Annotated in this window: 97 protein-coding genes (1 of these 97 running past the window's edge); 52 read left to right on the top strand and 45 right to left on the bottom strand. The window is 67.1% G+C overall.

The genetic code is table 11. The features are described 5' to 3' along the window. The 5 genes in view from ACUTR7_RS26380 to ACUTR7_RS26360 are tightly spaced (at most 23 nt apart) and all read left to right on the top strand, a layout consistent with a single transcriptional unit that may run on beyond the window. Positions 1-736, top strand: the 3' portion of a protein-coding gene (locus ACUTR7_RS26380; protein WP_012202558.1) for a flagellar basal body P-ring protein FlgI. It extends 413 nt beyond the left edge of the window; the window shows 736 of its 1149 coding nt (coding positions 414-1149); its start codon lies off the left edge, out of view; its stop codon occupies positions 734-736. Further along, positions 733-1695: a flagellar assembly peptidoglycan hydrolase FlgJ gene (gene flgJ / locus ACUTR7_RS26375; protein ID WP_034398047.1), complete on the top strand. Its 963-nt coding sequence runs from the start codon at positions 733-735 to the stop codon at positions 1693-1695. Before ACUTR7_RS26380 ends, flgJ begins: the two co-directional genes overlap by 4 nt. 14 nt (positions 1696-1709) lie before the next feature. Next, a complete protein-coding gene (gene flgK, locus ACUTR7_RS26370) occupies positions 1710-3674 on the top strand; it encodes a flagellar hook-associated protein FlgK (protein WP_063327632.1) in 1965 nt (654 codons plus the stop codon). 23 nt (positions 3675-3697) lie between these two features. Beyond that, the gene (gene flgL / locus ACUTR7_RS26365) at positions 3698-4897 is read left to right on the top strand and encodes a flagellar hook-associated protein FlgL (RefSeq protein WP_099750980.1); all 1200 of its coding nucleotides are present in this window, start codon (positions 3698-3700) and stop codon (positions 4895-4897) included. Between the two features lie 21 nt (positions 4898-4918). Beyond that, positions 4919-6211, top strand: coding sequence for an HDOD domain-containing protein (locus ACUTR7_RS26360; RefSeq protein ID WP_445610189.1), 1293 nt, complete (start codon positions 4919-4921; stop codon positions 6209-6211). A 143-nt stretch (positions 6212-6354) separates the two neighbouring features. Here the strand turns inward: ACUTR7_RS26360 and ACUTR7_RS26355 are convergent, their stop codons facing one another. The 6 genes from ACUTR7_RS26355 to ACUTR7_RS26330 form a co-directional block, all read right to left on the bottom strand. Further along, positions 6355-6654, bottom strand: a complete 300-nt coding sequence (locus ACUTR7_RS26355) for a flagellar protein FliT (RefSeq protein WP_012202553.1) — start codon at positions 6652-6654, stop codon at positions 6355-6357. Positions 6655-6656: 2 nt separating this feature from the next. Further along, a complete protein-coding gene (fliS, locus tag ACUTR7_RS26350; RefSeq protein ID WP_071953706.1) occupies positions 6657-7070 on the bottom strand; it encodes a flagellar export chaperone FliS in 414 nt (137 codons plus the stop codon). Positions 7071-7174: 104 nt separating this feature from the next. Next, the gene (fliD, locus tag ACUTR7_RS26345; RefSeq protein ID WP_192368773.1) at positions 7175-8590 is read right to left on the bottom strand and encodes a flagellar filament capping protein FliD; all 1416 of its coding nucleotides are present in this window, start codon (positions 8588-8590) and stop codon (positions 7175-7177) included. A 180-nt stretch (positions 8591-8770) separates the two neighbouring features. Next, complete coding sequence (locus ACUTR7_RS26340) at positions 8771-9643, bottom strand: flagellin domain-containing protein (RefSeq protein WP_017404687.1); 873 nt, start codon at positions 9641-9643, stop codon at positions 8771-8773. A gap of 292 nt (positions 9644-9935) precedes the next feature. Further along, positions 9936-10787, bottom strand: a complete 852-nt coding sequence (locus ACUTR7_RS26335; protein WP_017404688.1) for a flagellin domain-containing protein — start codon at positions 10785-10787, stop codon at positions 9936-9938. A 248-nt stretch (positions 10788-11035) separates the two neighbouring features. After that, on the bottom strand, positions 11036-13840 hold the full coding sequence (locus ACUTR7_RS26330) for an O-linked N-acetylglucosamine transferase family protein (protein ID WP_445610188.1): 2805 nt from the start codon (positions 13838-13840) through the stop codon (positions 11036-11038). 360 nt (positions 13841-14200) lie between these two features. On the opposite strand from ACUTR7_RS26330, the gene ACUTR7_RS26325 reads away from it, so the two are divergent. From ACUTR7_RS26325 to ACUTR7_RS26290, 8 genes are all read left to right on the top strand, one after another. Beyond that, positions 14201-14425 (top strand): acyl carrier protein, encoded by a 225-nt coding sequence (locus tag ACUTR7_RS26325; RefSeq protein ID WP_034366508.1) that lies wholly within the window; start codon positions 14201-14203, stop codon positions 14423-14425. Between the two features lie 5 nt (positions 14426-14430). Next, positions 14431-15468: a ketoacyl-ACP synthase III gene (locus tag ACUTR7_RS26320; protein WP_123695320.1), complete on the top strand. Its 1038-nt coding sequence runs from the start codon at positions 14431-14433 to the stop codon at positions 15466-15468. Beyond that, positions 15465-16226, top strand: coding sequence for an SDR family NAD(P)-dependent oxidoreductase (locus ACUTR7_RS26315; RefSeq protein WP_123695322.1), 762 nt, complete (start codon positions 15465-15467; stop codon positions 16224-16226). The genes ACUTR7_RS26320 and ACUTR7_RS26315 overlap by 4 nt, the downstream gene beginning before the upstream one ends. Beyond that, positions 16223-16969, top strand: a complete 747-nt coding sequence (locus tag ACUTR7_RS26310) for an SDR family NAD(P)-dependent oxidoreductase (RefSeq protein WP_445610187.1) — start codon at positions 16223-16225, stop codon at positions 16967-16969. Before ACUTR7_RS26315 ends, ACUTR7_RS26310 begins: the two co-directional genes overlap by 4 nt. A gap of 36 nt (positions 16970-17005) precedes the next feature. Further along, positions 17006-18151, top strand: coding sequence for an aromatic ring-hydroxylating oxygenase subunit alpha (locus ACUTR7_RS26305; RefSeq protein WP_445610186.1), 1146 nt, complete (start codon positions 17006-17008; stop codon positions 18149-18151). Then, positions 18141-18764, top strand: a complete 624-nt coding sequence (locus ACUTR7_RS26300) for a UDP-3-O-(3-hydroxymyristoyl)glucosamine N-acyltransferase (RefSeq protein WP_445610185.1) — start codon at positions 18141-18143, stop codon at positions 18762-18764. The genes ACUTR7_RS26305 and ACUTR7_RS26300 overlap by 11 nt, the downstream gene beginning before the upstream one ends. 12 nt (positions 18765-18776) lie before the next feature. Then, entirely contained in the window at positions 18777-20042 is a 1266-nt protein-coding gene (locus ACUTR7_RS26295; protein WP_445610196.1) for an FkbM family methyltransferase, read from the top strand. Between the two features lie 63 nt (positions 20043-20105). After that, on the top strand, positions 20106-21602 hold the full coding sequence (locus tag ACUTR7_RS26290; RefSeq protein WP_445610184.1) for an FkbM family methyltransferase: 1497 nt from the start codon (positions 20106-20108) through the stop codon (positions 21600-21602). 50 nt (positions 21603-21652) lie between these two features. Here ACUTR7_RS26290 and ACUTR7_RS26285 read toward each other — a convergent pair whose 3' ends face one another. The 3 genes from ACUTR7_RS26285 to ACUTR7_RS26275 form a co-directional block, all read right to left on the bottom strand. Further along, positions 21653-22282: an acetyltransferase gene (locus ACUTR7_RS26285; RefSeq protein WP_445610183.1), complete on the bottom strand. Its 630-nt coding sequence runs from the start codon at positions 22280-22282 to the stop codon at positions 21653-21655. Between the two features lie 97 nt (positions 22283-22379). Continuing rightward, a complete protein-coding gene (locus tag ACUTR7_RS26280; RefSeq protein WP_445610182.1) occupies positions 22380-23549 on the bottom strand; it encodes a DegT/DnrJ/EryC1/StrS family aminotransferase in 1170 nt (389 codons plus the stop codon). After that, positions 23546-25207 carry an O-linked N-acetylglucosamine transferase, SPINDLY family protein gene (locus ACUTR7_RS26275; RefSeq protein ID WP_445610181.1) on the bottom strand — a complete coding sequence of 554 codons (1662 nt, stop codon included), beginning with the start codon at positions 25205-25207 and terminating at the stop codon, positions 23546-23548. The genes ACUTR7_RS26280 and ACUTR7_RS26275 overlap by 4 nt, the downstream gene beginning before the upstream one ends. A gap of 386 nt (positions 25208-25593) precedes the next feature. Between ACUTR7_RS26275 and motA the strand changes: the two genes are divergently transcribed. From motA to ACUTR7_RS26230, 9 genes are all read left to right on the top strand, one after another. Next, entirely contained in the window at positions 25594-26454 is an 861-nt protein-coding gene (gene motA / locus ACUTR7_RS26270) for a flagellar motor stator protein MotA (RefSeq protein ID WP_012202536.1), read from the top strand. A 24-nt stretch (positions 26455-26478) separates the two neighbouring features. Then, positions 26479-27516, top strand: a complete 1038-nt coding sequence (motB, locus tag ACUTR7_RS26265; protein ID WP_063327644.1) for a flagellar motor protein MotB — start codon at positions 26479-26481, stop codon at positions 27514-27516. Positions 27517-27640: 124 nt separating this feature from the next. After that, positions 27641-28027: a chemotaxis response regulator CheY gene (cheY, locus tag ACUTR7_RS26260; RefSeq protein ID WP_012202534.1), complete on the top strand. Its 387-nt coding sequence runs from the start codon at positions 27641-27643 to the stop codon at positions 28025-28027. A 10-nt stretch (positions 28028-28037) separates the two neighbouring features. After that, entirely contained in the window at positions 28038-28652 is a 615-nt protein-coding gene (locus ACUTR7_RS26255) for a protein phosphatase CheZ (RefSeq protein WP_445610180.1), read from the top strand. A 220-nt stretch (positions 28653-28872) separates the two neighbouring features. After that, a complete protein-coding gene (locus tag ACUTR7_RS26250) occupies positions 28873-30048 on the top strand; it encodes an EscU/YscU/HrcU family type III secretion system export apparatus switch protein (protein WP_013800346.1) in 1176 nt (391 codons plus the stop codon). After that, a complete protein-coding gene (flhA, locus tag ACUTR7_RS26245; RefSeq protein WP_012202531.1) occupies positions 30045-32144 on the top strand; it encodes a flagellar biosynthesis protein FlhA in 2100 nt (699 codons plus the stop codon). Before ACUTR7_RS26250 ends, flhA begins: the two co-directional genes overlap by 4 nt. Next, positions 32141-33796 (top strand): flagellar biosynthesis protein FlhF, encoded by a 1656-nt coding sequence (flhF, locus tag ACUTR7_RS26240; protein ID WP_034398017.1) that lies wholly within the window; start codon positions 32141-32143, stop codon positions 33794-33796. The genes flhA and flhF overlap by 4 nt, the downstream gene beginning before the upstream one ends. Next, the gene (locus ACUTR7_RS26235; protein WP_013800344.1) at positions 33789-34670 is read left to right on the top strand and encodes a hypothetical protein; all 882 of its coding nucleotides are present in this window, start codon (positions 33789-33791) and stop codon (positions 34668-34670) included. Before flhF ends, ACUTR7_RS26235 begins: the two co-directional genes overlap by 8 nt. 5 nt (positions 34671-34675) lie before the next feature. Next, entirely contained in the window at positions 34676-35389 is a 714-nt protein-coding gene (locus ACUTR7_RS26230) for an RNA polymerase sigma factor FliA (protein WP_012202528.1), read from the top strand. 211 nt (positions 35390-35600) lie between these two features. Here ACUTR7_RS26230 and ACUTR7_RS26225 read toward each other — a convergent pair whose 3' ends face one another. Continuing rightward, a complete protein-coding gene (locus ACUTR7_RS26225) occupies positions 35601-37052 on the bottom strand; it encodes an aminotransferase-like domain-containing protein (RefSeq protein WP_445610179.1) in 1452 nt (483 codons plus the stop codon). 227 nt (positions 37053-37279) lie between these two features. Between ACUTR7_RS26225 and ACUTR7_RS26220 the strand changes: the two genes are divergently transcribed. The 5 genes from ACUTR7_RS26220 (at position 37280) to ACUTR7_RS26200 (ending at position 42347) form a co-directional block, all read left to right on the top strand. After that, on the top strand, positions 37280-37882 hold the full coding sequence (locus ACUTR7_RS26220) for a LysE family translocator (protein WP_034398013.1): 603 nt from the start codon (positions 37280-37282) through the stop codon (positions 37880-37882). A 233-nt stretch (positions 37883-38115) separates the two neighbouring features. Beyond that, positions 38116-39294 carry an aminotransferase-like domain-containing protein gene (locus tag ACUTR7_RS26215; RefSeq protein WP_034398011.1) on the top strand — a complete coding sequence of 393 codons (1179 nt, stop codon included), beginning with the start codon at positions 38116-38118 and terminating at the stop codon, positions 39292-39294. Between the two features lie 224 nt (positions 39295-39518). Next, entirely contained in the window at positions 39519-40478 is a 960-nt protein-coding gene (locus ACUTR7_RS26210; RefSeq protein WP_445610178.1) for a PhzF family phenazine biosynthesis protein, read from the top strand. Between the two features lie 91 nt (positions 40479-40569). Next, the gene (locus ACUTR7_RS26205; protein WP_034398008.1) at positions 40570-41253 is read left to right on the top strand and encodes a histidine phosphatase family protein; all 684 of its coding nucleotides are present in this window, start codon (positions 40570-40572) and stop codon (positions 41251-41253) included. Positions 41254-41372: 119 nt separating this feature from the next. Further along, positions 41373-42347 (top strand): Bug family tripartite tricarboxylate transporter substrate binding protein, encoded by a 975-nt coding sequence (locus ACUTR7_RS26200; protein ID WP_043822598.1) that lies wholly within the window; start codon positions 41373-41375, stop codon positions 42345-42347. Positions 42348-42694: 347 nt separating this feature from the next. On the opposite strand, the gene ACUTR7_RS26195 is transcribed toward ACUTR7_RS26200, so the two are convergent. Together ACUTR7_RS26195 and ACUTR7_RS26190 are read right to left on the bottom strand one after the other, a co-directional pair. Beyond that, entirely contained in the window at positions 42695-43558 is an 864-nt protein-coding gene (locus ACUTR7_RS26195) for a creatininase family protein (protein WP_445610177.1), read from the bottom strand. Positions 43559-43599: 41 nt separating this feature from the next. Then, positions 43600-44577 (bottom strand): Bug family tripartite tricarboxylate transporter substrate binding protein, encoded by a 978-nt coding sequence (locus tag ACUTR7_RS26190; protein ID WP_445610176.1) that lies wholly within the window; start codon positions 44575-44577, stop codon positions 43600-43602. Positions 44578-44791: 214 nt separating this feature from the next. Between ACUTR7_RS26190 and ACUTR7_RS26185 the strand changes: the two genes are divergently transcribed. The 4 genes from ACUTR7_RS26185 (at position 44792) to ACUTR7_RS26170 (ending at position 49795) form a co-directional block, all read left to right on the top strand. Then, complete coding sequence (locus ACUTR7_RS26185; RefSeq protein WP_445610175.1) at positions 44792-47062, top strand: protein-disulfide reductase DsbD family protein; 2271 nt, start codon at positions 44792-44794, stop codon at positions 47060-47062. A 193-nt stretch (positions 47063-47255) separates the two neighbouring features. Continuing rightward, positions 47256-47789: a hypothetical protein gene (locus ACUTR7_RS26180; protein WP_013800334.1), complete on the top strand. Its 534-nt coding sequence runs from the start codon at positions 47256-47258 to the stop codon at positions 47787-47789. A gap of 238 nt (positions 47790-48027) precedes the next feature. After that, positions 48028-49299: a Na+/H+ antiporter NhaA gene (nhaA, locus tag ACUTR7_RS26175; RefSeq protein WP_445610174.1), complete on the top strand. Its 1272-nt coding sequence runs from the start codon at positions 48028-48030 to the stop codon at positions 49297-49299. Positions 49300-49327: 28 nt separating this feature from the next. Beyond that, positions 49328-49795: a CoA-binding protein gene (locus ACUTR7_RS26170; protein WP_238001666.1), complete on the top strand. Its 468-nt coding sequence runs from the start codon at positions 49328-49330 to the stop codon at positions 49793-49795. 255 nt (positions 49796-50050) lie between these two features. Here the strand turns inward: ACUTR7_RS26170 and ACUTR7_RS26165 are convergent, their stop codons facing one another. Then, a complete protein-coding gene (locus tag ACUTR7_RS26165; protein WP_043780457.1) occupies positions 50051-50884 on the bottom strand; it encodes a GNAT family N-acetyltransferase in 834 nt (277 codons plus the stop codon). A 307-nt stretch (positions 50885-51191) separates the two neighbouring features. On the opposite strand from ACUTR7_RS26165, the gene ACUTR7_RS26160 reads away from it, so the two are divergent. Next, on the top strand, positions 51192-53024 hold the full coding sequence (locus ACUTR7_RS26160; protein ID WP_199136190.1) for a methyl-accepting chemotaxis protein: 1833 nt from the start codon (positions 51192-51194) through the stop codon (positions 53022-53024). Between the two features lie 19 nt (positions 53025-53043). Here the strand turns inward: ACUTR7_RS26160 and ACUTR7_RS26155 are convergent, their stop codons facing one another. Then, on the bottom strand, positions 53044-53862 hold the full coding sequence (locus tag ACUTR7_RS26155; protein WP_180288352.1) for an IclR family transcriptional regulator: 819 nt from the start codon (positions 53860-53862) through the stop codon (positions 53044-53046). 149 nt (positions 53863-54011) lie between these two features. Here ACUTR7_RS26155 and ACUTR7_RS26150 point away from each other — a divergent pair, with 149 nt between their 5' ends. The 4 genes from ACUTR7_RS26150 to ACUTR7_RS26135 all read left to right on the top strand — a co-directional run bounded on the left by ACUTR7_RS26150 (position 54012) and on the right by ACUTR7_RS26135 (position 58175). Continuing rightward, positions 54012-54977, top strand: a complete 966-nt coding sequence (locus ACUTR7_RS26150; RefSeq protein ID WP_013800328.1) for an MBL fold metallo-hydrolase — start codon at positions 54012-54014, stop codon at positions 54975-54977. A 132-nt stretch (positions 54978-55109) separates the two neighbouring features. Further along, positions 55110-56801, top strand: a complete 1692-nt coding sequence (locus ACUTR7_RS26145) for an FAD-dependent oxidoreductase (protein ID WP_047327018.1) — start codon at positions 55110-55112, stop codon at positions 56799-56801. A gap of 31 nt (positions 56802-56832) precedes the next feature. Further along, positions 56833-57099: a DUF2783 domain-containing protein gene (locus ACUTR7_RS26140; RefSeq protein WP_013800326.1), complete on the top strand. Its 267-nt coding sequence runs from the start codon at positions 56833-56835 to the stop codon at positions 57097-57099. Between the two features lie 104 nt (positions 57100-57203). Beyond that, positions 57204-58175, top strand: a complete 972-nt coding sequence (locus ACUTR7_RS26135) for a Bug family tripartite tricarboxylate transporter substrate binding protein (RefSeq protein WP_043780454.1) — start codon at positions 57204-57206, stop codon at positions 58173-58175. Positions 58176-58244: 69 nt separating this feature from the next. On the opposite strand, the gene ACUTR7_RS26130 is transcribed toward ACUTR7_RS26135, so the two are convergent. The 9 genes from ACUTR7_RS26130 to ACUTR7_RS26090 form a co-directional block, all read right to left on the bottom strand. Further along, a complete protein-coding gene (locus ACUTR7_RS26130) occupies positions 58245-58988 on the bottom strand; it encodes an ABC transporter ATP-binding protein (RefSeq protein ID WP_097204432.1) in 744 nt (247 codons plus the stop codon). Beyond that, on the bottom strand, positions 58985-60877 hold the full coding sequence (locus tag ACUTR7_RS26125; RefSeq protein WP_202759409.1) for a branched-chain amino acid ABC transporter ATP-binding protein/permease: 1893 nt from the start codon (positions 60875-60877) through the stop codon (positions 58985-58987). Before ACUTR7_RS26125 ends, ACUTR7_RS26130 begins: the two co-directional genes overlap by 4 nt. After that, positions 60874-61902 carry a branched-chain amino acid ABC transporter permease gene (locus ACUTR7_RS26120; protein WP_012202505.1) on the bottom strand — a complete coding sequence of 343 codons (1029 nt, stop codon included), beginning with the start codon at positions 61900-61902 and terminating at the stop codon, positions 60874-60876. The genes ACUTR7_RS26125 and ACUTR7_RS26120 overlap by 4 nt, the downstream gene beginning before the upstream one ends. A gap of 83 nt (positions 61903-61985) precedes the next feature. Continuing rightward, a complete protein-coding gene (locus tag ACUTR7_RS26115) occupies positions 61986-63137 on the bottom strand; it encodes an ABC transporter substrate-binding protein (RefSeq protein WP_445610173.1) in 1152 nt (383 codons plus the stop codon). 35 nt (positions 63138-63172) lie between these two features. Next, a complete protein-coding gene (locus tag ACUTR7_RS26110; protein ID WP_012202503.1) occupies positions 63173-63832 on the bottom strand; it encodes a TetR/AcrR family transcriptional regulator in 660 nt (219 codons plus the stop codon). A gap of 17 nt (positions 63833-63849) precedes the next feature. Beyond that, complete coding sequence (gene paaK, locus ACUTR7_RS26105; RefSeq protein ID WP_445610172.1) at positions 63850-65154, bottom strand: phenylacetate--CoA ligase PaaK; 1305 nt, start codon at positions 65152-65154, stop codon at positions 63850-63852. Positions 65155-65165: 11 nt separating this feature from the next. Further along, complete coding sequence (gene paaI / locus ACUTR7_RS26100; RefSeq protein WP_180318617.1) at positions 65166-65633, bottom strand: hydroxyphenylacetyl-CoA thioesterase PaaI; 468 nt, start codon at positions 65631-65633, stop codon at positions 65166-65168. Positions 65634-65644: 11 nt separating this feature from the next. Then, the gene (locus tag ACUTR7_RS26095; protein WP_012202500.1) at positions 65645-66427 is read right to left on the bottom strand and encodes an enoyl-CoA hydratase-related protein; all 783 of its coding nucleotides are present in this window, start codon (positions 66425-66427) and stop codon (positions 65645-65647) included. A 169-nt stretch (positions 66428-66596) separates the two neighbouring features. Next, positions 66597-67586, bottom strand: a complete 990-nt coding sequence (locus ACUTR7_RS26090) for a tripartite tricarboxylate transporter substrate-binding protein (RefSeq protein WP_445610171.1) — start codon at positions 67584-67586, stop codon at positions 66597-66599. Between the two features lie 177 nt (positions 67587-67763). On the opposite strand from ACUTR7_RS26090, the gene hemE reads away from it, so the two are divergent. The 3 genes from hemE to ACUTR7_RS26075 all read left to right on the top strand — a co-directional run bounded on the left by hemE (position 67764) and on the right by ACUTR7_RS26075 (position 72976). Beyond that, positions 67764-68876 (top strand): uroporphyrinogen decarboxylase, encoded by a 1113-nt coding sequence (gene hemE, locus ACUTR7_RS26085; RefSeq protein WP_207444386.1) that lies wholly within the window; start codon positions 67764-67766, stop codon positions 68874-68876. 526 nt (positions 68877-69402) lie between these two features. Next, positions 69403-71616, top strand: a complete 2214-nt coding sequence (gene priA, locus ACUTR7_RS26080) for a replication restart helicase PriA (RefSeq protein ID WP_445610170.1) — start codon at positions 69403-69405, stop codon at positions 71614-71616. A gap of 223 nt (positions 71617-71839) precedes the next feature. Beyond that, positions 71840-72976, top strand: a complete 1137-nt coding sequence (locus ACUTR7_RS26075) for an asparaginase (RefSeq protein ID WP_043824343.1) — start codon at positions 71840-71842, stop codon at positions 72974-72976. Positions 72977-73160: 184 nt separating this feature from the next. Here ACUTR7_RS26075 and ACUTR7_RS26070 read toward each other — a convergent pair whose 3' ends face one another. The 9 genes from ACUTR7_RS26070 to ACUTR7_RS26030 form a co-directional block, all read right to left on the bottom strand. Continuing rightward, on the bottom strand, positions 73161-74027 hold the full coding sequence (locus ACUTR7_RS26070; RefSeq protein ID WP_013800314.1) for a ChbG/HpnK family deacetylase: 867 nt from the start codon (positions 74025-74027) through the stop codon (positions 73161-73163). Continuing rightward, the gene (locus ACUTR7_RS26065; protein WP_012202494.1) at positions 74024-74446 is read right to left on the bottom strand and encodes a GtrA family protein; all 423 of its coding nucleotides are present in this window, start codon (positions 74444-74446) and stop codon (positions 74024-74026) included. The genes ACUTR7_RS26070 and ACUTR7_RS26065 overlap by 4 nt, the downstream gene beginning before the upstream one ends. Before the next feature lie 2 nt (positions 74447-74448). Continuing rightward, entirely contained in the window at positions 74449-75453 is a 1005-nt protein-coding gene (locus ACUTR7_RS26060; RefSeq protein WP_012202493.1) for a glycosyltransferase family 2 protein, read from the bottom strand. Then, complete coding sequence (locus ACUTR7_RS26055) at positions 75450-77069, bottom strand: glycosyltransferase family 39 protein (protein ID WP_445610169.1); 1620 nt, start codon at positions 77067-77069, stop codon at positions 75450-75452. The genes ACUTR7_RS26060 and ACUTR7_RS26055 overlap by 4 nt, the downstream gene beginning before the upstream one ends. Before the next feature lie 100 nt (positions 77070-77169). After that, the gene (locus tag ACUTR7_RS26050; RefSeq protein WP_012202491.1) at positions 77170-78120 is read right to left on the bottom strand and encodes an AEC family transporter; all 951 of its coding nucleotides are present in this window, start codon (positions 78118-78120) and stop codon (positions 77170-77172) included. Between the two features lie 128 nt (positions 78121-78248). Continuing rightward, the gene (locus ACUTR7_RS26045) at positions 78249-78608 is read right to left on the bottom strand and encodes a hypothetical protein (RefSeq protein ID WP_012202490.1); all 360 of its coding nucleotides are present in this window, start codon (positions 78606-78608) and stop codon (positions 78249-78251) included. Between the two features lie 98 nt (positions 78609-78706). Further along, the gene (locus tag ACUTR7_RS26040) at positions 78707-79108 is read right to left on the bottom strand and encodes a roadblock/LC7 domain-containing protein (protein ID WP_012202489.1); all 402 of its coding nucleotides are present in this window, start codon (positions 79106-79108) and stop codon (positions 78707-78709) included. Continuing rightward, the gene (locus ACUTR7_RS26035; RefSeq protein ID WP_013800311.1) at positions 79105-79668 is read right to left on the bottom strand and encodes a GTP-binding protein; all 564 of its coding nucleotides are present in this window, start codon (positions 79666-79668) and stop codon (positions 79105-79107) included. Before ACUTR7_RS26035 ends, ACUTR7_RS26040 begins: the two co-directional genes overlap by 4 nt. Then, a complete protein-coding gene (locus ACUTR7_RS26030; protein ID WP_065347380.1) occupies positions 79665-80411 on the bottom strand; it encodes a hypothetical protein in 747 nt (248 codons plus the stop codon). Before ACUTR7_RS26030 ends, ACUTR7_RS26035 begins: the two co-directional genes overlap by 4 nt. 281 nt (positions 80412-80692) lie before the next feature. Here ACUTR7_RS26030 and ACUTR7_RS26025 point away from each other — a divergent pair, with 281 nt between their 5' ends. From ACUTR7_RS26025 to ACUTR7_RS26010, 4 genes are all read left to right on the top strand, one after another. Continuing rightward, positions 80693-82762 (top strand): ATP-dependent helicase, encoded by a 2070-nt coding sequence (locus ACUTR7_RS26025; protein ID WP_097204450.1) that lies wholly within the window; start codon positions 80693-80695, stop codon positions 82760-82762. 17 nt (positions 82763-82779) lie between these two features. Further along, on the top strand, positions 82780-83268 hold the full coding sequence (locus ACUTR7_RS26020; protein ID WP_445610168.1) for a hypothetical protein: 489 nt from the start codon (positions 82780-82782) through the stop codon (positions 83266-83268). 88 nt (positions 83269-83356) lie between these two features. Further along, positions 83357-84577, top strand: a complete 1221-nt coding sequence (locus ACUTR7_RS26015; RefSeq protein WP_012202484.1) for a phospholipase A — start codon at positions 83357-83359, stop codon at positions 84575-84577. A gap of 167 nt (positions 84578-84744) precedes the next feature. Then, the gene (locus ACUTR7_RS26010; RefSeq protein ID WP_012202483.1) at positions 84745-85197 is read left to right on the top strand and encodes a hypothetical protein; all 453 of its coding nucleotides are present in this window, start codon (positions 84745-84747) and stop codon (positions 85195-85197) included. 23 nt (positions 85198-85220) lie between these two features. Here ACUTR7_RS26010 and ACUTR7_RS26005 read toward each other — a convergent pair whose 3' ends face one another. After that, positions 85221-85691, bottom strand: a complete 471-nt coding sequence (locus ACUTR7_RS26005) for a universal stress protein (RefSeq protein WP_034397960.1) — start codon at positions 85689-85691, stop codon at positions 85221-85223. Between the two features lie 135 nt (positions 85692-85826). Here ACUTR7_RS26005 and tgt point away from each other — a divergent pair, with 135 nt between their 5' ends. Next, positions 85827-86999, top strand: a complete 1173-nt coding sequence (gene tgt / locus ACUTR7_RS26000) for a tRNA guanosine(34) transglycosylase Tgt (RefSeq protein WP_012202481.1) — start codon at positions 85827-85829, stop codon at positions 86997-86999. A 45-nt stretch (positions 87000-87044) separates the two neighbouring features. Here the strand turns inward: tgt and ACUTR7_RS25995 are convergent, their stop codons facing one another. Next, a complete protein-coding gene (locus ACUTR7_RS25995; RefSeq protein WP_445610167.1) occupies positions 87045-87995 on the bottom strand; it encodes a LysR family transcriptional regulator in 951 nt (316 codons plus the stop codon). A 111-nt stretch (positions 87996-88106) separates the two neighbouring features. On the opposite strand from ACUTR7_RS25995, the gene ACUTR7_RS25990 reads away from it, so the two are divergent. Both ACUTR7_RS25990 and ACUTR7_RS25985 read left to right on the top strand, forming a co-directional pair. Continuing rightward, complete coding sequence (locus tag ACUTR7_RS25990; RefSeq protein ID WP_445610166.1) at positions 88107-89237, top strand: aryl-sulfate sulfotransferase; 1131 nt, start codon at positions 88107-88109, stop codon at positions 89235-89237. Then, the gene (locus ACUTR7_RS25985) at positions 89234-90232 is read left to right on the top strand and encodes a Bug family tripartite tricarboxylate transporter substrate binding protein (protein WP_445610165.1); all 999 of its coding nucleotides are present in this window, start codon (positions 89234-89236) and stop codon (positions 90230-90232) included. The genes ACUTR7_RS25990 and ACUTR7_RS25985 overlap by 4 nt, the downstream gene beginning before the upstream one ends. A gap of 29 nt (positions 90233-90261) precedes the next feature. Here the strand turns inward: ACUTR7_RS25985 and ACUTR7_RS25980 are convergent, their stop codons facing one another. The 7 genes from ACUTR7_RS25980 to ACUTR7_RS25950 form a co-directional block, all read right to left on the bottom strand. Next, complete coding sequence (locus ACUTR7_RS25980; protein ID WP_445610164.1) at positions 90262-91032, bottom strand: hypothetical protein; 771 nt, start codon at positions 91030-91032, stop codon at positions 90262-90264. Positions 91033-91152: 120 nt separating this feature from the next. Continuing rightward, positions 91153-92280: a diguanylate cyclase gene (locus ACUTR7_RS25975; RefSeq protein WP_445610163.1), complete on the bottom strand. Its 1128-nt coding sequence runs from the start codon at positions 92278-92280 to the stop codon at positions 91153-91155. Between the two features lie 160 nt (positions 92281-92440). Beyond that, complete coding sequence (locus ACUTR7_RS25970; RefSeq protein WP_445610162.1) at positions 92441-93655, bottom strand: GGDEF domain-containing protein; 1215 nt, start codon at positions 93653-93655, stop codon at positions 92441-92443. A 157-nt stretch (positions 93656-93812) separates the two neighbouring features. Continuing rightward, positions 93813-94946, bottom strand: coding sequence for a zinc ribbon domain-containing protein (locus ACUTR7_RS25965; protein ID WP_096914259.1), 1134 nt, complete (start codon positions 94944-94946; stop codon positions 93813-93815). 67 nt (positions 94947-95013) lie between these two features. Then, a complete protein-coding gene (locus ACUTR7_RS25960) occupies positions 95014-95832 on the bottom strand; it encodes a DUF2145 domain-containing protein (RefSeq protein ID WP_013800300.1) in 819 nt (272 codons plus the stop codon). A gap of 8 nt (positions 95833-95840) precedes the next feature. Continuing rightward, a complete protein-coding gene (locus ACUTR7_RS25955; RefSeq protein ID WP_013800299.1) occupies positions 95841-96311 on the bottom strand; it encodes a hypothetical protein in 471 nt (156 codons plus the stop codon). A 37-nt stretch (positions 96312-96348) separates the two neighbouring features. Further along, the gene (locus ACUTR7_RS25950) at positions 96349-96822 is read right to left on the bottom strand and encodes a YiaA/YiaB family inner membrane protein (RefSeq protein WP_012202471.1); all 474 of its coding nucleotides are present in this window, start codon (positions 96820-96822) and stop codon (positions 96349-96351) included. Between the two features lie 310 nt (positions 96823-97132). Here ACUTR7_RS25950 and ACUTR7_RS25945 point away from each other — a divergent pair, with 310 nt between their 5' ends. Then, entirely contained in the window at positions 97133-98317 is a 1185-nt protein-coding gene (locus ACUTR7_RS25945) for a saccharopine dehydrogenase family protein (RefSeq protein ID WP_445610161.1), read from the top strand. On the opposite strand, the gene ACUTR7_RS25940 is transcribed toward ACUTR7_RS25945, so the two are convergent. Both ACUTR7_RS25940 and ACUTR7_RS25935 read right to left on the bottom strand, forming a co-directional pair. Next, complete coding sequence (locus ACUTR7_RS25940; protein WP_071953755.1) at positions 98314-100278, bottom strand: MFS transporter; 1965 nt, start codon at positions 100276-100278, stop codon at positions 98314-98316. The genes ACUTR7_RS25945 and ACUTR7_RS25940 overlap by 4 nt on opposite strands. Positions 100279-100289: 11 nt before the next feature. Continuing rightward, positions 100290-101114, bottom strand: a complete 825-nt coding sequence (locus ACUTR7_RS25935; protein ID WP_445610160.1) for a hypothetical protein — start codon at positions 101112-101114, stop codon at positions 100290-100292. Positions 101115-101228: 114 nt separating this feature from the next. Between ACUTR7_RS25935 and ACUTR7_RS25930 the strand changes: the two genes are divergently transcribed. The 5 genes from ACUTR7_RS25930 to ACUTR7_RS25910 all read left to right on the top strand — a co-directional run bounded on the left by ACUTR7_RS25930 (position 101229) and on the right by ACUTR7_RS25910 (position 106427). Continuing rightward, entirely contained in the window at positions 101229-101969 is a 741-nt protein-coding gene (locus tag ACUTR7_RS25930) for a helix-turn-helix domain-containing protein (protein WP_012202467.1), read from the top strand. Between the two features lie 182 nt (positions 101970-102151). Next, positions 102152-102541: a YXWGXW repeat-containing protein gene (locus ACUTR7_RS25925; RefSeq protein WP_013800295.1), complete on the top strand. Its 390-nt coding sequence runs from the start codon at positions 102152-102154 to the stop codon at positions 102539-102541. Between the two features lie 162 nt (positions 102542-102703). Beyond that, positions 102704-103711 carry a Bug family tripartite tricarboxylate transporter substrate binding protein gene (locus ACUTR7_RS25920; RefSeq protein ID WP_034368821.1) on the top strand — a complete coding sequence of 336 codons (1008 nt, stop codon included), beginning with the start codon at positions 102704-102706 and terminating at the stop codon, positions 103709-103711. A 65-nt stretch (positions 103712-103776) separates the two neighbouring features. Then, positions 103777-105258 carry a SidA/IucD/PvdA family monooxygenase gene (locus tag ACUTR7_RS25915; protein ID WP_445610159.1) on the top strand — a complete coding sequence of 494 codons (1482 nt, stop codon included), beginning with the start codon at positions 103777-103779 and terminating at the stop codon, positions 105256-105258. A gap of 8 nt (positions 105259-105266) precedes the next feature. Beyond that, a complete protein-coding gene (locus ACUTR7_RS25910; RefSeq protein ID WP_084027426.1) occupies positions 105267-106427 on the top strand; it encodes a CMD domain-containing protein in 1161 nt (386 codons plus the stop codon). A 137-nt stretch (positions 106428-106564) separates the two neighbouring features. On the opposite strand, the gene ACUTR7_RS25905 is transcribed toward ACUTR7_RS25910, so the two are convergent. Together ACUTR7_RS25905 and ACUTR7_RS25900 are read right to left on the bottom strand one after the other, a co-directional pair. Further along, the gene (locus tag ACUTR7_RS25905) at positions 106565-109183 is read right to left on the bottom strand and encodes a PepSY domain-containing protein (protein WP_445610158.1); all 2619 of its coding nucleotides are present in this window, start codon (positions 109181-109183) and stop codon (positions 106565-106567) included. Positions 109184-109528: 345 nt separating this feature from the next. Then, the gene (locus ACUTR7_RS25900) at positions 109529-112840 is read right to left on the bottom strand and encodes a beta strand repeat-containing protein (protein WP_445610157.1); all 3312 of its coding nucleotides are present in this window, start codon (positions 112838-112840) and stop codon (positions 109529-109531) included. Positions 112841-112877 lie beyond the last annotated feature (37 nt).

The following is a 112877-nucleotide window of genomic DNA, read 5'->3' as shown; positions in this document are numbered from 1 at the left end:
CCTGGTGGCCACGCCGCTGCGCGGCGCCGATGGCGAGATCTATGCGCTGGCCCAGGGCAACCTCGTGGTCGGCGGCGCCGGCGCCTCGGCCGGCGGCTCCAAGGTACAGATCAACCACCTGAGCGCGGGCCGCGTGCCGCAGGGCGCCCAGGTCGAACGCGCCGTTCCCACCCCCATCAACGAAGGCGACAGCATCACGCTGGGCCTGAACGCCACCGATTTCCAGACCGCCGACAAGGTGGTGCGCGCCATCAACCAGCGCATGGGCCAGGGCGTGGCACAGGCGCTGGACGGGCGCACCGTGCGCGTGTCCGCGCCCCAGGACCCGGGATCGCGCGTGCGCATGATCGCCGAGATCCAGGAGATGCCGATCGAGACCTCCAAGCCCTCGGCCAAGGTCGTGATCAATGCACGCACGGGCTCCATCGTGCTCAACCAGGCCGTGACCCTGGGGCCCTGCGCCATCGCGCATGGCAACCTGGCCATCACCATCAGCACCACGCCGGTGATCAGCCAGCCCGGCGCCTTCTCGCAGGGCCAGACCGTGGTGGCCCAGAAGTCCGACATCCAGATAAAGCAGGAGCCCGGCAACATCATCAACATGCCCGGCTCCCCGCAACTGACCGACGTGGTGCGCGCACTCAACACGCTGGGCGCCACGCCCCAGGACCTGCTGGCCATCCTGCAGGCCATCAAGGCAGCAGGCGCCCTCAACGCCGAACTGGAGGTGATATGAGCATCGCACTTCCCAACGGATCGCAGACTGCAGCCAGCAATGCGCTGGCGGCCGACGCCCGGTCCCTCAACGCACTCAAATTCGCGGCCGGCGAGAACAGTCCGCAGGCCGCGAAGGAAACCGCCAAGCAGCTGGAATCGCTGTTCATGCGCGAGATGATCAAAAGCATGCGCGAGGCCACCATGAAGTCCGGCCTGCTCGACAGCGCGCAGGGCAACCTCAGCACCGACATGCTGGACCAGCAGCTGTCGGTGGCCATGTCGGGCCAGCCCGGCGGCCTGTCGGATGCCATCACGCGCCAGCTGGCCCGCACCATGGGCTCGGAAGCCGCCGAGGATGCCGAGATCTCCGTGCCCTCCACACTGAGCATGAGCCGCATCGCCTGGCGCAGCACGGCCGGCAGCGCCAATGGCACCACAGCTGCCTGGAGCGGCAGCCGCAGCAGCGCGGCCCAGTCCGTCAACGCCTACGCGCCCGCGCCCAAGGGCCGTGACAACTTCGTCGCCCACCATGGCGACGCCGCTGCACGCGTGGCGCAGGAAAGCGGCATTCCGGCCGCCTTCATGCTGGGCCAGGCCGGACACGAGACCGGCTGGGGCAAGAGCGAAATCAAGAATGCCAATGGCAGCAATGCCCACAACCTGTTCGGCATCAAGGCCGGCAAGGGCTGGACGGGCAAGGTCGCCGAGGTCACGACCACCGAATACATCGACGGCGTGGCGCGCAAGGTCACGGCCAAGTTCCGCGCCTACGACTCCTACGAGGAGTCCTTCCGCGACTACGCGCGCCTGATCACCAGCAATCCGCGCTACGAGAAAGCCATGGGAAAGACCGACTCTGCCCTGGCCTATGCGACCGAGCTGCAGAAAGCCGGCTACGCCACCGATCCCGAATACGCCAGCAAGCTCAGCCGCGCCATCCAGAGCGCCGTGCAGAGCGCGGCACGTGCCCAAGCCTAACCAGAGAACACGTCATGAGCCTTTTGAACGTCGGGTCCCGCGCCCTGATGGCGAACCAGATCGCCCTGCAGACCACAGGCCACAACATCGCCAACGTCAACACGGCCGGATATTCGCGCCAGAGCGTGGCCTTCCAGACCTCGCCGGGCCAGAACATGGGCAGCGGCTACATCGGCAATGGCGTGGATGTGAACACCATCCTGCGCAACTTCAATGACCTGCTCAACCGCCAGGCAGCCACGGCCAGCGCCGTGTCGGCGGCCGACTCGGCGCGTGCCACCTCGCTGGCGCAGATGCAGGAAGTGTTCGGCGGCGGCAAGACTGGCCTGGGCGCGGCGATCACCGACATGATGAATTCGTTCGGCGACGTGGCCGGTGCGCCCACCGACCCGTCGGCGCGCCAGGTGGTGCTCACGCGCATGAACGAACTGGCGGCGCGCTTTCGCTCGGCATCGGCCCAGCTGGACGAGCTGGACTACAGCGCCAAGCAGCAGATGGGCAACGATGTGACCGTGGTCAACAGCCTGGCAGGCCAGGTGGCCACGCTCAATGCGCAGATCAGCCGCTCCATCGCCTCGGGCCAGACGCCCAACGACCTGCTGGACCAGCGCGACCAGCTGGTGCGCAACATCAACAAATACGTGCAGACCAGCCAGATCCCTGCGGACGACGGCAGCATCAGCCTGTTCGTGGGCGGCAGCCAGCCGCTGGTGCTGGGACCCAATTCCGCCCAGCTCACGCTCAAGGAAGCCACCGAGTTCCCGGGCAGCGGCAAGATGGCCCTGTACTTCCAGCAGCCCGGCGGCCAGAACGTGGAACTGACGCCCTCCATGCTGGGTGGCGGCGAGATCGCCGGCCTGCTGCAGTTCCAGGGAAGCGACCTGACCGAGGGCCGCAACCTGCTGGGCCGCATGGCCCTGGCCATTGGCGACTCGCTGAACGAGCAAAACAACCTGGGCCTGACGCTGTCGGGACAAAGCGGCAGCAATCTGTTCAAGCTGTCCATGGTCAGCAACGGCTCGACCACGGGCGCGCAGTGGACCGGCGCCACCACGCCGACGACCACGGTGGTCGACTCCAGCCAGCTCAAGGCATCCGACTACCAGATCGTCTTCGGCAGCACGGCCCCAGCTGGCAAGGTCATCCGCCTGTCGGACGGCAAGGTCACGGACTTCACCGACATGACCGACCTGAGCTCCAAGGAGATCGACGGCCTGCGATTCGACCTCAAGGCCGAAGGCGTGTCGGGCAACACCGTGCTGTTCCGCCCCATGGCGGCGGGCGCCCACGACATCCAGGCCGCCGTGCACTCGCCCAACGACCTGGCCGTGGCCAACCCCGTGGCGGCCAGCATCAAGTCTCTGGGCGATGCGACCCTGCAAATGGGCGGCATCCAGGTCAGTGCCGGCTTCAATCTGGCAGGTTTTGCCGGCGCCGAGGTGTCGTTCAGCAAGAACGCCACCGGGCAGCTGGAATACACCATCACCCCGGCACCCGCAGGCGGCATTCCCGCCACCGGCCTCTACACCTCCGGCCAGCCGATCCAGCTGGCACCGGGCCTGCAGGTCAAGATCACCGGCACGCCCGCCATCAACGGAACCACCAGCGACAAGGTCACGCTGGGCAAGGCCACCGACCCGCAATACGGCACGGCCTATCAGCGCGATGCGGGCAATGCCAGCTCCTTCCTGGCGCTGCGCGACAGCAAGCTCTTCGATGGCTCGACCACGCTGAGCGACGGCTTTTCCACCGCCATGGCCCAGGTCGGAACGCGCACGCAGAGCGCGCAGTACGCGGCCAAGCTGTCCGAGACCATTGCCAAGAACCTGGAGGCGGACCGCACGGCCGTCTCGGGCGTGAACCTCGACGAAGAGGCCGCCAAGCTGCTGCAGTACCAGCAGTCCTACCAGGCCTCGGCCAAGATGCTGCAGGTCGCGCAAAGCATTTTCGACAGCGTTCTGCAGACCGTAGGCCGCTGATCACAGGACAGGAGCATTCCACCATGAGCATCTCCCGCATTGGCACGGCCAACATGTACGAAAGCACCATCAACAACCTGAACTCGCGCAACACGAGTCTGGTGGACCTGATGGAAAAGACCACCTCCGGCAAGCGCGTGGTGCGCGCCAGCGACGACCCCGTGGCCGCCGCACAGGCCGAACGCGCACTCACGCGCATCTCCCGCTCGGAAAACGACCAGCGTGTGCTGGGCCTGCAGCGCGATGTGATGGCCCAGGGCGAATCCAAGCTGGGCACCGCCCACGACGCGCTCAAGGACTTCCGCGACCTGATCCTGCAGTCCGGCAATGGCTCCTATGACCAGAAGGCGCGCGATGCGCTGGTGCAGCAGCTCGAAAGCATACGCAACCAGGTGCTGAGCTACGCCAATGCCAAGGACTCCAACGGCCTGCCCATCTTCCGCGGACTGGGCAGCAAGGAAGACCCTCTCACCAACGGCAACCCCGGCACCAATTCCCAGCTGCAACCGGGCCAGGCCACGGGCAGCGAAAACGGCCTGCCGCTGGCGCTGGACGGCTTTGCGACCTGGATGAACGTGCCCACGGGCAACGGCGTGTTCGCCGTGTCGCGCCAGTCGCCCACGGGCAGCTCGGCCTATGCCGACCTGGGAACGGTGTCGGACCCCAGCGCCATCACGGGCGCCAGCTACACCCTGAATTTCACCAAGGACGCCACGACGGGCGCCCTGAGCTACACCGTCACCTCCGGTGGCACGACCGGTGCGGCCGTTCCCTACACGGCCGGCGACAGCATCACCGTGGGCGGCATGTCGATGAAGATTTCGGGCAACCTGGCCACGGGCGACAGCTTCACGCTGGGCCCCAGCCAGCGCACCGACCTGTTCAGCGTGCTGGACAACGTGATCGCGGGCGTGAAGAACGGCGCCACCGATGCCGGCGCCATGCAGCAGGCGCTGGGCCGCGGCCTCAACGAACTCGACGCCGGCATGAGCCGTGTCCAGGCCATGCGCAGCTTCGCCGGCGACCAGCTCAACCGCGCCGACCGCCTTGAAGACGACATGAAGAACCAGGCGGACCAGCAGGAAGCAGCGCGTTCGCGGGCCGAAGACATCGATATGATCAAGGCCCTCTCCGATGTGGACATGCAGAAGGTGGGCATGCAGGCTGCCTTGCAGTCCTATGCCTCGATCCAGAAACTGTCACTGTTCAACTTCATCAACTGATAGCCACCCGCGCATGCATCCATGGTCCAGTCCGTCCTGAGCTCTCTGACCCTCGGCTATAGGCCGCTCTGGAACCATGCCCGCCGTCTGGCGGGCGTGCAGCTTTATCTTCACGAGGAACCCGGCGTCCAGGCCGACGTGGCCCACCTGCTGCGCATACTGCGCGAGACCTGGGGCACGCAGTCGCCGCCGGTACTTCTGTCGCCCCAGTCGCGCCAGGTGCTGTGCGACCTGCTGGAAAACGCCTCCAAGGGCAGCCCCTGGATCGAAGTGCGCGGCGACTGGCTGCAAGACTCCGCCATCTACGACCTGGTGCGCCAGGCGCATGCGCGCGGCCTGATGCTGGTGTGGCGCGGGCCGCTGTCCGATGTGCCCGACGCCCAGGCCGCCCATTGGTTTGCCAGCAGCCTGCTGCACCTGCCGCCCGAAGGCGCTTCGGGCATGCAAAACCAGACAGCGCTTGCGCTGCAACAGGCCGCGCAGGCAGCCCAGGCACCGACCAAGCTCCAGGCCCTGAAGCAGGCCGCCAGGCCCACACCCACCCTGCCGCCCCTGCAACTGCTGGGCGGCCAGATGTACGAGGGGCTGGACAGCCTGGCCCTGACCGATCTGTGCCTGGACAGCTTCCATGCGGGCGCCATCGCCGGCTGGCCCGTGGCCGATACGCTGTATGCCCAGCGCCATCACGCCGCCCTGCCCAGCCGCGACACCGTGCTCGCACTGATGCGCGCCGTCGATGCCGAGCAATCGATCGAGGCCTTCGAGCAGATCCTGGGCGAGGACCCCATCCTGGCCTATCGCTTCATGCTCTACACCAACTCCGCAGCCCTGGGCCTGCGGGGCAATGTGGACTCGCTGCGCCGCGGCCTGGTGATGCTGGGATACGGCACGCTGCAGCGCTGGCTGTCCGACCAGCTGCCCCACGCCTGCACCGAGCCCAGCCTGGTGCCCGTGCGCACCGCCATCCGGCTGCGCGCCAGCCTGACCGAGCGACTGATCGAGGCCGGCATCAGCCACGACCTGCAGCGCGAGGTCTATCTGCTGGGCCTGCTCTCGCAGCTGGACCAGCTGCTGGGCGAGCCCCTGCCCACCGCGCTGCGCCGCATTCCCGTGTCCGAGCGCGTCTTCGACGCCGCCGTGACGCGCACCGGCCCCTACTCGCCGGCCCTGCTCATGGCCATTGCGCTGGAGTCCGACGATCCCGCACCGATTCGCCAGCTGCGCGAAGAGCACGCCTTCGAGATCGAGGACGTGAACCGCATTCTGCTGCGCATGCTCAGCGAACTGCAGGTGCAACCCTCGCCTGCGGCCTGATCAGTCCACAGCGGCCGGGTGGGAAGCCTTAGCCGCCGCTGGCATCCGCAGATTCCGCCCATAAAAAAACCGCCTGAACATCAGGCGGTTTTTTTGTGGCCGGCAGGAAGGCTGCGGATGCAGCTCCTGCCGATCTGCCCTGCTCAATGCATGGCGTGGGGCTGGCCGTCGAACATGTGCTCGAACTGTGCCAGCCAGGGCTCGGCAAGCGTGCGGATCTGGGCATCGTTGCGCAGGATGCGCTGCATGATGCGGGCCTTCTCCTTGCGCTGATCAGGCGCCAGCGGCTCGTCATGCGACTTGAGCCGCAGCTGCTCGATCAGCACGGCACAGGTGCCCTCGTAGCGCGTCACTCCCTCCCAATCCTTGTTCTGTGCGGCCTGCAGCATCTTGGCGCTGCTGTCTTCTATGGCACGGTAAAAGTCAATCAATGTCAGCTCCATTTCTAGGTCCCGGCAACGGCTGGCGTGTTGGCGATGTCGCGCCAACCATGGGCAATCGGAGCCAGCACATCCTGCGCGCTTTGCAGCAGCGCCGTGTCGTTGCGCAGATTGGCCAGCGTCAGCTGGGTGATGCTGTAGTCGTAGACGGAAATCAGGTTCTGGGCCAGCTCGCCACCTTCATCGGGATTGACGGAGGCCTTCAGGCCTTCTTCCAGAATGCGCACGGCCTTGCCGATCTGCACACCCTTCTCACCGATGTCGCCACGCTGCATGGCTCCCTTGGCCGCGTTCAGCGCTTTTTCGAGCGCATCGAACAGCAACTGGATCAGCTGGTGGGGCGATGCGCCGTCCACGGAGGACTGGACGCCGACCTGGGCGTAGGCACTTGCAGCACGGCGGTTGAGCGATGTGTACATGTTCGTTTCCTTGATGTCTTGTTCTTCGGCTGCAATGCCTGAAAATTTAGAGGCACCGGGCATTGGTTACAGAAAACACGACCGCCGCTCCGCATGGCTCCTATTTATTTATTCCACTGGGAAACCTGCTGATTCATGTAGGCACTGAGCGCCGAGTAGCCGCTCATCTTCTTGTCCAGCGACGCGTACTGCTCACGCAGGCGCTTTTCCAGCGAATCGGCCTGGTCGTTGATCCGGTCCTGGGACTTGCCGTTGCTCTTCTTGAGCTCCTGCAGGCTCTTGCTCTTGGTGTCGAAGGTGCCATCGAATTCCAGCGCCTTGCGCGTGAAATCCTTCATGCGCGCGGCCAGGCCCTGCGTATCAGGCTGCCCGTCCGTTCCCACTGCGGCAAACATCTTGCTCATGGACTCGGGGTCCTTCAGCGCTGCGTCCAGCTTGGTCTTGTCGCTTGCCGTCGTACCGAAGGCCAGCTTGCCACCCTTCTGGATCTGTATGCCCATGTCCGACAGGCGCTTGAGCGTGTCCGCGCCGCCAGCAACCGTACCCGAGACCACGCTGCGCAGGCTGTTGGTCATGCCCACCGTGGTGGAGTCCCCCTGCAGCACGCCGGCCGCCTTGCTTTCGGCGTCGTACTTGGTCGAACTCGCCAACGCGTCATTGAGCCCGTTGTAGGCATCCATGAAGGCCTGGATCTTCTTCTTCAAGGCATCGGTGTCCGAGGTCACTGTCACCGTGACAGGGGACGTCGTCACCTGGTTCACCGTGATATTGAGGCCAGGCAGGGTCTGCTTGAATTCATTGGTGGTCGATTGCACCTTGATGCCATTGACATCGATCTCGGCGTTCTGGGCGTACTGAGCCACGGAGCCCGTGGTGGCCGCGCCATTGAACGCCAGGGCCGAAAGGCTGGCATCGCCACTGGCACCGACGGTGAAACCCGCATCCGCGCCCGTGCTGCGCGAGCGCAGCACAAGACGTTCGCCCTGGGCATCCTTGAGCACTGACGCAACCACGCCGGCGCCCTTGCCGTTGATGGCCTGGACCACGTCCTCCAGCTTGGCACCCGCCGCGATATCGATCTCCATCGGCGTGCCGGGATTGCTGAACTGGGTTCCAGCGCTGTTCCAGTTGCCCATGGTGATGGTGAGCTTGCCAGCCCCGAACTGGGTGGCCGTCGGCATGATACCGGTCGCCACCGACTGGCTGCGCGCCAGTTGCGTCACCGAGATCACCGAAGATCCAGGCAGGGCATTGGCGTCCGTCACCGTGACGCCCACGGCCGTATTGGTCGTGGCAGCATTGGTCAAGCGCCAGGTATCGGCGTCGGCCAGGGAAGTGGCCGCGTCCTGAAGCGTGGACATCAGGGACTTGATCTGCCCGAACGTAGATATCTTGGAATCCAGGACAGACGCTTTTTGCTGAAGCGGAACCAGTGACTGCCTTTGCAGGGCCACCAGTTTGGCGATCATCGTCTCGTCCAGGCCGCTGCCGCTGATGCCAGCTGAACTCAAGGTGGCCATGACCATCCCTTTCTAAGTGCAGAACACCTCCGCGCCATGGCGCAGAGCGCGTCCTTGCGAACACGCACACCAAATGCCCGAGGGCATTCCCCGGTATCTTATCGACCGGTTTTTCTGGAACCTGAGGCTTTTTTGGCCACGCCCCGCGCAGCCAGGCTCAAAAGCCCCCCTGGCTCCCTCTTACTGGATCAGCTTGAGCACCGACTGGGGCAGCTGGTTGGCCTGGGCCACCATGGCTGTGCCGGCCTGCTGCAGGATCTGCGTGCGGCTCAGGTTCGCGGTTTCGGCGGCAAAGTCGGCATCCATGATGCGCGAGCGTGCGGATGCGGTGTTCTCTGCAGCCACTTGCAGATTGGAGATCACGGCTTCGAAGCGGTTCTGTGCGGCACCGAAGGTGGCGCGTGTGTTGTTGACCAGATCCAGTGCCGTATCGATGGCGGCCATGGACAGGCGAGCATCGGCAGCCGAGCTGCCTGCACCGATGAGGGACCCCAGCGAGCCACCGAGCGTAGGAGGCGTTCCTGCCGTGATATCCAGACCACCGGGCGTAGAGCCCGTCAGGTTCACGGCCATGATCGTGATCTGGTTGTCGGCGCCGGTATTGGCACCCACCTGGAACACGGTGGCATTGTTGTTGTCCAGCAGTTGGCGGCCGTTGAAGCTGGTGCTGCCGACGATACGGGCGATTTCCTGCGCCAGCTGCTGGAACTCCTTGTCCAGCGAACCACGGTCCGTCGTGCCGTTGGTGTCGTTGGCGGCCTGCACGGCCAGCTCACGCATGCGCTGCAGGTTGTCGCTGAGCTTGCCCAGTGCGCCTTCGGCCGTCTGCGCCATGGAAATGCCGTCATTGGCATTGCGCATGGCCACATTCATGCCTCGCACCTGGGCGTTCATGCGCTCGGCAATGGCCAAGCCTGCCGCGTCGTCCTTTGCACTGTTGACACGCAGGCCCGAAGACAGGCGCTGCATGGTGGTGCTCAGCGACGACTGGGACGTGTTGAGATTGCGCTGGGCGTTAAGCGAAACAAGATTGGTGTTGATGATGGATGCCATGGGGCAGCTCCTCGTTAGGCATGAACAATGGCCAACCGTTCGACGACCCCAAGCCGCCAGAACGCCAGAAAGCACGCCAGGACTTCCAGCTCTGCCTATCTGATGCCAACGATTGTGCGGAAAAGCCCTTGCGCCAAAGCGCCGATAAAGCCCATGATCGGACGCCAATTCACCTTTCGAGCACCCTCTTCACCCACTCTTTCGCCCATAAAAAAACCCCAGGCAGATGCCTGGGGCCTGGAGAATTCCGGCCGCCTCCTGCTTGGGGAAGGCAGCCGGACTCGTACTACGATCAGCGCAGCAGGGCCAGAACGCCCTGGGGCAGCTGGTTGGCCTGGGCCACCATCGCCGTGCCGGCTTGCTGCAGGATCTGCGAGCGGCTCAGGTTGGCGGTTTCCGAAGCGAAGTCGGCATCCATGATGCGGCTGCGAGCAGAAGCGGTGTTCTCGGCTGCCACTTGCAGGTTCGAGACCACGGCCTCGAAGCGGTTCTGGGTGGCACCCAGCACGGCGCGCTCGGAGTTGACCGTGTCCAGAGCCGTGTCCAGGTTGCTGATCACGGTAGCCAGGGCAGTAGCGTCCAGAGCCGTGGTGGCGTTGGAGCCGATCGAGGCGCTGGTGATGCCGGTGATGTCGGTGTTCGTACCCAGATTGCTCGTGGTGACGGTGATCGAGTCGTTGGCCGAAGTGTTGGCGCCCACTTGGAAGTTGATGGCGCCAGCATCGGTGCTCAGGATCTTCTTGCCGTTGAAATCAGCGCCCTTGATCACGCGGTCGATTTCCTTGCCCAGCTCGACGAATTCCTTGTTCAGCGAAACCTGGTCCTTGGCGCCGTTGGTGCCGTTACGGGCCTGCACAGCCAGTTCACGCATACGCTGCAGAGCGTCGGTCACCTTGGACAGGGCGCCTTCAGCGGTCTGCGCCATCGACACGCCATCGTTGGCGTTGCGCACTGCCACGTTCATGCCGCGGACCTGGGCATTCATGCGTTCTGCGATGGCCAGGCCAGCGGCGTCATCCTTGGCGCTGTTGACGCGCAGGCCGGAGGACAGGCGCTGCATGGTGGTGGACAGCGAGCTTTGCGAAGTAGCCAGGTTGCGCTGGGCGTTAAGCGATTGCACGTTGGTGTTGATAGACATGGCCATGGTGACAACTCCTAGTAAAGTCAGTTACGTCGCCGCCACGGTGCCCTCGCTTATCGCAAGGCGGGCGGCGGCGGCCCAATCCGACCATCGGCCGCTTTCACATCGAATTACGCGGCTTTTGGTGGGCTCAGGACTTTTTGTCCCTCTGCTGAGTTGGTTTTCGGAGCTGCCCCGGCGAACTTTAGGGGGACTTCACAAGATTTTTTGCACCGCGCGGCACGGCCATCCGCGCGGTGCATGGTTCGCTGTTACAAAACGGGGGCCACAGGAGCGGCCAGACCCAGATCCTCATAGGAGACACGCAGATCCACAGGCTCCTGTCCGTGGCACCAGCGGGCCCACGCCTGGCGCATCCCCATCGCCACCGAGCGCGCCACGATGTCCGCCTGTTGCGGCTCCTGGTCCTGTAGGCGTGCGCGCAGCCCCTGGCGTATCTGCTGCAGCTGCGGCAAATGTGCCTGCCAGAACGTAGCCTGGTCCAGCAATTGCGCCAGGTCCCGTGCTGCAAAGCCCTGGTCCAGGCCCACGCGAGCCATCACTCCGGCCGACTGCCGCCCCGCCAGCAGTTCCCCCATCAGCGTCAACGTGGGCACGCCCATCCACAGTGCGTGGTTGGTGACCACTCCGCCGGTGAAGGGCAGAGTATCCAGGCAGATATCTATGTCATGGTGCGCCTGCAGATAGTGCTCGAATCCCATCTGCTCCACAAAATCGACGCGGTGCGCGGCCACGCCCTCCTCGGCCAGCCATTCGCGCAGGTGCTGCGGAGGACCGGAACGGGGACAGGCCGCGATCTTCAGCCGCGCCGTGGGCAGCGTGCGCAGCACCTCACCCCAGACAGAAACCACCTTGCGGTTGATCTTGGACAGGCGGTTGAAGGAGCCAAACGTCAGATGCCCGTTGCGCAGCGCCGGCAACGGCGCCACGGCCTCTTGGTGTATGCCTCCGTCGAAGACGTAGGCCAGCGGAACACGCATCAGCCGCTCCGTCAGCTGGGTCTTGAGCAGTTCATCTTCCAGGATCAGGTCGCTGAGCACGATGTAGTCCATGCTCTCCAGGCCCGTGCTGCCGGGGTTGCCTATCCAGGTCATCTGCAGCGGTGCGGGCTTGGCGGCAAACAGATCCAGCCGGTGCCCGCGCGTATGGCCGCTCAGATCGATCAGGATATCGATGCCGTCGGCCCGCACCAGGTTCGACAGCGACTGCACATTCATATCCCGGATACCGCGCCACAGCTGGAACAGGTCCTGGAACTCCTTGGTGACTTCGTCGTGGATTTCGTTGTTGCAATAGGCAACGCACACCAGATCGCTGTGCCGGGACAGCTCGCGCATCACCGGCAGGAAGAACTTGGCGGCCGCATGGGCGCGAAGATCGCCGGAAACAAAGCCCAGGCGCAATGTCTTGCCGGGGTCGCGCGCATTGTCATGCCCGGTCCCTTGCTGCCCTGCGGAGTGGCGCCGCATGAGCGCGCCATATTCGCGGTTGGCCCGGCCCACCGAGGCTGCACTGGCCTCAGGCGAATGGATCATGGCGAACAGGCGCGCGCTGTAGGCGGGCTCGTAGTCCGGGTGCAGCTTCACCAGTTCATCCAGCTGTTGCATGTGGCGCTGGGCATCGCCGCAGCGGTCCCAGTAGGCGGCACGCTGGAACATCAGTTCCCGGTCACCGGGAAGGCGCTCCAGCGCTTCATTCAAAGCCCGGTCGAGCCGGGGCAGATCACCTGTCTCCAGCAGGACCTGGCAACGAAGCATGTGCGCGCGGGCATTGTCGGGCTGGATGCGCAGCGCCTCTTCGAGCAGTTCCAGCGCCTGCTCCCATTTTTTCTGGGCAAACAGCGTGAAGGCCGTCTCGCAGTGGAGCACAGCATTGTCGGGGCGCAATTGCAGCGCCTTGCGCAAGCAGGTTTCGGCCTCTCCCAGCCTCCCCCCGGAGCACAGCAGCAATGCCAGATGCAGCAGCAGCTCCAGACTTTCAGGCTCGATCTGCAGCGCCATCCGATACGCGGTTTCAGCCTGCAAGACCCAGCCAGCCTCGCCCAGCACATGGGCGCTGGCCAGGCACAGTCGCAGATCCTCGGGCCGCTGCTGCATGAGCAGCACCAGGAACTGCGCACATTCCTGCAGCCGTCCGGTCTTCTGCAGCGCAGCGGTCAGCCGGGACAGCGTGTCCACATCCTCGGGATCGAGCAGCAGCGCGTTCACATAGCAGGGCAGGCTGTCTTCGGTACGGTCCTGGGCACAAAGTGCATCGCCCAGATGCGAAAAAGCCTGGGTCCAATGCGGCCGCAGCGCCAAAGCCGCGCGCATCGCACGCTCGGCCTCGGCCGCGTGGCCTGCCTGCAGGCAGATACCACCCAGGTTGAACTGCACCTCGGCATCGCGCGGCAGCAGAACGGCTGCCTGGCGCGCTGACTGCAGGGCCGCCTCGATGCGGCCGTTCGCATGATCGGCTGCCGCCTTGAGCTTCCAGACCAGGCCGCTCTTGGGGTACTGGCGCACCAGCGACCCCGCCAGCTGACTGACCTCGGCATGCTCGCGCTGGGCGAACAGCTGCATCAGCAGCCGCAGCTGCGCATCGGGCACCCGGCCCCGGCCATCGTCGGCAGCAGGCGCCATCTCCGGCTCAGCAGGCCCCAGCGGCCAACGCGCGGCCTGCTCCTCCAGAAACGCTGCCGCCTGGGCGCCCTGCACCAGAGCCACATCCTTTTCCAGCTGCTCCAGCGCAATCTCCTGCATGCCGTTGGCCCGTGCCACGTCGATCAGCGAGATGGCCATGTCCAGCAGCCCCTCGCGGATCAGCATGTGGATGTACAGGCGCCAGTAGCCAAAATCTGCAGGCCGCACGCCGATGGCCGCCTCCAGATAGGGCAGCGCCTCTGCGCTGCGCAGCTGGTGCAGACCCAGCAGCTGGGCCATGCCGTGCAGGGCTTCGGCATGGGCAGGCTCCTGCTCCAGAACCTTCTCGTAAGCCTGGCGGGCCTGCTCGAACTGCCACTGGTCGTGCAACTGGCGGGCCTGCTGCAAATGCTCGTTCGTATTCATCTTGGTCATCAAGGTTGCGGGCAAGCGCCCCACCACAGGCCCGGCACCCAGGCCAGCACCCGCACAAATACCGCCATCGTGCAGGCAAGCCGGCAAACACGGCCCCTGGATAAGCGGGCGCAAACCGCATTTCTTCCACTTTTACCAGGTGGCCCGGTCACCGCCTGCTACAAAACAGGAAGCACCCCAGGGAGCCATATGCCATCATCCCCCGGGTCCGCCAGGACAGCATCGCCCCGCGCAGCATCAGAACAGGACTCGCTTTCGCCCACAGTTCCAGCCTTCCGGCGCAGGGGCGCTCTGCGAAAATTCATCGAAGCGTTTGCCCTCATAGGCAGGCGCCCAGCCTATTTTTCAGGAACCCATCCCATGCCCTCCATTGACCAATTCATCGAAAGCTTTCTGACCGCCGTGGACTTCCAGGAAGCCGTAGCAGTCACCCCTGACACCGAACTCAGGAGCCTGCCCGAGTGGGACTCGCTGGCCGCGCTGGGCGTGATCGTCATGTTCGACGTCGACTACGGCAAGACCATCACGGGCGACGATCTCAAGAACTGCTCGACCATCACCGATCTCTACAAGCTGCTGGGATAAACACCATGGCGCTGTCCACTCTGCACAACGTCCGCTTTGCGGGCATGGCCAGCTGCATACCCCGGCGCGAGATCTCCAATCTGGAGGATTGCCCGCCCTCGCAGCGCTCCGAACGCGAACGGCTGGTACGCAACATCGGCATCCATACCCGGCGCATCTGCCCGGAGTGGCAGTGTTTCTCGGACCTGGCCTTCGTGGCCGCGGAAAAGCTGCTCGATGAACTGCAGTGGCAGCGCGACGAAATCGACGTCCTGATCGTCGTCACGCAATCGCCCGACTATCTGATCCCCGCCACGGCCATCATCCTGCAGGACCGGCTGGGACTGGCGCACGGCACGATCGCCTTCGACGTGAACCTGGGTTGTTCTGGCTACCCGTTCGGGCTGCACATGCTGGGCAGCATGATCTCGGCAGGAGGCCTTAAAAAAGGCCTGGTGCTGGTGGGAGACAAATCCGCGACCATCATGGATCCCCTGTTCTCGGACGCCGGCACGGCCACGGCGCTGGAGTTCGACGCCAGTGCGCCTCCCATGTATTTCGACCTCAACAGCGATGGCAGCGGCTACAAGGCCATCATGCTGCCCGCTGGCGGCCACCGCGAGCCCTACGGAATCGAACACGTGATTCCCAAGCGCGATGAGCATGGCTTCCTGCGCCTGCCCGCCGACCTGGTGCTTGACGGGCCGGCGGTGCTGAGCTTCTCCACCCAGCGTGTGCCGCCTGCCGTAGAACGCCTGCTGGAGTACTCCCAGGTGGACAAGGAGCAGATCGACCACTTCATATTCCACCAGGCCAACCGGCTGATCAACGAGACCATTCGCAAGAAGCTGCGCCTACCCGCGGAGAAGGTTCCAAGCACCCTGCATGACCTGGGAAACACCAGCGGCGCCTCGCTGCCTGTCACCCTCACCGCACGGCTGCATGAACAGCTGGATGGCGCCAAGGCGCGGCTGCTGCTGAGTGGCTTCGGCGTGGGCCTGTCCTGGGGAACCGCCATCGTGGACGTGGACAAGGCACGCTTTCCTGCAATGACCGAAGCATGACCGCCAACGATCCCTTCTCCCTGGCAGGCAAGCGCATCCTCGTGACGGGTGCATCGTCGGGCATTGGCCACCAAACAGCGATCTCCTGCGCCAGCCAGGGCGCCACGCTGATCATCACGGGCCGCAATGCAGAGCGCCTTGCCCACACGGCAGGCCTGCTCGCAGGCGATGGCCATGTCAGCGTGGTCGCCGATCTCACCCAGGCACAGGACATCAGTGCGCTTGCGGCCCAGGCAGGCTCGATCGATGGCGTGGTCCACGCAGCCGGCATCTCTAAGCTGGTGCCGTTGCGCATGGTCAAGCAAGCCCATCTGGAAGAGATGTTCGCGCACAACACATACGCCCCGATCCTGCTGACCAAGGAATTGCTGGCCAAGCGTCTGATCCGGCCCCACGGCTCCATTGTGTTCATCAGCGCCGTGGCATCCCACATCGGGCCACTGGCCAGCAGCGGGTACTCGGCCAGCAAGGCAGCCCTGCTCGGCGCCATGCGTTCGTTGGGCCTGGAGGTTGCCAAACAAGGCATCCGCGCCAATTGCCTTGCACCGGGATATGTGCGTACCCCCATGCTGGACGGACTGTCCGCAGGAGGCGTGGATACCGAGGAATACGCCAAGCTCGCCCCGCTTGGCATGGGAGAGCCGCAGGACGTCGCACTCGCAGCGGTCTTCTATCTGTCCGACGCCAGCCGATGGATCACCCGGAACTACTTCACTATTGACGGCGGCCTGACGGTACCCATGGATGTCTTTGCATGACCCAAGCTGCGCACGACCCATTTTCCCTGCAGGGCAAGACCGTGCTGGTCACTGGCGCTTCATCGGGCCTGGGCAAGCAGATTGCCATCTCCTGCGCCCGGCGCGGTGCCCGAATCATCGCCACGGGGCGTGACAGCCAGCGCCTGCAGGGCACCTTCGACCTGCTCGAAGGCAGCGGCCACCAGCAGATCGAAGCCAACCTGACCGATGCGCAGGACAGGACAGCCCTGGTCCAGGCAACGCCGCGGATCGACGGCCTGGTGCACTGCGCAGGCCGCCAGATGCTCAGCCCCATACGCCAGTTGCAGGAGTCCCTCATGACGGAGATGTATGCCATACATTTCCTGGCACCCGTCATGCTGACCCAGCAGCTCCTGATCACGAACAAGCTGGCGCCCGCAGCCTCCATCATCTTCATGCTCTCGACGTCGGCCCACATCGGCACGCGTGGCGTGGGACCCTACTCCGCGATGAAGTCGGGGCTGCTGGGCATCATCCGTTGCCTGGCTGTGGAGCAGGCCCGGCATCGCATGCGGGTCAACGGAATCTCTCCCTCGGTCGTACCAACGCCCATGTGGGGCGATGCGGGGCAGAACGAACAGCTTCAGGCGCAGGAGACCCGGCACCCCCTGGGTCTTGGCAAGCCTGAGGATGTGGCCAATGCCGCCATTTATCTGCTGTCAAATGCCAGTCGCTGGGTAACAGGTACAAGCCTTGTCATGGATGGTGGTGTCGTCCTCTGAACTATCTCTACAACTAGGCCACTCGAAAGATTACTCATGCGCTCACGCATGCATCCCCGGTACTACCTGGACGCAGATATTTTCGAGCGCGAGCAGCGCAAGATTTTCCGCAAGATCTGGCTTTTCGCGGGGCTCAAGACCCTGCTGACCCAGCACAACGCCTTCATCACGCGCAAGATCGCAGGCATACCTGTAGTGATACAGAACTTCCATGGCGAGCTTCGTGCCTTCGAGAACGTCTGCCTGCACCGCAACGCTCTGATACAGACAGAACCCGTGGGGCGCCGGCCCTTGGTATGCGCCTACCACGCCTGGCGCTATGACGACCGTGGCCAGGTGACGAACATACCGGATGAAGACGCTGTATATCGCTTCAGCCCTGAGGAAAAATGCGGGCTCAAACTGAAGCGGTTTGCCTTGCGCAGCCTGGGCAACCTGCTGTTCATCAATCTGGATACATCGCCTTTTCCGCTGGAAGAACAGTTTTCCCCGGAATTCATTGCGCTTCTGGAAAGCAGTTCTAACGCCTACGACACGGAAGTCATGGTGACGACCTGGCGTGGCAACTACAACTGGAAGCTCGCTTACGAGAATCTGCGGGATGCCAATCATGCCCGCTTCGTCCACTCCAAAAGCCTGGCGAAGGTTGTCGATTTCCGTCCCAGCGTGGATGAGGCCCTGCTGCAGGAGAGTTCTCAGGCGCTGCCGGACTGCAGCACCGGAGCCCTGCGTGACGAGCTACGCCGTTTCAGCTACGGGGGCAAGGACGCGGCCATCGACAACATGCAGCATCCTTCCTGGCATGCACTTGTGGAACGCTGGGGCCAGGAGGACTCCTACTACAACTGGCTGGCGTATCCCAACCTGCACATCGCCAGCGGCAACGGCGGCCACTCCTTCACCATAGAACATCATGTTCCGGTCGCACCTGGGTGCACGGACCTGGAGGTCTACCGCTTCACTGCGAAAAAGCGCCAGCCGTTCGCTTTCTCCAACTCGGTATTGCTCGCCGAAATGCACGGTAGCAAGCTCGTCGTGGGCGAGGACATTCAGATCCTGGAAATGGTGCAATCAGCGCTGCATGATGCGGCGCCCCTGCCCACGCAAGGCGCCTATGAAAGCCTGAACCGTCTGGTCGAGCGCTGGTATGAAACCTTGATGGAGACCGAGCATGGCGTGTAAATGGATCATTGGCGCAGGCGCCCCGTTGGACTTGGCCTATGACATCTGCCGAAGCGCCCATCCTGAACTGCATGTCGAGATCATTGCAGTGCCACAGAACGGCAAGTATGAATTCGAGCTGGGCACGCTGGATGCACTGCAGCCGGCGTCTGGAACGGCATTTGCCGCCTTCGACGAACGGTTCGGCAACTTCAAGCGGATGGAGTTGATGAGCGCATTGATGGAGCGAGGATTCCAGCTGGAATCCCTGATCAGTCCCCGTGCCATGCTCGCCGCAGGGGTCCAGGTCGGGCCCAATGCATTGATCGGTGACGGCGTCACCATCGGGCCGGGTAGCCGTATCGGCTACAACAGCGTACTGCTGCCTGGCACGCATTTGGGTATGGGCACGCTTATCCACCCCTCGTGCTGGCTCGAAACCGGTGTCATCGTGGGCAATGGTGTGCAGATCGGTGCGCACTGCACTTTGCGTAGCGGTGCGTTGATTGCGCATGGCGTCCAGGTCGGGCGCCATTGCGAACTGGGCTGGCCCCAGCGCTATGACAAACACATCGCCCCCAAGACTATCTTTGACGGCCGCTATGACGCGCCCATCTATACCTATGAGAACTGAACAGTGAACGCAATGATCCCTCCGTCATACCGGCAAAGTCACCAGCGAGCCGAATATGTCTACAACGGCTTGCTACAGGAAATAAAGAACTCTCGAACCATTTACGTCGGCGGAACAAATGCCCCGGGAGAATCGGAATTTCTGGTCTCGCTTTATCCGCATCTCATCTTTGTGGATGACAACAAGGCAGGCAGCCAGATCTTCGGAAGAAGTATCATTTCCACACAAGATCTTGCGAGAAAAGCAGATTATCGTGACTTTTTGATCAACAATTGCTTCACCGCTCCCGGTTTCAACCATTTCTCTCGCCAATCGGACTCCCTCGGCATACCTACATGCTCGACATTGGAAGCCATGGCGCCTCACTATAAAAATGGTGTTGTCCTGAACTTTCCTGGACTGATTTCCGTCTACGGTCCAGCTTTTCATTGGCATACATTCAATCATATTGAAAAATACTCCAGCCTTCGAAATAGATTTTCCGACAAGCTGAGTCTAAGAACATTTGACAGCCTTGTCGAATACAGACTATCCGGCAATCCAAATCTTCTACAAAACATTGCCGTTGGCCACAACATGGGAACCCTAAGACATGATTCCTACATATTGAACTCTCAATTCTTCTCACTCAATAGCAATGAGGTATTCATCGACGCTGGCGCTTTGGACGGAGCATCCAGTCAATTCTTCATCGATTCCGTCAAGGGTGAATTTGACAAAGTCGTGATGTTTGAGCCGTCTTCGGAAAGCCTTATAAAATGTCGAGAAACCGTGAAGAATATCGCTCAAAAATATCCAGACAAATCAATCCAACAAAAGATTGATGTTGTCAGTGCGGGACTCTACGATCATCAAGGCATCCTGTCGCTCTCCTTAAGCCTCTTCAGCCAAGATGTCACGGACCATCATGGCACCTTGCCCCAGACGGCACATATTCTGGATACAGGCCTCACAAATGCCTTCGTCGAAAAAGGCAACGAATATCAGGTCATAGAAGTTCCCGTCACCACATTGGACGACTATCTGGGAGACAACCCTGCAACTTTCATCAAATTCGAGATCGAGGGCAGCGAAGTGGCAGCCCTGCACGGTGCCATCAATACCATCAAAAAGAATAAGCCAAAACTGGCCCTATCCATCTATCACCGCCCACAGGATCTAGAGTTGATCATGGATTTTGTGGACGGTCTCGAATTGGGGTATGAGTATGCGCTGCGAGCACACAATCCCTACTGCCCCGATGCCATCGTTCTTTATTGCTGGACTCCCCCGCGCTGAAATATTTGCAGAACATGCGCCAAAAGGATTAAGAGATCCGCAAAATATACATGCCAAACAATCATGCAACAAGACAACGAAAAACTCCGGCAAATAATCTTACAAATCGCAGCACAGGAGCAGGGCGTTGCCAGCAGCTTGCCTAGCAATGAAATGTTGGGAAATCGCCCAATATTTCTTATGGCACCACTGTCTTACACGGGAATAATTCATGGTCAGCATCTTGCTGAGAAATCATCGAATCTTGTTGCCGCCGTGGATGACCAATCCCAACAGCATACAATTCACGGTGCCCCTCGCTGGAGCACAAATGAATTTCTCGAAAAAATCAAAAAATATCCTGATGCTCTCGCTCTTGACTTCTCCCGGAGCCCCATTGGCAAGAAATATGTAGCTCAGTTATGCGATCAAGCAAAAATTGAGCGAATATCCATTGCATCTCAGATTCCGCCCGTCGTTGACAATTTTGAGAACAGGCCGGTATTTTTCCTTTCACCCTTGTCTTTCTTGGCCGAAATGCATGCAAAAGGCATTTCGATGGGTCACAACAATGTGATAGCCAGCATCGATGACTCATCTTCGCTGGAAAAACTTCATGGCGCCCCCTGCTGGAGTAGCAGGGATTTCCTACAGAAGGCTGCAAAATATCCCGATGCCATTGCCATAGATTTTTCCTTCACGTCGCAAGAACAGGGAGTGGCCCGGAAGCTCTGCGAGCTGGCCGGAATCGAGAGAATAAATGCGGGCCTCGCCATTGCCCACTATGGACAGCATGCCGTCTACGAACCCGCCCATGTGTACCGACAGCAAACCCTTCTGCGTCTGGACGATTTCCTGCGCCTTGCAGATCGCCTTGATGACGATTTGAGCGTGCACACACTGTATAGCAATCTACTGTTCAGGCTTACCTATGACCGGGATTATTTGCATTCCGCCTGGTCTACGCCGGCCAATGAGTACTTCGCCGCATACGGTGACACCAGCACATTCCAGCTGGGCACACGCGAGCATTTTTGCGATTGCGGCGCGTTTCAAGGCCCTGTTGTGCAGAAATTCCTGGAGGCTTCCAATTATCGATATGAAAGCATTACAGCTTTCGAGCCCGATCGCCAAAACTTCGAGAAACTGCAGGGTATAGCATCAGCCTGCACCCCAGGATACCGCGCCATCAACAAAGCCGTCTCCAATCGACAAGAAACTCTGTTCTTCAAGGAAACCGGCACCGTCGCCAGCCATATTTCGCCGAGCGGCGAAATTCCCATTTCTACCGTGCGGCTGGATGACGAAATGGAGAAGCTCACCCTGCTGAAGATGGATATCGAAGGGTTTGAGGCCAAGGCGCTGCAGGGAGCTTCCAGACTGATCCGCGCCCAGCGGCCTCGCATGGCCATCTGCGTTTACCACTATGCCTTGGATCTACTGGACGTCATGGAACAGTTAGATGGGCTGGTGGAGAACTACCACTTCAGGCTGCGGCAGCATTGCAGCACCTATTACTACGATCTCGTGCTCTATGCCTCCCCCGTGCCTGGAAGTGAGCCCCCGCCCTGGGCCCAGTAAGAAGGACCGGCGCGGCAAAGCAAGGCGAGGCCGCGGGCTCCCGCAATACGCTAGCGGAAGGAAAATCGCTTAGCGGGATTGCCGAACATGGTGACACCTGGCGGAACATTGCCAATCACCACGCTGCCCGCGCCGATGACTGCTCCGTCGCCGATCTTGACACCTGGCAGGATGGTGGCATGCGGGTGAATGGTCACGTTTTCGCCTATGCATGCCCCCCCGCCGATGAAAACAAAGCTTGCAATAGTGGTGTACGAGCCAACTATCACATCGTAGCCCACGATGGTATTGGCCAGAGTAATGACGAAATCACCGAGCCGGGCATCCGCCCCAAGAGATACATCGTGCTCGAAAAGGCATCCCATACCCATGTGTGATCGCTCGGAACGGTGCACTTTTGGCAAGAGGTTCATGAACTGCGCACCTTGCTCCAACAGGGGCTGCGCAAATTTACGGCGTTCCAGAGGATTGCCTAAGGCGCATATGAAAAGCTGCGAAGGCTCACTTCGGAAAGTCATGGGATCACCGACTATTGGCAAATCCGGAACCTGCATTAGACCCTGGCGGCCATCGAGAAAGCCTTTAACCAACCAGTCTTTGCCATGAGCGATGTCTCCACGCGCCGTGGATGCCATGTTTCGGCCAAAGCCGCCGGCATTGATGATGTAAACGTCTTTCATGTCAGAGCTTTCACTATAAAAACCATCCGGGGGACGCAGTTTAAAAGCCCTGTGTGTTCCATCTTGCGGATCGAGGCAATAACTTGCTCTGCCATCTTCAGACGCTGCCCTTCGCCCACTCCGCGACGGCATCCAGCACGCGCAGCCGGTGTTCGCCAGTCATATTTAGAAAAAAAGGCAAGCCTAACAGCGTATGGGACAGATCTTCAGCCTCGGGCGTGGGCAGAACCTCGCAATGTGGCCGCAAAGCTGGCATATCCTGTAGTAGCGGCTGGTACCAGCGGCGTGTTGTGATCTGCCGCTCTCGGCAGACAAGTTCTAGTTTCATACGAGCAGGCAAACTGGGCAGGCGAGCGCATAACAGCGCAGGAGCCATCAATGGAGCACCGCAGCCGGAGGACGACTGGAAGGTCATGCCAAGCTCTGCGTGCTGGCCTATCCGGCCAACCTCCCGCACTAGCTGCTCATGCAGCAATCGCCTTTGCTGCGCATGTGCCTCCCACACCTGCAGCGACGCCAGACCGATCGCAGCATGGTACTCGCTCATCTTGGCGTTCGAGCCAATGCTGGCAAGCGTGCCTATTGGCAGATCGACTGCAGGATCCAGGTTAATACCAAAGTTAGACATTTGGCGAACACGCGCCGCCAGGCCCGGCCGCGTAGACACAACCAGCCCGCCTTCACCCGCAGGCAGACTCTTCGTGGTGTGCAGGCTGAAAACCAGCGTGCCCTGAGCCTTCTGCAACCATTGGCTGCCATAGGCAGCAGCCGCATCTATGACCACAGGCAAGCCCGTGGATTCCTCAAACCTCTGCCAGGCCTGCATGTCATGGGGCATGCCAAAGGTCGCTACGGGCAGCACCGCATCCACCCGCGTATCGGCGGAGGCCGCGCGCGCAATGTCAGGCGTGAGCAGCCAGCTCTCGGGATCCACGTCGGCCAGAACTGGCACATGGCCGGCCCGGATTACGGCTGTGGCCGTAGCAACGAAGGTAAATGCGGGCAGCAGCACGCGCGATTTCGGGGCCAGCTCCAGTGCCTGGAGCACCAGCTCCAAGCCGAGGGTTGCATTGGACACGGTCGTCAGGCTATCCACAGGCATAGTGAAGCGCCGAGCGAACTCGGACTCCAACTCGCGAACCAGAGGACCAAAATTCGAGTAGTGCCGGGCTGAGTGCATTCTCTCCAACCAAGGCAAGAGAGTTTGCGGAGATGGCATATCAGGCACCAGCAGCGGCACCCAGTCCGTGGAATCGTCCATGTTCATGCCAGCGATTCCGATTCCACCAACAGAGGCTCCAACTCGCTGGCCACGCTCAGCACCCGTCGGTCGCCGCGCAACCAGTTGAGCCACATATGGCGGTAGGCTTTCTCCAGCTCTCCCGTACGCGAGAAATAGTCCATGAGCACGCTGCCCTCCAGGCCCATGCGCGACGCCAGACGCTGACGCCGCAGGCGTTCAGGATCGTCCAAGAGACTCAGCGCAGCTCGCACATAGCCATCTACATCCTGAGCAATCTCGCCGCCGAATCCCAGCCCCTGAAGCATTCGTGCGGTCGAGGCATCAGCTGCCCGCTCCGCATCCAGCGCCACAATCGGCAGCCCCATCCACAACGCATGCAAGGTCGTCGTCCCCCCGGAAATGGGCGAGGTGTCCAATGCCACGTCGGCGATATGCCCCAGTTCCATGAAACCATCCAGCGGCTGTTGGTGCAGCACGGACACGCGGTCCAGTGGCATGCCGGCGGCCTCCGCACGCGGCTGCATGTGAGCTTGTGCGGCATCCGCATCCTGCTCCTTGACCATGATGATCAGACGCGCGTCCTGGCGTTCGTGCAGGATGCGGGCCCAGACCGCCAGCATCTCGTTGGTGATCTTGGCGGAGTTGTTCAGGGAGATCAGTGTGGGATAGCCATTGCGCAGCATGGGCGGCTCTTCGCAAAGGGGCGAGTACTCCGGCGGTGCGTAGCTGGCCATGCAGGCCAGTTGAAACAGGTTCTCGGAGTAGTACGGCGCATGGCTGGGCGGCGCGATGCCGCCATCCACCAACCGGTAATCCATGGCCTTCATCCCCAGCGTGTGCATATAGCCCAGCCAAGTCACCTGCACGGGTGCGGCGCGGCGGGCGAAGACTTCCAGGCGGTGGCCCAGGGTGAAGCCTGACAGGTCCACCAGCACATCGATGCCGTCTGCGCGGATCTGTTCGTAGAGCTGGTCGTCGGTCTGCTCGACCGCATCGTGCCAGTGCGGCACCAGGGCGCGCAGCTTCTCGGTCATCTTGTCGGGGCGGCCGCTGGAGTAGACGTGGACCTCGACGTTGTCCGGGTTGTGGTGCTCCAGCACGGGCCGCATGAAGAAAGCCACCGAGTGCTGGCGGAAGTCGGCCGTGACATAGCCGACCTTGAGCTTTTTGCGCGGGTTGCGGTCGCGCAGGGGCAGTGGCTTGGCGTTGCGGGTCAGCGGGTCGGCGAAGCGCCGGCCCCAGTCGCGCGCCACTTCCAGGGATTTGAGCGGGTCGCTGCTGGTGTGCGAGTGGATGTAGGCCCGCGTCATCCAGTGCGTGTTCTCGTTCTTGGCGTGGCGGCAGGCGTCGTCGATCAGGTCGCAGGCCTCCTGCCTGCGGCCCGTACTGAACAGGGCCAGCGCCAGCAGGCGCTGGGCGTTGGGCATGCGGGGCTCTATCTCCAAGGCCATCTGCAACGCTTCCATGGCCTGTGGCCAGATGCTCATGCGCACGTAGACAAAGCCGATGTGCAGCCAGACCTTGGAGTTGCGCGGGTCCCGGGCCACCAGTTGCGCCAGATCCGACAGTGCCTCCAGGAACTGCGCGCGATCGACCATGGCGCGGATGCGGGTCAGCTCGCTGTCGATGCTGGGCGGCTGCGCAGCGGCAGCAAAGGCGTTGGCAAGAGGTGAAGATGGCATGGCGATGCAGCAGAGGAAGTATCAGGCCGGCCCGCGGTCGGCACACGGTCGGCCCGCGGTCCGCACGCTTGTGCGCGCGGTGACACAAAGAATAAAACTGTGCCGACTATCCTCGCATGCGCGCCACGCGATCCGCTATTAAGCGCCCGCCTTGCAAGACTCAAACAGGCACCGCTTTGCCGGCCTTTTTGGGCTTTTGGCGCGCAGCGGCGCGTTTACACCTGCATCTCAGGGCTCTCAAGTATTGATGCCTGCGGTCGATAGCTTGACAAGCCATGGGTTCGTCGATGGCCGCCACCCCGCCACGGCCCAGTGTCAAAACAAGCGCGCATTTCCAAGCCAGTTCCGACTTTTCCATCGGGACACCTCTGACAGAATCCACTCCCATGCTTGTCATCATCGGATACATCGTCGCCTTCGGTTGCATCTTCGGCACCTATGTGCTGCACGGGGGCAACGTCCAGGTCATTCTCAAGGCCCTGCCCTTCGAGATGGTGACCATCGGCGGCGGCGCCATCGGCGCCTTCATCGTGTGCAACCAGCCCAAGGTGCTCAAGGCCACGGCCAAGGCCATCCCTGGCGTGATGAAGAGTTCGCGCTACACCAAGGCCCGCTTCATGGAGCTGATGGCCCTGCTGTACGAGATTCTGCAAAAGGCCCGCAAGGAGGGCCTGATGTCCATCGAAAGCGATGTGGAGGCACCCAACGAGTCGCCCATCTTCACCAAGTACCCCGAGCTGCTGGCCGACCACCATGTGGTGGAGTTCCTGACCGACTACCTGCGCATGATGGTGTCGGGCAACCTCAACTCCCATGAGATCGAGTCGCTGATGGACAGCGAGATCGAGGCGCATCACGCCGAAGCGCATGCCCCGGTCAATGCGTTGACCCGCCTGGCAGGCGCCCTGCCCGCCTTCGGGATTATTGCGGCCGTGCTGGGTGTGGTGAACACCATGGGCTCGGTGGGCCAGCCGCCTTCCGTGCTGGGCGGCATGATCGCCTCGGCCCTGGTCGGTACCTTCCTGGGCATTTTGCTGGCCTATGCGCTGGTGGAACCCATGGCCGGCCTGGTGGAGCAACGCGCCCAGGATGCCGCCAAGGAACTGGAGTGCATCAAGACCACCTTGCTGGCCAGCATGCAGGGCTACAACCCTGCCACGGCCATCGAGTTCGGCCGCAAGGTGCTGTTCTCCACCGAACGTCCTGGGTTCCTTGAACTGGAAACCCACGTCAAGGGCAAGAAGTAATCCTGCGTCCAGCAGCGTCAAGCCATGGCAGAGAAAAAGTTACAGCCGATCATCATCAAGCGCGTCAAGAAGACGGCGCATGCACCCCACGGCGGTGCCTGGAAGATCGCCTATGCCGACTTCGTGACCGCGATGATGGCCTTCTTCCTGCTGATGTGGCTGCTGGGCTCCACGGCCAAGGGCGAGCTGCAGGGCATTGCGGCGTATTTTTCCTCGCCGCTGAAGGTGGCGATGGCCGGCGGCGACGGTGCGGGCAACAGCTCCAGCGTGATTCCCGGCGGCGGCAACGATCTGGCCAAGGTGCACGGCCAGGTGCGGCGCTCGGAGGCGGCGGACAGCTCCAACCGGCGCACCAGCGTCGATGCAGGCCGCGCTGACCAGGCCCAGGTGGATTCCAACCGCATCAAGGCGCTCAAGGCCAAGGTGGACGCGATGATCACCAGCAATGCGCGCCTCAACGAATTCCGCTCGCAGATCCGCACCGACGTGACGCCCGACGGCCTGCAGATCCAGATCGTGGACGAGCAAAACCGCCCCATGTTCGACAGCGGCAGCGCCATGGTCAAACCCTACATGCGCGACATCCTGCGCGAAGTGGGCGCGGCCCTGGCGGGCGCGGAAAACCGCATCAGCCTGTCCGGCCATACCGATGCCGCCCCTTACGGCAATGCCGACCGCGGCTACAGCAACTGGGAGCTGTCCTCCGACCGTGCCAACGCCTCGCGCCGCGAGCTGGTGGCGGCCGGCATGCCGCTGAACCAGCTGGCCCGCATCACGGGCCTGGCCAGCAGCGACCTGCTGCTGCCCGATGATCCGCGTGCCCCGCAGAACCGGCGCATCACCATCACCGTGCTCACGCAGGAGGCTGAAAAGCGCCTGCTGGGCCACCGCGGCCCTGTGACACGCAACGCCTTGCCGCCCTCATTGGCCGGCGGCAATGGCGGCACGGCGAATGCGGCCACCACCGAATCCGCAACCGGCGAGACCGCTGCGCAGCCCGCCGCCACCTCGCCTGCAGCTGCCCCGTCTGCGCCCGCGTCACCTGATCGTGTAACAAATTAAGGTTTGCGCCCGATGCTGCCGAAAAGCAGGAAAATTCCCACATTGCGCCAAGAAGGTTTCATATTGTTACCATCGCGGCGGATTCTTACCAGTACCGAGCACCTACCGACCGAAAGGGCCTCACGTGGCTAATGCCCTGCGTTTTTTGATCGTTGACGACTTCTCCACCATGCGGCGCATCGTGCGCAATCTGCTCAAGGAGAGCGGCTTTCCCGAAGCCGATGAAGCCGAAGACGGCGTCGTGGCACTGCACAAGCTGCGCAACAGCAAGTTTGATTTCGTGGTGACGGACATCAACATGCCCAACATGAACGGCTTCCAGCTGCTCACCGAAATCAAGCAGGACGACAAACTCAAGCACCTTCCCGTGCTGATGGTGACGGCCGAGGCACGCAAGGAGGACATCGTGGCAGCGGCCCAGGGCGGCGCGGCAGGCTACATCGTCAAGCCCTTCACCAAGGCCACGCTGGAAGAGAAAGTCAACCTGATCCTCAAAAAGCTGGGCCTGTAGGGCACGCGCCATGAGCAACCCGGATGTCCCCGACAGCGTCCACTACAAGGTGGGCGTTCTCACGCGCCAGCTGCATGACTCGCTCAACGAGCTGGGCTATGCGGACCGTTTGCGCGGCAGCATGGGAGAGCTGCCGGATGCGCAAAGCCGCCTTTCCTACATTGCGCGGCTGACCGGAGAAGCCGCCGAGAAGGTTCTGAACCGCGTCGAATTGGCCAAGGTCCAGCAGGACCGGCTGGCCGAGCGTGTCCGCGCCATGCGGGCACAGATGGTCGAGGACCCCGTGGCGGCCGTGGCCAAGGGCCGGGTGATGAACTTCCTGGAGGAAGTCGAGCAGGGCACGCAGCAGGCCGACGAGCACCTCACCGAGATCATGATGTCCCAGGACTTTCACGATCTCACGGGCCAGGTCATCGCCCGCGTGGTCTCGCTGGCCGCCGATCTGGAGGACCAGCTGGTGCAGCTGCTCATCCAGACCTCGCCCAACCCGCAGCAGACGGCGCTGGAGACCCTGGAAAAGCCCAAGGAGCACCTTGCCGGCCCCGTGGTCGATCCCGAGAAGACGCCCGACGTGGTGACTTCGCAGTCCCAGGTGGACGATCTCCTGGCCAGCCTGGGATTCTGATCACCCCGGGGGCGCACGGCGCCTCCCCTCTCATTGCACGGCAGCCTCTTTCGCTTGGGCGCAAGGGGCTGACTGCCATCTTCGCGGCGCCCTTGCACCATGCGGCTGCCGTTCCTCCCCTTGTGCAGACAGCACATAAGCGCCGCTTGAGCCCCGCTTATCGGGGCTTCGCCTGCCTGGCTTGTTCCGACAATGACGCAAATCCTTCCGTCATTGCGCCATGGACTCCAGCCAAGACAAAAGCCTTCCCGCCACCGAACGCAAACTGCAGAAAACGCGTTCTGACGGCCAGGGTGCGCGCTCTCGGGACCTGTCGCACCTGGCCATCCTGGGCACGGGCGCGCTGATGATGCTGATGGGCGCCGAGCCCCTGATCCAGCACCTGCGCATGGCACTGGCCCAGCAGCTGGCCTTCGACGCGCACACGGCCAAGACGCCGGCCCTGATGATGGAGCGCATGCTGTCCATGGGCAGCCTGGGCCTGAAGATTTCCCTGGTCGTTGCCGCCGTGACCACGGGTGCGGCCCTGGTGTCGGGCATGCTGGCCGGCGGCTGGATCCTGAGCCTCAAGCCCATCCAACCGCAGTTCAACCGCCTCAATCCGCTGTCGGGCCTGACCAACCTGTTTTCCAAGCAGCAGATGGTGACCGTGGTGAAGATGGTGGTGATGACGGCCATCCTCTCCTTCGTGGCCTGGAAGTTCCTGAGCGGCCATCTCGCCGAGATTGCCGCCATCTCCTCACAGCCCTCGGCCATGGCGCTGTCCATGACGGGGCAATGGCTGGCCAGCGGCGTGGCCCTGCTGCTGCTGGTGGTATTCCTGATGGCCGTGATCGACGTGCCGCTGCAGGCCTACCTGTTCAAGTCGCGCCTGAAGATGAGCCATGAGGAAGTCAAGCAGGAGCACAAGGAATCCGACGGCAACCCGCAGATCAAGAGCAAGATCCGCCAGAAGCAGCGCGAGATCGCCGACCGCGCCAGCGTCAACGCCGTGCCGCGCGCCGACTTCGTGGTGACCAACCCCACGCACTACGCCGTGGCCCTGCGCTACGACGAAAAGACCATGGCCGCCCCGCAGGTCATCTCCAAGGGCACGGACCTGGTGGCGCTGAAGATCCGCGAAGTCGCGGGCGCCCACAAGATCCCGGTGCTCGAATCCCCCATGCTGGCGCGCGCCCTGTACGCGCACGCCGATCTGGACCAGGCCATTCCCGCCGCGCTGTACACGGCCGTGGCCCAGGTCCTGGCCTATGTCTACCGCCTGAAGGCCGCGCTGCGCGGCGAAGGCCCCATGCCTGGCGATCTCGGCGAACCCGTCGTGCCCGCCGAACTCGATCCGCACCAGGGCCGCCGCGCGCCAGGCGCCGCCGCGACCACTGAAGGTACTGCTCCATGACGACGAATCCGCTCCAATCCCTGCAATCGATGTGGTCGAGCGAGAACGCCAAGTTCGCTCAGGGCCTGATGGCGCCGCTGCTGGTGGTGGCCATCCTGGCGCTGATGGTGCTGCCCATTCCGCCGTGGCTGCTGGACACCTTCTTCACGCTGAACATCGCCGTGGCGCTGATGGTGATGATGGTGGCGGCCTACATGATCCGGCCGCTGGACTTCGCGGCCTTCCCGTCGGTGCTGCTGCTGACCACGCTGATGCGCCTGTCGCTGAACGTGGCCTCCACCCGCGTGGTGCTGCTGGAGGGCCACACCGGCCCCGGCGCGGCCGGCGCGGTGATCGAGGCCTTCGGCCACTTCCTGATCGGCGGCAACTTCGCCGTCGGCCTGATCGTGTTCGCAATCCTGGTGGTGATCAACTTCGTGGTGATCACCAAGGGTGCCGAGCGTATCGCCGAAGTCTCGGCCCGCTTCACCCTGGACGCCATGCCCGGCAAGCAGATGGCCGTGGACGCCGACCTGAACGCCGGCCTGATCGACGAAAAGGAAGCCAAGCGCCGCCGCGCCGAGGTGCAGGAAGAGGCCAATTTCTTCGGCTCCATGGACGGTGCCAGCAAGTTCGTGCGCGGCGACGCGGTCGCCGGCATTCTGATCCTGGTGATCAACATCATCGGCGGCTTCGCCATCGGCATGATCCAGCACGGCCTGTCGGCCGGCCAGGCCGCCGACAGCTACATCCTGCTGGCCGTGGGCGATGCGCTGGTCGCGCAGATCCCCGGCCTGCTGATCTCGGTGGCCGCGGCCATGGTGATCTCGCGCGTGGGCAAGGAAACCGATATGGGCCAGCAGATCGCGCAGCAGCTGTTCATGTCGCCCAAGGTGCTGGGCATCACGGCCGGCGTGCTGGGCCTGCTGGGCGTCATTCCGGGCATGCCCCACGTCGTGTTCCTGTGCACGGGCGCGCTGCTGGGCTGGCTGGCCTGGATGCTCTCGCGCCGCCAGCAGGAACGCGCCTCCCAGCAGACCCAGGCGCCCGCACCCGTGGCCGCGCCCAGCGACGGCGAAGCCACCTGGGACGACCTGCAGCCCGTGGACCTGCTCGGCCTGGAGCTGGGCTACCGCCTGATCACCCTGGTGGACAAGGGCCGCCAGGGCGACCTGCTGACCCGCATCAAGGGCGTGCGCCGCAAGTTCGCCCAGGAAGTGGGCTTTCTGCCCCCGGCCGTGCATGTGCGCGACAACCTGGAGCTCAAGCCCAGCGCCTACCGCATCACCCTGCGCGGCGTGATGGTGGGCGAGGGCGAGGCCTTCCCCGGCATGTTCCTGGCCATCAATCCGGGCGGCATCAGCACCCCGCTGATCGGCACCCAGACCACCGACCCGGCCTTCGGCCTGCCCGCCCACTGGATCGACGAACGCCAGAAGGAAGCGGCACAAATGGCAGGCTTTACCGTGGTTGATTCGGAAACCGTGATGGCCACCCATTTGTCACACTTGATGCAAGTGCATGCCGCCAAGCTGATCAGCCGTACCGAGACGCAGCAGTTGGTGGAGCATGTGGCCAAACTGGCTCCCAAGCTGATCGAAGAAGTCATTCCGAAAATGGTGTCCATCACGACGTTCCAGAAAGTGCTCCAGCTGCTGCTGGAAGACTCGGTGCACGTGCGTGACATCCGCACCATCATCGAGACGCTGGCCGAGCACTCCTCGACCACGCAGGACCCAGTCGAGCTGGCCCGCCGCGTGCGCATTGCGCTGTCGCCGTCCATCGTCCAGCAGATCTACGGCCCGACCCGCGAGCTGAACGTCATCGCCATCGAGCCCGGACTCGAACGCCTGCTGGTGCAGGCCCTGTCCAACCCCGGCTCCCCCTCACTGGATCCCGGCGTGGCCGAGATCCTCACCCAGAAGGCGGCCGACATGGCCAACCAGCAAGAAGAGCTGGGCCTGCCTGCCTGCCTGCTGGTTCCCGATTCCATCCGCAATTCCATTGCCCGCCTGGTGCGCCGCGTGGCGCCGCGTCTGCAGGTTCTCGCCCACAGCGAGATCCCCGAAACGCACACCATCCGCATCGGCTCGATTCTTAAAGGTGCATCCGCATGAACATCAAACGCTTCTACGCCCCCACCTCCCGCGAGGCCCTGGCCAAGGCGCGCATGGCTTTCGGAGCGGGCACCCTGATCCTGTCCAACCGCAACACGCCCGATGGCGTCGAGGTCATGGCCACGGCCGAGGACACGCTGGAGCACAGCAAGGCCGCTGCCAGCAGCACGCCGCTGCAGCAGGCCATCGAGCGCCGCTCTGCAGAGGAAACCACGGGCCTGCGCCCGCAGGTGCAGGCCAAGCTGATCCAGGCGCAGACCCAACCGCGCACGGCGCAGCCGGCACTGCAGGCCGCTCAGGCGGCTCCATCGCGTGCTTCCCAGGCAACGTCGTCGGCGATTGCGCAGGCCATCTCGCAGGCAGCCTCGCTGTCGGCAGACGGTGCCGAGCCGGCCGGCCTGCGCCAAAGCGTGCAGGAAGACACCGAACAGTTGGCCATGAGCACCCTGTCCTTCCAGGACTATGTGCGCGAACGCATGCTGCGCCGCCGCCACGAGGCCGGCGTTGACGAGCCGCTGCCCAGCTTTGCCCAGCGCCGCAGCCTGGGCGACGCCCTGCGCGAAGCACCGGCCGCCGCGCCCACGGCTGCACAGCAGCCGTTCAAGGCACAGCCCGCGCCTTCCGTGGCCCGCCACAACCCGCTGCGCGCCAGCGCTGAAGCGCCGCTGCGCGAGACCCTGCGCAGCGAGCCCGCACCGACCATGGCCTCCCAGGCACTGCGCGATGAGCTGCAGTCCGTGCGCGACCTGATCGAAGAGCGCTTCAACACCCTGACCTGGCTGGGCCAGACGCGCCAGAACCCCATCCACGCCAACCTCACGCACAAGCTGATCCGTGCGGGCTACTCCCCCGTGCTGGCCCGCGCCCTGGTCGAGCACATGCCCCAGGACCTGTCCGCCGGCGACGCCGTGCGCTGGCTGATGCAGGTGCTGGAACGCAATCTGCGCACCGACGCCGACCAGGCCCCGCTGTACGAGCAAGGCGGCGTCTTCGCCCTGGTGGGCTCCACCGGCGTGGGCAAGACCACGACCACGGCCAAGCTGGCTGCCCTGTGCGCCGCCAAGTACGGCGCCGCCAGCGTCGGCCTGATCACGCTGGACACCTACCGCGTCGGCGCCCACGACCAGTTGCGCTCCTACGGCCGCATGCTGGGCGTGGTGGCCCACCTGGCCCATGACCGCGCCGCGCTGCAGGACCTGCTGGGCCTGCTGGCCAACAAGCAGCTGGTGCTGATCGACACCACGGGCGTGGCCCCGCGCGATCCGCGCAAGGACGAGATCCTCGACCTGCTGGACCTGCCCGGCATCCAGAAACTGCTGGCCGTGAACGCGGCCGGCCAGGGCGATGCGCTGGACGATGTGATGCAGGCCTTCAAGGCGCGCGGCTCCAGCCAGGCCATCCTCACCAAGGTGGACGAGGCCGTGAAGCTGGGCCCGTCGGTGGACACGCTGATCCGCCACCAGATGCAGCTGCGCGGCGTGACCAACGGCCAGCGCGTGCCCGAAGACTGGGAACGCGCCGATGCGCAGCAACTGGTGTCCGCCTCCATGCGCGCCGCCACCCGCTCGGCCTTCGATCCCAAGGCGCTGGACCTGGACTTCTTCTTCACCCCGTCCAGCCCCAGCACGGAAGGCGAGATCCACCATGCTTGAAACCTTCCCCCAGTTGCACCAGGGCCTGGGCCTGCACGGCCAGCCCGGCGCTGCCGCTCCCATGGGCCTGCGTGTGCTGGCCATGCTGCGCGACACGGCCAACGACCCGCAGGGCCAGGCCGAACAATCCCTGCTGTGGCCGGTCTGTGCCAGCCTGCAGCGCCTGGGCCTGCCCGTTCTGGTGCTGGACGCCAGCCAGGGCGAGTCCCCGGATGCACCGGGCCTGGCGCAGCTGCTGCAGCAAAGCGCCTGGCAGGCCCGTACCGGCCTGCACCCCGATCCCCGCCACAGCTCGGTGGCCGTGCTGCCCGCCCGCCAGGGCCTGGATCTGCTGCCCCAACAGGCGCGCCAGGCCGGCATGACGCCCATGCAATGGCTGCAGCGCCACGTGCGCGGCTACGCCATCGTCATGCTGTATGCCAATGCCGACACGCTGGCCAGCAACCTGGCCGGCCAGGCCGTGCACCCGCTGATGGTGCTGCCCGAACAAGGCACCCGCGTGCTGGGCTGCTACCGCCAGCTCAAGCAGCTGGCAGTGCATGCCGGCCTGCGCTGCCTGCTGGCGCCGCTGCTGCCCAGCGCCGATGACCTGGGCGTGACCAGCTACGATTGGCGCCGTGGACAGACCGGCGCCCGGAGCCAGGCCGAGGATGCGCAACAGCTGCAATCGCAGATCGACGCGCTGATGCGCTGCGCGCAGCGCCACCTGGGCCATGCGCCGGGACTGCTGCCCGTGCGCCTGCACCATGCACCGGACTTGCAGCGCCTGGCGCTGCAACTGCTCAACCATGCGGGCAGCGTGTTGCCACATGGCGGCCAGGATCTGGCCGCCGGCTTCGCGCCGCTGCCCGCATCCCATGCCTGGAGCCACTGACTGCCATGTACACCGCCAAAGGCCAACTCGACCGCGATGCACTGATCCGTCGGCATGTACCTCTGGTACGCCGGATCGCGCTGCACATGATCGCCAAGCTGCCTCCCAATGTGGAGCTTGATGATCTGATACAGGTCGGAATGATCGGCCTGGCCGAAGCCCTGTCACGCTTCGAGAGCGAGCAGGGCGTGCAATTCGAGACCTTCGCCAGCCAGCGCATCCGTGGCGCCATGCTCGATGAGCTGCGCGAAGGCGACTGGATGAGCCGCAGCTCGCGCAAGAGCCAAAAGGACATCGAGCACGCGCTGCACCGCCTGGAGCAGCGCCTGGGGCGCACGCCGCTGGAATCCGAGATCGCCGACGAACTGGGCATGGACCTGGACGACTACCAGTCGCTGCTGGGCAAGGTGCGCGGCACGCAGCTGGTGTATCTGGAGGACATGTCGGGCGGCGACGAGGGCGAGGACTTCCTCGAACGCCACGTGGCCGACAGCGGCGCCGATCCCTTTGCGCTGCTGCGCGACCACCGCCTGCGCGTGGCCCTGGTCGAAGCCATCAAGGCCCTGCCCGAGCGCGAGCAGTACATCATGGGCATGTACTACGAGCACGACATGAACCTCAAGGAAATCGCCGCCGTGCTCGGCGTGACCGAATCGCGCGTGTGCCAGCTGCACAGCCAGGCGATTGCGCGCTTGCGGACAAAAATGCGGGCGCATTGACTGGAAGCACCCCCTGAGGCGCTTGCGCGCCTTCCCCCTCTCTACCCGCTGCGCGGGGGAGGGGGACGACACCCTCGCGGCGGGGCGGCGCTTGCTCGGTGTCCCTCGCTTTGGGGCGCGCCGTTTTTTGGCGCTGCACATCTGATCAGCGCTCGCGGGTCGATGCTGCTTCAGTCCCCTTCCCTTCCTTCTTCCTCTCCCATTCCTTTTTCTATGCGCTGCCGCGCATGGCCTGGACTTCGCGCTCGAAGATGCGCCAGAAGGCGGGTTCCTGCGTCGTGGCGAAGTTGATGCGCATGCAGGTGCTGGGCTGGCGGCCGGCGTGGAACATGGCACCGGGGGCGATGAAGTAGCCGGCGTCCAGCAGGCGCTGGGCCAGGGTTTCGGTGTCCACGCCGGTGTCCACCCAGCCGCACATGCCGGCCGGCTCGGCCGCGAAGCGGGCTCCTGCCTGCTGGGCCAGTGCCACGCTGCGCATGCGGGCCTGGGCCAGGTGCTGGCGCAGGCGCTCGGCATGGCGGCGCAGCTGGCCCTGGTCCATGCAGTGGGCCAGGGCGCGTTCCATCAGCGAGGGGGTGGTGAGCGTGGACAGCAGCTTGGTGTCCACCAGGCGCTCCACCAGGGCGGGCGGGGGCGCCAGGTAGCCCACGCGCCAGTTGGGCGCCAGCAGTTTGGCGAAGCCGCTCACATAGATGCTGTGGCTGAGGCGGTCCAGCACGGTCATGCGCGCGGCGTGGTCGGGCGCGATCTCGCCATAGGTATCGTCCTCCACCACGTAGAAGCCGAATCGCCGCGCCAGCTGCAGCACCTCGTGGGCGCTGGCCGGTGACAGGCTGTAGCCGGTGGGGTTGTGCAGCACGCTCACGCTGACGTAGAGCTTGGGTGCGCAGCTTTCGCAGTAGCGCTGCATCACGGCCAGGTCCGGCCCGTCGGGGCCGCGCGGCACGGGCAGCACGCGCATGCCCAGCGATGCCAGGCGCGCGAATTCCACGGCCCAGCCGGGCTCCTCCACCATCACCGGATCGCCCGGCTGCAGCAGGGCGCGGCTGACCACATCCAGCCCATGCGTTGCACCCATGGTGGTGATGATGTGCTGCGGCGCCGCCGCAATGCCCAGGCGCGCCAGGCGCCGCGACAGTGCCTCGCGCAGGCCGATGTCGCCCAGCGGGTCGCCGTAGCCCACGCAGGAGTCGTGCAGGGACTTGCCCGAGCAGGCCTTGCGCATGGCCGCCGCCAGGAAGCCGGCCTCCAGCCACTCGGCCGGCAGCACGCCCGCCCCGGGCTGCGGCCTGCCGCCCACGCTCTGGTGGAACATGCCGCGCACCAGCATGGAGGCATTGATGCGCGTGCCCTTGGGCACGCCAGGGGCCTCCTCGGCGGGGACCGCACGGGCCTGTTCGGGCTGCAGCAGCGGCGCATCCTGCACGAAGTCGCGCACGAAGAAGCCGCTTTGCGGCCGCGCCTCGACCAGGCCCTGGGCCTGCAGCAGGTCATAGGCGGCCACCACCGTGTGCGTGCTCACGCCCTGCTGGCGCGCGCATTCGCGAACCGAAGGCAGGCGTGCGCCCGCAGGCAGCAGCCGCATGCGGATGCGCTCGCCCAGGCGTTCGGCCAGCTGGGTGCTCAGGGTCTGCGGCGCCAGCCGCGAGAGGGGAACGGTCATACGGAAACGGGTGTGAACGGCTGCGAACGACTGCGAAGGGGTCACCAGAAAGTCACTGTATCGGGATAGGCACCAATACAGAACATGCAATTGAGGGTCCAACTGTATTGGCACTGTACAGGTCTTGCACCTATATTTCATGCATTCGTGCTGCGGAGAAGGCCTGCCGTGCCCTCCTCCCCAACAGCCCCTGCCGCCTGTATGGAGACCTTCGGGGCCACCGCCTCATGCCACCGTCCGAACTCACCGCCTTGCTGCTGCTCGCCGCTTCCATGAGCTTCAGCCCCGGTCCCAACACCACGCTGTCCACGGCCCTGGCCGCCAACCACGGCCTGCGCCCGGCGCTGCGCTTCGTCCTGGCCGTGCCCGTGGGCTGGTGCGTGCTGCTGGTGCTGAGCACGGCCGGCGTGGGCGCGGCCATTGTCGCGGCGCCGCTGCTGCTGTGGCTGGTCAAGGCCGCCGGCATCGGCTACCTGCTGTGGATGGCCTGGCGCCTGAGCCGCAGCGCGCAGATGGCTTCGCTGCAATCGCCGCAGCAGCTGCAGGTGGGCTTCTGGCAGGGCGTGGGACTGCAATTCGTGAACATCAAGGCCTGGCTGCTGGCCCTGGCCATCGTGGCCGGCTGGCTGGCCGGGCGCGACGACCTGACCGAGCGCCTGACCGTGGTGCTGCCCGTCATGGCCGCCTATGCCTTTTTCAGCAATCTGCTGTATGCCTGCGTGGGCGCACTGCTGCGCCACTGGCTGGCCCAGGGACGCAGGCTGCTGTGGTTCAACCGTGCCATGGCGACCATGCTGGCGCTGACGGCGATGTGGATGGTGGCCGCATGAGGGTCCTCCATCCACGCCCAGGCAAAGGCCGTACTGGCCTGCCCAGCTATTGAAGGGAGGATGCGCAGACCCTTCACGCCCGCGACAAAATACCCTCATTGCCGGCGCAAGAGCGAGCGCACTATCCGCACTCCGCTCTTCACATGCGGCCGGCCCGTGCCCCACGACGGCATGGCAATCCACACCAACCCGCCCGCATGGCGGGCACCGCAAGACCTGGAACTGTTTTTTTTATGACGACCTGGACGCTGGCAGACCGTGCTGCCAAGATGAACCCCTCCGCCATCCGCGAAATCCTCAAGCTCACCGACCGTCCCGGCATCATCAGTATGGCGGGCGGCCTGCCCTCGCCGCTGGCCTTCCCGCTGGACGAGTTCACCCAGGCCTGCCAGACCGTGATGCAGCGCGATGGCGCCTCGGCCCTGCAGTACGCCACCAGCGAGGGCTTCGCCCCCCTGCGCCAGGCCGTGGCCGACTTCCTGCCCTGGGAAGTGGACCCCGACCAGGTGCTGATCACCACGGGTTCGCAGCAGGCGCTGGACCTGATCGGCAAGGTCTTCCTGGACCGTGGCAGCCGCATGCTGGTCGAAAAGCCCACCTACCTGGGCGCGCTGCAGGCCTTTGCACCGCAGGAACCGATTCCCGTGGGCGTGGACAGCGATGACGACGGCATCCTCGTCGAGGACTTCGCCGCCAAGGCCGGCACCGGCGCCGACAAGGCCCGCCTGGCCTACGTGCTGCCCAACTTCCAGAACCCCACAGGCCGCACCATGGCCGAGGCACGCCGCCAGGCCCTGGTGGACAAGGCGCGCGAACTCAACATCCCGCTGATCGAGGACAACCCCTACGGCGACCTGTGGTTCGAGCAGGCCCCTGCCCTGCCGCTGGCCGCGCGCAACCCCGAAGGCGTGATCTACCTGGGCTCGTTTTCCAAGGTGCTGGCCCCGGGCCTGCGCATCGGCTTCCTGGTGGCGCCCAAGTCCGTCTACAACAAGCTGCTGCAGGCCAAGCAGGCGGCCGACCTGCACACCCCGGGCTTCAACCAGCGCGTGGTCTCCGAGGTCATCAAGGACGGCTTCCTGGACCGCCATGTGCCCACCATCCGCGCCATGTACAAGCGCCAGCGCGACGCCATGCTGGCCGCGCTGGAACGCGAAATGGCCGGCCTGGACGTGCAGTGGACCCGTCCCGTGGGCGGCATGTTCCTGTGGGTTCGCCTGCCCAAGGGCATGGATGCGCAAAAGCTGCTGCCCGCCGCCGTGGAACGCGGCACGGCCTTCGTGCCCGGCGCGCCGTTCTATGCGGACGAGCCCCAGGCCAACACGCTGCGCCTGTCCTACGTGACCGTGTCGGCCGAGCAGATCGACAAGGGCATCGCCGCCCTGGCCGACGCCATCCGCTCCACGATGTAAACCACCCCCTGAGCGGCTAGCGCCGCTTCCCCCTCTCTACTTGCTTCGCAAGGGAGGGGGACGACGCCCTCGGCTAGGCGCCCCCGCCGTGAGGCGGCTCTTGCTCGGCGTCCCTGGTGTTTGGGCCAGTTACCTGCTTGGGCCAGGGGGAAGCCGACACGCAGTCGAACCAAAGTCCGGCTTGCTGTCGGCTTTTCCATCCTCCCTTCCATCTGCCCATTGCCATGACACCTGCATACGTCTCCCGCCAGCGCCCCTTCATGACCGTGGACGTGTTCACGGCACGGCCCTACCTGGGCAATCCGCTGGCCGTCGTGCTCGACGCCATCGGGTTGACCGATGCGCAGATGCAGTCCTTCGCGGCCTGGACCAATCTGTCGGAGACCACCTTCGTGCTGCCTCCCACCGAAGCGGGCCGCGCTGCAGGCGCCGACTACCGCGTGCGCATCTTCACGCCGGGCGGCGAGCTGCCCTTTGCCGGCCATCCCACGCTGGGCAGCTGCCATGCCTGGCTGGCGCAGGGCGGCGTGCCGCAGCAGGCGCAGCGCATCGTGCAGGAGTGCGCCAAGGGGCTGATCGGCATCGAGCGCCAGGACGGGCGCCTGGCCTTCCAGGCACCGTCCACCGACATCAGCGACGTGGAGCCCGGCCTGCTGGATGATGTGGCGGCCGCGCTGGGCGCAGAACGCGGCCAGATCCTGCGTGCGGCCTGGCTGGACAACGGCCCGCGCTGGATGGGCGTGCTCTTCGAACACCCCGACCAGGTGCTGTCGCTGGAGCCCGACCATGCAAGGCTCAAGGCGCTGAGCACCAAGGTGGGCGCCTGCGCGTTGTACGAAAGCGCGCAAGATGCACCGGCACTGATCGGCCGCAGCAGCCGCGAGGCCCGCGCCTTTGCCACGGGCCAGCGGCCAGCCGCAGCCCAGGCGGATGCCGCCCCCAGCCTGGAAGTGCGCGGCTTCGCCAGCCCCGTCGGCGTCACTGAAGACCCCGTCACCGGCAGCCTCAACGCCAGCCTGGCCCTGTGGCTGCGCGGCGAAGGCCTGCTGCGCGCGCCCTACATCGCCAGCCAGGGCTGCTGCGTGGGGCGCGACGGTCGCGTGCATGTCAGCGAGGACGCGCAGGGCGCGCTGTGGATAGGCGGCCATGTCGTGGAATGCGTGAGCGGCCAGGTGCTGTTGTAGAGCCTGCCGGGTTGCCGGAATCTGTCGCCAAGGCGGCAGCCAGTCGCCCGCAGGACAAACGCCAGCGCCAGCGCTGGCCACAATCCGCGCCATGGGAACCCTCTATCTTGTGCGCCATGGCCAGGCCTCGTTTGGTGCCGAAGACTACGACCAGCTCAGCGAGCGCGGCACGGCGCAGTCGCAAAGGCTGGGTGCCTACTGGCGCGAACGCGGCCTGCGCTTCGACGCGGTCTACACGGGCACGCTGCGCCGCCATGCGCAGACGCTGGCCGGCATCGCCGACGGCCTGGGCAGCCTGCCTGCCGAGCAGCACCGCACCCAGGCGCTTGCAGGCCTCGATGAATACGACAGCGGCGCGCTGCTGCAGGCCATCCATCCGGCGCCCCTGCCCAAGCCCGACACGCCCGAGCTGTACCGCCACCACTTCCGCCTGCTGTGCGATGCCCTGGCCCAGTGGATGGCCGGCACCATCAGCCCCAAAGGCATGCCCAGCTGGGATGATTTCTCTGGCGGCGTGCGCCAGGTGCTGGAGCGCGTGCGCCACGAGCATGCCGACGAAAACGTGCTCCTGGTCAGCAGCGGCGGCCCCATCTCCACGGCCGTGGGCCATGTGCTGGGCACCTCGCCCGAGGTCACCATTGCGCTGAACATGCGCATCCGCAACAGCGCCGTGACCGAGTTCACCACCAGCCCCAAGCGCCTGATGCTGCAGACCTTCAACACGCTCAACCACCTGGACACGGACGAGCACCGCAGCTGGATCACGCACGCCTGATACGGCACCGGCAAGGCTGTCACACAGCTATCGCGCCAAGGCATAGCAGCCAGAACACGGGCGCTCTGGGCCGGCCTGCGCTTTTGCGCCAAACTCGCCGGCCAGGAGACAAAAGACCCATGAACAAACGCCGTTTCACGCGCAGCGCCCTGGCCTGCGCGGCCCTGCTGCTGGCCGCCATCACCAGCCAGGCCCAGCCCCTGTCGAACAAGCCCATCCGCATCGTCGTGCCCTTTGGCGCAGGCGGCGTGGCCGACGTCACCTCGCGCGTCGTCGCGCAAAAACTGGCCTCGCAGCTGGGCCAGCCCGTCATCATCGACAACAAGCCCAGCGCAGGCGGCATCGTCGCGGCCGACACCGTGGCCAAATCCGCGCCAGATGGACACACGCTGTTCCTCATGTCCAACGGCAGTGCCGTCACCGTGGGGCTGTTCAACCAGCTGCCCTTCGACATGGTCAAGGACTTCACGCCGATTTCCACCCTGGGCTACTTCGACATCGGCGTGCTCACCGCCAGCGACTCGCGCTTCAAGAACCTGGGCGAGCTGGTGGCCTGGGCCAAGGCCAACCCCGGCAAGCTCAACATCGGCAGCATCGCCATCGGCAGCACCCAGCACCTGGCCGCCGAACTGTTCAAGACCACCGCCGGCATCGACGCCCAGATCGTGCCCTTCAACGGCACCCCTGCCGTGGTCACGGCCCTGCGCGGCAAGCAGATCGACGCGGCCGTGGAGATCCTCACGCCCATCATGGGCCAGATCAACTCCAAGGCCGTCAACCTGCTGGCCATCACCGGCGACAAGCGCTCGGCCCTGCTGCCCGGCGTGCCCACGGCCCAGGAGTCAGGCGTCAAGGGCTTCGTCGCCTCCTCCTGGAACGCCCTGGCCGCCCCCGCCAAGACCCCTCCGGAAATCATCGCCCGCCTGAACAAGGAAATCGCCGCCGCCGTGAACTCTCCCGAAGTCACGCAGAAACTGCGCGAAATGAACGTCCAGGCCCAAGCCAGCACGCCCGAGCAGACCGCGCAATTGCTGCAGTCGGAAATCAAGCGCTGGGGCGACGTGATCGTCCAGGCCAAGATCCCCAAGCAATAAAGGAATAGGCCGAGCGAAGCAAAGGCCCGAGCAAACTCCCCGCATGTCAGCGCCTGCGTCGTGGCGGTTGCGGGGTTGCAGTCCTGCCGAAGGACAGGACTGCTTCGTGATCTGACTCGCCGTGATGTTTGAACGTAGCGCGCAGCGCGAAGAGAGTTTCACGGCGAACCCCGCAACCGTCACGGCGCAGGTGGCCCCGCAGCGCAGCGAAGGGGTCGCGGACATTTGGGCGCATTTCTTTGCCTACTTTCTTGCTGCGCCGCAAGAAAGTAGGTCGGCCGCCGGGCCGAGACCCGGCCTCGAAAAACCACCACCCGGCAGGGTCCAAAAACGACCCCGCAACAAACCTACAACGGCTCCGGCGCCCGCCCCACCGTATCTGGTGCCAGTGCATGCATCTCCGAGAGCAACTGCACCAGCCCTCTAGCCGACGCCTGCACCATGGCTGCACCACGCTCGGCCGCAGCCCCGGCTGCATTGCCGACGGCGCCACAAACGTTGTAGTCCTCGATGGCCCAGCCCATCTTGGCGCTTCGCCCATTGCCCAGCAAGGCATGCCGCTGCGCCCTATCCTCCGAAGTGGAATGAAAGTCCCGCGCATGCTCCATGCGCACGGTCTCCGGCGCCAGGTGCAGCATCATCGACGTCTCCACCTCCCCGCCATGGATGCCGAAGCGGTGCTCATGCGCGCTGAACTGCGCATTGGCCGCATCGTCCACCAGCCCGAACCAGCTGCTGCTGTAGACCAGCAGGCCATGGCGCATGCGCAGCTCGCGCGCCACGATGTCCATCACGCTGACCTGGCCGCCATGGCCGTTGAGCAGCAGCAGCCGGCGCACGCCGGCCCGCGCCACGCAGGCGCCCAGCTCGGTCCACAGCGCGATCACCGTGGCGGGCGACAGCGTCAGCGTGCCGGCAAAGGATTGGTGCTCCACGCTGAAGCCGATGTTCTGCGGGGGAAGGAACAGCGCGGGCAGCTCGGGCGGCAGTAGCGGCAGGGCCGCATCGATCACACCCTGCAGCAGGCGGGCGTCGACGGACATCGGCAGGTGCGGACCGTGCTGCTCCACGGCGGCCACGGGCAGCACGGCGATGGTTTCGGCAGCCAGGCCGCTGGCCTGGGCCTGCGCAAAGTCGCGTGCAGAGGCCTCGGCCCACCAGCGGGAAGGCCAGGCGCCGGGGGATATCTGTTCGGGCGGGGAGTCTTGCATGGCCCGATATTAGGGCCATCCATGGGCTGCCGGAGCCCTCCTCACTCGGCCTTGAAGTTGGATTCCTTGACGATGCGTTTCCAGCGCTCGTTGTCCGACTCGATCAGCCGCGCGAACTCCTCGGGCGTTCCCCGGCGCGGCACATAGCTGTAGCTGCGCAGCTTGGCCAGCACGTCGGGCATCTGCATGACCTTGTCCATCTGCTGCGCGAGCTGGGCCACGATGTCGCGGGGCGTGCCCTTGGGCGCCAGCAGGCCCGACCAGGAACTGAAGCCCATGCCGTCCACGCCGGCCTCCTTGATGGTGGGCACCTGGGGAAAGACTTCGGCGCGCTGGGGCAGCAGCACGGCCAGCGCCTTCACCTTGCCCGTGCGGATCATCTCCACCGAGGTGAAGGAGTCGAACGAGAAATCCACCTCGCCCGCCACCACGGCCTGCATCTGCGGCGCCGTGCCCTTGTACTGGGCGTTGACGATGCCCGGCGCGCCAATCACCTTCTTGAACTGCTCGGTGATCAGCGAAATCATGCTGCTGCCCGAGGACACGCTCAACGGCTTGCCCTGTTTGGCCATGGCGACCAGCTCCTGCAGGCTGTTCACGGGCAGGTCCTTGCGTGCGATGAGGACGAAGCCCACGTCGCACAGATGGCTGATGGGCTCGAAGCTGGACAGCGCCTCGTAGCTGGTCTTGTAGAGCACAGGGCTCAGCGTCTGCGCGCCGGCCGTGTTCATCAGCAGGGTGTAGCCGTCAGGCGTGGCGCGCGCGGCCAGTTCCGTGCCGATGACGCCATTGGCACCGCCCTTGTTGTCCACCACGAAGGACTGGCCGGTCAGCTCCCCGAGCTTTTGCATGGCCAGCCGCGCCACCACGTCGGTGGTGCCACCGGCGGGAAAGGGCACGATCACGCGCACAGACTTGTCGGGATAGGCGGCTGCCGCGCTTGCGAGCTGCGGTAGTCCCCAGGCTGCGGCCGCTGCCGCGCCAGCGGCCAGGAAGTGGCGGCGAGATGTCTCCTGCATGGCTTGTCTCCTTGTGTTGCTCTATCCCGGATGGGTGGCCGGTCCATGATGGGCAACGGACATATCGCCTGTCCAATACCAAGCGCCTATGCAACGATATCTTTTGCCAATCGTCCTGCAGCCGGCCACAGGCGATCTCTCTGGACGGCCCGCTACCATCGCAGCCTGCAGCCGGGGGAACCAAAGACCATGCCCCTGGCTCCCACAGTCCGCCATGCCGCACCAACCACCTCTTCGCCACACTGCCCCCCAGCACCTCGCCTTCTGGCTCCTAGCCTTTTTCCTTGCCGCCGCCAGCCTGCTTGCCACCCCTGCCGGCGCACAGCTGCGCCTGAAGACCGGCAGCGGGGCGGCCGCGGCCGTGGACACGCCACGCGTGCGGGCCGAGCTCGTGGCCCAGGCACCCGAAGGCGTTCAACCCGGACAGACGCTGTGGCTGGGCCTGCTGATCACCCATCAGCCCGAATGGCATACCTATTGGAAGAACGCCGGTGACTCCGGCCTGGCCACCGAGCTGAACTGGCAGCTGCCTGCAGGCCTGACGGCGGGCGAGATCCAGTGGCCCGTGCCCGAGGCGCTGCGCGTGGGCCCGCTGCTCAACTACGGCTATGAGGGCCAGGTGCTGCTGCCCGTGCCCGTGCAGGTGGCCGCCGACTTCAAGCCGCCCGCGTCCGGCATGCTGGACCTGCGCCTGCATGCGAACTGGCTGGTCTGCCGCGTGGAGTGCATTCCCGAGGAAGGCGATTTCCAGCTGCAGCTGCCCGTGCAGGGCAGTACGGCAGGCCAGGGTCAGGCCTTCACCCAGGCCTGGGCGCTCAAGCCCCAGGCACTGTCTGCGCCAGCCCAGGCCAAGGTAGTGCCGGCCAGCCAGCCAGCAGCAGAAGGCAGGACGCCCGACGAGCGCGTGCAGCTGCGCATCGAGGGCCTGCCGGAATCCCTGCAGGGCCGCACGCTGCACTTCTATCCCGAATCTTCCGACACCTTCCACCACGCGGCAGAACTGGGCAAGGACTGGCAGCAGCGCTGGGATGGCGCGGCCTGGGTGGCCGAGCTGCCGCTGTCCGACATGCGCGGCGACACTCCGGCCAAGCTGCCCGTGGTTCTGGCCCTGCCACCCGCCGAGCGCGCCGCAGCGCTGGAGCAGGGCCAGCCCGTGGCCTGGCGCGCCGAGGCCCCGGTCGAGGGCCGCTGGACGGCCGCCGCCATGGCCAGCGTTTCCCCCGCACTGGCCGCTGCCCTGGCGGCCAACCAGGCCGCTGCGCCTGCTGCCAGCGCCACCAGCCTCTGGATGGCCCTGCTCGGTGGCCTGGTGGGTGGACTGATCCTCAACCTCATGCCCTGCGTCTTCCCGGTGCTGGCCATCAAGATCCTGGGCTTTGCACGCCATGGACAGGACCGCCGCGCCCAGCGCCTGGGCGGGCTGGCCTATACGGCGGGCGTGGTCCTGTCCTTCCTGGCCCTGGGCGGACTGCTGCTGGCCCTGCGCGCGGCAGGCGAGCAGCTGGGCTGGGGCTTTCAGCTGCAGTCGCCGGCCATCGTGGCCCTGCTGGCAGCCCTGTTCACGCTGCTGGGGCTGAACCTGGCAGGCCTGTTCGAGTTCGGCTCCATGCTCCCCGGCCGCTGGGCTGCGGCCCATGCGCGCCATCCGGTGGCCGATGCCTTTCTGTCCGGCGTGCTGGCCGTGGCCATTGCCTCGCCCTGCACGGCGCCGTTCATGGGCGCCTCACTGGGCTTTGCCATCGACATGCCGGCCCTGCAGGCGCTGACGGTGTTCGCCGCCCTGGGCCTGGGCATGGCCCTGCCCTATCTGCTGGCCAGCTTCGTCCCCGCCGTGGTGCGCTGGCTGCCGCGCCCGGGCGCCTGGATGGATACCTTCCGCCGCGCCATGGCCTTCCCCATGTTCGCCACCGTGGTCTGGCTGGTCTGGGTGCTGGGGCACCAAAGCGGCATCGACGCCGCCACCGCGCTGCTGGCCCTGCTGCTGGCCTTCAGCGCCCTGGTCTGGACGCTGACGCTCAAGGGCCGCACGCGGGCCGTGCTGGCCACGCTGGCCGTGGTGCTGGCAGGTGCGCTGCTGGCCACCACCGCGCCCCTGATCACCACGCCTGCCCAGGCGGAGGGCACGGGCACGGCGTCCGCTGCAGGCGAGCGCTGGCAGCCCTGGTCGGCCGCCCGCGTGGCCGAGCTGCAGGCGGCGGGCAAGCCCGTGTTCGTGGACTACACGGCCGCCTGGTGCGTGACCTGCCAGGTCAACAAGCGCACCACGCTCAACCATGAGGAGGTGCTGGCCGCCTTCGACAAGCACGGCGTGACCCTGCTGCGCGCCGACTGGACGCGGCGCGACCCGGCCATCACCGCTGCGCTGCAGCAACTGGGCCGCAGCGGCGTGCCCGTCTATGTGCTGCATGCGCCGGGCAAGCCCCCGGTGGTGCTCAGCGAGCTGCTATCGAAGAACGAGGTACTTGGGGCGCTGGCCGCGCTTTGACGGCACGACCTCCTGGGACAAACCCCGATTTTGGGTAGGTCCCAGGCCTACATTTGTTGCAGCGCACGCCGTCCTAGACTGGATGCATCCGGGGAATACCGCAATCCGAACGCTAGGCGCCGCGGCTGCCGCCCGACTCCGGAGACCTGCCCGCGCGGCAACTGCCCGCCCTGCACGACACAGGAGGTGGGCCATGCATGCACTGATCACCCATTCGCACCCTTCGGGGGTGCACCATCGTTCACGCGGCAAGGGTTTGCTGCTGGCGCTGGGGCTTGCCAGCCTGGCCGTGGCGGGGATCGTCCTGCCCTTTGTCTGGGACCTGCTGGGCTTCGTCAACGGATTGCCCAAGATGGGATGGCTGCAGTCCATCCTGGCGGTCTCGCCGGTGTTCAGCTGGCTGATGATGTTCGCCTGGGGCCTGGCCGTTCCCGTGGCGCTGATCTATGCGCTGTACCACCCGCAGACCCATCCCTGGGGCAATGCCGCCATGGTGGCGGGCGCCATGTTCATCGCCGTCACCTGGTACGTGCACATGCCCGCCGCATCGCAGTGCACGGCGATGTACCCGCAGACCGGCATGGCCTGCTCGGTGCTGCAATGGGGCTTCAGCATGAGCCTGGGCGTGGCAACGGCGGCCTATGTGTTCCTGGTCTTCATGATTGCGCTGTCCTCGCTGGGCCTGCTGGCCGAATGCGTTGCGCGCAATGAGCCGCCCAGGCCCTGAATCCGCAGGGTCTTGCGCAAGCGTCCCGGCCGCCGATTTTTTGCCGCCGGGCCGCCCCAAGGCAAAAAACGGCCCCCTCGGGGGGGGCAGCGGACCTTGCGCAGCAAAGGGAGCGTGGGGGCTTCTTTTATAATGGCGGCTGGGTGTCCAGACCGCATGGGGCGGCAGGACAGGTGTTGATAGCGCAGGTCGGGCCGCCTGCGCACCGGGGCCGCAAGGCCCCTTTGCTGCTTTGCACATGAACACCTACACGACCCCGCGGCCGTCCGGCCCGCGCACGCCCCTTTTCCTGTCTTTCGCCGATCGCGTCGGCGCCTTCCTGTCCCGCTGGTCCCATGCCGAGGCCGCGGGCGGCATCGTGCTGCTGCTGGCTGCGGCCGCCGCCCTGGTCTGGGCGAACTCCGGCTGGGCCGGCTCCTATGAGGCGCTGTGGCACACGCCGCTGAGCGTGGGCCTGGGCCCGTGGCAGCTGTCGCAATCCCTGCATTTCTGGGTCAACGATGCGCTGATGAGCGTGTTCTTTCTCGTGGTCGGCATGGAGATACGCCGCGAGATGCATTCCGGCGCACTGGCCCAGCCGCGCCAGGCGCTGCTGCCCGTGATGGCCGCGCTGGGCGGCGTGGTGGCACCGGCCCTGATCTTCCTGGCCTTCAATGCCGCGCCGCCGCTGCGCAACGGCTGGGCCGTGCCCACGGCCACCGACATCGCCTTTGCCATGGGCGTGCTGGCCCTGCTGGGCCGGGGCCTGCCGCCCGCGCTGCGCGTGTTCCTGCTGGCGCTGGCCATCATCGACGACCTGGTGGCCGTGCTCATCATTGCGCTGTTCTATTCGGGCGGGCTGCAGTGGAGCCAGCTGCTGGTGGCCGCCGCCGGCCTGGCCGGCGTGTTCCTGCTGCAGTCGCTGGGTGTTCGCCGCGCCTGGGCCTATGTGCTGCCGGGCGCCGTGCTCTGGTGGGGCATCTGGCAGACCGGCGCCCATCCCACGCTGGCCGGCGTGGTGCTGGGTCTGGTGACGCCCGTGCACGCACTGGCCGGCCGCGAAAGCGCCGCGCCCGTGGAGCGCGTGCAGGCGGACCTGCATCCCTGGGTGGCCTTTGGCGTGATGCCGCTGTTTGCGCTGGCCAATGCCGGCGTGCCGCTGCAGGGCGCGGGCACCGCTGGCATTGATGTGGCGGGCACGTCGGCCGTGATGTGGGGCGTGGCCCTGGCCCTGGTGCTGGGCAAGCCGCTGGGCGTTCTGCTCAGCTGCTGGCTGGCCGTGCGCCTGCGGATGTGCGCGCTGCCGCCGGGCATGGGCTGGGGCGACGCGCTGCTGGCCGGCCTGCTGGCCGGCATTGGCTTCACCATGGCCATCTTCATCGCCACGCTGGCCTTTGACAGCGAGGCCCTGCTCAATGCCGCCAAGCTGGGGGTGCTGATGGCCTCGGCCACGGCCGCCGTGCTGGGCCTGGCCTGGGGCCTGGTGCTGCGCCGCCGCCATGCTGCGGCCGCGACAGTGCAGCCGGCCTGATCCGCATGCGCTGCGTACACTGCGGCGCATGAGTGATACAGCCACAGACTCCCGCCTGCGCGACATCCTCGTGCAGTGCCGCACCCTGGCCGTGGTCGGCCTGTCGCCGCAGCCCGACCGGCCCAGCCACCAGGCGTCGCAGTACATGCAGCGCCACGGCTACCGCATCGTTCCCGTGAACCCCGTGGTGGCACGCGAAGGCGGACGCATCCTGGGCGAGCCCGTCCATGCCAGCCTGGCCGACGCTGCGGCCGCGCTGGCCGCACAGGGCCTGCGCATCGACATGGTCGACTGCTTCCGAAAGAGCGAGGACATCCCGCCGCTGGCCGCCGAGGCCGTTGCCGTCGGCGCGCGCTGCCTGTGGCTGCAATTGGGCGTGGTCAACGACAAGGCCCTGGAACTGGCCCGCGCTGCGGGCCTGTGGACCGTGCAGGACCGCTGCGTGAAGATCGAGCACCAGCGCCTTCTGGCCGAGGCCCCAGCCGCTGCCCGGTAGCTCAGGAATTGCGCATGAAAAAGGCCGCAGCCCCTGAAAGGCTGCGGCCTGCAATTGGCGTGGACCAAGGCCCGGTCAGTCCGGTGCAGGTTACCTGCCTCCGTCCGGGTGTCTGCTTCAGCCCACATCCAGCATCATGCACGGTCTTTGTGACAGCCCTGTGATGCACATCACGGTCCGGCTCACTGCACAAGAAGCCGGATCCGCCCTCTCTTTCCGAAAATCCCCCGATTCCCCCCAAGCGCCGGGACGGCCTCAGCCACGCCGCGTGAACAGGCGCATGTAGCGCGAAGGCAGGTCCTGCATGCGCATCATGATGGGCAGGTCTGCCGTGTTGAAGTCGCTGTCCCAGGCCGGCGCGCCCAGCACCTTGGCGCCCGTGCGCAGATAGCCCTGGATCAGCGCGGGCGGCTCCACGCTCATGCCGCTGGTGCTGACCGATGCCAACTCCTCGGGCAGGGCCACGCGAGGACGCACCTGCAGCTCGGGCTCGGCCAGATGGGTCTGGCGCAGTTGCTGCCAGACGCGCGCCGGGCCCTCGCCGTGGGCCAGGCCCGGGTACTGCATGGGAATGCTGGCGCAGCCGACCATGGCGTCCAGCTGGTTGCGCTGCATGAATTCGGCCAGGGCGCCCCACAGCGCCAGGATCACGCCGCCCTGGCGGTGCGATGCATGCACGCAGCTGCGGCCCAGCTCCACCATGCGCGGGCGCCAGGCGTGCAGCGGGGCGAGGTCGAATTCCTGGTCGGAGTACAGGCCCCCGGCGCGCAGCGCCTGGGTGGGCGTGAGCAGGCGGTAGGTGCCGATGACCACGCCCTTGTCGGCATCGCAGACCATGAGGTGCTCGCAGAAATCGTCGAAGGCGTCGATGTCGTGTCCGGCCAGCGGCGTCTGCAGCACGGCGCCCATCTCGGCGGCGAACACCGCGTGGCGCAGGCGCTGCACCTGTCGCACTTCGTCAAGGTGCCGGGCCCAGCGCACGTCCAGCCGCAGCGGCTTGTCTGCGGCCTGGGGTGGCTGGAGAAGCGCGGAAAGCGGGGGCTTGGCGACGTCGATCGCCGCGTTGCGAAGGGTGTCCAGAACGTCCATATGCCCGCCTTCCTCGTCATGTTGGACGCAGTCGGTGACCTGCCTGTGCCACTCGGTTTGCCTGCGTGCCGCCATTGTGGAAAGCCGCCATGAAAGTCCCGCGACGGTTGCGTTACAGCAACATGTCACACCGCACTGCAATGGTGCACTGCAGCAAATCCCTCTATGACAGGTGTTGCGCGCAAGTTGGTGCACGCCATCCCAGGGTTGGCATGTCGTCAAGAATGAAACAAATTGTGCGTTAATGACAGGGCCGCACGCCCGGCCATCGCGGCTTGCGGAGTCCTCAGTCTTCCCTTGCCGCGCCATGCTCCAGACCCTTCGCTCCAAGATCCTTGCCATCAGCACAGCCACCGTGGTCGGCGCCCTTGCCATCACGGGGGCCGCCACGTACCACATCGTCCGCGGCAGCACGTTCCAGACCATCGAACAGGATCTGGATGCCATCACCGCAGGCAACACCATGGCCATCGACCAGTGGGTGGCCTCCAAGGCACGCGCCGTCAGCGCCGCCGCCGCCGTGATCGAGCATGGCGACCCGCAGGGCTTTGCCGCCCACATGGGCCAGGCCAGCGGCTTCCCCATCACCACGGTGGGCTGGCAGGACAAGACCTTCAAGTCCACCACCAGCACCCCGCCCGACTACGACCCCACGGCCCGCCCCTGGTACAAGAGCGCCGTGCAGGCCGGCAAGCTGACGCTGACCAAGCCCTATGGCGACTCCACCACGGGCGTGCCCTATGTGGCCTTCGTGGCGCCCATGCTGCGCGGCGGCGCGCTGCAGGGCGTGATCAGCGGCGCCGTGCCGCTGGAGGGCGTGCGCGAGGTGGTCTCCGCCATCCGCCCCACGCCCGGCAGCCTGGGCTTTGTGGTCAGCCGTGACGGCCAGGTGCTGGCGCATGCCGATGCCAAGCTGCTGCTCAAGCCCACCTCCGACCTCTCCGAGCTGCTGACGCCTGCCGCGCTGACCGCGCTGGCCAGCGCCACGGCGCCGCTGGAAGTGAACCTGGGCGGCAGCGCCAAGCTGCTCAAGGCCCGCCCCGTGCAGGGCACGGACTGGCTGCTGGTGGTGGCGCTGGACAAGGCCGAGGCCACGACCGGACTGCAAAGCGTGCTCAAGACGCTTGCCATCGCCATCGTGCTGCTGGCCTGCCTGGCCACGGCCGTGGCGGCGGCGCTGACGGCCCAGTCCTTCCGGCGCCTGTCGCAGGTGCGCGACGCCATGGACAAGATCGGCTCGGGCGGCGGCGACCTGACGCAGCGCCTGCCGGTGTCGGGCAATGACGAAGTGGCGCAGATCGCCTCGTCCTTCAACGGCTTCGTCGAGCAGATCGGCACCGTGCTCAAGGATGTGCGCAACGGCGTGGAGTCCATGAAGACCGCCACCGACGAGATCAAGCTGGGCAACCTGGACCTGTCCAACCGTACCGAGTCCTCGGCCAGCAGCCTGCAGGAGACCTCGGCCTCGCTGTCGCAGCTGACGGCCAATGTGCGCCAGTCGGCCGAGGCGGCCGCCATGGCCACGCGCCTGGCCCAGTCGGCCAGCAGCTCGGCCACCAAGGGTGGCGACGTGGTGGGCAGCGCCGTGAGCACCATGGACGACATCTCCAAGGCCTCGTCCAAGATCGGCGAGATCATCGGCGTCATCGACGCCATCGCCTTCCAGACCAACATCCTGGCGCTCAATGCCGCCGTCGAGGCAGCCCGCGCCGGTGAGCAGGGCCGGGGCTTTGCCGTGGTGGCGGCAGAAGTGCGCAGCCTGGCCCACCGCAGCGCGGCGGCCGCCAAGGAGATCAAGACCCTGATCGACGCCTCGGGCGCCAGCGTGGCCATGGGCACGGAGCGCGTGCGCGCGGCCGGCCAGACCATGGGCGAGATCGTGGACGGCATCCAGCGCGTCTCCCAGATCATTGTCGAGATCAACGGCGCCATGACCGAGCAGAGCGTGGGCATCGGCCAGATCAACCAGGCCGTGGCCGACATGGACCGCGCCACGCAGCAGAACGCCGCGCTGGTGGAGGAGTCCACCGCCGCATCGTCCGTGCTCAACGAGCAGGCCCACCACCTGTCGCGCACGGTGGCCGGCTTCACGCTGGAAGGGCGTGCGCCTGCCCGGGATCAGCTGCTGCTCACCAACTGAGCCGCAGCAAGCGACGGGCTCAGGCCTGGGCGGGCGCTCCCAGGCGCTGGGACAGGCTGCGCGCCTGGGCCTGCAGCAGCAGGGCCGGCCGGCCTTGCAGGTCCAGGTCCAGTGTGGCCGAAGGGCCGATGGCGGCAATGGCCAGCACCAGCTGGCCAAAGCCGTCGAACACCGGCACGGCCAGCGCGCTCACGCCTGACAGCAACTGGTTCTCCACGCGGCTCAGGCGGCTGGCGCGGATGGCGGCCAGCTCCTTTGCAAAGGCGGGCTCGTCCAGGCTGTGGCCTTCCGCGTCCAGCAGGGGCGCGATGCGCCCTGGCTCGCCAAAGGCCGCAAAGATCTTGCCCGTGGCCGTGTGGCGCAGCGATGCGGGCGTGCCGTGGCGCATGGCCACATAGACATGGGTGGGCCCCTCTTCCACGCGGATGATGGTCGGGCCCTGGCCGCTCCACATGGCAATCGACACCGTGCTGCCCACCTCCTGCGCCAGCGCGGGCAGCTCGGCAATCGCCAGGCGCACGGGATCGGCCTGCTGCAGGCTGATCAGTCCCATCTGTATGGCCAGCGGCCCCAGGCCGTAGTGGCCGCTGGCGCGGTCCTGCTCCATCAGGCCCAGCTTGCAGAAGCTCACCAGGTAAGGGTGGGCCTTGGCCGCCGTCATGCCGGCCTCGCGCGCCAGATCCTTCAGCGCCATGCGCCGGCCGGTGCGCGCCAGCGCCTTGAGCAGCTGGCCGCCGACCTCCACGCTCTGGATGCCGCGCGGGCCGCGCGCGGGCTCGTCATCGGCGCTGTCGGAGGGGAAGACGGGATCGTTCGGGGAGGAGGCGGCATCGGACATGGCAGGCATTGTGAAGGCTGGAACCCGAAGTTTGCGGCTCCGAGGGTTTTTCACTATGTCAAATGAATTGTTCAATGTTGAATTTTTCCCTAGCATTCAGGCATTCGATAAAAACAAATGCATTTGTCCATCTCAAAAGCAGGATGCCCATGACCACCAAGACCTTTGCCTCCGCCGCCGACCTCGAAATCAAGCAGGTCAGCTTCGACAAGCTCTCCGAGCACGCCTATGCCTACACGGCCGAAGGCGACCCCAACACCGGCATCATCATTGGCGACGACGCCGTGATGGTGATCGACACCCAGGCCACGCCCGTCATGGCCCAGGACGTGATCCGCCGCATCCGCGAGGTCACGGACAAGCCCATCAAGTACGTGACGCTCTCGCACTACCACGCGGTGCGCGTGCTGGGCGCCTCGGCCTTCTTCGCGGAAGGCGCCGAGCACATCATTGCCAGCCAGGACACCTACGACCTCATCGTGGAGCGCGGCGAGCAGGACAAGGCCAGCGAGATCGGCCGCTTCCCGCGCCTGTTCCAGAACGTGGAAAGCGTGCCCGACGGCATGACCTGGCCCACCCTGACCTTCACCGGCAAGATGACGCTGTGGCTGGGCAAGCTCGAAGTGCAGATTCTGCAGCTGGGCCGCGGCCACACCAAGGGCGACACCGTGGTCTGGCTGCCCCAGGACAAGGTGCTGTTCAGCGGCGACCTGGTGGAGTTCGGCGCCACGCCCTATGCGGGCGACGCCTACTTCCAGGACTGGCCGCACACGCTGGACGCCATCGCCGCCCTGCAGCCCGAAAAGCTGGTGCCCGGCCGCGGCGCCGCGCTGCAGACGCCGGCCGAGGTGCAGGCCGGCCTGGCCGGCACGCGCGACTTCATCAGCGACCTGTGGACCGAGGTCAAGGCCGGCGCCGATGCCCAGCAGGACCTGCGCAAGGTCTACGAGGCCGCCTTCGCCAAGCTGCAGCCCAAGTACGGCCAGTGGGTGATCTTCAACCACTGCATGCCCTTCGATGTGACCCGCGCCTATGACGAGGCCTCGGGCCACGCCGACCCGCGCATCTGGACCGCCGAGCGCGACCGCCAGATGTGGCTGGCGCTCGAAGGCTGATGCACGGCGGCGTCCGGGCCTGAACACCGGCACGCCCGCCCATCGCACCCGTCCGTGAACCGGCGCCCTGGCGCGCCGGCGGGGATGGCTGCGCCCTTTTTTCCACACTGCCCACGCCAGAGGACGAACACCATGTCCCACCCCGCCATCTCCCTGCAAGCGCTGCGCGGCAGCGGCGCAGACATACAGGCCATCCACATCCCCTACGAGCGCCATGCCGACCAGGACGCCGGTGCGGACACGCCTGCCCGGCATCCCGTGGTCATCGTCGGCGCCGGCCCCGTAGGCCTGTCGCTGGCCATCGACCTGGCGCAGCGCGGCCAGCGCGTGGTGCTGCTGGACAACGACTGCCGGCTGTCCACGGGCTCGCGCGCCATCTGCTTTTCCAAGCGCACTCTGGAGATCTGGGACCGCCTGGGCGTGGGCCAGCCCATGGTGGACAAGGGCGTGTCCTGGAACCTGGGCAAGGTCTTCTTCAAGGACCAGCCGCTGTACCGCTTCGACCTGCTGCCCGAGGACGGCCACGAGCGCCCGGCCTTCATCAACCTGCAGCAGTACTACGCCGAGGCCTACCTGGTCGAGCGCGCACTGCAGCTGCCGCTGATCGACCTGCGCTGGCACAGCAAGGTCACGGCACTGGAGCCGCAGGCCGAGGGCGCCCTGCTGACCGTGGAGACGCCCGACGGCAGCTACCGCATCGATGCGCAATGGGTCCTGGCCTGCGACGGCTCGCGCTCGCCGCTGCGCGGCCTGCTGGGCCAGGAAAGCCATGGCCGCATCTTCCGCGACCGCTTCCTGATCGCCGACGTGAAGATGCACGCCGAATTCCCCACCGAGCGCTGGTTCTGGTTCGACCCGCCCTTCCACCCGGGCCAGAGCGTGCTGCTGCACCGCCAGCCCGACGATGTCTGGCGCATCGACTTCCAGCTGGGCTGGGACGCGGACCCCGAGGAAGAGAAAAAGCCCGAGAACATCGTGCCGCGCATCCGTGCCCTGCTGGGCAAGGACGCGCCCTTCGAGCTGGAATGGGCCAGCGTCTACACCTTCGCCTGCCTGCGCATGGACCGCTTCGTCCATGGCCGCGTGGTCTTTGCGGGCGACAGCGCCCACGGCGTCTCGCCGTTTGGCGCACGCGGCGCCAACAGCGGCGTGCAGGATGCCGAGAACCTGGCCTGGAAGCTGGACCGCGTGCTGCGCGGCCAGGCCGATGCCTCGCTGATCGCCACCTACGGCGCCGAGCGCGAATACGCGGCCGACGAGAACATCCGCAACTCCACGCGCGCCACCGACTTCATCACGCCCAAGAGCGAGATCAGCCGCCTGTTCCGCGACGCCGTGCTGGACCTGGCGCGCGACCATGAATTCGCGCGCCGCATCGTCAACAGCGGGCGGCTGTCCGTGCCGGCCACGCTGCACGGCTCCGCGCTCAACACGCCCGACACCGACACCTTCGACGGAACGCAGCTGCCCGGCGCCGTGCTGGCCGATGCGCCCATGCGCCGGCCCGGCGCAGACGGCACGGCCTGGCTGCTGCGCGCTCTGGGACCGGACTTCACGCTGCTGCACTTCGGCCCCACGCCGGCCTGGGCGCAGGCGCTGCCCGGCGTGCTCAACCTGTCCATTGCGGCCGAGGGCGAGGCCCATGCGCACGGCGCCGACCTCATCGATGCGCGCGGCCTGGCGGCCAAACGCCTGGATGCACGCCCCGGCACCAGCTACCTGCTGCGGCCTGACCAGCATGTCTGCGCGCGCTGGCGCCGCCCCGACGAAGCCGGCGTGCGTGCCGCTCTCCAAAGAGCCTGCGGCGCCGCCGCCACGGCCTGAACCTCTTACGCCCCATCCACAGGAGACCGCCATGCTGCTGTCCACCCACCCCAACCTGCAGGCCTGCGACGATTTCTACGAAGCCCTGATCGCCACCCACCAGGGGCTCGATACCGCGCAAAGCCATGCCCTCAATGCCCGCCTCGTGCTGCTGCTGGCCAATCACATCGGCCACCAGGGCACCTTGCTGCATGCGCTCGAACTGGCCCGCGCCAGCGCAGGACTTGCCCCTGCCGGCGCGGACCCGGCCGAGCGCGGCGCCGTGACGCCGGTCGCCCCGGTGCACGCGGCCGCCTGAAGCCGCGCGCCGCCGCCCGTGCGGCGGCCTGCCATCCCCACAAAGGCGCCCGCCTCACACCTTGGACATCCCACAAGGGCGCCGCATACAACATGGAGACAAGGATGCAACGCAAGCAGTTTCTGGCCGCACTGGCCTGCTCGGGCCTGGCCCTGGCCGCAGGGCCTGCCGCCCTGGCACAGGACAAGCCCCTGGAATGGGTCGTGGGCTATGCGGCCGGCGGCGGCTCGGACGTGGTCGCCCGCGTCATCGCCGAGGCCATGGGCCGCAACATGGAGCGGGTCATCGTCATCAACAACAAGCCCGGCGCAGGCACCAACATCGCGGCCGAGTACAGCGCCCGCTCGCGCGACCACGGCAACCTCATGTTCACGGCCGACTTCGCCACGCTGGCGGCCAACCCCTTCCTGTTCAGCAAGCTCAACTACAACGCCGAGCGCGACTTCAAGCCCGTGGGCATGCTGGTGCGCTTTCCCATGCTGCTGGTGGTCAACAACGAGGTGCCCGCCACCAACCTCGCCGAATTCCTGGCCTGGGCCAAACAGCAAAAGACCGGCGTGAGCTGGGGCTCGGCCGGCCTGGGCAGCCCCCACCACCTGGTGGGCGAGCTGTTCCGCGAACAGGCGGGCATCAGCAACATGACCCATGTGCCCTACCGTGGCGCCGCCCCGGCCGTGCAGGACGTGGTCGGCGGCCAGATTCCCGCCATGTGGGCCGACAGCGCCACCATCATTCCCTTCCTGAGCGAGAAAAAGCTCAAGGCCATCGGCGTGGCCAGCCCCGCCCGCGTGGACGTTCTGCCCCAGATCGCCACGCTGCAGGAGCAGGGTCTGAAAGGTTTCGAGGGCTATGCCTGGCAGGGCATCGTCGTGCCCACGGGCAGCTCGGCCGAGGTGGTCAAGAAGTTCAGCCAGTCGCTGCAGCAGGCCCTGGCCGACACCCGCACCAAGGCACGCCTGGCCGCCATGGGCGTGGAGCCCATGCCCGGCAGCGCCGACCAGATGGGCCAGTTCGTGCGCGCCGAACGCAGCAAGTGGGGGCGGGTGATCTCGGCCAACAACATCAAGCTGGATTGAGCGCCCCGCTGCAAATGCAAAAAGGCTGCCGGTCCGGCAGCCTTTTTCGTTGTGGCGGGGGGTTGCGTCTCAGGCCACCGCCTCCGCACTGCGCCCCATCCCCAGATAGGTATCGATGATGCGCCGGTCGTGCAGCAGCTCCCTGGCCGCGCCGCTGAGGGCCACGGCGCCCATCTCCAGCACGTAGGCACGGTCGGCCACCTTGAGGGCGGCGCGCGCGTTCTGCTCGACCAGCAGCACCGAGACGCCGTGGTCGCGCAGGCCGGCCACGACCTGCAGCACCTCGCGCACGATCAGCGGCGCCAGGCCCAGCGAGGGCTCGTCCAGCAGCAGCAGGCGCGGGCGTGCCATCAGCGCGCGGCCGATGGCCAGCATCTGGCGCTCACCGCCCGACAGGGTGGAGGCCATCTGCGGGCGCCGCTCCCTCAGGCGCGGGAAGATGGCAAAGACCTCGTCCATGCGCTGCGCCTGGTCGCGCAGGCCCCGGCGCCAGCGCGAGAAGCCGCCCAGCAGCAGGTTGTCCTCCACCGACATCTCGCCGAACAGCTCGCGCTTTTCGGGCACCAGGGCCACGCCGTTGGCCACCATGACCTCGACGCCGGGACGTGCGATGCGCTTGCCGTCCAGATGGATCTCGCCGCGCGAGGGCAGCAGGCCCATGGCGGCCGACAGCAGCGTGGTCTTGCCCGCGCCGTTGGGGCCGATGACTGTGACGATCTCGCCGCTGCGCACATCCAGATCCACCTGGTGCACGGCCTCCACGGGGCCGTAGGACACGCTCAGGCCCTTGAGCTGCAAAAGGGTGTCGCTCATGCCGTCTCTCCGGTTGCCTCGTCGTCGTCGCCGCCGCCCAGGTAGGCATCCAGCACGCGCTGGTTGACCTGGATCTGGGCCGGCGTGCCTTCGGCAATCACGGTGCCGAACTCCAGCACCGTGATGCGGTCCGCAAGATTCATGACGAACTCCATGTCGTGCTCCACGACGAGAATGCCCAGCCCCTCGGCGCGCAGCTGGCGCAGCAGGTCGGCCAGGGCCTGTTTTTCCAGGTGGCGCAGGCCGGCGGCCGGCTCGTCCAGCAGCAGGGCCGCAGGCTGTCCGGCCAGGGCGCGTGCGATCTCCACGATGCGCTGCTGGCCCAAGGCGAGCGAGGCGGCCGGCACGTCGGCGAAGGCGCCCAGGCCGCAGCGCTCGATCTGGCGGCGCGCCTCGGCCAGCACCGAGGCCTCCTCGGCCCGGTCCAGGCGCAGCATGGAGGCCAGCCAGCCCCGGTGCGCACGCCGGTGCGCGCCCACGGCCACGTTCTCCAGCACGCTGCGCTGGCCCAGCAGGCGCACATGCTGGAAGGTGCGGCCCAGGCCCAGAGCGGCGAAGCGGCGCGAGGGCGCATCGTTCATGGCCTGGTCCATGAAGCGCACCTGGCCCTCGGTGGGCGAGTCCACGCCCGAGATCATGTTGAAGAAGGTGCTCTTGCCCGCGCCGTTGGGGCCGATCAGCGCATGCACCTCTCCGGCCTTGAGCGTCATGGCCACATCGTTGTTGGCCACCAGGCCGCCAAAGCGCTTGGTCACATGCTCGGCCGCCAGCAGCACCTGGCCCGCCGCAGGCAGCGCGCGCTGCGCCAGCGGCGCCGCGTCCGCCAGCTTCAGATCGGACACGGGCCGGCGCACCCAGCGCGCCGTGAGCGCCTGCAGCGTGGGCCACAGGCCTTCTGCAAAGCGCTGCAGCACCAGCACCATCAGCAGGCCGAAGACGATGACCTCGAAGTTGCCGCTGGTGCCCAGCAGGGCCGGCAATATGTCCTGCAGCTTTTGCTTGACCAGGGTGATCAGCGTGGCGCCCAGCACGGCGCCCCACAGGTGGCCGGCGCCGCCCACCACGGCCATGAACAGGTACTCTATGCCCACGTTGAGGTTGAAGGGCGCCGGGCTCACGAAGCGCTGCATGTGGGCGTAGAGCCAGCCCGACAGCGTGGCCAGCAGGGCCGCCAGCACGAAGAGCTTGACGCGGTAGTGCGCGGTGTCGATGCCCATGGACTCGGCCATGACGCGCCCGCCGCGCAGCGCGCGGATGGCCCGGCCCTCGCGCGAGTCCAGCAGGTTGTGCAGCAGCCACAGCGCCACCAGCAGCACGGCCCAGATCACCACGCCCATGGCGCGCGGCGAGGCCAGCGAGACGCCACCGATCACCAGCGGCGCAATGCCCGTGATGCCGGTCTGCCCGCCCAGGAACTCCATGTTGCCGAACAGGTAGTACAGGCTCAGCCCCCAGGCGATGGTGCACAGCGGCAGGTAGTGGCCCTGCAGCTTGACCGTGACCGCGCCCAGCAGCCAGGCCACGACGAAGGTGATGAGCAGGCCCAGCGCCAGGCCCACCCAGGGCAGGCCCGCCGCGCCCACCAGCCCGCCCAGCGCGGCCACCGAGGCAGGCGCCGTGCAGACCCAGGCCGTGGCATAGGCGCCGATGCCCACGAAGGCCGCCTGGCCGAACGAGGTCATGCCGCCCACGCCGGTCAGCATCACCAGGCCTGCGGCCACCATGGCGAACAGGCCGATGTAGCTGAGGATGACGACGGTGAAATCAGGCAGGAAGCCCCAGGACGCGGCCAGCAGCGCAATGGCGGCCACGGTGAGCACGCGCGTGCTGATGCCGCCCGAGGCGGCCTTGGCAGGCGCCGTGGCCTGCGAGGAAACGGGGGCGCTCATTCTTCTTCCTCCACATGGTGGCTATTGCGCGATCGCCACCACAGCACCGGGATGATCAGCGTGAACACCAGCACCTCCTTGTAGGCACTGGCCCAGAACGACGAGAAGGCCTCCAGCAGCCCGACCAGCAGCGCGCCGGCCAGGGCCAGCGGGTAGCTGGCCAGCCCGCCCACGATGGCGGCCACGAAGCCCTTGAGGCCGATCAGAAAGCCGGTGTCGTAGTACACCGTGGTCAGCGGCGCGATCAGCAGGCCGGAGATGGCGCCGATCAGCGCGGCCAGCGCAAAGCTCACGTCGCCGGCCATGGCCGTGGGAATGCCCATGAGGCGTGCACCCACGCGGTTGATGGCCGTGGCGCGCAGCGCCTTGCCGATCATGGAGCGCTCGAAGAACACGAACAGCAGGGCCACCAGCACCAGGGTCACGCCCACCACCACCAGGGACTGGCCCGAGATCGTGATGTCGCCCAGGCGCAGTTGCGCCTCGGAAAACGCGGGGGTGCGCGAGCCTTCGGCCCCGAAGAACAGCAGCCCCAGGCCGACCAGCACGCCGTGCATGGCCACCGAGACGATGAGCAGCATCAGCACCGAGGCATGGGCCAGCGGCCGGTAGGCCAGGCGGTACAGCAGCGGCCCCATGGGCGTGATCAGCACCAGGGTGGCCAGCGCCTGCAGCATCAGCGAGGACGGACGCAGCCCCCAGGCCAGGGCCACGGCAATGGCCGGCAGCGCCAGGCACCACAGGAAGGTGGCGGGCCAGCTCACCTGGCTGCCCGCGCGCCAGCGCAGCAGATCCACCACCAGCACGGCGGCGGCCAGGGCCAGCAGCAGCCACAGCGTGGTGGGCACGCGGCCGGCCTGCATCATGGCCAGGGTGAGCGCGCCGAAGGCGACGAACTCGCCCTGCGGAATGAAGATGATGCGGGTGACCGAGAACACCAGCACCAGGGCCAGCGCCATCAGGCCGTAGACGGCGCCGTTGACGATGCCGTCCTGCCCCAGCAGCAGGGCGATTTGCAGATCCATGATCGACTTTCGAGCAGGCGCGGCCGAGCGCCACAGCGGCCGCCGCCCAGTGCGGCAGCCGCTGCGGCCTCAGGCCCGCAGGTTCAGGGCTGGTACTTCCAGGTGCCGTTCTCGATCTTGACCATGACGGCCGCGCGCTGGTCCAGGCCCAGGTGGTCGGTGGGCGTCATGTTGAAGATGCCGTGGGCACCGGCCACGTCCTTGGTCTGCTCCAGCGCATCGCGCAGGGCGGCGCGGAACTCGGCCGTGCCGGGCTGGGCCTTCTTGAGCGCGGCGGGAATCGCCGCTTCGAGCACGCGACCCGCATCCCAGGAATGCGCGCCAAAGGTCGATGCCGTGCCCTTGCCGTTGGCGGCCTCGTAGGCTTCCACATAGGAGACGGCAGACTTCTTGACCGGGTTGCTGTCGGGCAGCTGGTGGGCCACCAGCACGGGGCCGGCGGGCAGCAGCGTGCCTTCCACATCCTTGCCGCCCACGCGCAGGAAGTCGGCATTGGCCACGCCGTGGGTCTGGTAGATCTTGCCCTGGTAGCCGCGCTCCTTGAGCGATTTCTGCGGCAGCGCGGCCGGCGTGCCCGAGCCTGCGATCAGCACCGCATCGGGCCTGGCGGACATGAGCTTGAGCGTCTGGCCCGTGACCGAGGTATCGCTGCGCGAATAGGCCTCGGTGGCGGTGAGCTTGATGCCCTTGGCCTCGGCCACCTTGCGGAACTCCTGCAGCCAGCTTTCACCGTAGGCGTCGTTGAAGCCGATGTAGCCCACGGTCTTGATGCCGGCCTTGGCCATGTGCTCGCCGATGGCGGCGGCCATCATGGCGTCGTGCTGGGGCGTCTTGAAGACCCAGAACTTCTTGGCATCCACGGGCTCGACGATCTTGGCCGAGGCGGCCAGCGTGATCATGGGCGTCTTGGCCTCGGAGACCACGTCCACCATGGCCAGCGAGTTGGGCGTGATGCTGGAGCCCAGGATGACATCGACCTTGCTCTCGCTGATCAGCTTGCGCGTGTTGGCCACGGCCGCCGTGGTGTCGGAGGCGTCGTCCAGGATGATGTAGTTGACCTTCTGGCCCGCCACCGTGCGCGGCATCAGCGCCACGGTGTTCTTTTCGGGAATGCCCAGGGAGGCCGCCGGTCCGGTGGCCGAGACCACCACGCCCACATTGATGTCGGCCAGGGCCGAGCCCCAGACCGTGGCCAGGGTCGCGGCCAGCAGGCCCAGTTTCGTCAAACGCTTCATGTCTGTCTCCTTGTGTTGGATGGGGCGTGGCACCTTCAGGCGCCACAATTTACCGTGGTAACTATTTTTTTGCCAGCGGTTTGATGCCCGGGTTTGCCTGGGGTCTGCACGGCCGGCAGGCCTCCGAGGAACAGGTCAGCCACCACGGGGGCCATGGCCTCGTGGTCCAGCGAGCCGTCGGGCCGCAGCCAGGTGAACATCCAGTTCATCATCCCGAACAGCAGCATGGCCAGCGCCTTGGACAGGCCCGCGCCATCGGCGTCAGGCCGCAGCTGGGCCACCGCCTGGGCAAAGGTTTCGACCACGGCGCGCTCCTTGCCCAGCACGCGCTGGCGGTCGTCGTCCTGCAGGAAGCGCACGTCCTCGGTCAGCACGCGGTGGGCATGGCGGGCATGGGCGTATTCCTGCACGAAGCGCTCGATCAGCATGCGCAGCCGCGGCTCGGGCGGCAGGCCCATGGACTGCACTTCGTCCACCAGGGACTGCAGCCGCGTCATGTGGCCATCGGTGATGTCCACCAGCAGCGCGTACTTGTCGCGGAAGTAGTGGTAGATGGTGGGCTTGGACAGGCCGCAGGCCTGGGCCACCTCGTTCATCGAAGTGCCGGGGTAGCCGCTGCGCGCGAACAGCGCGGCGGCATGGCCCAGGATCAGTTCGCGCTGGTCGTCGTATCCGGAAGATCGGCCTCGGGCCATGGGACTCCTGTGCGCGCTCAGCGGCTGCGGTGGTCGATCACGCGGCGGGCCTTGCCCACCAGGGTGCGCTCTATGGAATCGGGTCGCAGCACCTCGACCTCGGCGCTCACGCCGACCAGGGTCTTGATGCGCTGCTGCACCCACAGTGCCAGCGCCTCGGTGTCGCCCTGCGTGCCCGGCTGCATCTCGCAGCGCACGGCCAGCCGGTCCAGGTTGCCGTCGCGCGTGACCACCAGCTGGTACTGGCCCGACAGCTGGGCGTTCTGCAGCACGATCTCCTCGATCTGGGTGGGAAACAGGTTCACGCCGCGGATGATGAGCATGTCGTCGCTGCGCCCCACGATCTTGCCCATGCGCCGGAAGCTGCGCGAGGTCGGCGCCAGCAGCCGCGTCAGGTCCCGCGTGCGGTAGCGCACGATGGGCATGGCTTCCTTGGACAGCGACGTGAAGACCAGCTCCCCCTCGCTGCCGTCGGGCAGCACCTCGCCCGTGTCCGGGTCGATGATCTCGGGGTAGAAATGGTCTTCCCAGATCACCGGCCCGTCCTTGCTCTCCACGCATTCGCTGGCCACGCCCGGGCCCATGACTTCGGACAGGCCGTAGATGTCCACGGCATCCAGCCCCGCCTTGCCCTCGATCTCGCGGCGCATGGCCTCGGTCCAGGGTTCGGCGCCGAAGATGCCGATCTTGAGCGAGCTCTCGCGCGGGTCCATCCCCTGGCGCTGCATCTCCTCCACGATCACCTGCATGTAGCTGGGCGTGACCATGATGATGTCGGGCCGGAAATCCTGGATCAGCTGCACCTGCTTTTCGGTCTGCCCGCCCGACATGGGCACCACGGTGCAGCCCGCGCGCTCGGCACCGTAGTGCGCGCCCAGCCCGCCCGTGAACAGGCCGTAGCCATAGGCCACATGCACCATGTCGCCGGGCCGCCCGCCCGCCGCGCGGATGGAGCGCGCCACCAGATTCGCCCAGTTGTCGATGTCATTCAACGTGTAGCCCACGACCGTGGGCTTGCCCGTGGTGCCCGAGGAGGCATGCACGCGCGCCACCTTCTGGCGCGGCACGGCGAACATGCCGAACGGGTAGTTCTCGCGCAGGTCCTTCTTGGTGGTGAAGGGAAAGCGGGCCAGGTCGGACAGCGTGCGCAGGTCGGACGGATGCACGCCTTTCTCGTCGAAGGCGCGGCGGTAGTGCGGCACGTTGTCGTAGGCATGCTGCAGCGACCAGCGCAGGCGCAGCAGCTGCAGCGAGGCGATCTCGTCGCGGCTGGCGGTTTCGATGGGGTCGAGTTCGCCGGGGGCGGGGCGCTGCAGGGACATGGCGGACCTCTTCAGGTGGGCTCTGTCAGGCCGGGCACGGTGGGCCGGCCCTTGAAGCTGTGCGAGCGGCCACGGAACAGCGCGATCACTTCCTGGCGCTGGTTGGTGACCTGCACGTCATAGACGCCGGTGCGGCCTGCGCGCGAGACTTCGCGGGCCTGCGCGGTGAGCACGTCGCCGGGCCGGCCGGGCGCGACGAAGTCCACGCTCAGGCCCGAGGCCACCGTCATCTCGTTGCGCGCATTGCAGGCATAGGCAAAGGCCGTGTCGGCCAGCGCCGTGATGAAGCCGCCGTGGCAGATGTCGAAGCCGTTGAGCATGTCGTCGCGCACGGCCATCTCCATGCGCGCCGCGCCGGGGGCGATGTCCGTGATGCGCAGGCCCAGGCCTTGCGCGGCGCGGTCGCGCGCCAGCATGCCGTCGCGCACCTGTTCGGCCAGGCGCTGCGCGGCTTCGTCCGGGGTGTGGGTGTCTTGCATGGCGCCGCTCCTCAACGGTCCGAGAACACGGCAGCCCGCTTGCCCAGGAAGGCGGCCACGCCCTCCTGGTAGTCGTGGGCCGCGCCCAGCTGACCCTGCTGGCGCGCCTCGCGCGTGAGCGCATGTTCGTAGTCCAGCAGTTGGGCCGAGTCCATGGCCTCCCGCGTGCGCGCCAGGGCCCGCACGGGCATGGCGGCCAGGCGCTGGGCCAGGGCCTGGGCCTCGCTGCGCAAATCGGCATCTTCCACGCAGCGCCAGATCAGGCCGATGCGTTCGGCCTCGGCCGCAGGCAGCTTGTCGCCCAGCAGCGCAAGGCCCAGGGCGCGCGCACGGCCCACCAGGCGCGGCAGCAGCCAGGTCCCGCCGCAGTCGGGCACCAGGCCGATCTTGGCAAAGGCCTGGATGAAGCTGGCCGAGCGCGCGGCCAGCACCAGGTCGCAGGCCAGCGCGATATTGGCGCCCGCGCCTGCGGCCACGCCATTGACGGCGGCCACCACGGGCACGGGCATGGACTTGAGCCGCAGGCACAGCGGCTGGTAGCGGCGCTCGATCAGGTCGCCCAGGTTCTGGTCGGGCGCCGCCTCGGGGTCGGACAGGTCCTGGCCCGCGCAAAAGCCGCGCCCCGCGCCCGTGAGCACCACGCAGCGCACCGTGGCATCGCCGGCGGCCTGCTCCAGGGCCGAAAGCAGCTGCTCGTGCAGCTGCGCGTTGAAGCTGTTGAGCGCGTCGGGGCGGTTCAGCACCAGGGTGCGGACGGCGTCTTGCTGCTCAACCAGAACCAGCGATGGGGGCATGGAAGTCTCCGTGGCCTGTCTGCCGTCTTTATGCGGCAGATCAAACATAATTTACCGAATGGTCGGTAAATGTTAGTCGCCAGACCCTTTCCACCACAAGCGCCCAGGCACCGAGGAAACCCCTAGGCCCCATGAAAAAAGGCCCGCACGGGCCATTTTTGTCGAAGGTTCAGGGCTTGAAGCCCGAGCGCTCCACCACCGGCGTCCACTGCGCGCGGTAGGCCTTGAGCATCTCGGCCGTCTGCGCGCTGCTGCTGGAGACCGGGGTCAGCCGGCTGGCCTCGAATTTCTGGCGCGTGTCGGGCTCCTTCATGATCTCCTGCACCATGCGCGACAGGCGCTCGGCAATGTCGGGCGCCATGCTCTGCGGCGCGAACAAGGTGTTCCAGCCCATGCCCGACAGGTTCAGGCCAGATTCCTTGAGCGTGGGAATGTCCGGCGCCATGGTGCTGCGGCGCTCGCCCGACACGGCCAGCACGCGGATCTTGCCGGCCTCGTGCTGGGGCAGCAGCACGTCGAAGGTGTCGATGGCCAGCGGCACCTGGCCGCCCACCAGGTCGGTCAGCAGCGGGGCCGAGCCCTTGTAGCCCACGGTTTCGGTGCGGACCTTGGCGGCCTCGCCCAGCATCAGCGAGAAGAAGTGCGGCAGGCTGCCCGTGGCCGGCACGCCCACGTTGGCCTGCTGCGGATTGGCACGCAGCCAGGCCAGCAGGTGCGACAGCTGCCTGACGGGCACGGCACTGGCCACGGCCACGCCGAATTCGTAGCGGTTGACCTCGCTGACCGGGCGGAAGTCCTTGTCGGGGTCGTAGCCCGAGTCAGGGAACACCAGGGGCGCCACCAGCATCACGGCCGGGTTGGCCAGCAGCAGCGCGGGCTGGGAGGCCGGCGCGTTCTTCACATACTGGGCCGACAGGCGGCCGCCCGCGCCGGGCTTGTTCTCCACCACCACGGGCGAGCCCACGTGCGCCTGCAGCTTGTCGGCCACGATGCGCGCCACGCGGTCGGTGGCGCCACCGGGCGGGTAGCCCACGACGATGCGCAGCGGCGCCTTGCCCGGAAACAGCGGCTCGGCCGCCGTGGCACTTCCAGCCAGCCAGCTGGCGGCCGAAACAGCCGGGGCCAGGGCCAGGATCTGGGTCAGGGTTCTTCGCTGCATCGCAAACTCTCTCCTTGCATGGACGGATTCCCGTGCGGAACGCACGCCGCACAATGTAGCGGCCTCAAAAAGCCCGTTGCCGTCGATATTGACCAGGGTTAACCCGAGGCAAGACGCCCTGCGCTGCTCGGGCATCGCGACAGCCTGGCGAAGCCGACTCGGCGACAATCGCCCACCATGAGCTTCGCCCCCCTGACCAACGACACCTTCCTGCGCGCCTGCCGGCGCCAGGCCACCGACTACACGCCGCTGTGGCTGATGCGCCAGGCGGGCCGCTATCTCCCCGAATACAAGGCCACGCGCGCCCGGGCCGGCAGCTTCATGGGCCTGGCCACCAACGTGGACTACGCCACCGAGGTCACGCTGCAGCCACTGGAGCGCTTCCCGCTGGACGCGGCCATCCTGTTCTCCGACATCCTGACCGTGCCCGACGCCATGGGCCTGGGCCTGTCCTTTGCCGAAGGCGAAGGCCCGCGCTTTGCCAAGGTGGTGCGCGACGAGGCCGCCGTGGCCGAGCTGGCCGTGCCCGACATGGACAAGCTGCGCTATGTGTTCGACGCCGTGACCAGCATCCGCCGCGCGCTCGATGGCCGCGTGCCGCTGATCGGTTTCTCGGGCAGCCCCTGGACCCTGGCCTGCTACATGGTCGAGGGCAAGGGCAGCGACGACTACCGCCTGGTCAAGAGCCTGATGTATGCGCGCCCCGACCTGATGCACCGCATCCTGGCCATCAACGCCGACAGCGTGGCCGCCTACCTGAACGCCCAGATCGATGCGGGCGCCCAGGCCGTGATGGTGTTCGACAGCTGGGGCGGTGTGCTGGCCGACGGCGCCTTCCAGGAATTCAGCCTGGCCTATACCAAGCGCGTGCTGGCCGGACTCAAGCGCACGGGCGCCGATGGGCAGGACGTGCCGCGCATCGTCTTCACCAAGGGCGGCGGCATCTGGCTGCCCGACATGAAGGACCTGGACTGCGAGGTGCTGGGCCTGGACTGGACGGCCAACCTGGCCCGCGCCCGCGCCATCGTCGGCGGCGAGGTGGGCGGACCCGGCAAGGCGCTGCAGGGCAACATCGACCCCAATGTGCTGTTCGCACCGCCCGAGCGCGTGGCCGAGCAGGCGCGCGCCGTGCTCGACAGCTTCGGTGCCCCGCATACCGACAGGACCACCACGGGCCCCACGCACATCTTCAACCTGGGCCACGGCATCAGCCAGTTCACACCGCCCGAGCATGTGGCGGCCCTGGTGGAGACCGTGCACAGCCATTCGCGCGCCCTGCGCCAGCGCTGAGCGAGCCGCCTCCCCGCCCCCCCGCTTCTCCCGAACCCCAGGGCCGGACGCCAGCGCAGCGCCGGCCCCTGCCGGGGCCGCCAACGGCCCGGCAAGGCCCCGCTGTCCACAAGCCGGGTACCCGACAGCCGCTTGCTGCACAAGATGGCCACAGACCATCTTATGCACAGAAAAATCCGAGCGAGGCCCTAGGAGTTGCAGTTGTCATCCGCGCCTGCACGCCGGCGACATATCGATATAAGCCATTGTTTTTGAATAATTTTTTTGATAGCAACATTTTCAGCATGCACCGATTGGCAAGGCCGGATAAGCAGGTACATGCCCATAGATCCGAATAATCCCCACAAAGTTATCCACAGAAATTGACGATATACCCAGAAACCCGCAGTCACCGGCCGGGGCGTCTGGTGTAGAACGCCGCACCCAGGCCCCAGGCAGCGCCAAAGGCTTATGCTTGGCGGCTTGGTTGCCGCAGGCCCTGCCGTGCGGCGCCCGCGTTTTCAGGCCCCGCTTTCCCCGCATTCGCATGTCCCTCCCCGCCCACACCGTCCATGTCGCCGTCCAGACGCCGGCGCACAGCGCCGTGGGCGAACTGCTGAGCTACACCTGCGACCAGCCCCTGGAGGCGGGCACCCTGGTGCGTGTGCCCCTGGGTCGCCGGGACCTGCTGGGCGTGGTCTGGGACGCCCCGCCCCGCCCCGCCGCCATGCCCGAAGGCGTGGAGCTGCGCCCCATCGCCGCCGTGCTGCAGGGCATTGCGCCGCTGCCGGCCGCCTGGCGCCGGCTGGTGGCCTTCGCCGCCTACTACTACCAGCGCAGCGTGGGCGAAATCGCCGTGACGGCCCTGCCCCCGCAACTGCGCGAGATGACGGCCGAGCAATTGGCGCGCCGGCTCAGGCCGACCAAGGCCGCGGCGAAGAGAGCGGCCAAGGCTGCAAAAGAGGAGCAGGCGGAACAGGCGCCTGGCACTGCGCCTGCATCAGCGCCTGCATCAGCGCTCGCACCGGCCCGGGCCGTCGCAGACATTCCCCCCATCGTCCTCAGCGCAGAGCAGGCCGACGTCTTCACGCAGATCGCCGCCCATCCCGGCCCTTTTCTGCTCTTCGGCAGCACGGGCAGCGGCAAGACCGAGGTCTATCTGAGAGCCACCCAGGCCGCACTGGACGCCGACCCCGGCGCCCAGGTGCTGGTGATGGTGCCCGAGATCAACCTCACGCCCCAGCTGGAGCAGCGCTTCACGGAGCGCTTCGCGCCGCAGTACGGCGCCGACTGCGTGGTCAGCATGCACAGCGCAATGACCAACCCCCAGCGGCTCAAGAGCTGGCTGGCCGCGCACACCGGCGTGGCGCGCATCGTGCTGGGCACGCGCATGTCGGTCTTCGCCAGCCTGCCGGGCCTGTCGCTGATCGTGGTGGACGAGGAGCACGACGCCAGCTACAAGCAGCAGGAAGGCGCACGCTACTCGGCACGCGACCTGGCCATCTGGCGCGCGCGCGATACCGGCGCCAAGGTCATCCTGGGCAGTGCCACGCCGTCGCTGGAGAGCTGGCACGCCAGCCGCCCGCCCAATGCCGACGAGCCGCAGGGCGGCCGCTACCTGCGCCTGCACATGCCCAGCCGCATCGGCGCGGCCGCCCTGCCGCGCGTGCGCCTGGTGGACATGGGCCAGCAGCCGCGCAAGGCCGTGTTCTCGCCGCCGCTGATCGATGCCATCACCGAGCGCGTGCAGCGCGGCGAGCAAAGCCTGGTGCTGCTCAACCGCCGCGGCTTCGCGCCCGTGCTGTTCTGCGCCGACTGCGGCTGGAAAAGCGACTGCCCGCACTGCAGCGCCCACCAGGTCTTCCACAAGGCCGACCGCACGCTGCGCTGCCACCACTGCGGCTACACCCAGCGCGTGCCCATGGCCTGCCCAGGCTGCGGCAATCCCGACATCCTGCCGCTGGGCAAGGGCACGGAGCAGCTGGAGGAAGAACTGGCCCGCCTGCTGCGCAATGTGCAGCGCCCCGACCGCGAGCCCGCCCGCGTGGCGCGCATCGACGCCGACACCACGCGCGCCAAGGGCGCGCTGGAGGAGCAACTGGCCCAGGTGCATGCGGGCGACATCGACGTGCTGGTGGGCACCCAGATGGTGGCCAAGGGCCATGACTTCCGGCGCATCACCCTGGTGGCCGCCGTGCAGCCCGACAGCGCTCTTTTTTCCAGCGACTACCGAGCGCCCGAGCGCCTGTTCAGCCTGCTGATGCAGGCCGCCGGCCGCGCAGGACGCGACGCGCACTACGTGGCCGCCCAGGGCAGCCACCCGGAGATGTGGATACAGACGCACGACCCGTCCCACCCCGTCTACACCGCGCTGCGCTCGCACGACTACCCGGCCTTCGCCGCGCGCCAGTTGCGCGAGCGGCGCGATGCGGGCATGCCGCCCTTCGCCTTCCAGGCCATCGTGCGTGCCGATGCGCGCACGCAGGAAGCCGCCCAGGCCTTCCTGGCCGCTGCGGCCGAGGCCGCCCGCCAGGCCGGCCTGCCCCATGTGGACGATGTCTTTCTCTACCCGCCCATTCCCATGTCCGTGCAGCGCGTGGCCAATGTGGAGCGCGCGCAGATGCTGATCGAGTCGGCCCAGCGGCCCGCCCTGCTGCGCTTTCTCTGGGCCTGGCAGGCGCACCTGCACTGGATCAGGGCACAGCCCGGGCACCGCGCCCTGGTGCGCTGGCTGGTGGACGTGGACCCGCTGGCCATCTGAGCGTGGCACGGCCTCTGGAACGGCCCCAAAAAACCTCAAGCCTTTCAGGCCTCGGGCGCAATCCCGCAAAGCGTTCACCGCTCCTTTTTCGGAAGCGCTTTTAGCGCATTCGCCGCGCGGCTCCCATCGGGATTTGCGCTGATGCAGGCGGGGCATGTTTATTGCATCGTGCCGCATTCAGCCCACAAGGCTGGATCATTCAATGCCTTTCCAGGAGCGATACATGCCGTTCACCCCCTTCCGTATGACCTTGATGGCCGTCGCGCTTGCGCTGGCAGGCTGCGCGTCCCAGCCCGGCGCCAGCCAGGCCCCCGCAGCCGCAGCGCCCGCCACGGCGACCGCCCCTGCTCCCGCTCCCACCGCACAGGCCGGCAAGCCCAACGTGGTCGTCCTGGCCACGGGCGGCACCATTGCCGGCGCGGGCGCCAGCGCCGTCAACAGCGCCACCTACACGGCCGCCAAGGTGCCCGTGGACAAGCTGCTGGCCGGCCTGCCCGAGCTGAGCAACATCGCCAACGTGTCCGGCGAGCAGGTCTTCCAGATCGCCTCCGAGAGCTTCACCAACAAGGAACTGCTGACGCTGGCCCGCCGCGTCAACGAGCTGGCCAAGCAGCCCGGCGTGGACGGCATCGTCGTCACCCACGGCACGGACACGCTGGAGGAAACCGGCTACTTCCTGAACCTGGTGGTGCCCACCGACAAGCCCATCGTCATGGTCGGCTCCATGCGCCCCGGCACGGCCATCTCGGCCGACGGCGCGCTGAACCTGCTGGGCGCCGTGGCCACGGCCGCGTCCAAAGACTCGGCGGGCAAGGGCGTGCTGGTCAGCATGAACGACAACATCGACTCCGCGCGCGATGTCGCCAAGCTCACCAACATCAAGACCAATGCCTTCGCCAGCCAGTGGGGCCCGCTGGGCATGGTGGTCGAGGGCAAGACCTACTGGTTCCGCGCCCCCGTCAAGCGCCACACCAGGGGCAGCGAGTTCAACATCGAGCAGATCACCGACCTGCCCGCCGTGGACATCGTCTATGGCTACGGCAACGTGCCCGCCACGGCCATCGACGCGCTGGGCAAGGCCGGCGTCAAGGCCATCGTGCATGCAGGCACGGGCAATGGCTCGGTGGCCGACCGCATCGTGCCCAAGCTCAATGAACTGCGCCAAAAGGGCGTGATCGTGGTGCGCAGCTCGCGCGTGCCGGCCGGCTTCGTGCTGCGCAATGCCGAGCAGCCCGATGACAAGTACGACTGGGTCGTCGCCCATGACCTGAACCCGCAGAAGGCGCGCCTGCTGGCGGCCGTGGCCCTGACCAAGACGCAGGATACGAAGCAGTTGCAGCGCATCTTCTGGGAGTATTGATAGGCACCCCCTGAGGCGCTGGCGCGCCTTCCCCCTCTCTACCCGCTTCGCGGGGGAGGGGGACGACAGCCTCGCTGCGGGGCGGCCCTTGCTTGCTGTCCCTTGCTTTGGGCCGCGCCGGTTTTTTGCGCTGCGCCCACATGGCCCGGTCCATTTTTGGCCGGGCCTTTTCTATTGCCGCTTCTTAGTTCGTTGTGAACAGCGGGGTGAGGGGGCCTTGGGCGATGTGGCAGTGCGCTTGTTCCAGGGCCTGGGCGAAGGCGTCGGAGCGCAGGTAGGCGTATTCGACGGCGCGCTGGGCGCCTATGGCGTCGCCCTGGACGGGGGCGGTGGCGGGGTGGCACATCATGAGGCTGCCGGGCTGCAGCTGGGCCAGCCATTGGGCCATGTGGCGGCCATAGCCTTCGGGCGTGGGCTGGTCGAAGGCGTAGACGCCGCCGAAGCCGTGGTTGAGCGGCACGCCCTGGCGGCGCAGGCGGCGGGTGGTGGTCCAGCCGCCCAGCAGGGCGATGATGGCGGCCTTGGGGTCGCGCCAGAGCTGGCCGGCCGGGGTGGTGGAGCGGACCCAGGGCAGGTCGTCGGCGTTGTCGCCATAGCGCTGGCGCAATTCCTGCACCAGTGCGGCGCGCACGCCGGGGAGCTGGTGCACGTGCTGGTGGCCGTCGATGAAGTCGGGGGCCATGCCCAGCGCGTCCTCGAAGGCGTCGAGCTGGCGGCGCCAGGCGTCGCGCATGGCGGCGCCGCCGAGTGCGCCGGCATAGGCGCGCGCGATCACGGCACCGATTCCGGCGGCGGGCTGCAGGCCATGGCCTTCGGTCAGGTTGAAGTGCAGGCCCAGCGACAGGCGCGGGCGCAGCGCGGGCAGGCGCCTGGCGGCCTGCCTCCAGTGCGGCGAGGTGGTCATGCAGCTGGTGGCCGACAGCCGGCCCTGCAGCGTGAGCTGCTCCACGGCTTCATCGACCAGGGGATGCAGCGCATAGTCGTCGGCGCACAGGACGACGGTTCTGGCCGAGGCCTTCTCCCCGTTGTTTCTGGCAGGTACGGTGTTCATGAGGATTCCTTGCGGCCGGGGGCCGCAAAGGCCCAGAACTTGGCGAAGACGAAGGTGCCCACCGCCACCAGCACCAGCACCAGGGCCAGGCTCCAGAAATAGTGCCAGTGCAGCCAGTGCAGGGCCACCCAGTACAGCAGCTCGTTGGCCACGAAGGAGGCGCAGGCCACGGCGAAGTACTTGCCGGCCACGGCCCAGCCTTGCGCCCCGGCCTGCACGAAGGTGAACAGCGCATGGCCGTTGTAGCTGACCACGAAGGCCACGAGAAAGGCCAGCACGTTGGCATGCAGCGGCGCCATGCCCACCCGTTGCACCAGCAGGGCGACCACGGCCAGGTGCGTGGCGGCCGCGCAGCCCCCTACCAGCACGAACTGCAGCGCCTGCGGCAGGCGGCGCAGCTGTGCGATCACGTCGTGCATGGCTAGTCCCGTGGCGCCAGCGGGCTGCGGTCTTCGTCGCGCGCCAGCAGGTAGGTGGGACGGCGCTTGACCTCGTCATAGATCCGGCCGATGTACTCGCCCAGGATGCCGATGGACATCAGCTGCACGCCCGAGAACAGCATGATGCTGGCCGCCAGCGTGGGCCAGCCGTCCAGCGGGTTGCCGAAGATCAGCGTCTCCATGGTGATCCACAGGCCGTAGAGCAGGGCCGCCAGCGAGATGATCCCGCCCACCACGCTCCACACGCGCAGCGGCAAGGTGGTGAACGAGGTCAGCCCCAGCAGGGCCAGCGAGCCCAGGCGCCGGAAATTGAAGCTGGACGCTCCGGCCGTGCGGTCGGCCGGCACGAACGGCAGGGCCGCGGCCTTGAAGCCCACCCAGGCGTACAGGCCCTTCATGAAGCGGTGGCTCTCCGGCAGGGCCTTGAGCGCGTCGGCCACGCAGCGGTCCAGCCAGCGGAAGTCGCCGGCATTGGGCGGGATCTTCACCAGGTTGCCGGCATTCATGAGCCGGTAGAACAGATTGGTGCCCACGCGCTTGGCGCCGCTTTCGGCGCCCCGGTCGGCGATCACGCCATAGACCATGTCGTAGCCGGACTGCCACAGCTCGCACATCTGGGGCAGCATCTCCAGCGGATGCTGGAAGTCGGCGTCGATCAGCACCACGGCGTTGCCGCGCGCATGGTCTATGCCGGCCGACAGCGCCGCCTCCTTGCCGAAGTTGCGCGACAGCGCCAGATAGCGCACGGGCAGTTCCTGGGCCATGCGCAGCGCGATCTCGTGCGTGGCGTCACGGCTGCCGTCGTTGACGACGATCAGCTCGTAGTCGGGCGTCAGCGTGCGCACCGTCGCGTCCAGGGCGCGCAGGAACGCCTCCAGGTTGCCCTCTTCATTGTGGGCTGGCACCACGCAGCTCAGCCGCAGCGGGGGGCGCGGCAGCATCCCCTTGGGAGCGGCCGGAGCAATGTCAGCATGCAATTCGGTCATAGGCCAGCATTGTCAGCGGGCTGGCTGCCCGCGCGCGGCAACACGTCAAAAACCGCATAGGCATAGGGACTGGGCCGAGGAAAACGCCAGCCCGAGCGTTGCACCGTGAGCACACGCGCCTCCTGTGGCAGGCCCAGCTTCGCCAGCCAGGCCTGCGCCTGCTGCTCGCAATCGCGCGATTTCGCGGTCGGGCCGGGCTCGCTGGCCACCGGGCCGCGCGGGCACAGCAGCAGCCCGGGCTGCTGGCGCCAGTCCGGCAGCGCCAGCACGCGCGCATATTCGCTGTCGGGCAGGCCGGGAATGGTGCGCAGATGCGGCTGGGCATAGAAAGACAGCATGGCGTTTTCCGCCCAGTCGCCGCCCACCCACTGCAGCGGCTGCTGCGGGTGGCGCTGGTTCCAGGACAGCACGATGGCCTGCGCCGCATCGGCCGCAGGGCGGTAGTAGTCGGAGCCGCTCTTGCGCGCATTGCCCCAGCCCGCGGCCACGCCAATCACCAGCACCACGGCCATGCTCGGCCACCAGGCGCGGCGCAGCGCGGCCAGCGCGGCCTGCGTCACGGCGGGCGCCTCGGCGTCCAGGTTGCGCAGCCACAGCAGCACGAAGGCATAGCCGATGGGAATGGCCCAGGGCGTGGACAACTCCACCACGCCGGTGGCGCCAAAGCCCAGCGTCGCAAGCCAGGGCATGAGGGCCAGCCAGAACAGCGTGTCGCCGCGCCCCTGCCAGCACCAGCTGCGGCGCAGGAAACGCGCACTCCAGCGCAGCCAGCCGCCGCCTTGCTGGCGGGCCTGCATGAAGCCATACACCAGGCACACAGCCAGCCAGGCCGGCAGCCAGTAGAAGATGGGCGCCAGCGCAAAGCGCAGCACATAGCCCCACACCACCTGCCCGCCGCCCTGGTCCATGGCATAGCCCAGCGTCACCCACTGGTGGTGGGCAATCCAGGCCACATGCGGCGCCAGCGCCAGGCCAAAGGCTGCCAGCGCCACGTAGGGCCGGGGTGTGAGCAGCCACTGGCGCCCTTCACGCACCAGGAAGATGGGCAGCAGGAAACCGGCCAGGAACACGCCGCTGTAGTACTTGCTGAGCATGCAGGCGGCCGAGACCACGCCCAGCGCCACGCTGAAGGCCACGCCGCGCGCCCCCTTTTCCTGCCAGCTGGCCAGCAGCAGAGCCGCCGCCCAGGGCCACAGGGACAGCAGCTGGCTGTTGGCGTTGAACTTGCCGGCCAGCGTCGTATACGGAAAGCACCACAGCAACAGGGCCGCGCCCAGCGGCGCCAGGCGCGCCAGCCCCAGGCGCCTGCCCAGCACGTAGACGCCCCAGATGCCCACGCCCACATTGGCATAGGACAGCAGGCGATAGAAGCCGTCGTTCTGCGGGAACACCATGAACCACAGGCCGACCACCCAGGCGAAGAACGGCGGATGCTTGTGCGTGCCCAGCTGCAGCGGCTGGGCCCAGGCACAGTTCTCCAGCATGTCGTGGTAGCCGTCCAGATTGCCATTGGCCAGCCAGGACACCAGGGCCCAGAGCACGCAGGCCAGCGTCACCATCCAGAGCAGGGCCGCGCCCGTGGGAACGCCTGCCGGAGCAGAGGGGGAGGATTTCATGCGATCCCGTCGAGGTGGTGAAAAAACATGGGCGGGATTGTAGTGAGCACCAGCATGCCCGTGCGCCCCGGGCCTGCCGCTCAGTTGTGCCCGGGCCTGCTCAGGTCATCAGCGCCACGGCGCCCGAGAAGCTCAGGAAGGCCAGCACCGTGGACACCAGGATGATGCGGGCCACGCGCCCGCCGTGCGCCCCGAAGCGCTCGGTCAGCAGCGAGACATTGCTGGCGCTGGGCAGCGCGGCCAGCAGCACCAGCGCCACAAAGGCCTCTTCGCCGAGCGGCAGGCCCAGCGCCATGGCCGCGCGGGCCACGGCCCAGACCAGCAGCGGGTGGACCAGCAGCTTGGCCAGCGCAATGGGCACGTAGTCGCGCGCGGCCACGCGCTCGTGGCTGTTCATCTGCGAGCGCGCCAGCACGGCGCCAATGGTGAACAGCGCCACGGGCGAGGCCGCGCCCGCCAGCATGGCCACGGTGCGGTCGATGGGGCCGGGCAGCGTCCAGCCTGCCGCCGAGGCCACGCCACCCAGCACGATGGCCCAGGGCATGGGATTGGCGGCCATGCCGGCAAACGCCCTGCGCAGCGCCACGGACACGCCATGCCCGCCCGGCAGCCCCAGGCGCGACAGCGCAATGCACAGCGAGGTGGTCACCACCATGTCGATGGCCATGGTGACGATGACCGGGCCTGCGGCACGCTCGCCCAGCAGCGCCACCAGCATGGGCACGCCCATGAAGCCGGTGTTGGGAAAGGCCGCCACCAGCGCGCCAAAGGCCGCATCGTTCCAGCCTACGCGCCGCACGGTCAGCGCCACGGTGGCGCCCACCATCAGCAGCGCGCACAGCAGGTAGACCACGGAGACGCCCACATCCAGCAGCTGTGCAATCGGCGTCTGCGCGCCAAAGCGGAACAGCATGCAGGGCAGCGCGAAATACAGCACGAAGGCATTGAGCCCCGGTATCGCCGCCTGCGGCAGCACGCCACGCCAGGTGGCCGCAAAGCCGCAGGCCACAAGCGCGAAGAAGGGAAAGGTGATCAGCAGGACGGACAGCACGCGGCGATTCTGGCAGCAAGCCGGTGCCGCTGCCGCGCGCCCGTGTCACCGCGCGGACGCCGGGCGAAAAAAAACCTGCCGGAATACGCATCCGGCAGGTCGGGCGTGAGCGCAACAAGCGCGTGCGCTTACAGCGCCAGGTCCTTCTCGACGTCCTGCACCTTGCGGCGGGCCAGCGCCAGATTGGAGCGGCTCTTGTCCAGCACCAGGTAGAAGAACACACCTTCATGGGCGGCCACGGGCCGGATGATGTGGTACTGGTGCGTCAGGGTGATCAGGATGTCGTCGATGGCGTCATCGAGCTTGAGCATGCGCATGGTCTTGAGCTTGGCGCGCACCACCTCCGTGTTGCCGGCAGCGGCCAGCTCCATGTCGAGGCCGGAGCCCACGCTGCCCATGAGCATGCCGCTGGTGCTGTCCACCAGGGCCGCGCACAGGGCGCCATCGATGCCCAGCAGGCCGTTCAGAGAATCATGTATCGAAGCCATATGCCACCTTTTCAAATAGCAAGGGCAGGCTGTGCGGTGGACCACCGCGCCCGCTCCTCGGGGGAAGAAAACCAAACTTCTGCAGCGGATGCCGCGGATCAGGAACGGGACAGTTCGGAGGCCACTTCGCCCGCCGCCCACAGCGCGCGGCCCAGCAGGGCGCTTTGATCGACCACCATGCACAGGATGGCCGGCTGGTTGCCGGCCACTGCCTGAAAGAGAACGGTGCCCAGCTCGGTCTCGAAGGTCAGCCGCCGGCAGGACTTGTGGCCTATCTCGGTGGCCACGGCCCTGGCCATGGCCATGAGCGAGCCCGCCATGGCCGACAGGCGCTCCGTCGGCAGTTCGCTCCTGACCCGCAGGGAGGTGATCTCGAAGCCGTCAGGCGTGCACAGCAAGGCGATGTGCACGCCCTCCAGGGGCGCCACCACGCGGTGGAGCACATCGCTGCCAGCTTCGATCAGAGAGGGAGGAATCCGGGGAAGCGTTGGTGTCTTCATACCTGACTTTGCAAGGAAAGCAAGGAAACGAGCACCCCCAGCGCATCCAGCAACTGCTGCCGGTCACGGGGGTCCGCCTGGATGACAGGCACTATACCGTGACCTCTGTCCGCCAAGGCGCTGCTGAATGCTTCCTGCTGTTGCTCGCTGGCATCACGGCAACTGACCACCACCACCAGGGGCCCGGATTCCAGAGAGGCGATCTCGGCCAGGCACTGCGCCGCGTAGTCCGGTGCGCGGGCGTCGCAGACATCCACCATCAGCAGCACGCCCACCGAGGCATTGAGCACCCAGCGGCGCACGAAGTCGAAGCGTTCCTGCCCCGGGCTGCCCACCAGCTGCAGCCGCTCTCCACCGCCCAGGTCGATCTCGCCGAACTCGGCACCCACCGTGGTGAACTCCTTGGAATGGGAGGCCCGGTCCAGATTGGGCACATCCGCCGCCGCCATCAACGCGCCGCACAGGCTGCGCAGGGCCGTGGTCTTGCCTATGCCCATGGGGCCCACCAGGCTCACCCGTACCAACCCTGCAGCAGGCTGCGCGTTCATCCACAGGCTCATGCCACTCCTCCGCGCCGGATCCAGCCGGCCAGCTTCTGCACCCACTGGCGCGGCAGGCCGGCCACCGCGTCAGGCGCCTGTGCGCGGCTGCGGCGCAGCGGCGGGAGATCGTATTCGCGCGCGGGCCGCAGGCTGCACTCCAGCAGGCTGCGCAGCCGGGGATGGCGCAGCAGTTCGGCCACGGCGCGGGCCTGCATGCCGCTGTGCTCGCACAACAGGGCCACCTCCATGGGGCCACGGCACAGCATGGCCAGGGCACGCAGGCATTCGGAGTTGTTCCACGGCGCGGGCAGCGCCACCCAGGCCTTGAGCTGGAAGCGGTAGCGGCAGTCCACGCCCTGCTGCTGCAGATCGTCCAGCGCCCGCGCCAGCGTATGCGACGTCGCCACCTGCTGGCGCACCGTCCAGTCCATGAGGAAGACGGCCGCCCGGTCCAGCATGTCGATCAGGTCGGACAGCGTGAAATTCATGTCCAGATAGGTGGCCAGTCGCTGCTGCGTGCGCTCCAGGTGCTGTCCCTGAGGCACTCCACCCACGTAGACCACGCAGGGCATCCACCCTGCAGCCTCGGGCGCGGGCATGTTGCCATCGACGACCAGCACCTGGGCGCTGACCAGGGGCACCTGCCGCCAGCCGCGCAGCGACTTGCGGGACGCCACGGCGAACAATGCCTCGAAACGCTGCTTGAGCAGAGGAGACCACAGCTCGGCAGCCAGGCCGATCTCGTCTGTAGTGCGAGCCATCTTTGACACCTCACCGGATAGGAACTGAAATGGACAAACCAGATTCGCCCGTGACAGAACATCGGCGAAGACTGATATTTTGGATAGTTTTTACAAATTACTCACTTGATTTAATGTGAACTTTTCTATTTAGACCAACGCCGCCACAGTACGGACCAGAGTGGCCGCGAGATTTGTCGCCGAATTCCAAGGGTGCTTACACATGGCCTGATGGCCTCGATCCCCGAAGCGGTATGCTCCCGCTTCCCTCACTTTCACGCCTTTCCCCGCGCAACGCACCCATGTCCGCAGGACTCAATCTGGCCCAGCTCCAGGCCGTCCACTACACCGAAGGCCCCTGCCTGGTTCTGGCCGGCGCGGGCTCGGGCAAGACACGCGTGATCACGCACAAGATCGGGCGCCTGATCGAGATGGGCATGGCGCCGCGCCGCATCGCGGCCATCACCTTCACCAACAAGGCCGCAGCCGAAATGCGCGAGCGCGCGGCCGGCCTCATCGGCCGCCAGGCCAAGGACGTGCTGGTGTGCACCTTCCACGCCCTGGGCGTGCGCATGGTGCGCGAGGACGGCCATGTGCTGGGCCTCAAGCCCCAGTTCAGCATCCTGGATGCCGACGACGTGACGGGCATCCTCAAGGACTGCTCGGGCGGCACCACCGACCTGGCCACGGCGCGCCAGTGGCAGTGGACCATCAGCAACTGGAAGAACGCCGGCTGGGACAGCCGCAAGGCCCTGGCCATGGCCCAGGACGACAACGAGCGCAGCACGGCGCTGATCATGCAGCGCTACGAAGAGCGCCTGACCGCCTACCAGAGCGTGGATTTCGACGACCTGATCGGCATGCCCATGCGCCTGCTCAAGAACCACCTCGAGGTGCGCGAGAAATGGCAGCGCCTGCTGGGCCATGTGCTGGTGGACGAATACCAGGACACCAACGCCACGCAGTACGAGCTGCTCAAGATGCTGGTGGGCAGCCGCGCCCACTTCACCGCCGTGGGCGACGACGACCAGAGCATCTACGGCTGGCGCGGCGCCACGCTGGACAACCTCAAGAAGCTGCCGGTGGAGTTCCCGCAGCTCAAGGTGATCAAGCTGGAGCAGAACTACCGCTCCACCTCGGCCATCCTGCGCGCGGCCAACAACGTCATCCAGCCCAACCCCAAGCTCTATCCGAAGACGCTGTTCTCGGAGCTGGGCGAAGGCGAGCCCGTGCGCATCGTGGACTGCGACACCGAGGAGCACGAGGCCGAGCGCGCCGTCGCCCGCATCCAGAGCCTGCGCGCGGCCAGCAACCCGCCGCCGGACTGGAAGGATTTCGCCATCCTCTACCGAGCCAACCACCAGGCCAAGCCCTTCGAGAAGGCCTTGCGCAAGGCCAGCATTCCCTACAAGGTCTCGGGCGGCACCAGCTTCTTCGACCGCGCCGAGATCAAGGACCTGTGCGCCTGGTTCCGGCTGTGGATCAACAACGACGACGACCCCGCCTTCCTGCGCGCCATCGGCACGCCCAGGCGCGGCATAGGCCACACCACGCTGGGCAAGCTGGGCGAGTTTTCCTCGCAGCACAAGCTCAGCATGTTCGGCGCCCTGTTCGCGCACATGCTGGAAGCGGCCCTGCCCAAGAAGGCGCATGACAGCCTGCTGGAGTTCGGCCGCTACATCAACGACCTCGAATACCGCGCCCGCCACACGCTGGGCGCCGAGCAGTCGCGCGGCTTCATGCTCGACTGGCTCAAGGAGATCGGCTACGAGCAGTACCTCTACGACAGCGAGGACAGCGAATCGGTCGCCGCCGCGCGCTGGAGCAACGTGCTGGAGTTCTGCGACTGGATGTCCCAGCGCGCCGGCGGCCAGATCGAGGATGCGGCGGGCACGACCACGCACACCGAGGTCAAGAGCCTGCTGGAAGTGGCGCGCAACATCGCCCTGCTGTCCACCATCAGCGAGCGCGAGAAGGAGCAGGACATGGTCATCCTGTCCACCCTGCATGCCTCCAAGGGCCTGGAATGGCCGCATGTGATGCTGGTCGGCGTGACCGAAGGCATGCTGCCCTTCAAGCTCGACGACGACAACGGCCGCCAGCAGAAAGTCAGCGACGAAACCGCCCAGCGCCTGCAGGAAGAGCGCCGCCTCATGTACGTGGGCATCACGCGCGCCCGGCGCTCGCTGGCCGTGAGCTGGACCAAGCGCCGCAAGAAGGGGCGCGAGATGGTCTCCACCCTGCCCAGCCGCTTCATCAAGGAAATGGGCCTGGACGCCGCCACCTCGCGCGAGGACCCGCGCGAGAAGCTGCGCCAGCTGCGTGCAGAGTTCGCCCTCAAGGCGCAGCAGTCCACGCCCGCCGACTCCTGATTCCAGAAAGACACCGCATGCGTTTTTACCGCCCCGTTCTCAGCCTGGCGCTGGTGGCCGTGACCACCGCCTGCTCCAGCACGGACCTGCAGACCACCACCCGGCCCATCCTCCAGGCCGCGCCCAAGGCCGCCCGCGCTGCCACCGCCCTGCCACACGCCCCATGCCCCGGCGACGAGGAGATGAAGGACAGCCAGCTGCAGGGCGAATGGACGGGAACCGTCGAAGGCCAGTCCCAGCCCGTGCGCCTGCAGCTGGGGCCGCACCCCCAGTGGAAGGGCAACGTCAAGGGCACGATCGCGCGCGGCGCAGACACCCGCCCCATGGTCGGCGACGTGGCCGATGACCACATCACGCTGGAAGAAAGCGCCGACGGCAAGCGCATCACCGCCACCTGGCTGGGCGATGTCGTCGAAGGCAGCTGCGCCCGCGAGATCCGCGGCAACTTCATCGAAGGCGACGATGCGGCGCCCCGGCCCTTCGTGCTGCGCAAGCTCGCGCCGTGACCGCCCCCCGAGCCTGCACACGAGCCCCCTGCTCCCTCTTCACTCATTACCCCTTACTCTTCGCTCCTTCCATCACCGGACCCAAGCCATGACGACTCCTACACACCTGGATCGCCGCAAGCGCCCAAGCCGCACGCCGACACCCCTGCAGTGGGCCCTGGCCATGGGACTGGGCGCCACGCCCTGGCTCGGCGCCCAGGCGCAGACCGCGCCCCGCCCCCTGTCCGAGGACGCCTGGCGCCAGTGCGCCGCCACCACGGACAACCAGTCTCGCCTGGCCTGCTTCGACACCTGGGCCCAGCAGCAGCAGCCGCTGACCGCGCCGCCGGCCACAGGCTGGAGTGCTCCGGCCGCCAGCGCCGCAGCCGATCCTGGCGCCCTGCCCACGCCCGCCCCCGTGGTGACGGCCGACAGCGGCCAGGGCCTGGCGCTGCCCACCACTCCCACCAACGGCGGCTGCCGCGACCCGCGCTACAGCGAGCTGTCGCGCTACTTCGAGCTGGAACCGGGCAGCGACTGCGGCACCTTCAGCTTCCGCGGCTACCGGCCCATGTCCGTGTCCGTGGTGACGGCCGACCATGTCAACCGGCAGCCCACCACGCCCGGCAAGGACCCTGCGCAGTCGCAGCCCTACAAGACCGAGGAAATGCGCGTGCAGCTGTCCGTGCGCACCAAGGTCGCCCAGGGCCTGCTGACCAGCAGCACCTCGGCGGGCAAGGACTCGCTGTGGGTCGGCTACACCCAGCAGTCGTACTGGCAGCTGTTCAGCCCCGCCATCTCGCGGCCCTTCCGCAACACGGACCACGAGCCCGAGATCTTCTACGTCTACCCCACCGATGCCAGGCTGCCCTTCGGCTGGCGCTGGCGCTACAGCGGCGTGGGCCTGGTGCACCAGTCCAACGGCCAGAGCGATCCGCTGTCGCGCAGCTGGAACCGCTGGTATCTGATGACCGGCTTCGAGCTGGACAACCGCTGGCAGCTGCACGCCAAGGCCTGGCAGCGCATCCGCGAAAGCGCCGAGCACGACGACAACCCGCGCATCCAGGACTACATAGGCCGGGGCGAGGTGAAACTGGGCTGGAACGTCAATGCGCAGAACTATCTGGGCTTCACTGCGCGCGGCTCGCTGGGCCAGGGCCGTGGCTCCGGCCGCGTCGAATGGCTGCGCACCCTAGGCGAAGGATGGAACGGTGGCAAGAGCAATTTGCGCCTGCATGTCCAGCTTTTCAGCGGATACGGTGACAGCCTGATCGATTACAACTACAAGCGCACCGTGCTCAGCGTGGGCTTCAGTCTTCTGGACTTCTAGAAGACCGGCCCTCGCCGGGTACGCTTTGCCGCTTGCCCTTCGCGGGGAAGCCCCGTCCCGCTGGCTGCATTGCCAGCGGCCGGGGCCATGCGTCAGAATGCGCCGATGCCCCGGGCCTTTTCAGGCAGGCCCGGAACCCGCCCCAGAACGAACCGCGGAGGTCCGCCATGGATTTGCAATACCAGCTCAAGGCCGGCAGTTACTGCCTGTACGACATGCGCGAGACGCCCAGTGCCATCACGGGCGAGCGCCGCTGCCGGCTCAGGACCGAGCTGGTGGCCATTGCCTTCGACCTGGTCACGGGCCAGGTCCATGAGCATGGCTCGCCCACGCGCATCCATGCCTGGGCCCTTTGCACGCGCAGGCGGCTGCGCGCGGCCGGCGACTGGGACCAGGCCGACAGCATCGTCGTGGTCTCCGGACCCCTGCCGGTGGATGAGATCAACAAATGCCTGGGCATACGCGGCTACTGCCGCCGCATGTTCCAGCGCCTGGCCAGCCTGCCGCACGGCAAGCTGCAACCCCACGCGCATGCGCACGCTCATGGTGCCTACGGAGCTTACGGCGCCCATGCAGGCCGGCACCAGTCCCACCAGGGCCAGCAACGGCGGGCCGCCTGAAAGCCCGCGCGCACCCGCCCCCCTCACTCGGGACCCAGGTCCTCTTCCCCTTCTTCATCGTGCGGCTCGGCATGCTTGACGATGGTCACGGGCAGCCGGCTGTTGCGTGCCACCTCGCGCGAGACCGAGCCGATCAGCACGCGCCGCAGGCCGCCCTGGCCCAGTGCGCCGATGATGATCTGCTCGCAGCCCGTGCTCTCGGCAATGTCGGCCAGCGCGGCGGCGGGCTCGCCCAGGCCGATCTCCACCTCGTAGGAAATGCCGGCCGCCCGCACCAGGGCCACGGCCGGCGCCACCAGATGCATGCCGGCATCCACGCTGGCGGCGGCAATCATGTCCGAGTCCTGAGTGGCCAGCTCGAACAGCGAGGCTTCCTGCTGCACATGGGCCAGCACGAAATGCGCCTGCAGGCCCTGGCGCACCAGGGAGATGGCGTGGTGCACGGCATCCAGCGAGGGCTCGGACCCATCGACGGCAATCATGATCTTCAGCATGCGGACCTCCTTTTTTGTAGCTGGCGAATCGCAACCACCCCAGTGTAGACGCGGGCCGGCTAAGCCAGACGGGCTCCGGGGGCAGTCCCGGCGCGTCCGACACGCACATGCGGCCATCTGGGACAATGGAGGGCTATGCTGCAATTCGACCTGCTCAAGACCGATCCCTCCAGCCACGCGCGCCGCGGCCAGCTCACGCTCAACCACGGCGTGGTGCAGACACCCATCTTCATGCCCGTGGGCACCTATGGCACCGTCAAGGGCGTGATGCCGCGCAGCCTGCAGGAGATGGGCGCGCAGATCATCCTGGGCAACACCTTCCACCTGTGGATGCGCCCGGGGCTGGACATCATGCAGAGCTTCGGCGGCCTGCACGGCTTCGAGAAGTGGGACAAGCCCATCCTCACCGACTCGGGCGGATTCCAGGTCTGGAGCCTGGGCGCCATGCGCAAGATCACCGAGGAAGGCGTGCACTTCGCCAGCCCGGTCAACGGCGACAAGCTGTTCATGTCGCCCGAAGTCAGCATGCAGATCCAGACCGTGCTGAACTCGGACATCGTCATGCAGCTGGACGAATGCACGCCCTACGAGACCAACGGCCACAAGACCACCGAGGCCGAGGCACGCAAGAGCATGGAGATGAGCCGCCGCTGGGCCAAGCGCTCCAGCGACGAGTTCCAGCGCCTGGGCAACCCCAATGCGCTGTTCGGCATCGTGCAGGGCGGCATGTACGAGAACCTGCGCGAGGAATCGCTGCAGGCCCTGGTCGAGATGGACTTCCCCGGCTACGCCGTGGGCGGCGTCTCGGTGGGCGAGCCCAAGGACGAGATGCTGGCCATCATGGCCCACACGCCCCACCGCCTGCCTGCCCACAAGCCGCGCTACCTGATGGGCGTGGGCACGCCCGAGGACCTGGTGCAGGGCGTGGCCGACGGCGTGGACATGTTCGACTGCGTCATGCCCACGCGCAATGCGCGCAACGGCACCATCTTCACGCGCTATGGCGACCTGAAGATCCGCAACGCACGCCACAAGACCGACCACCAGCCGCTGGACCCCAGCTGCACCTGCCATGCCTGCGCAGGCACCAGCGGCGTGAGCTGGGAGCAAGGCGGGCGCGACGGCTTCTCGCGCGCCTACCTGCACCACCTGGACCGCTGCGGCGAGATGCTGGGCCCCATGCTCACCACCATCCACAACCTGCACTACTACCTGAACCTGATGCAGGAAGTGCGCAATGCGCTGGAGGCGGGCAACTTCACTGAAATGCGCGCACGCTTCAAGGCCGAGCGCGCCCGGGGCGTCTGACGCCCCGCAGCCGATCGTTCAGGTCACTCAGGTGGCCAGGGTCGCTCAGGTCGCCAAGTCCTTGAGCGACCAGGACACGCCGGTCTCGAAGCCGGCGCGCATCTCGTCGGCCACGCGCTCCAGCTCGTCCAGAAACAGCCGCATGGCGGCTGCCTTGGTGTAGCCGATGCGCTGGTACAGGCAGCCGGGCAACTGCGCACCGGCGTCGTGCAGGGGCCGCCAGAGCAGGCGGCCGGCCGCCACATCCTCGGCCACGTTGTCGGGCACCAGGAATCCCAGGGCCGTGCTGCCGGCCACCAGGCGCCGCACCATGGGCACGGAGCTGGTCTCCACCAGCGGCCGCTGCTGGTGCAGGGCCGCGCTGTCCATCTGCTCCAGCATGCTGCGCAACTCCATGCCCAGCGCCATCAGGATCAGCGGATAGTCCACGCAATCGCGCAGGCGCAGCAGGCGCGGCTCGGTGGCCAGCGGATGGCCGGGGGCCATCACCGCGCCCAACGGCTGGGGCCAGGCGCGCACCTCCTGCACGCCGGGCGGCGGCGGGCGGCGCAGGCAATAGGCCACATCGATCTCTCCCTGCGCCACGCCGCGCAGCAGCTCCTCGCCCGTGCCCGAACGCACGCTGAAGGTGATGCCCGGATAGCGCCCGTGCAGGCTGGCGATCACCAGGGGCAGCAGGTACTCGGCCGTGGCATGGGACACGCCCACGCGCACATGGCCCCGGCGCAGGGCGCGCAGGTCCTCCACCTGGGCGAGCGCGTTGTCGAAGTCACGCTGGCTGCGCCGCACGGCCGCCAGCATCAGCTCCCCGGCCGTTGTCAGTTGCATGCCGCGCGGCAGGCGGTCGAACAGCGGCACGCCGACCTGGGCCTCCAGATTGAGGATTTGCTGGTTCACGGCGGCCGCCGTCAGGTGCAGCGTGACGGCGGCCTTGCGCACCGAGCCACGGCGCGCCACCTCGTCAAAACAGCGAAAGGCCTGGGAGATTGCGGGCATGGCGCGGAGTGTAAATTTTTATCTGACACCTCATCCAAAACAAACAGCTATTCCTGACGCTTGCGACTGCCTAGAGTGGCGCTCATTCTCGGCCTTCTTTGAAAGCAGCCCATGGCAAGCACCGTAGACCAAGTCACCCAGCGCCGCCGCGGCGTCGGACTCATCGCCCACGACCCCGCCCTCTCGGCCGGCGGCTACACCCTGATCGCGCCGCAGACGGCCAACGGCCATATCTACCTGGTGGACATCGAAGGCCGCGTGGCCCATGAATGGAAGCTGCCCGTGCGCGCGGGCCGGCACGCCGTGATCCTGCCCAACGGCAACCTGGGCTACAACGGCAACCACCCCCGCTCGCCCGATCGCTATGCGCCGTGGTCCATGTGGCACGGCGGCGATTTCTACGAGGTCACGCCGCAGGGCGAGATCGTCTGGCGCCACGAGGACCCGGACCACCACCATGACGCGCAGTGGCTGCCCAACGGCCATCTGCTCTATGCCGCCTGCGCGCCCGTGCCTGCGGGCTTTGCCGAACGCGTGCCCGGCGGCACCGCGCATGGGCCCGGCGAGGTGATGTACGGCGACGTGATCCGCGAAGTGGACCGCAGCGGCCGCTTGGTCTGGGAATGGAAGGCCTGGGAGCACCTGGCGCCCCAGGACTTCCCCATCCACCCGGGCTTCGGCCGCTACCACTGGCCGCTGGTCAACGGGCTGGGCGTGAGGGCCGACGGCAGCGTGCTCATGAGCCTGCGCACCACCTCCGGCATCATTGCCGTGGACAAGGCCAGCGGCGCGGTGACGCTGCACATTCCACCCTCGGTGGTCTCGCACCAGCATGCGCCCGTGGCGCTGGACAACGGCCACATCCTGGCCTTCGACAACGGCAACTTCCGCGAAGGCGCCCATGTGGCCTTCTCGCGCGTGGTGGAGATCGATCCTGCCGACCACCGCGTGGTCTGGAGCTACCAGGACGAGATGGTCAACGCCTTCTACACCGCCTTCATGGGCAATGCCCAGCGCCTGTGGAACGGCAACACCCACATCACCGAATCGGCCACGGGCCGGCTCTTCGAGGTCACGCCTGCGGGGGAGGTGGTCTGGGAATACATCCTGCCCTGGTTCGCCGAGTACCCCGATGCCGCAGCGCGCCGCACCGGCCCCGGACGGCTCAACAGCGTGTTCCAGACCTGGCGCTACCACGCGGACCAGCTGCCCTGGCTGGGTGCCGCCGGGAGGCTGTCATGAGCCTCAACCGCAGGCAACTGGCGGCCTGGATGCTGGGCGCGCCCTGGCTGTCACCGGCAGCCCGTGCGTCCACGGCTGGGGCCGACGCCTGGCCCAGCCAGCCGCTGACCGTGGTCGTGCCCTTTTCGCCGGGCGGCAGCGTGGACGTGGCCGCGCGCCTGGTCATGCCGCGCCTGGCGGAGCGGCTGCGCCAGCCCGTGGTCATAGAAAACACCGTGGGCGCCTCGGGCACCATCGCCACCCAGCGGGTGATCAAGGCCAGGCCGGACGGTCATACCGCGCTGTTCGGCGTGGCCAGCTGCGTGCTCATTGCGCCGCTGGTGTCGCCAGAGCGCTTCCGGTATGACGGCCTCAAGGAACTGCTGCCCGTGGCGCCCGTGGCCTCTTCGGCCTTCGTGCTGGCAGGCCGCCCCGACCTGCCTGCTACCACGGCGGCCGAGCTCGTGCAGCTGTCGCGCCAGCAGCCGGGCCGGCTGACCGTGGGCACCGATGGCGTGGGCACCAGCCTGCACCTGACCGCAGAAATGCTCCAGCAGCAGGCCGGCCTGTCTTGGACGCATGTGCCCTACAAATCCGGCCCGCAGGCGCTGACCGAGCTGGCGGGCGGGCAGATCGACCTGGCCGTGCTGCCCGTGGCCCTGGTCCAGTCCTTCGTGCGCGAAGGCAAGCTGCGCGGCCTGGGCGTGACCTCGCGCCAGCGCGCCGCCACCTTGCCGCAGACACCCAGCCTGCAGGAAACGCCGGTCTGGCAGTCCTTTGATGTCGAGGCCTGGCAGGGCCTGCTGCTGCCGGCCCGCACCGACGCCCGCATTGCCGAGCGCCTGGCCCGCGAGACCGCCGCCGTGCTGGCCGAGCCGGATCTGGTGCGCAAGCTCGCCGACGCCGGCTTCAAGTCCATGGCCATGGAGCAAGCCCAGTTCATTGCCCACCTGGAGCGGGAGAGAAAGCTGCTGGAGGCCACGGTGCATGCCGCCCGCATCCACGGAGCGGGCTGATGCGGCCAGGGTAGCCTCGGTGCCAGGCCCTACTGCATGGCGCCGGGCGCGGCAAACGAGAAGCTGGCCATCTGCACCAGGGCCCGGCCCCGGGTCAACAGGTAGGAATGCGCAGGGGACTGCGCGCGTGGCTGCAGCCTGAAGAAGGATTTGCCGCCACAGCACTGGCCCACCATCTCGAACTCCGCGCCCTCCAGCCGGCAGCCCACCTGCAGGCCGGGCGCAGGCTCATGGGTGATGGCGGACAGCTGCGACAGGCGCAGCAGCGCATCGGGCTCGGGCAGCACGGTGCTTTGGGCACTGCCATCGGCATGCTCCACATGCACGGACCGGCCCGCCAGCGCATTGCGCGGATAGACGATCTCCAGCCCCGCGCATCCACCGCGCAGGCCGCGCTGCAGGCCTCCCTCCATGCCATCCAGGGCGCGCGCCCAGGCCGTGAAGCCCAGCCCGCGCGCCGACCCCGCGATGCGCACGCGCCATGCCAGGCGCAGGGCACCACAGTCCACCGCGGTTTCGTAGAGGACCTCGAAGCGGTCGTCTTTCTCGCGCAGGCTCAGTTCGCCGCTGCCATGCACGCAGCGGTCTCCTTGTTCATCACGCACCGCAAAGGCCACGGAGCGCAGGATCTCCAGGCTGCCGTAGCGGACGCTGCGCAGGCAGCCATCGGCCAGTTCAGCACTGAGCGGCCCGGCCTGCAGCTGGCGGGGCCTGGACGACAAACGCCCTTCCCAGCCCGCAATGTCTACGGCCATGTTCCCGGCGATGTTGCCGGCGGTTTCAGCGATCCATTGATTCATATGCACATCCCAGCCCGTCCTGGACAGGGTGCCGATGCTATGGACGATCCGTGCGAATGAATAACGATGTTTTCTGGCACTCGTCGTGAGCTGCACTCACAAGCCACACGCCACAAGCAGTCAGACAGGCGTTGCGCTGGGGGCCGGCCGGGCCTGCTGCGGCTCCAGCACGGTGCAGTTGCGGCCCTGGGCCTTGCCACGGTAAAGCGCCGCATCGGCACGTGCAATGGTCGCCTCCACTGACTCGCCCGCGCGGTACTGCGCGGCGCCCAGCGTGCAGGTGACGCGGGCGCCCTCGCCCAGGGTCTGCGTCCACGGGGCTTCGGCAATGCGCAGGCGCAGGCGCTCCAGCAGTTCGCCGGCCTGGGCCAGGTCGGTGTCGGGCAGCACCAGCAGGAATTCCTCACCGCCATAGCGGCCCACGCCATCGGCACTGCGCAGCTGCGACTTCAGCAGCGCGCCGAAAGCGCGCAACACGCGGTCGCCGCCTTCATGGCCAAAGCTGTCGTTGATGCGCTTGAAGTGATCTATGTCCAGCAACGCCACGCACAGTACCTCGCCACGGTCCTGGGCGGCGGTGCGCACTTCGTGCAGCCGCTCCATCACGCCGCGCCGATTGCTGACGCCGGTCAGGTCGTCATGGCGCAGCAAGGCCTCGATCTGCGCCAGCGCAGCGGCCAGCTTGTCATTGGCGATGCCCAGCCGGTACTGCATGCTGCGAAAGAAAGTGGCCTGCACGCTGCAGCGCACCACGGCCCCGAGCACCACGCCGAAGGCCAGCAACTGGCCTGCAGCCGTGTCCGTGGTCATGCGCATCAGCGGCCCCCGCCAGAGAATGATGGCCGCCACGGCGATGAGCGTGCCTATCCAGGTCAGCCAGAAGCTGGTGCGGCTGCGCGCCAGGAAACCGTCGGCGCTGAAGGCGATCAGCATCACCATGGACTGGAACGCCAGCGCAGGGGCGGCCATGACCATGCCCAGCACGCCGATGATGGACACCAGCTGGTGCGTGAGGAACATGCCCGGATCGCGCAGCCTGTGGCACCAGTCGCTGGCATAGGCCCAGGTGATGAAGCCCATGCCCGCCGCCACCCACAGGCCATAGCCCAGCACCACGGCCCAGGGCGCATAGCCGGCCCAGGCATGGCCCAGAAACAGCAGCAGCGCATAGATATGGCTGACCAGCACGGAGATGTGCAGTTGCCAGGTGCGGCGCTTCCAGCGCTCCAGGTGCAGCGCCTCGTCCACCAACGGCGACGCCGGCTTCGGCCCCCACAGGAGACGGTCCGGGAAATTCCGAGAAATGGAGGAAAGCACGGGCATGCGAAGAAGCGCGGTGGGCCGGCGGCCCTCATGGGCGCCCATTGTGACCGCATCCGGGAAATCCCGGAGATTGCATCCTTCTCGCCTAGGAGGTGCGTGGCGGCCGCACGTCCTCGGCCACCACGATCTGGTTGCGCCCGCAGGCGCGGCCATGCGCGAGGGCCGCTTCGGCACGCTGCACCAGCCGCTCCGAGGTTTCGCCCGCCTGGAACTCCGCCACGGCCAGGGTCAGGGTCAGCGGGTCCTTGTCGGGGTCGGGGATGGGCTTTTCGCTCCAGTGCTGCTGGCGCACGCCCTCGCGCACGCGCTGCAGCGCCCAGACGGCCTGGACGGAGGCGGTATCCGGCATCACCAGCATGAAGGTGTCATCGCGGTAGCGGCCTATGCCGTCCACCGTGCGCAGATGGGTGACCAGCAGGCCGCTGAGCATGAGCAGCACCCGGTCCTGCAGCGATGGTCCCTTGTGCGGCGGGTGCACGCCCGCACGCTCCACCCAGGGGTCCAGCTCCAGCAGCACCACGCAAAACGGTTCGGGCTTGCGCGCATGGCGCTCGCGCAGGCCATCGACGGCATCCATCAATCGCGAGTAATTGGCCACGCCGGTCAGCGTGTCGCGCCCCGTGGGCAATTGCAGCGAGCCCACGCGGGTCTGCAGCTGCTGCACATCGTCGGCCAGCTGGCCGCAGTAGCTGGACAGCTGCGCCAGTTCCTCGGTGTACTGGCGCTGCATGCGGCTCAGTGCCTGCCACAGGGCCAGCGCATGCACGGCCAGCGGCAGCAGCACGCTGGCCAGCCACAGAATGCGCACGGCGACCGAGCCCGGTGCCATCTGCGGCATGGGCCTGGCCACCACCACGGCGCAGAGCATGGCCAGCATGGCGCACAGCAGCACGATCTGGCCTGCGGGCAGATGCAGCGCCTGCTCGAGCTCGCCATCCCAGGGCAGCCAGGCGATGGCGGCCAGCCACAGCAGGGCAGAGGCCCAGACCAGCGAGGGCTGCCAGGCCGCCAGCAGCAAGGCCATCGTGGCCTGTATCCAGCCGTGGCCGCGCAGCGTCCGGGTCAGCGGCAGGCCGGCTGCATGGCAGCGCCAGACCCAGGCCATGCCGGCCAGGGCCGAAAGCGCGGCGTAGGCCGCCCAGGCTTTCCATGAAGAAGGGCCGGCCAGCACATGGCCGGCCAGCAGGGCAGCCCCCACGGCCCAGGCCGCCAGGGGAAGAAGATGGGCGGACGCGCCGGCCGGTGGGTGGGCGGGCTGCGCTGGCGTGTGTTGTGGGGGATACGGCAGCTGGCGTGACATGGCATCCTCGCTGAAGACATCTGCGCCCCGGCCGAGCGCGCAAGCCATGGTGTACCACAACCCCGCGCAGCTTCAAGGGTCTTGCCGGCTCCGGCCGACACCGCCACAGCCGTCGCCAGGGCCACTTCAGGCGGGGGTCAGGCGGGCTCAGCCAGACTCAACCCGGTGCCGGCCCGGCCTCCTGCACGGGAGGCACGGGAGCCACGGCAGGCGCAGCGGACGTGGAAGGCAGCACGGCTCCCGGCTTCCTGCGGTTGCCATCGGCCTGGGTGCCGCAGCTGTGGCAATAGTGCACAAAGGCGCTCTTGCGGGTATTGCAACTGCCGCAGCGGTCGAACAGGCCTATGCCGCAGTGGGGGCAGAAATCGATGGCGCCGTCCTTCAGGTCCACGGGGCGCTCGCAGCCCGGGCATACGCCCTTGGCCAGGCGGGCCAGGGCCACGTCGTAGCCCAGTTCCTGGCGCCGCTGCGTCTCCGGCAGTGACTCCTGCTGCTTTTGCCGCTCCAGGTAGCGGTTCAGGCCCAGAATGGCCGCACGCCCCAGCAGTACCGTCACCACGATGCCGACCACATAGCGCACGTAGCCGCCGTAATCTGGAAGATAGGGCACGAGTTCGACGAAGAAGGCGAACAGCGCAAAGAAGATGAAGCCCCAGACAAAGGGCCACCAGGTGCTCTTGCGTTGTTTGGCGAACAGCCAGCCGGCCACCAGCAGCAGGGGCAGGGTCAGCGCCAGGCGGTAGAGGAAGACGCGCAGCTCGATGGCGCGCATCTCCTTGCGCCAGGCCTCCATGGCACCGTCGCGCAGACCGTCCCATTGGCGGTTGGCCGCGTCCAGGCGCTGGCGTGCCTGCAGGCTGGCGTCCTGCAGCCGCTCCACGGAGGCGCGTGCGGTGTTCTCTTCCTGCTTGATGGCATCCAGCGCCTGGGTGCGCGACAGCAGCTCGCTGTCCTGCTCGGGCCGGGCCGTGGCACGGCGCGTGGCCACCCAGTTGTCGAAGGTCTCGCGCGCCGAGCGGTAGCGCGCCTGCGTGGCCTGGTACTTGAGGCGCGCGTTCTGCAGCGCCGTCTCCGCCTTGTCGTGATCGGCATCGGCGGCCTTGATCTCGGCCTTGACGGGCTCGGCCGCAGCGGGTGCAATGAAGTCCTCCACCGTGCGCGGCGACTCGACCTGGGGCAGATCCCCCACCACCAGGCCGCCCAGGCCGATGAGGAAGGACGCGAACACCACCGCCACCAGCCACAGGCCTCGGCGGAACCATTTTTCGGGCAGACGCAGTGCCTTGCTCATGGGGAAACTCCTGTTTCAGTGGCCTGCGGCCGAGGAAGACCGCAGGCGGAGGAAGAGCCGGTCCGGCTCAGGGCAGCACGCGTACCGGACCCGCCAGCTGGCTGCGCTGCAGCCACTGCGTCACCGATTCCACGGTCACGGTCTCTATGCGGCTGGCATAGCGCTTGTCGTTGGGATGGTCGTCGAAGGCGATGTTGGCAGCCGTCACGCGCCCGCCCAGCCGCGACAGCGCGCGAATCACCAGCACGCCAGGCTCGTAGCCCTTGAACTGCAGCCAGGCCTGGGCCTGCTCGCGCCGCTGCACCGTGGCCGGCTCCATGGCGGCGGCCAGGGTTTCGGTGGCCCACTGGTTGGACTGCTGGTAGCGCTGGCCCCAGGCATAGCTGACCATGCTGTAGGGCTCGTGCTGCAGGCGCAGCACGGTCTGGGGCTGGGTCAGAAAGGTCCACAGCGCCTGCTGCACGGCGGGCGTGGGCACCTGAACGCCGGCCTCGTAGCGCCACAGGTCGTCCAGGAAGAATTCACCCAGGCCCTGGCGGTAGACATGGCCGCCGGCCGTGCCGCATTCGTTGAGCTTGTGCGCCACGCGCCAGGGGCCTTCGGGGGTCCTGTAGGCCCAGCCGTAGTGGGAATAGTGCAGGTCGTACTTGCTCAGGTCCTGGCCCACGCGCGCCAGCAGCACGACACGGGTGCCGTTCTTCGCATATTCGGCATCCAGCGCCTGGGATGTGCGCTGGGCCAGGTCCAGCCCCTTTTGCAGGGATTGGGGGGTGAGGGGCTTGTCCTCGCAGCTGCGCCCTGCATGGGCCGTGCCCAGCGCGGCGGCCAGCAGCAGCACCAGGCAGGCGGCACGGGCCACAGGGGAAGGGGAAAGAGGCGGTTTCATGGCGGGCATCACAGGCGTTCGTTGTGCAGCAGGGCCTTGCCCATCTCGTTGGGAATAAAGGCCAGCACCTTGCCGGCCGCCGAGATGACAACGCCTGCGCCGATCACGCTGCAGGTCAGCACCGTGCCCACGGCATAGGCCGAGGCGGATGCGCCCCGCCCCACCACTTCCACGCTGGCCTGGGCGCCGTCGGAGGCACGCTCGAGCAGATAGACCGTGCCCGTGGCCGAGGCCTGCACCGCCTTCACGGTCAGCACCGCGCCGCCCACCGACAGCGCGGCCGGCAAGGCCACCACGGCGCCAGCGGCCGTCGAAGCCACCGAAGCCGTGCCCACCACGGAGGCCACGGGCAGCATGGACAGCGCCACGGAGGCCTCGCTTTGCGCATGGGCAGGCGCCATGGCCAGGGCTGCGCACAGCGCACCAGCGGCCAGCAGGGCACGCGGCAGGCGCGCGAAAACGGATTGGTTGACCATCATTGCTTGGACTCCTGGAAATGCGGGGAAGGGGTGGACATCACTCGGCGTCGGCCGGTTGCGCGGCCTCGCGGCGGCCATGCATGCGGGCCTGCGCCAGGTCGGCCTCGTGGCGGTCACGCAGCATCTTGGCCAGCGTGAAGGCGGTGGTGATGAGATAGAGCCAGCTCACGCCCAGGAAGGCCTTGTAGGTCACGTTGATGTCCATGCTCACCAGCCCCCAGCCGGTCAGCGCCATGGACACGGCAAAGCCTCCCCAGACCACCAGCTTCCACATGGGCGTGTCGCCTGCGCCGCTGCGGCCGCCCTCGTTGTCCCGCACGAACTTGGCCAGCACGAAGGCGGCCGAGAGGCAGAACACATAGCCCATCACCATGAAGGCCTGCTCCAGCTGCTCGCCGGGCAGCCATGCCAAGCCGATGGCGCACAGCGAGACCGCAATGCCGAACGACACCCACACCTGCAGTTGCCAGGCCCGGGTATCACGCTGAACGACGATGGGAGAAGAGGACATTTGCCGAGGTGCCCCTCAAGGGCATTGGTTGAACACGGGACGCATGGTGCCCAGACGTAACTTGCGTGTCTGCATTCAACCGTAACAGTGGCCAGACACAGGCCATCGAGTATCTTCAAACGGTACTTTTCAAGTTTTTGACTGTTGTTTACACCCCAAAAAGTTCCTGCATGTGACACCAGTACACAGGACATCGGGCACGGCACCTGGGCGACAGGAACCCTGCGGCGCGCCACAGACAATGCGCCCACCCCGGCTGCAGTGCAGCGGGCAATCGCACGTTCGCCACGCTGATTGATGGAGATCTCCCATGACCAAACCCTTTGACCTCGTCGTCCACGGCGCCACCGGCTTCACGGGCCGGCTGGTGGTGGAGTACCTGCTCAGGCGCTACCCCGCAGGCAGCGGCCTGCGCTGGGCCATGGGCGGGCGCAATGCCGCCAAGCTCGCGGCCGTGCGCGACGAGCTGGGCGCGCCCGCCGATACCCCGCTGGTGGTGACCGACACCGGCAATCCCGCAAGCCTGCAGGCGCTGATGGAGCAGACCCGCCTGGTGCTGACCACCGTCGGCCCCTACCAGCTCTACGGCAACGAACTCGTGGCCGCCTGCGCCAGCGCCGGCGTGGACTATGTGGACCTGTGCGGCGAGCCAGCGTGGATGCGCCAGATGATCGATGCCCACGAGGCCGCCGCCCGGGCCAGCGGCGCGCGCATCGTGTTCTCCTGCGGCTTCGATTCCATTCCCTTCGACCTGGGCGTGTTCATGCTGCAGCGAGAGATGCAGGCCCGCTTCGGCCAGCCCGCCCAGCGCGTGCAGGGCCGGGTGCGCAAGATGAAGGGCACGTTCTCGGGCGGCACGGCAGCCAGCCTCAAGGCCACCATGGCGGCGGCCGCCGCCCAGCCGGGCGTGCTGGAGCTGCTGCGCAATCCGTTCTCGCTCACGCCGGGCTTCGAGGGCCCGCGCCAACCGTCCGGCAGCAAGCCCATGGTGGACGAGGTGCTGGGCCTGTGGGTGGCGCCCTTCGTGATGGCGGCCATCAACACGCGCAACGTGCACCGCTCCAACTTTCTGCTGGGCCATGCCTATGGCGCCGACTTTATCTACGACGAGATGATGGTCACAGGTGCGGGCGAAAAGGGCGAGGCCCTGGCCAACGCCGTGGCGGCCGACAAGTCGCTGGGCGCGGACGACGGCCCCCAGCCTGGCGAGGGGCCATCGCGCGAAGAGCGTGAATCGGGCTTCTACGACGTGCTGTTCATCGGCACCGACACGGCCGGCCACAGCCTGCGCGTGGGCGTCAAGGGCGACCGCGATCCGGGCTACGGCTCCACGTCCAAGATGATCACCGAGGCCGCCGTCTGCCTGCTGCAGGACGCCCCGGACACGCCCGGCGGCATCTGGACCACGGCGCCCGCCATGGGCAACGCGCTCATCGCCAGGCTCAAGGCCAATGCCGGCCTGAGCTTCACGGTAGAGGAACAGAACCCCTCTTAAGCCGCCAGCAGCCGCTGCACGCGCTCGCGCAGCAGCGCGGGCTGCACCTCGGCCTGGGCCATGGGCTGGCCCACGTTCAGGCCCACGCGGTTGAACAGGCCACGGCGGAAGGGCCTCACCATGGCGCCGCCCTGCTCGATACGGCTGAAGTACGAGCCCCAGAGATTGGTCAGCGCCATGGGGACCACGGGCACCTGCAGGCCATCGGCCTGGGCACGCTCGATGATCTTCATGATGCCGCCCCGGAACTCCTGCAGCTGCCCGTCGCGCGTGATGCCGCCCTCGGGGAAGATGGCCAGCAGATCACCCTCGCGCAGCACCTGGGCGGCGCGCTCGAACGCAGCCTCGTAGGTGGCGGGATCTTCCTTCTGGGGCGCGACCGGAATGGCCTTGGCCAGGCGGAACAGCCAGCCCAGCACGGGCACGCGGAAGATGCGGTGGTCCATCAGGAAGTAGATGGGCCGGGGGCTGGCGGCCATGAGCAGCACTGCATCAACAAAGCTCACATGGTTGCAGGCCAGGATGGCCGCGCCGGTGGCCGGAATGTGCTCGTCGCCCTGCACCTTGAAGCGGTACACGAAGCGCGAGGCCACCCAGGCCACGAAGCGCAGCAGGTACTCGGGCACCAGCAAGAAGATGTAGGCCGCCACCACGGCATTGGCAATGCCCGTGATCAGGAACACCTGGGGAATGCTGAAGCCCGCCGCCAGCAGCGCGCCGGCCAGCACGCTGGAGGCGATCATGAACAGCGCGTTGAGGATGTTGTTGGCCGCGATGATCCGCGCGCGGTGCGTGGGCTGGCTGCGCATCTGGATCAGCGCGTACATGGGCACGCTGTAGATGCCGGCCGACAGGGCCAGCATGCCCAGGTCGGCCATCACACGCCAGTGCGCGGGCTGGGCAAAAAAGGCACCCACGCCCATCAGCTCGGAGGCAGGCAGCGCGCGCGAGGCAAAGAACAGGTCCACGGCGAACACGCTCATGCCGATGGCGCCCAGCGGCACCAGGCCGATCTCCACATGGCGGCGGCTGAACACCTCGCACAGCAGCGAGCCCGTACCAATGCCCACGGAAAACACCACCAGCAGCAGCGAGGCCACATGCTCGTCGCCATGCAGCACCTCCTTGGCAAAGCTGGGGAACTGCGCCAGGAACACGGCGCCGAAGAACCACATCCAGCTGATGCCCAGCAGCGAGCGGAACACGGCGGGCTGCTCGCGGGCCAGCTGCAGGTTGCGCCAGGTTTCGGTGAAGGGGTTCCAGTTGATGACCAGGTGCGGGTCGGTGGCCGGTGCATTGGGGATGAACTGCGCAAAGATCCGCCCGATCACCGCCAGCGCCAGGCAGGCCACGGCCACCTGCATATGGCCCACCTCGGGCACGGCCACCAGCAGGCCGCCTGCCACGTTGCCCAGCAGGATGGCCACGAAGGTGCCCATCTCCACCATGCCGTTGCCGCCCGTCAGCTCGCGCTCGCTGAGCACCTGGGGCAGGTAGGCAAATTTCACGGGGCCGAACAGCGTGGAGTGCAGGCCCATCAGGAAGACGCAGCCCAGCAGCAGCGGCACATTGGCCTGGATGAAGCCCCAGGCGGCCAGCGCCATGATGGCGATCTCCAGGTTCTTGACCAGGCGGAACATGCGGGTCTTGTCCCACTTGTCCGTCAGCTGGCCCGAGGTGGCCGAGAACAGCAGGAACGGCAGGATGAACAGCGCCCCGATCACCAGCCCCGCCATGGCCGAAGGCAGCCAGGAGACGCTGAGCTGGTAGGTCACCATCACGGTGAGCGCGAACTTGAACAGGTTGTCGTTGGCCGCCCCCGAGAACTGCGTCCAGAAGAACGGCGCAAAGCGCCGCTGGCCCAGCAGGGCGAACTGGTTGGGGTGCTCGTGCGCGGCCGATGGCACGGCGCCGGCCGTTGCGGTGGGGGCAGACGGGCTGCCGGTCTCTTGCTGGAACATCTTGTTTTCCCTCAACGGTTGGTGGCGCCGCCGTGGCCGCACGCATCGGCGCACATTGTGCCCGTACTGGTCATGCGCGCCGTGCCGGCCGCACGCAGCGCGGCGATCACGGGCAGGGCGGCGGCCGCCGCCACCACATGCTTGAGGCTGTGGCCGGACACCAGCCCGCCCGTGGCCTCGAACACGGCCGCATCGCCCCACTCCAGCAGCTTGGCCGCGCCATACCAGGCAATCACCGCGCCCAGGCGCAGCGCCAGCGCGCCATGGCGCGGCGCCACGCAGGCCAGGCCCAGCACCGCCAGCATGCCGCCGCCCTGCACCAGCGCCCAGGGCAGCAGGTTGCCGCCATGCAGCCAGACCAGCACCGAGGCCACGGCGGCGACCAGCATGGCCACTGCGGCGCGCACGGCCACGCGGTCGGCAATGCGCGATTGCAGCGCCAGCCCCAGCATGCCGGCAAAGGCCATGGACATGCCCAGCCGGTCGCCGGCCAGGGTGGCATCGTGGGGTGCCCAGTGGTAGACGGACGAGCCTATGGCCGAACACGCCAGCCCCGTGAAGAACAGCGCGGCCAGCCAGCGCAGGGCCGGCGCCAGCGCATGGCTACGCCGGTCCAGCAACAGGCGCGCCCCCGTCACGGCGGCCCAGGCAAAGCCCAGGTTGCTGAGCACATCCAGCGCATGGGGCAGCGCCCCCCAGGCGCGCTGATCGGCAAACGCGTGAAAGTCCTGCGGCTGCGGCACGGCGGTGCCAAGCCAGGCGGCCAGCAGCAGCAGGGCAGCGCCCCAGTACAACGCGCGCAGGGCGGCGGCCGGTGAAATCGATACGGATGGCATGTGTTGCTCCTCGTGAAAAGTGAGGCGGAGTGTGGCGAGCCATCGGCCCTTCCAGCATCGTTTTTCTGCACCCGCCGCGCAAACCAGCACCTCGGGTATCGATAATCGCTACCCATGAGCACCACTGCCGACCTCGTCATCGCCCTCAAGAAGGAACTCAAGGCCGCCCAGATGACCTATGCCGACCTGGCGCGCGCCCTGGGCATGGCCGAGTCCAGCGTCAAGCGCATGCTGGCCAAGGGCGACATGCCGCTGTCGCGCATCGATGCCATCTGCCGCGCGCTGAGCCTGGATTTCGCCGACCTGGCGCGCCGCGTGGCCGACAGCCAGCCACTGCTGCAGGAGATGACGCCCGAGCAGGAGAACGCCGTGGTCGCCGACCGCAAGCTGCTGCTGATGGCCATCTGCGTGCTCAGCCAGTGGACGCTGGAGCAGATCGTGGCCACCTACCGCATGACCGAGGCCGAAGGCATCCGCTACCTGGCCCAGCTGGACCGCATCGGCATCATCGAACTGCGCCCCGGCAACCGCTACCGGCTGCGCCTGGCCAAGACCTTCCGCTGGCGCGCGCGCGGGCCGGTGATGGAGTACTTCCGCGAGAACGCCGTGCTCGACTATTTCGGCGGCGGCTTCGACCAGCCCGGTGAGGGCATGCTGATGGTGCACGGCTCCATCGGCCGGCATCTGGCGCCCAGCTTCGTGGAACGCATACAGCGGCTGGCGCATGACTTTTCCCAGCAGCACCTGCAGGACCAGCGCCTGCCGCCGGGCCAGCGCGAGGGCTACACCCTGGTGCTGGCCATGCGCAGCTGGGAATTCACGGCGTTCACGGCGCTCCGAAGAGGCACTGTCTGACGGCGGCTGCAGGACGGCAGCCTGCGCTGCAGCGCCTGGCAACAAGGCTTCACCAAGGCGATACACAAGATTGCAAGACTTCGCGGCGCGGCAACCCGGGATTGACGATGGACCTGCACCATGCAGTCATGGATTCCTTTCACCAGGACTCCAGCCCGATGAACCAAGGACAAGGAGCCGCCATGATTTCCCTTCGCACACCGCTGATCGCCGCCACCCTGGCCCTGGCCGGATGGGCCGGCACCGCGCAGGCCCAGGCCAACGTGACCTATGCGGCGCCGGGCGCCGCCATCTCGGTCCAGTTCGGCGCGCCGCCTCCCATGCGCTACGAGGCGGTTCCTGCACCGCGCCGCGGCTACGTCTGGGCACCCGGCTACTGGCGCCCGCAGGGCCACCGCCATGCCTGGGTGGCCGGCCACTGGGTCAAGGCGCGTCCCGGCTATGTGTACCGCCAGCCCGTGTGGTCGCAGCAGGGCGGCCGCTGGGGCTACGCACCCGGCCGCTGGGACCGTGACCGCGACGGCGTGCCGGACCGCCATGACCGCCGCCCCAACAACCCCTACCGCCATTGATGGGCGCTTGCGCCCGGCATGAAGCCCGCCCCATCGGCGGGCTTTTTGCTGAGCGCTGCGGCCATGCCCACACTGGCTTCATACCAACATATGCATATAAAAGTGGCTCATTAAGTTCTCAGGAAAATATGGGAATTGATTCACCGGATTTCCCTGCACACCATGCGCCCCTCGTTTTTCCGCTCCTGGATTCCCGCCGCCGCCGCGGCCCTGGCCGTCTTCGGCTCCACCGCAGCGGTGGCAGCCGATTCGGCGGCTTCGTGGCCGCACCAGCCCGTGACCATGATCCTGGGCTTCCCGGCAGGCTCGGGCGTGGACGTGATCGCGCGCGGCGTGCAGGAGCCGCTGTCCCAGCGCCTGGGCCAGCCGCTCATCATTGACTACAAGTCGGGAGCGGCCGGCAACATCGCCAGCGAGATCGTGGCGCGCGCCAAGCCGGACGGCTACACGCTGGCCTTCGGCACGGCCGCCACGCACGGCAGCAATGCCGCGCTGTACAAGAAGCTGCCCTTCGATGTGGAAACCGACTTCGTGCCGGTGGCGCCGCTGATCGATGTGTCCAACGTGCTGACCATCAATCCCAACGTGATCAACGTCAAGAACCTCAAGGAGTTCGTGGACGAGATCAAGGCCAACCCCGGCAAGTACAACTACGCCTCCACGGGCAACGGCGCGGGCACGCACATGGCCTTTGCCGAGTTCAATGCGCGCCTGGGCCTGAACATGGTCCACGTGCCCTACAAGGGCGGCCCCGAGGCCATCACCTCGGTGCTGCGCGGCGAGACCTGCTGCATCATGAACCAGGTCCAGACCGTGCTGCCCCACTACAAGAGCGGCAAGGTGCGCCTGCTGGGCGTGACCACGGCCAAGCCCGTGGAAGTCATCAAGGAAGTGCCCACCATCGCCTCCAGCGGCCTGACGGGCACCAAGGGCTTCGACAGCTCGATCTGGTTCGGCATCTTCGCGCCCAAGGGCACGGACCCGGCCATCGTGGCCAAGCTCAGCCAGGCCGTGCGCGAGGTGCTGGAGCTGCCCGAGGTGCGTGCGCGCTTCGAGTCCCAGGGCAATGCCATCCGCATCGAAACGCCCGAGCAGTTCAAGAAAACCGTGCACAACGACCGCCTGAAGTGGGCACAGGTGGTCAAAGACGCGAAAATCAGCATCGATTGATGCCGCGCGCGCCTGCAGGCCCTGCCCCGCTGGCGCGCCTTTCCTCGTGAGTTCCTGGTGAGTCTATGTCCCTGACCGAACCGGCAGCCCCGGCCCCTGCGGGCCTGGCTGCCCTTGAAGAACGCCTGCGCGACGACCTCGTCGCCCTGGGCTGGCCTGCCAAGGCCTGGATTCCTCCCTCCACCCGCGACGGCCAGCCCGTGCACGATGTCCTGGTCATCGGCGCCGGCCAGGCCGGCCTCGCCCTGTCGGCCGCGCTGTCCCAGCTGGGCATCGCGGCCGTTTTGCTGGACAAGGCCCCGCTGGACTTCGAAGGCCCCTGGGCCACGACGGCGCGCATGGAAACCCTGCGCTCGCCCAAGGAGCTGACCGGCCCCGCGCTGGGCCTGCCCTCGCTGACCTTCCGCGCCTGGTTCATCGCCCAATTGGGCCGCGAAGCCTGGGCCGCGCTGGACAAGATCCCGCGCCTGCAGTGGATGGACTACCTGCGCTGGTACCGCCGCGTGATGCGCTGCGACGTGCGCAACGGCCACCAGGTCACCGCCATCCGCCCGCAGGCCGACGGCACGGTCGAGGTCGATGTGACGGCCGATGGCGCCTCGCGCACCTGGCTGGCGCGCCGCGTGGTGCTGGCCACGGGCCGCGACGGCCTGGGCGGCCCGCAGATCCCCGCCTTCATGCAGGGTGTGGACCGCAGCCGCTGGGCGCATTCGTCCGACGTGCTCGACTACCGCCGCCTGGCCGGCCTGCACGTGGGCGTGGTGGGCGCGGGCTCGTCGGCCATGGACAGCGCGGCCACCGCGCTGGAGAACGGCGCCGCCAGCGTGGACCTGCTGGTGCGCCGCAGCGACCTGCCGCGCATCAACAAATCCAAGGGCTCGGGCACGCCCGGCCTCACGCACGGCCAGTTCCTGCTGCCCGACGCCTGGAAATGGCGCATACGCCACTACATCAACGTGCAGCAGGTGCCACCTCCGCACGGCAGCACGCTGCGCGTCTCGCGCCATGCCAACGCCCACTTCAACCTGGGCTGCGCCGTGCAGAAGGTGGAGCAGGACGGAGACCGGCTGCGCGTGGACACGCCGCGCGGCGTGTTCGTGCTGGACTTCCTGATCGTCTCCACCGGCTTTGCCATCGACTGGCGCCAGCGCCCCGAGTTCGCCGACCTGGCGCCCCATGTGCGCATCTGGAGCGACCGCTTCGTGCCCGAGGCGGGTGCCGAGGACCAGGAACTGTCGGACTCGCCCGACCTGGGCCCGCTGTTCGAGTTCCAGGAAAAGACGCCCGGCGCCCTGCCCGGCCTGGACCATGTGCACTGCTTTTGCTATCCGGCCGCGCTGTCGCACGGCACGGTGTCGGGCGATATCCCCGCCATCAGCGACGGCGCGCGCAAGCTGGCCCAGGGCCTGGCCTCGCTGTTCTACCGCGAGGACCTGGAACACCACTACGCCCAGTTGCAGTCCTATTCCGAGCCTGAGCTCGACGGCAGCGAATGGACGCCCGCCGACCCCGAAGCCCGCGTGCGGGCCCTGGCAGACAAGACCTGAGATACCCCATGACCACCGCCAACGACACCATCGACCGCCTGGCCGGCCTGACCGACCAGTCCCCCGTTTTCGCCACGCGCCGCCAGCGCGACAAGGTGGCCATTGCCACCCAGGCCTGCGAGGACCTGCTGCTGGGCGACGGCCTGGCCGACAGCCTGTCGCGCGCCGAGCGCCTGGTGCTGGCCAGCGAGCAATGCCGCGTCAGCGGCGTGCAGGCCCTGGCCGATGAATACCGCCAGCGTGCCGAATCCCTGGGCGATGCCCTGACGCCCGCGCTGCGCACCGTGCTGGCCCAGCCCGGCGCCCAGACCGGCAATGCGCGCCTGGATGCGGCCCTGCACTTTGTGCGCACCCTGGCCCTGCACCCGGCCGAGAGCGACCGCGCCGCCCTGCTGGCCATGCCCGAGTCCGGCCTGTCCATCGACGACACCGTGCTGGTGGCCCAGCTGGTGGGCTTCATCGCCTACCAATTGCGCCTGTTCGCGGGCGTGCAAGCCATGGACGCGCTGGGCGGCCAGGCCAGCGCACCGGCTGCCGAAGCCGCCGCCGCACCCTTCGTGCACCCCGCCAACCTGCCGCCACCGGGCGAGCCGCTGCGCCGCAACGGCTACACCAGCGAAACGCTGGACTGGACGTCCTGGCTGCCCGTGCTCGACCCCGCCACGGCCACGGCCGAGCAGCAGGCCGTGCTGGACCTGAGCCACCCCAAGGCGCGCACGTCGGACTTCTACCTGCTGCTGGCCCGCCAGCCGCGCGTGCTGTCGGAGCGCTCGCAGGCCTTCAACGCCATCATGTACGCGCCCGGCGGCCTGTCGCGCGCCGAGCGCGAGGTGGCGGCCACGGCCGTCTCGCGCTCCAACGGCTGCGTGTACTGCGCATCGGTCCACGCCCAGCGCTTCGAGCAGTTGGCCAAGCGCAACGATGTCATGGCCCAGATGTTCGATGACCCCGACACGGCCGGCACCAATGCGCGCGAACGCGCCATCATCCAGTCCTCGCTGGCCCTGACGCGCGCGCCCGGCAGCTTTGGCGCCGCCCAGCTGCAGCCGCTGCGCGATGCCGGCCTCACCGACCAGGAAATCCTGGACATGCTGCACTCGGCCGCGCTGTTCGGCTGGGCGAACCGGTTGATGCTCAATCTCGGGAAAGAGAAGTACATCACCCCCTGAGGCGCTTACGCGCCTTCCCCCTCTCTCGCTACGCGGGAGGGGGACGACACCCTCGCGGCGGGGCGGCCCTTGCTCGGTGTCCCTGACTTGGGCCGCGCCAGTTTCATGCGCTGTGCATTAAGACGCGGCGCTTCACCTCAGTACACATCCCTGCGGTAACGGCCTTCGACGATCAGGTCTTCGACGGCGGTAGCGCCCAGGATGTCGGCCAGCGCGGCATCGACGCCTGCGGCCATGCCGTCGGCGCTGCCGCAGACGTAAAGCACGGCGCCGTCGGCGATCCAGTCGCGCAGGGGTTCGGCGGCTTCGCGCAGGGCGTCCTGCACGTAGCGGCGCCGGGCCTGGTCGCGGGAGTAGATGAAGTCGGCGCGCTGCAGCTTGCCTGCGGCCAGCCAGCCGGAGACCTCGGCCTCGCAGTACCCGTCATGGGCCCGCTGGCGTTCGCCGAACAGCAGCCAGTTGCGGTGACGGCCTGCGTGCATGCGCGCCAGCAGGTGGCCGCGCAGGCCGGCATAGCCGGAGCCGTTGCCGATGAAGATGGCCGGCGCATCGGGCTCGGCATCTGCCTCTTCACGCGGCTCGAAGGCGCGGTTTTCCACCAGTCTCATGGCCACGGATGTGCCCGGGGCCGCATGCGCCGTCAGCCAGCCCGACGCCACGCCCAGGCCGCCGTCATGGCGGGCCTGGCGCACCAACAGCCGCACATGGCCGTCCTGCGGCAGCGAGGCGACCGAGTAGCTGCGCGGCAGCAGCGGCCGCAGCGCATCGGCCACGGCCTGGGGCGCGGTGCCGGGGGCGATGTCGCCCGGGGCCGGCAGCACGCTGGCGGCCAGCGCCTCACCCAGCGTGCAGGTCTGCTGGCGCCATTGCACGGTGGCAGAGCCGTCGCATTCCTGGGCGGCCAACCAGGCCTGCACGGTGGCTGCGCCATGGCGTGGCAGCACCTCGGCCAGCGCACCAGCCCGCCACAGCGGGGCCACGCCTTCGGGCGGCGACAGTTCCAGCACGTAGAGACCGGCGCCCTGGCTGCCCGCATTGCACAGGCTGCGCGCCTGCAGCGGCCATGCGGCAAAGGCCGTGGCATCGGCCAGCGGGCCTGCAGCGGACGCAGGCAGCGCATCCGATGCAGGCGGCATGGCTCCGAAATGCCCAGCCAGCGCCTGCTGCCAGGCATTCCAGGCCTGGGGTTGCTCGCCATCCATCTCGATCAGCGGAAACACGGGCTGTGCGCCCAGGCGGCGCAGTTGGTGGTCCAGCGCATGACCAAAGCCGCAGAAGGCCGCGTACTGCCGGTCGCCCAACGCCAGCAGGCCGTATTGCAGGTGCGGCAGGGCCGAGCCCGAGGCCGCGCCCAGCAGGCGCGCAAAGCGGCGTGCGGCATCGGGCGGGTCACCTTCGCCGAAGGTGCTGGCCACGAAGAGCACGCGCCGGTGGTGGCGCAGTTGCTCGGCATCCAGCGCCGCCACGGATTGCAGGCTAGCCGCCATGCCTGCGCCGCGCAGCGCAGCCACAGTGGCCACGGCCAGGCGCTCGGCGCGGCCGGCCTGGCTGGCAAAGGCGACCAGCACGGTGTCCTGGCCCGCAGGCGCGGACGGTGGCGGGTCCGCCATCAGCGCCTGGCGCTCCTTGGCCAGGGCGCGCGCCTTGCGCCGGCGGTCCAGGTAGAGCATCCAGCCCGTGATGGCGAACAGGGGCATGATCAGCGAGGCCAGCGTCATGAAGATGCGCCCCGGCATGCCGAAATAGGTGCCCATGTGCAGCGGGTAGATGGCGCCCACGGCGCGGCGGCCCGTGGGCAGGTCGGCATAGCGCTCGTCGCGCTGCACGGCGCCGTCGGGCAGCAGGGCCATCTGGTTGCGCGCGCGCTCATGAGAGGCTTCGGCATCCAGCCAGCTGATCTGCAGGGGCTGGCCCGCGCGCTCGGGCAGGCGCAGCTGGGCGAACTGCCAGCCATGGGCGATGCGCTCGAAGGCGGCCCAGCCGGGCGCGATGTCGATGGACTGCTGCGCGCCAGCCGGCTCAGGCCGGCCGCCACCGGATTTCGAGGACGGCGCCGCGGCAGCGGCCACACGCGGCGGCACGCCGGCCCAGCCATCCACCGTGCTGCGCACCACGCCAAAGGCCCAGTACATGCCGGTGCAGGTGAACACCACATAGGCCACCAGGGCCCAGGTGCCCGCCACCGAGTGCAGGCCCCAGAGGAAGGAGCGGCCCTTGAGCGCCGGATCGAAGGTCAGCCAGGTGCGCCATGACAGCGGCCGGCGCGGCCAGCGCAGGTACAGGCCCGACAGCGACAGCATCAGCAGCAGGCCGGCCAGCGTGCCGGTGATGGGCTTGCCGTCATCGCGCGACAGCAGCAGCCAGCGGTGCAGGCGCTCCACCCATTCGAAAAACTCCGTGCCGTGCTGCTCAGGCAGCTGCGCGCCCGTGTAGGGATCGAAAAAGACCGTCTGGCCCCGGCGCTGGCCGGCCGGCGGCTTGAAGGCCACCTGGGCCGAGCGGCCGGGCTCGGCAAAGACGGTGATGCGCTGGACCACGCGCTGCTCACCGGCCTCGCGCAGCGCCTGCACAATCTGCGGCGGCGCCAGCGGCGCGGCATCGCGCGCGGGCACGGAGGCAGTGCCGGGATTCATCCATCCCAGGATTTCCTCGTGGAACGAGAACACCGCGCCCGACAGCCCGATGACGATGAGCACCGTACCGGCCGTAATGCCGACGAACCAGTGCAACTGGAACCAGATTTTCTTGAAAGTCATGGGGAGCAGGCGAGCAGGCGACGTCGGTCGGAAATCCATTGCGGTGCGCAACGGAACATCAGGACAGAACGGTGCATGGAAGGCAGGCGGGCAGAGATGAAAGTGCGCGGCACCTGTGCATCGGCCCCGGGCGGCGTTGGCCGGGACTTGTCGACGGAAGGCACCAATCAGCGAGAAATTCTAAATTGTTCTCATTTACGGCGTGTTGCACGCGCGATAGGCCCGCAAGGCGGCCTGGGGTTACGGGCAGGCTTGAGCCGCCGGGATGCAGTGCCTGCGCCCAATGGAAATCGCCTGCCGAAACAGGTTCGGCAGGCGATGGTTCAGCTCCTCTTCAACCGTGTGTCAACCGCGTCTGCGGCGCAGATTCCACAGGCCTGCGGCCAGCATCAGCAGCATGGCCATGGCGAGCATGCGAGGTTCGAGCGCAGGGATCGGCGTGGCATCCGGTGCCGCACCCACACGCGCCGGACCGCTGGGATCCACGATCACGCCATTGGCTGCGCGATCATCATCACCCTGGCCGCCATCAGTGACCACCACCGAGGTCGTATTGCCCGACACCACCGCACCCGGAGGCTGATACCAGGAGTCCGCCGCCCCTGCGGACGCTGGACCGAACTTCCAGTACGCCATTCCGGTCACCGGACCCGGCCAGGTGACGCTGACCGTTATCGAGCTGCTGGCCGTACAGCCCCGGGCCACGAAGTGCACATTGCCGTACGGGAAGCTCAACTGGCCCGGCGCACCCGCCGCAGCCGCGACGAAGGACGACTGCGACACATCGAACCCGCAGCCCGCGCCACCACCGCTCAAGGTCGCCGTGGCGTTGCCTGCCCCGGTGGCTGTCGGACCCGTGAAGGTCGTTCCGAGCACGTTGAGCGAAGTCGTTGTGGCAGGTCCGGTATTGCCATTGCCAGGATTGGTCTGGGTCGCGCTGATCGTATGCAGACCCGGCGTCGGCAAGCCGCCGCCTGGCGTGCAGCTCCACGTCTGATCGGCCGCGACGATTGCCGTACACAGCGTCGTCGAGCCATCCTTCACCGTGATCGTGTAACCCGGCGTGCCGGTGCCGGATATCTGCGGATAGCCTCCCACCGTGGTCGGCGAAACCGTCAGCGTCGGAGCCACCGGCACCTGCGTGCTGGGAGTGACCGGCGTTGCTGGTGTCGATGCACAGTTCACAGTGCACCCTGCCGTCGGATTGACGGGGTTGATGCCGCCAGACGGATCGTAGGAAGCCGTGTTCGTGCTCGAACCCACAGCCGTCGGCACAGCCGGCAGGTTGAAGCTGGTGCTGCCACCGGCCGCCACTGCCGCAGTGAAGTTCACCGTACACGTCAGCACAGAGCTGCCGTTACCCGCAAACGGGAAGGTGTTGGGCGTGCAGGTCGCACTGGCCACGTTCGCGCCAGTCGGCACGCCCGTGATGCTGATACCCGCAGGCACCAGGTCCTTGATGGTCACGCTGTTGGCAGGGCCAAACGCTCCAGCCGCATTCGCTACCGTGAAGGCGTAGTTGAACGGCGTGCCCACAGCCAGGCTACCCGGGTTGGCCTTGGTGACCGTCAACGCTGGCGTGCCAGGCGTGACCGGAGTCACCGGCGTGGAAGCGCAGTCTGTCGTGCAACCGGCCGTCGGATTGACGGGGTTGATGCCGCCCGACGGATCGTAGGAAGCCGTGTTCGTGCTCGAACCCACAGCCGTCGGCACAGCTGGCAGGTTGAAGCTGGTGCTGCCACCCGCTGCCACTGCCGCAGTGAAGTTCACCGTACACGTCAGCACGGAACTGCCGTTACCCGCAAACGGGAAGGTGTTGGGCGTGCAGGTCGCACTGGCCACGTTCGCGCCGGTCGGCACTCCCGTGATGCTGATGCCCGCAGGCACCAGATCCTTGATAGTCACGCTGGTTGCGGGGCCGAAGGCACCGGCGGCGTTATTCACCGTGAAGGCGTAGTTGAAAGGCGTGCCCACCGCCAGGCTGCCTGGGTTGGCCTTGGTGACCGTCAGCGCAGGAGTACCAGGGGTCACCGGCGTGGAAGGCGTCGATGCGCAATCCGTCGTGCAACCCGCCGTCGGATTGACGGGGCTGATGCCACCCGACGGATCGTAGGAGGCCGTGTTCGTACTCGAGCCCACAGCCGTCGGAACAGCCGGCAGGTTGAAGCTGGTGCTGCCACCCGCTGCCACCGGTGTGGTGAAGTTCACCGTACACGTCAGCACGGAGCTGCCGTTACCCGCAAACGGGAAGGTGTTGGGCGTGCAGGTCGCGCTGGCCACGTTTGCACCAGTCGGCACGCCCGTGATGCTGATGCCCGCAGGCACCAGGTCCTTGATGGTCACGCTGTTGGCAGGGCCAAACGCTCCAGCCGCATTCGCTACCGTGAAGGCGTAGTTGAACGGCGTGCCCACCGCCAGGCTACCGGGGTTGGCTTTGGTGACCGTCAGCGCAGGCGTACCAGGCGTGACCGGTGTGGTGGGTGTCGACGCGCAGTCTGTCGTGCACCCTGCCGTCGGATTGACGGGGTTGATGCCGCCCGACGGATCGTAGGAGGCCGTGTTCGTGCTCGAACCCACAGCCGTCGGCACAGCTGGCAGGTTGAAGCTACTGTTGCTGCCAGCCGCCACCGGCGTGGTGAAGCTCACCGTACACGTCAGCACGGAGCTGCCGTTACCCGCAAACGGGAAGGTGTTGGGCGTGCAGGTCGCGCTGGCCACGTTTGCGCCGGTCGGCACACCAGTGATGCTGATGCCTGCCGGCACCAGGTCCTTGATGGTCACGCTGGTGGCGGGACCAAACGCTCCAGCCGCATTCGCTACCGTGAAGGCGTAGTTGAAAGGCGTGCCCACAGCCAGGCTGCCGGGATTGGCCTTGGTGACCGTCAGCGCAGGAGTACCAGGGGTCACCGGCGTGGAAGGCGTCGATGCGCAATCCGTCGTGCAACCCGCCGTCGGATTGACGGGGTTGATGCCGCCCGATGGATCGTACGAGGCTGTGTTCGTGCTCGAACCCACCGCCGTCGGCACAGCCGGCAGGTTGAAGCTGGTGTTGCCACCGGCCGCCACTGCCGCAGTGAAGTTCACGGTGCAAGACAGGATCGCCGTGCCATTGCCCACGAAGGGGAAGGTGTTGGGCGTGCAGGTCGCGCTGGCCACGTTCGCGCCGGTCGGCACGCCCGTGATGCTGATGCCTGCCGGCACCAGATCCTTGATGGTCACGCTGGTGGCGGGACCGAAGGCACTGGCAGCGTTGGACACGGAGAACGCGTAGTTGAAGGGCGTGCCCACAGCCAGGCTACCCGGGTTGGCCTTGGTAACCGTCAGCGCAGGCGTGCCCGGCGTGACCGGAGTCACCGGCGTGGAAGCGCAGTCTGTCGTGCAACCGGCTGTCGGATTGACGGGGCTGATGCCGCCGGACGGATCGTAGGAAGCCGTGTTCGTGCTCGAACCCACAGCCGTCGGCACAGCCGGCAGGTTGAAGCTGGTGTTGCCACCGGCCGCCACTGCCGCAGTGAAATTCACCGTGCAAGACAGGATCGCCGTGCCATTGCCCACGAAGGGGAAGGTATTGGGCGTGCAGGTCGCGCTGGCCACGTTTGCGCCGGTCGGCACGCCCGTGATGCTGATACCCGCAGGCACCAGGTCCTTGATGGTCACGCTGGTGGCGGGACCAAACGCTCCAGCCGCATTCGCT

It is taken from the genome of Delftia sp. NA_296.1 (genome assembly GCF_052692095.1).
This window is presented reverse-complemented; position numbering and strand designations above follow the sequence as displayed.

Excerpts from the sequence above, each read along its gene's own strand:
- ACUTR7_RS26095 (WP_012202500.1), bottom strand. The coding sequence starts at position 66,427 with ATGCCCCCATCGCTGGTTCTGGTTGAGCAGCAAGACGCCGTCCGCACC.
- ACUTR7_RS26060 (WP_012202493.1), bottom strand. The coding sequence starts at position 75,453 with ATGACCGAATTGCATGCTGACATTGCTCCGGCCGCTCCCAAGGGGATG.
- ACUTR7_RS26205 (WP_034398008.1), top strand. The coding sequence starts at position 40,570 with ATGGGAACCCTCTATCTTGTGCGCCATGGCCAGGCCTCGTTTGGTGCC.
- ACUTR7_RS26190 (WP_445610176.1), bottom strand. The coding sequence starts at position 44,577 with ATGCAGGAGACATCTCGCCGCCACTTCCTGGCCGCTGGCGCGGCAGCG.
- ACUTR7_RS26220 (WP_034398013.1), top strand. The coding sequence starts at position 37,280 with ATGCCACCGTCCGAACTCACCGCCTTGCTGCTGCTCGCCGCTTCCATG.
- ACUTR7_RS26250 (WP_013800346.1), top strand. The coding sequence starts at position 28,873 with ATGGACTCCAGCCAAGACAAAAGCCTTCCCGCCACCGAACGCAAACTG.
- ACUTR7_RS26145 (WP_047327018.1), top strand. The coding sequence starts at position 55,110 with ATGTCCCACCCCGCCATCTCCCTGCAAGCGCTGCGCGGCAGCGGCGCA.
- ACUTR7_RS26160 (WP_199136190.1), top strand. The coding sequence starts at position 51,192 with ATGCTCCAGACCCTTCGCTCCAAGATCCTTGCCATCAGCACAGCCACC.
- nhaA (WP_445610174.1), top strand. The coding sequence starts at position 48,028 with ATGAACACCTACACGACCCCGCGGCCGTCCGGCCCGCGCACGCCCCTT.
- fliD (WP_192368773.1), bottom strand. The coding sequence starts at position 8,590 with ATGGCCACCTTGAGTTCAGCTGGCATCAGCGGCAGCGGCCTGGACGAG.
- paaK (WP_445610172.1), bottom strand. The coding sequence starts at position 65,154 with ATGTCCCTGCAGCGCCCCGCCCCCGGCGAACTCGACCCCATCGAAACC.
- ACUTR7_RS26010 (WP_012202483.1), top strand. The coding sequence starts at position 84,745 with ATGGATTTGCAATACCAGCTCAAGGCCGGCAGTTACTGCCTGTACGAC.
- ACUTR7_RS26125 (WP_202759409.1), bottom strand. The coding sequence starts at position 60,877 with ATGAGCGCCCCCGTTTCCTCGCAGGCCACGGCGCCTGCCAAGGCCGCC.
- flgJ (WP_034398047.1), top strand. The coding sequence starts at position 733 with ATGAGCATCGCACTTCCCAACGGATCGCAGACTGCAGCCAGCAATGCG.
- ACUTR7_RS26110 (WP_012202503.1), bottom strand. The coding sequence starts at position 63,832 with ATGGCCCGAGGCCGATCTTCCGGATACGACGACCAGCGCGAACTGATC.
- ACUTR7_RS26210 (WP_445610178.1), top strand. The coding sequence starts at position 39,519 with ATGACACCTGCATACGTCTCCCGCCAGCGCCCCTTCATGACCGTGGAC.
- ACUTR7_RS26130 (WP_097204432.1), bottom strand. The coding sequence starts at position 58,988 with ATGAGCGACACCCTTTTGCAGCTCAAGGGCCTGAGCGTGTCCTACGGC.
- flhF (WP_034398017.1), top strand. The coding sequence starts at position 32,141 with ATGAACATCAAACGCTTCTACGCCCCCACCTCCCGCGAGGCCCTGGCC.
- flhA (WP_012202531.1), top strand. The coding sequence starts at position 30,045 with ATGACGACGAATCCGCTCCAATCCCTGCAATCGATGTGGTCGAGCGAG.
- ACUTR7_RS26230 (WP_012202528.1), top strand. The coding sequence starts at position 34,676 with ATGTACACCGCCAAAGGCCAACTCGACCGCGATGCACTGATCCGTCGG.
- ACUTR7_RS26310 (WP_445610187.1), top strand. The coding sequence starts at position 16,223 with ATGACCCAAGCTGCGCACGACCCATTTTCCCTGCAGGGCAAGACCGTG.
- ACUTR7_RS25955 (WP_013800299.1), bottom strand. The coding sequence starts at position 96,311 with ATGATGGTCAACCAATCCGTTTTCGCGCGCCTGCCGCGTGCCCTGCTG.
- ACUTR7_RS26215 (WP_034398011.1), top strand. The coding sequence starts at position 38,116 with ATGACGACCTGGACGCTGGCAGACCGTGCTGCCAAGATGAACCCCTCC.
- ACUTR7_RS25995 (WP_445610167.1), bottom strand. The coding sequence starts at position 87,995 with ATGCCCGCAATCTCCCAGGCCTTTCGCTGTTTTGACGAGGTGGCGCGC.
- ACUTR7_RS26360 (WP_445610189.1), top strand. The coding sequence starts at position 4,919 with ATGGTCCAGTCCGTCCTGAGCTCTCTGACCCTCGGCTATAGGCCGCTC.
- ACUTR7_RS25935 (WP_445610160.1), bottom strand. The coding sequence starts at position 101,114 with ATGCCATCCGTATCGATTTCACCGGCCGCCGCCCTGCGCGCGTTGTAC.
- ACUTR7_RS26275 (WP_445610181.1), bottom strand. The coding sequence starts at position 25,207 with ATGCCATCTTCACCTCTTGCCAACGCCTTTGCTGCCGCTGCGCAGCCG.
- ACUTR7_RS26195 (WP_445610177.1), bottom strand. The coding sequence starts at position 43,558 with ATGCAAGACTCCCCGCCCGAACAGATATCCCCCGGCGCCTGGCCTTCC.
- ACUTR7_RS26235 (WP_013800344.1), top strand. The coding sequence starts at position 33,789 with ATGCTTGAAACCTTCCCCCAGTTGCACCAGGGCCTGGGCCTGCACGGC.
- flgK (WP_063327632.1), top strand. The coding sequence starts at position 1,710 with ATGAGCCTTTTGAACGTCGGGTCCCGCGCCCTGATGGCGAACCAGATC.
- ACUTR7_RS26225 (WP_445610179.1), bottom strand. The coding sequence starts at position 37,052 with ATGACCGTTCCCCTCTCGCGGCTGGCGCCGCAGACCCTGAGCACCCAG.
- ACUTR7_RS25990 (WP_445610166.1), top strand. The coding sequence starts at position 88,107 with ATGGCAAGCACCGTAGACCAAGTCACCCAGCGCCGCCGCGGCGTCGGA.
- ACUTR7_RS26015 (WP_012202484.1), top strand. The coding sequence starts at position 83,357 with ATGACGACTCCTACACACCTGGATCGCCGCAAGCGCCCAAGCCGCACG.
- ACUTR7_RS26090 (WP_445610171.1), bottom strand. The coding sequence starts at position 67,586 with ATGCAGCGAAGAACCCTGACCCAGATCCTGGCCCTGGCCCCGGCTGTT.
- ACUTR7_RS26320 (WP_123695320.1), top strand. The coding sequence starts at position 14,431 with ATGGCGCTGTCCACTCTGCACAACGTCCGCTTTGCGGGCATGGCCAGC.
- ACUTR7_RS26065 (WP_012202494.1), bottom strand. The coding sequence starts at position 74,446 with ATGCACGACGTGATCGCACAGCTGCGCCGCCTGCCGCAGGCGCTGCAG.
- motA (WP_012202536.1), top strand. The coding sequence starts at position 25,594 with ATGCTTGTCATCATCGGATACATCGTCGCCTTCGGTTGCATCTTCGGC.
- hemE (WP_207444386.1), top strand. The coding sequence starts at position 67,764 with ATGAGCTTCGCCCCCCTGACCAACGACACCTTCCTGCGCGCCTGCCGG.
- priA (WP_445610170.1), top strand. The coding sequence starts at position 69,403 with ATGTCCCTCCCCGCCCACACCGTCCATGTCGCCGTCCAGACGCCGGCG.
- ACUTR7_RS26295 (WP_445610196.1), top strand. The coding sequence starts at position 18,777 with ATGATCCCTCCGTCATACCGGCAAAGTCACCAGCGAGCCGAATATGTC.
- ACUTR7_RS26135 (WP_043780454.1), top strand. The coding sequence starts at position 57,204 with ATGCAACGCAAGCAGTTTCTGGCCGCACTGGCCTGCTCGGGCCTGGCC.
- ACUTR7_RS25915 (WP_445610159.1), top strand. The coding sequence starts at position 103,777 with ATGTCCCTGACCGAACCGGCAGCCCCGGCCCCTGCGGGCCTGGCTGCC.
- ACUTR7_RS26305 (WP_445610186.1), top strand. The coding sequence starts at position 17,006 with ATGCGCTCACGCATGCATCCCCGGTACTACCTGGACGCAGATATTTTC.
- ACUTR7_RS26285 (WP_445610183.1), bottom strand. The coding sequence starts at position 22,282 with ATGAAAGACGTTTACATCATCAATGCCGGCGGCTTTGGCCGAAACATG.
- ACUTR7_RS26300 (WP_445610185.1), top strand. The coding sequence starts at position 18,141 with ATGGCGTGTAAATGGATCATTGGCGCAGGCGCCCCGTTGGACTTGGCC.
- ACUTR7_RS25910 (WP_084027426.1), top strand. The coding sequence starts at position 105,267 with ATGACCACCGCCAACGACACCATCGACCGCCTGGCCGGCCTGACCGAC.
- ACUTR7_RS26290 (WP_445610184.1), top strand. The coding sequence starts at position 20,106 with ATGCAACAAGACAACGAAAAACTCCGGCAAATAATCTTACAAATCGCA.
- ACUTR7_RS25950 (WP_012202471.1), bottom strand. The coding sequence starts at position 96,822 with ATGTCCTCTTCTCCCATCGTCGTTCAGCGTGATACCCGGGCCTGGCAA.
- ACUTR7_RS26200 (WP_043822598.1), top strand. The coding sequence starts at position 41,373 with ATGAACAAACGCCGTTTCACGCGCAGCGCCCTGGCCTGCGCGGCCCTG.
- ACUTR7_RS26180 (WP_013800334.1), top strand. The coding sequence starts at position 47,256 with ATGCATGCACTGATCACCCATTCGCACCCTTCGGGGGTGCACCATCGT.
- ACUTR7_RS25940 (WP_071953755.1), bottom strand. The coding sequence starts at position 100,278 with ATGTTCCAGCAAGAGACCGGCAGCCCGTCTGCCCCCACCGCAACGGCC.
- ACUTR7_RS26330 (WP_445610188.1), bottom strand. The coding sequence starts at position 13,840 with ATGACCAAGATGAATACGAACGAGCATTTGCAGCAGGCCCGCCAGTTG.
- ACUTR7_RS26040 (WP_012202489.1), bottom strand. The coding sequence starts at position 79,108 with ATGAAGACACCAACGCTTCCCCGGATTCCTCCCTCTCTGATCGAAGCT.
- ACUTR7_RS25980 (WP_445610164.1), bottom strand. The coding sequence starts at position 91,032 with ATGAATCAATGGATCGCTGAAACCGCCGGCAACATCGCCGGGAACATG.
- ACUTR7_RS26185 (WP_445610175.1), top strand. The coding sequence starts at position 44,792 with ATGCCGCACCAACCACCTCTTCGCCACACTGCCCCCCAGCACCTCGCC.
- flgL (WP_099750980.1), top strand. The coding sequence starts at position 3,698 with ATGAGCATCTCCCGCATTGGCACGGCCAACATGTACGAAAGCACCATC.
- ACUTR7_RS26150 (WP_013800328.1), top strand. The coding sequence starts at position 54,012 with ATGACCACCAAGACCTTTGCCTCCGCCGCCGACCTCGAAATCAAGCAG.
- ACUTR7_RS26070 (WP_013800314.1), bottom strand. The coding sequence starts at position 74,027 with ATGAACACCGTACCTGCCAGAAACAACGGGGAGAAGGCCTCGGCCAGA.
- ACUTR7_RS26340 (WP_017404687.1), bottom strand. The coding sequence starts at position 9,643 with ATGGCATCCATCATCAACACCAATCTTGTTTCGCTTAACGCCCAGCGC.
- ACUTR7_RS26115 (WP_445610173.1), bottom strand. The coding sequence starts at position 63,137 with ATGAAGCGTTTGACGAAACTGGGCCTGCTGGCCGCGACCCTGGCCACG.
- ACUTR7_RS26120 (WP_012202505.1), bottom strand. The coding sequence starts at position 61,902 with ATGGATCTGCAAATCGCCCTGCTGCTGGGGCAGGACGGCATCGTCAAC.
- ACUTR7_RS26170 (WP_238001666.1), top strand. The coding sequence starts at position 49,328 with ATGAGTGATACAGCCACAGACTCCCGCCTGCGCGACATCCTCGTGCAG.
- ACUTR7_RS26055 (WP_445610169.1), bottom strand. The coding sequence starts at position 77,069 with ATGAAATCCTCCCCCTCTGCTCCGGCAGGCGTTCCCACGGGCGCGGCC.
- ACUTR7_RS25970 (WP_445610162.1), bottom strand. The coding sequence starts at position 93,655 with ATGTCACGCCAGCTGCCGTATCCCCCACAACACACGCCAGCGCAGCCC.
- ACUTR7_RS25945 (WP_445610161.1), top strand. The coding sequence starts at position 97,133 with ATGACCAAACCCTTTGACCTCGTCGTCCACGGCGCCACCGGCTTCACG.
- tgt (WP_012202481.1), top strand. The coding sequence starts at position 85,827 with ATGCTGCAATTCGACCTGCTCAAGACCGATCCCTCCAGCCACGCGCGC.
- ACUTR7_RS26045 (WP_012202490.1), bottom strand. The coding sequence starts at position 78,608 with ATGGCTTCGATACATGATTCTCTGAACGGCCTGCTGGGCATCGATGGC.
- ACUTR7_RS26355 (WP_012202553.1), bottom strand. The coding sequence starts at position 6,654 with ATGGAGCTGACATTGATTGACTTTTACCGTGCCATAGAAGACAGCAGC.
- ACUTR7_RS26025 (WP_097204450.1), top strand. The coding sequence starts at position 80,693 with ATGTCCGCAGGACTCAATCTGGCCCAGCTCCAGGCCGTCCACTACACC.
- ACUTR7_RS25985 (WP_445610165.1), top strand. The coding sequence starts at position 89,234 with ATGAGCCTCAACCGCAGGCAACTGGCGGCCTGGATGCTGGGCGCGCCC.
- ACUTR7_RS26335 (WP_017404688.1), bottom strand. The coding sequence starts at position 10,787 with ATGGCCATGTCTATCAACACCAACGTGCAATCGCTTAACGCCCAGCGC.
- ACUTR7_RS26140 (WP_013800326.1), top strand. The coding sequence starts at position 56,833 with ATGCTGCTGTCCACCCACCCCAACCTGCAGGCCTGCGACGATTTCTAC.
- ACUTR7_RS25925 (WP_013800295.1), top strand. The coding sequence starts at position 102,152 with ATGATTTCCCTTCGCACACCGCTGATCGCCGCCACCCTGGCCCTGGCC.
- ACUTR7_RS26035 (WP_013800311.1), bottom strand. The coding sequence starts at position 79,668 with ATGAGCCTGTGGATGAACGCGCAGCCTGCTGCAGGGTTGGTACGGGTG.
- ACUTR7_RS25920 (WP_034368821.1), top strand. The coding sequence starts at position 102,704 with ATGCGCCCCTCGTTTTTCCGCTCCTGGATTCCCGCCGCCGCCGCGGCC.
- motB (WP_063327644.1), top strand. The coding sequence starts at position 26,479 with ATGGCAGAGAAAAAGTTACAGCCGATCATCATCAAGCGCGTCAAGAAG.
- ACUTR7_RS26325 (WP_034366508.1), top strand. The coding sequence starts at position 14,201 with ATGCCCTCCATTGACCAATTCATCGAAAGCTTTCTGACCGCCGTGGAC.
- ACUTR7_RS26030 (WP_065347380.1), bottom strand. The coding sequence starts at position 80,411 with ATGGCTCGCACTACAGACGAGATCGGCCTGGCTGCCGAGCTGTGGTCT.
- ACUTR7_RS26255 (WP_445610180.1), top strand. The coding sequence starts at position 28,038 with ATGAGCAACCCGGATGTCCCCGACAGCGTCCACTACAAGGTGGGCGTT.
- ACUTR7_RS26315 (WP_123695322.1), top strand. The coding sequence starts at position 15,465 with ATGACCGCCAACGATCCCTTCTCCCTGGCAGGCAAGCGCATCCTCGTG.
- ACUTR7_RS26005 (WP_034397960.1), bottom strand. The coding sequence starts at position 85,691 with ATGCTGAAGATCATGATTGCCGTCGATGGGTCCGAGCCCTCGCTGGAT.
- ACUTR7_RS26165 (WP_043780457.1), bottom strand. The coding sequence starts at position 50,884 with ATGGACGTTCTGGACACCCTTCGCAACGCGGCGATCGACGTCGCCAAG.
- ACUTR7_RS26075 (WP_043824343.1), top strand. The coding sequence starts at position 71,840 with ATGCCGTTCACCCCCTTCCGTATGACCTTGATGGCCGTCGCGCTTGCG.
- ACUTR7_RS25930 (WP_012202467.1), top strand. The coding sequence starts at position 101,229 with ATGAGCACCACTGCCGACCTCGTCATCGCCCTCAAGAAGGAACTCAAG.
- fliS (WP_071953706.1), bottom strand. The coding sequence starts at position 7,070 with ATGTACACATCGCTCAACCGCCGTGCTGCAAGTGCCTACGCCCAGGTC.
- ACUTR7_RS25965 (WP_096914259.1), bottom strand. The coding sequence starts at position 94,946 with ATGAGCAAGGCACTGCGTCTGCCCGAAAAATGGTTCCGCCGAGGCCTG.
- ACUTR7_RS26280 (WP_445610182.1), bottom strand. The coding sequence starts at position 23,549 with ATGAACATGGACGATTCCACGGACTGGGTGCCGCTGCTGGTGCCTGAT.
- ACUTR7_RS25960 (WP_013800300.1), bottom strand. The coding sequence starts at position 95,832 with ATGAAACCGCCTCTTTCCCCTTCCCCTGTGGCCCGTGCCGCCTGCCTG.
- ACUTR7_RS26155 (WP_180288352.1), bottom strand. The coding sequence starts at position 53,862 with ATGTCCGATGCCGCCTCCTCCCCGAACGATCCCGTCTTCCCCTCCGAC.
- ACUTR7_RS25905 (WP_445610158.1), bottom strand. The coding sequence starts at position 109,183 with ATGACTTTCAAGAAAATCTGGTTCCAGTTGCACTGGTTCGTCGGCATT.
- ACUTR7_RS26020 (WP_445610168.1), top strand. The coding sequence starts at position 82,780 with ATGCGTTTTTACCGCCCCGTTCTCAGCCTGGCGCTGGTGGCCGTGACC.
- paaI (WP_180318617.1), bottom strand. The coding sequence starts at position 65,633 with ATGCAAGACACCCACACCCCGGACGAAGCCGCGCAGCGCCTGGCCGAA.